The 84,052-nt window shown below is 66.9% G+C and carries 77 protein-coding genes, 1 pseudogene and 1 riboswitch; of the genes and pseudogenes, 31 read left to right on the top strand and 47 right to left on the bottom strand.

The genetic code is table 11. The features are described 5' to 3' along the window. Positions 1 to 240: 240 nt before the first annotated feature. The 12 genes from AAFP30_RS27495 to hpt all read right to left on the bottom strand — a co-directional run bounded on the left by AAFP30_RS27495 (position 241) and on the right by hpt (position 11,022). Positions 241 to 1,047: a type III pantothenate kinase gene (locus tag AAFP30_RS27495; RefSeq protein ID WP_419233237.1), complete on the bottom strand. Its 807-nt coding sequence runs from the start codon at positions 1,045 to 1,047 to the stop codon at positions 241 to 243. A 1-nt stretch (position 1,048) separates the two neighbouring features. Next, a complete protein-coding gene (gene panD, locus AAFP30_RS27490; RefSeq protein ID WP_419233236.1) occupies positions 1,049 to 1,474 on the bottom strand; it encodes an aspartate 1-decarboxylase in 426 nt (141 codons plus the stop codon). Positions 1,475 to 1,532: 58 nt separating this feature from the next. Beyond that, positions 1,533 to 2,450, bottom strand: a complete 918-nt coding sequence (panC, locus tag AAFP30_RS27485; RefSeq protein ID WP_419233235.1) for a pantoate--beta-alanine ligase — start codon at positions 2,448 to 2,450, stop codon at positions 1,533 to 1,535. After that, the gene (locus tag AAFP30_RS27480) at positions 2,447 to 3,460 is read right to left on the bottom strand and encodes a Rossmann-like and DUF2520 domain-containing protein (RefSeq protein WP_419233234.1); all 1,014 of its coding nucleotides are present in this window, start codon (positions 3,458 to 3,460) and stop codon (positions 2,447 to 2,449) included. Before AAFP30_RS27480 ends, panC begins: the two co-directional genes overlap by 4 nt. Positions 3,461 to 3,619: 159 nt before the next feature. After that, a complete protein-coding gene (locus AAFP30_RS27475; RefSeq protein WP_419233233.1) occupies positions 3,620 to 4,747 on the bottom strand; it encodes a DUF6779 domain-containing protein in 1,128 nt (375 codons plus the stop codon). An 83-nt stretch (positions 4,748 to 4,830) separates the two neighbouring features. Next, positions 4,831 to 5,370, bottom strand: coding sequence for a DUF3180 domain-containing protein (locus tag AAFP30_RS27470; protein WP_419233232.1), 540 nt, complete (start codon positions 5,368 to 5,370; stop codon positions 4,831 to 4,833). Further along, entirely contained in the window at positions 5,367 to 5,900 is a 534-nt protein-coding gene (gene folK / locus AAFP30_RS27465; protein ID WP_419233231.1) for a 2-amino-4-hydroxy-6-hydroxymethyldihydropteridine diphosphokinase, read from the bottom strand. The genes AAFP30_RS27470 and folK overlap by 4 nt, the downstream gene beginning before the upstream one ends. Further along, entirely contained in the window at positions 5,897 to 6,274 is a 378-nt protein-coding gene (gene folB, locus AAFP30_RS27460) for a dihydroneopterin aldolase (RefSeq protein ID WP_419233230.1), read from the bottom strand. Before folB ends, folK begins: the two co-directional genes overlap by 4 nt. After that, the gene (gene folP, locus AAFP30_RS27455; protein WP_419233229.1) at positions 6,274 to 7,170 is read right to left on the bottom strand and encodes a dihydropteroate synthase; all 897 of its coding nucleotides are present in this window, start codon (positions 7,168 to 7,170) and stop codon (positions 6,274 to 6,276) included. Before folP ends, folB begins: the two co-directional genes overlap by 1 nt. A gap of 46 nt (positions 7,171 to 7,216) precedes the next feature. Next, positions 7,217 to 7,861 carry a GTP cyclohydrolase I FolE gene (folE, locus tag AAFP30_RS27450; RefSeq protein ID WP_419233228.1) on the bottom strand — a complete coding sequence of 215 codons (645 nt, stop codon included), beginning with the start codon at positions 7,859 to 7,861 and terminating at the stop codon, positions 7,217 to 7,219. A gap of 33 nt (positions 7,862 to 7,894) precedes the next feature. After that, the gene (gene ftsH / locus AAFP30_RS27445; RefSeq protein ID WP_419233227.1) at positions 7,895 to 10,255 is read right to left on the bottom strand and encodes an ATP-dependent zinc metalloprotease FtsH; all 2,361 of its coding nucleotides are present in this window, start codon (positions 10,253 to 10,255) and stop codon (positions 7,895 to 7,897) included. Between the two features lie 203 nt (positions 10,256 to 10,458). Next, complete coding sequence (gene hpt, locus AAFP30_RS27440; protein ID WP_419233226.1) at positions 10,459 to 11,022, bottom strand: hypoxanthine phosphoribosyltransferase; 564 nt, start codon at positions 11,020 to 11,022, stop codon at positions 10,459 to 10,461. Positions 11,023 to 11,340: 318 nt separating this feature from the next. Here hpt and AAFP30_RS27435 point away from each other — a divergent pair, with 318 nt between their 5' ends. Beyond that, positions 11,341 to 12,048 (top strand): glycine zipper family protein, encoded by a 708-nt coding sequence (locus AAFP30_RS27435; protein WP_419233225.1) that lies wholly within the window; start codon positions 11,341 to 11,343, stop codon positions 12,046 to 12,048. A 25-nt stretch (positions 12,049 to 12,073) separates the two neighbouring features. Here AAFP30_RS27435 and tilS read toward each other — a convergent pair whose 3' ends face one another. From tilS to dacB, 3 genes are read right to left on the bottom strand one after another with little or no spacing between them, the layout of a single operon-like run. Beyond that, complete coding sequence (gene tilS / locus AAFP30_RS27430; protein ID WP_419233224.1) at positions 12,074 to 13,024, bottom strand: tRNA lysidine(34) synthetase TilS; 951 nt, start codon at positions 13,022 to 13,024, stop codon at positions 12,074 to 12,076. After that, positions 13,003 to 14,073: a zinc-dependent metalloprotease gene (locus tag AAFP30_RS27425; RefSeq protein ID WP_419233223.1), complete on the bottom strand. Its 1,071-nt coding sequence runs from the start codon at positions 14,071 to 14,073 to the stop codon at positions 13,003 to 13,005. Before AAFP30_RS27425 ends, tilS begins: the two co-directional genes overlap by 22 nt. Then, the gene (dacB, locus tag AAFP30_RS27420; RefSeq protein ID WP_419233222.1) at positions 14,070 to 15,413 is read right to left on the bottom strand and encodes a D-alanyl-D-alanine carboxypeptidase/D-alanyl-D-alanine-endopeptidase; all 1,344 of its coding nucleotides are present in this window, start codon (positions 15,411 to 15,413) and stop codon (positions 14,070 to 14,072) included. Before dacB ends, AAFP30_RS27425 begins: the two co-directional genes overlap by 4 nt. 200 nt (positions 15,414 to 15,613) lie before the next feature. Here dacB and AAFP30_RS27415 point away from each other — a divergent pair, with 200 nt between their 5' ends. Then, on the top strand, positions 15,614 to 16,126 hold the full coding sequence (locus AAFP30_RS27415) for an inorganic diphosphatase (RefSeq protein WP_419233221.1): 513 nt from the start codon (positions 15,614 to 15,616) through the stop codon (positions 16,124 to 16,126). Between the two features lie 115 nt (positions 16,127 to 16,241). On the opposite strand, the gene AAFP30_RS27410 is transcribed toward AAFP30_RS27415, so the two are convergent. The 11 genes from AAFP30_RS27410 to AAFP30_RS27360 form a co-directional block, all read right to left on the bottom strand. Then, the gene (locus AAFP30_RS27410) at positions 16,242 to 17,762 is read right to left on the bottom strand and encodes an aldehyde dehydrogenase family protein (RefSeq protein WP_419233220.1); all 1,521 of its coding nucleotides are present in this window, start codon (positions 17,760 to 17,762) and stop codon (positions 16,242 to 16,244) included. Positions 17,763 to 17,803: 41 nt separating this feature from the next. Beyond that, positions 17,804 to 18,922 (bottom strand): NDMA-dependent alcohol dehydrogenase, encoded by a 1,119-nt coding sequence (locus AAFP30_RS27405; protein WP_419233219.1) that lies wholly within the window; start codon positions 18,920 to 18,922, stop codon positions 17,804 to 17,806. A gap of 21 nt (positions 18,923 to 18,943) precedes the next feature. Continuing rightward, entirely contained in the window at positions 18,944 to 19,948 is a 1,005-nt protein-coding gene (locus tag AAFP30_RS27400; protein ID WP_419233218.1) for an ABC transporter permease, read from the bottom strand. A 2-nt stretch (positions 19,949 to 19,950) separates the two neighbouring features. Continuing rightward, entirely contained in the window at positions 19,951 to 21,456 is a 1,506-nt protein-coding gene (locus tag AAFP30_RS27395; protein ID WP_419233217.1) for a sugar ABC transporter ATP-binding protein, read from the bottom strand. Continuing rightward, positions 21,453 to 22,487, bottom strand: a complete 1,035-nt coding sequence (locus tag AAFP30_RS27390; RefSeq protein WP_419233216.1) for an ABC transporter permease — start codon at positions 22,485 to 22,487, stop codon at positions 21,453 to 21,455. Before AAFP30_RS27390 ends, AAFP30_RS27395 begins: the two co-directional genes overlap by 4 nt. Positions 22,488 to 22,500: 13 nt before the next feature. Then, complete coding sequence (locus AAFP30_RS27385; protein WP_419233215.1) at positions 22,501 to 23,586, bottom strand: sugar ABC transporter substrate-binding protein; 1,086 nt, start codon at positions 23,584 to 23,586, stop codon at positions 22,501 to 22,503. A gap of 230 nt (positions 23,587 to 23,816) precedes the next feature. Next, entirely contained in the window at positions 23,817 to 24,995 is a 1,179-nt protein-coding gene (locus AAFP30_RS27380) for an acyl-CoA dehydrogenase family protein (RefSeq protein ID WP_419233214.1), read from the bottom strand. 53 nt (positions 24,996 to 25,048) lie between these two features. Next, a complete protein-coding gene (locus AAFP30_RS27375; RefSeq protein WP_419233213.1) occupies positions 25,049 to 26,605 on the bottom strand; it encodes an acyl CoA:acetate/3-ketoacid CoA transferase in 1,557 nt (518 codons plus the stop codon). A 138-nt stretch (positions 26,606 to 26,743) separates the two neighbouring features. Next, positions 26,744 to 27,763, bottom strand: coding sequence for a LacI family DNA-binding transcriptional regulator (locus AAFP30_RS27370; protein ID WP_419233212.1), 1,020 nt, complete (start codon positions 27,761 to 27,763; stop codon positions 26,744 to 26,746). A 99-nt stretch (positions 27,764 to 27,862) separates the two neighbouring features. Further along, complete coding sequence (locus AAFP30_RS27365; protein ID WP_419233211.1) at positions 27,863 to 28,753, bottom strand: sugar phosphate isomerase/epimerase family protein; 891 nt, start codon at positions 28,751 to 28,753, stop codon at positions 27,863 to 27,865. A gap of 3 nt (positions 28,754 to 28,756) precedes the next feature. Then, complete coding sequence (locus AAFP30_RS27360; RefSeq protein WP_419233210.1) at positions 28,757 to 29,914, bottom strand: dihydrodipicolinate synthase family protein; 1,158 nt, start codon at positions 29,912 to 29,914, stop codon at positions 28,757 to 28,759. Between the two features lie 155 nt (positions 29,915 to 30,069). Between AAFP30_RS27360 and AAFP30_RS27355 the strand changes: the two genes are divergently transcribed. The 4 genes from AAFP30_RS27355 (at position 30,070) to AAFP30_RS27340 (ending at position 34,140) form a co-directional block, all read left to right on the top strand. Beyond that, on the top strand, positions 30,070 to 30,813 hold the full coding sequence (locus tag AAFP30_RS27355) for an SDR family NAD(P)-dependent oxidoreductase (RefSeq protein WP_419233209.1): 744 nt from the start codon (positions 30,070 to 30,072) through the stop codon (positions 30,811 to 30,813). After that, positions 30,810 to 31,973, top strand: a complete 1,164-nt coding sequence (locus AAFP30_RS27350) for a glycerate kinase (protein ID WP_419233208.1) — start codon at positions 30,810 to 30,812, stop codon at positions 31,971 to 31,973. The genes AAFP30_RS27355 and AAFP30_RS27350 overlap by 4 nt, the downstream gene beginning before the upstream one ends. A 41-nt stretch (positions 31,974 to 32,014) precedes the next feature. Beyond that, on the top strand, positions 32,015 to 32,461 hold the full coding sequence (locus AAFP30_RS27345; protein ID WP_419233207.1) for a MaoC family dehydratase: 447 nt from the start codon (positions 32,015 to 32,017) through the stop codon (positions 32,459 to 32,461). 65 nt (positions 32,462 to 32,526) lie between these two features. Next, the gene (locus AAFP30_RS27340; RefSeq protein ID WP_419233206.1) at positions 32,527 to 34,140 is read left to right on the top strand and encodes an acyl CoA:acetate/3-ketoacid CoA transferase; all 1,614 of its coding nucleotides are present in this window, start codon (positions 32,527 to 32,529) and stop codon (positions 34,138 to 34,140) included. A gap of 83 nt (positions 34,141 to 34,223) precedes the next feature. On the opposite strand, the gene AAFP30_RS27335 is transcribed toward AAFP30_RS27340, so the two are convergent. Together AAFP30_RS27335 and AAFP30_RS27330 are read right to left on the bottom strand one after the other, a co-directional pair. Next, a complete protein-coding gene (locus tag AAFP30_RS27335) occupies positions 34,224 to 35,924 on the bottom strand; it encodes an MDR family MFS transporter (RefSeq protein ID WP_419233205.1) in 1,701 nt (566 codons plus the stop codon). Continuing rightward, the gene (locus AAFP30_RS27330) at positions 35,921 to 36,367 is read right to left on the bottom strand and encodes a MarR family winged helix-turn-helix transcriptional regulator (RefSeq protein ID WP_419233242.1); all 447 of its coding nucleotides are present in this window, start codon (positions 36,365 to 36,367) and stop codon (positions 35,921 to 35,923) included. Before AAFP30_RS27330 ends, AAFP30_RS27335 begins: the two co-directional genes overlap by 4 nt. Before the next feature lie 234 nt (positions 36,368 to 36,601). Between AAFP30_RS27330 and alc the strand changes: the two genes are divergently transcribed. After that, positions 36,602 to 37,585, top strand: a complete 984-nt coding sequence (gene alc / locus AAFP30_RS27325) for an allantoicase (RefSeq protein ID WP_419233241.1) — start codon at positions 36,602 to 36,604, stop codon at positions 37,583 to 37,585. A gap of 10 nt (positions 37,586 to 37,595) precedes the next feature. Here the strand turns inward: alc and AAFP30_RS27320 are convergent, their stop codons facing one another. Both AAFP30_RS27320 and AAFP30_RS27315 read right to left on the bottom strand, forming a co-directional pair. After that, entirely contained in the window at positions 37,596 to 38,042 is a 447-nt protein-coding gene (locus AAFP30_RS27320) for a hypothetical protein (RefSeq protein ID WP_419233204.1), read from the bottom strand. Continuing rightward, positions 38,039 to 39,349, bottom strand: coding sequence for an aminotransferase class V-fold PLP-dependent enzyme (locus AAFP30_RS27315; RefSeq protein ID WP_419233203.1), 1,311 nt, complete (start codon positions 39,347 to 39,349; stop codon positions 38,039 to 38,041). The genes AAFP30_RS27320 and AAFP30_RS27315 overlap by 4 nt, the downstream gene beginning before the upstream one ends. 16 nt (positions 39,350 to 39,365) lie before the next feature. Then, positions 39,366 to 39,479: riboswitch (SAM riboswitch) on the bottom strand. Between the two features lie 103 nt (positions 39,480 to 39,582). Between AAFP30_RS27315 and AAFP30_RS27310 the strand changes: the two genes are divergently transcribed. Both AAFP30_RS27310 and AAFP30_RS27305 read left to right on the top strand, forming a co-directional pair. Beyond that, positions 39,583 to 40,695 (top strand): isochorismate synthase, encoded by a 1,113-nt coding sequence (locus AAFP30_RS27310; RefSeq protein WP_419233202.1) that lies wholly within the window; start codon positions 39,583 to 39,585, stop codon positions 40,693 to 40,695. An 8-nt stretch (positions 40,696 to 40,703) separates the two neighbouring features. Continuing rightward, on the top strand, positions 40,704 to 41,648 hold the full coding sequence (locus tag AAFP30_RS27305) for an ERCC4 domain-containing protein (RefSeq protein ID WP_419233201.1): 945 nt from the start codon (positions 40,704 to 40,706) through the stop codon (positions 41,646 to 41,648). A gap of 7 nt (positions 41,649 to 41,655) precedes the next feature. Here the strand turns inward: AAFP30_RS27305 and AAFP30_RS27300 are convergent, their stop codons facing one another. The 3 genes from AAFP30_RS27300 to AAFP30_RS27290 are packed head-to-tail and all read right to left on the bottom strand — an operon-like array spanning position 41,656 to position 43,756. After that, complete coding sequence (locus AAFP30_RS27300; RefSeq protein ID WP_419233200.1) at positions 41,656 to 42,855, bottom strand: O-succinylhomoserine sulfhydrylase; 1,200 nt, start codon at positions 42,853 to 42,855, stop codon at positions 41,656 to 41,658. Then, positions 42,852 to 43,265, bottom strand: a complete 414-nt coding sequence (locus tag AAFP30_RS27295; protein WP_419233199.1) for a rhodanese-like domain-containing protein — start codon at positions 43,263 to 43,265, stop codon at positions 42,852 to 42,854. Before AAFP30_RS27295 ends, AAFP30_RS27300 begins: the two co-directional genes overlap by 4 nt. Beyond that, positions 43,262 to 43,756, bottom strand: coding sequence for a hypothetical protein (locus tag AAFP30_RS27290; RefSeq protein WP_419233198.1), 495 nt, complete (start codon positions 43,754 to 43,756; stop codon positions 43,262 to 43,264). Before AAFP30_RS27290 ends, AAFP30_RS27295 begins: the two co-directional genes overlap by 4 nt. Before the next feature lie 211 nt (positions 43,757 to 43,967). On the opposite strand from AAFP30_RS27290, the gene AAFP30_RS27285 reads away from it, so the two are divergent. Then, positions 43,968 to 45,359 (top strand): FAD-dependent oxidoreductase, encoded by a 1,392-nt coding sequence (locus AAFP30_RS27285; RefSeq protein ID WP_419233197.1) that lies wholly within the window; start codon positions 43,968 to 43,970, stop codon positions 45,357 to 45,359. 231 nt (positions 45,360 to 45,590) lie between these two features. On the opposite strand, the gene AAFP30_RS27280 is transcribed toward AAFP30_RS27285, so the two are convergent. After that, on the bottom strand, positions 45,591 to 46,166 hold the full coding sequence (locus AAFP30_RS27280) for a hypothetical protein (RefSeq protein ID WP_419233196.1): 576 nt from the start codon (positions 46,164 to 46,166) through the stop codon (positions 45,591 to 45,593). A 194-nt stretch (positions 46,167 to 46,360) separates the two neighbouring features. On the opposite strand from AAFP30_RS27280, the gene AAFP30_RS27275 reads away from it, so the two are divergent. Genes AAFP30_RS27275 through AAFP30_RS27265 form a run of 3 tightly spaced genes read left to right on the top strand, consistent with a single transcriptional unit; the run spans position 46,361 to position 49,286 of the window. Continuing rightward, positions 46,361 to 47,368, top strand: a complete 1,008-nt coding sequence (locus tag AAFP30_RS27275) for a FecCD family ABC transporter permease (RefSeq protein ID WP_419233195.1) — start codon at positions 46,361 to 46,363, stop codon at positions 47,366 to 47,368. Then, the gene (locus AAFP30_RS27270) at positions 47,365 to 48,444 is read left to right on the top strand and encodes a FecCD family ABC transporter permease (protein WP_419233194.1); all 1,080 of its coding nucleotides are present in this window, start codon (positions 47,365 to 47,367) and stop codon (positions 48,442 to 48,444) included. Before AAFP30_RS27275 ends, AAFP30_RS27270 begins: the two co-directional genes overlap by 4 nt. Then, on the top strand, positions 48,441 to 49,286 hold the full coding sequence (locus AAFP30_RS27265; protein WP_419233193.1) for an ABC transporter ATP-binding protein: 846 nt from the start codon (positions 48,441 to 48,443) through the stop codon (positions 49,284 to 49,286). The genes AAFP30_RS27270 and AAFP30_RS27265 overlap by 4 nt, the downstream gene beginning before the upstream one ends. A gap of 5 nt (positions 49,287 to 49,291) precedes the next feature. Here AAFP30_RS27265 and AAFP30_RS27260 read toward each other — a convergent pair whose 3' ends face one another. Genes AAFP30_RS27260 through AAFP30_RS27250 form a run of 3 tightly spaced genes read right to left on the bottom strand, consistent with a single transcriptional unit; the run spans position 49,292 to position 51,728 of the window. Beyond that, the gene (locus AAFP30_RS27260) at positions 49,292 to 49,771 is read right to left on the bottom strand and encodes a DUF456 domain-containing protein (RefSeq protein ID WP_419233192.1); all 480 of its coding nucleotides are present in this window, start codon (positions 49,769 to 49,771) and stop codon (positions 49,292 to 49,294) included. Positions 49,772 to 49,786: 15 nt separating this feature from the next. Then, a complete protein-coding gene (gene purT, locus AAFP30_RS27255; RefSeq protein WP_419233191.1) occupies positions 49,787 to 51,367 on the bottom strand; it encodes a formate-dependent phosphoribosylglycinamide formyltransferase in 1,581 nt (526 codons plus the stop codon). Positions 51,368 to 51,386: 19 nt separating this feature from the next. After that, a complete protein-coding gene (locus AAFP30_RS27250) occupies positions 51,387 to 51,728 on the bottom strand; it encodes a UBP-type zinc finger domain-containing protein (RefSeq protein ID WP_419233190.1) in 342 nt (113 codons plus the stop codon). A 43-nt stretch (positions 51,729 to 51,771) separates the two neighbouring features. Here AAFP30_RS27250 and AAFP30_RS27245 point away from each other — a divergent pair, with 43 nt between their 5' ends. Then, positions 51,772 to 53,367 carry a Na+/H+ antiporter gene (locus AAFP30_RS27245; RefSeq protein ID WP_419233189.1) on the top strand — a complete coding sequence of 532 codons (1,596 nt, stop codon included), beginning with the start codon at positions 51,772 to 51,774 and terminating at the stop codon, positions 53,365 to 53,367. Here the strand turns inward: AAFP30_RS27245 and AAFP30_RS27240 are convergent. After that, entirely contained in the window at positions 53,343 to 54,905 is a 1,563-nt protein-coding gene (locus AAFP30_RS27240) for an adenylate/guanylate cyclase domain-containing protein (protein ID WP_419233188.1), read from the bottom strand. The two genes, AAFP30_RS27245 and AAFP30_RS27240, sit on opposite strands and share 25 nt — an antisense overlap. 50 nt (positions 54,906 to 54,955) lie before the next feature. Between AAFP30_RS27240 and AAFP30_RS27235 the strand changes: the two genes are divergently transcribed. The 3 genes from AAFP30_RS27235 to AAFP30_RS27225 all read left to right on the top strand — a co-directional run bounded on the left by AAFP30_RS27235 (position 54,956) and on the right by AAFP30_RS27225 (position 59,863). Next, complete coding sequence (locus tag AAFP30_RS27235) at positions 54,956 to 57,697, top strand: LuxR C-terminal-related transcriptional regulator (protein WP_419233187.1); 2,742 nt, start codon at positions 54,956 to 54,958, stop codon at positions 57,695 to 57,697. A gap of 100 nt (positions 57,698 to 57,797) precedes the next feature. Beyond that, positions 57,798 to 58,412, top strand: coding sequence for a hypothetical protein (locus AAFP30_RS27230; protein ID WP_419233186.1), 615 nt, complete (start codon positions 57,798 to 57,800; stop codon positions 58,410 to 58,412). Positions 58,413 to 58,456: 44 nt separating this feature from the next. Further along, positions 58,457 to 59,863: a carotenoid oxygenase family protein gene (locus AAFP30_RS27225; RefSeq protein WP_419233185.1), complete on the top strand. Its 1,407-nt coding sequence runs from the start codon at positions 58,457 to 58,459 to the stop codon at positions 59,861 to 59,863. Positions 59,864 to 59,924: 61 nt separating this feature from the next. On the opposite strand, the gene AAFP30_RS27220 is transcribed toward AAFP30_RS27225, so the two are convergent. Both AAFP30_RS27220 and AAFP30_RS27215 read right to left on the bottom strand, forming a co-directional pair. Then, positions 59,925 to 61,268, bottom strand: coding sequence for an NAD-dependent succinate-semialdehyde dehydrogenase (locus tag AAFP30_RS27220; RefSeq protein ID WP_419233184.1), 1,344 nt, complete (start codon positions 61,266 to 61,268; stop codon positions 59,925 to 59,927). 286 nt (positions 61,269 to 61,554) lie between these two features. Beyond that, positions 61,555 to 62,841, bottom strand: a complete 1,287-nt coding sequence (locus AAFP30_RS27215; protein ID WP_419233183.1) for an adenylosuccinate synthase — start codon at positions 62,839 to 62,841, stop codon at positions 61,555 to 61,557. A gap of 122 nt (positions 62,842 to 62,963) precedes the next feature. Between AAFP30_RS27215 and AAFP30_RS27210 the strand changes: the two genes are divergently transcribed. The 6 genes and pseudogenes from AAFP30_RS27210 to AAFP30_RS27185 all read left to right on the top strand — a co-directional run bounded on the left by AAFP30_RS27210 (position 62,964) and on the right by AAFP30_RS27185 (position 68,889). Next, positions 62,964 to 63,590, top strand: a complete 627-nt coding sequence (locus tag AAFP30_RS27210) for a hypothetical protein (protein ID WP_419233182.1) — start codon at positions 62,964 to 62,966, stop codon at positions 63,588 to 63,590. After that, the gene (locus tag AAFP30_RS27205; RefSeq protein ID WP_419233181.1) at positions 63,581 to 64,399 is read left to right on the top strand and encodes a site-2 protease family protein; all 819 of its coding nucleotides are present in this window, start codon (positions 63,581 to 63,583) and stop codon (positions 64,397 to 64,399) included. Before AAFP30_RS27210 ends, AAFP30_RS27205 begins: the two co-directional genes overlap by 10 nt. Positions 64,400 to 64,439: 40 nt before the next feature. After that, positions 64,440 to 65,057 (top strand): annotated as a pseudogene (gene deoC / locus AAFP30_RS27200) (deoxyribose-phosphate aldolase); the annotation flags it as partial. 105 nt (positions 65,058 to 65,162) lie between these two features. Next, positions 65,163 to 66,779 carry a phospho-sugar mutase gene (locus AAFP30_RS27195; RefSeq protein WP_419233240.1) on the top strand — a complete coding sequence of 539 codons (1,617 nt, stop codon included), beginning with the start codon at positions 65,163 to 65,165 and terminating at the stop codon, positions 66,777 to 66,779. Next, positions 66,776 to 67,483 carry a purine-nucleoside phosphorylase gene (gene deoD / locus AAFP30_RS27190; protein ID WP_419233180.1) on the top strand — a complete coding sequence of 236 codons (708 nt, stop codon included), beginning with the start codon at positions 66,776 to 66,778 and terminating at the stop codon, positions 67,481 to 67,483. The genes AAFP30_RS27195 and deoD overlap by 4 nt, the downstream gene beginning before the upstream one ends. 35 nt (positions 67,484 to 67,518) lie before the next feature. After that, a complete protein-coding gene (locus tag AAFP30_RS27185; protein WP_419233239.1) occupies positions 67,519 to 68,889 on the top strand; it encodes an MFS transporter in 1,371 nt (456 codons plus the stop codon). Here the strand turns inward: AAFP30_RS27185 and AAFP30_RS27180 are convergent. The 4 genes from AAFP30_RS27180 to AAFP30_RS27165 form a co-directional block, all read right to left on the bottom strand. Further along, the gene (locus AAFP30_RS27180) at positions 68,779 to 69,510 is read right to left on the bottom strand and encodes a pyridoxamine 5'-phosphate oxidase family protein (protein ID WP_419233179.1); all 732 of its coding nucleotides are present in this window, start codon (positions 69,508 to 69,510) and stop codon (positions 68,779 to 68,781) included. The genes AAFP30_RS27185 and AAFP30_RS27180 overlap by 111 nt on opposite strands. Before the next feature lie 62 nt (positions 69,511 to 69,572). Beyond that, positions 69,573 to 70,493, bottom strand: a complete 921-nt coding sequence (locus AAFP30_RS27175) for a cation diffusion facilitator family transporter (protein WP_419233178.1) — start codon at positions 70,491 to 70,493, stop codon at positions 69,573 to 69,575. 61 nt (positions 70,494 to 70,554) lie between these two features. Continuing rightward, on the bottom strand, positions 70,555 to 71,655 hold the full coding sequence (locus AAFP30_RS27170) for an FUSC family protein (protein WP_419233177.1): 1,101 nt from the start codon (positions 71,653 to 71,655) through the stop codon (positions 70,555 to 70,557). 10 nt (positions 71,656 to 71,665) lie between these two features. Next, a complete protein-coding gene (locus tag AAFP30_RS27165) occupies positions 71,666 to 72,103 on the bottom strand; it encodes a DUF3151 domain-containing protein (protein WP_419233176.1) in 438 nt (145 codons plus the stop codon). A 201-nt stretch (positions 72,104 to 72,304) separates the two neighbouring features. Between AAFP30_RS27165 and AAFP30_RS27160 the strand changes: the two genes are divergently transcribed. Then, positions 72,305 to 74,467 (top strand): hypothetical protein, encoded by a 2,163-nt coding sequence (locus tag AAFP30_RS27160; RefSeq protein WP_419233175.1) that lies wholly within the window; start codon positions 72,305 to 72,307, stop codon positions 74,465 to 74,467. Further along, positions 74,464 to 74,703, top strand: coding sequence for a hypothetical protein (locus tag AAFP30_RS27155; protein WP_419233174.1), 240 nt, complete (start codon positions 74,464 to 74,466; stop codon positions 74,701 to 74,703). Before AAFP30_RS27160 ends, AAFP30_RS27155 begins: the two co-directional genes overlap by 4 nt. A 78-nt stretch (positions 74,704 to 74,781) precedes the next feature. Here AAFP30_RS27155 and fbaA read toward each other — a convergent pair whose 3' ends face one another. Beyond that, entirely contained in the window at positions 74,782 to 75,816 is a 1,035-nt protein-coding gene (gene fbaA / locus AAFP30_RS27150) for a class II fructose-bisphosphate aldolase (RefSeq protein ID WP_419233173.1), read from the bottom strand. 154 nt (positions 75,817 to 75,970) lie between these two features. On the opposite strand from fbaA, the gene AAFP30_RS27145 reads away from it, so the two are divergent. Next, a complete protein-coding gene (locus AAFP30_RS27145; RefSeq protein WP_419233172.1) occupies positions 75,971 to 76,699 on the top strand; it encodes a VTT domain-containing protein in 729 nt (242 codons plus the stop codon). A 70-nt stretch (positions 76,700 to 76,769) separates the two neighbouring features. After that, positions 76,770 to 77,483 (top strand): DedA family protein, encoded by a 714-nt coding sequence (locus AAFP30_RS27140; RefSeq protein WP_419233171.1) that lies wholly within the window; start codon positions 76,770 to 76,772, stop codon positions 77,481 to 77,483. A gap of 132 nt (positions 77,484 to 77,615) precedes the next feature. Here the strand turns inward: AAFP30_RS27140 and AAFP30_RS27135 are convergent, their stop codons facing one another. Both AAFP30_RS27135 and AAFP30_RS27130 read right to left on the bottom strand, forming a co-directional pair. Continuing rightward, complete coding sequence (locus AAFP30_RS27135) at positions 77,616 to 78,833, bottom strand: FAD-dependent monooxygenase (protein ID WP_419233170.1); 1,218 nt, start codon at positions 78,831 to 78,833, stop codon at positions 77,616 to 77,618. 96 nt (positions 78,834 to 78,929) lie between these two features. After that, complete coding sequence (locus AAFP30_RS27130; RefSeq protein ID WP_419233169.1) at positions 78,930 to 80,213, bottom strand: MFS transporter; 1,284 nt, start codon at positions 80,211 to 80,213, stop codon at positions 78,930 to 78,932. A 49-nt stretch (positions 80,214 to 80,262) separates the two neighbouring features. Between AAFP30_RS27130 and AAFP30_RS27125 the strand changes: the two genes are divergently transcribed. The 4 genes from AAFP30_RS27125 to AAFP30_RS27110 all read left to right on the top strand — a co-directional run bounded on the left by AAFP30_RS27125 (position 80,263) and on the right by AAFP30_RS27110 (position 83,901). Next, entirely contained in the window at positions 80,263 to 81,078 is an 816-nt protein-coding gene (locus tag AAFP30_RS27125; protein WP_419233168.1) for an IclR family transcriptional regulator, read from the top strand. Between the two features lie 154 nt (positions 81,079 to 81,232). After that, a complete protein-coding gene (locus AAFP30_RS27120; protein ID WP_419233238.1) occupies positions 81,233 to 82,258 on the top strand; it encodes a cupin domain-containing protein in 1,026 nt (341 codons plus the stop codon). An 87-nt stretch (positions 82,259 to 82,345) separates the two neighbouring features. Then, complete coding sequence (locus AAFP30_RS27115; protein ID WP_419233167.1) at positions 82,346 to 83,170, top strand: fumarylacetoacetate hydrolase family protein; 825 nt, start codon at positions 82,346 to 82,348, stop codon at positions 83,168 to 83,170. A 17-nt stretch (positions 83,171 to 83,187) separates the two neighbouring features. After that, on the top strand, positions 83,188 to 83,901 hold the full coding sequence (locus AAFP30_RS27110; protein WP_419233166.1) for a maleylpyruvate isomerase family mycothiol-dependent enzyme: 714 nt from the start codon (positions 83,188 to 83,190) through the stop codon (positions 83,899 to 83,901). Positions 83,902 to 84,052 lie beyond the last annotated feature (151 nt).

Raw genomic sequence — 84,052 nt, 5'->3', positions numbered from 1 at the left:
CGCCCTGAATTGCATTGACGGCGCTCATGGTCGAGGGGTCGACGTGAATATTCTGAGGTGAGATGGGCGCCGTCAATGGAATTCAGGGCGCCGTCAACGCTCTTGAGCCCCACGATCCGACCCACGCGACTCACCCCACGCTCCGGCCCCACGCGACCGGGCGCCGTCAATGGAATTCAGGGCGCTGTCAACGCCGAGGCGGGCGCCGTGGACGGGATCCGGGGCGCTGTCGACGGGGGGTCAGTGTCTGTTGCGCTGCTGCTTGGACCGCTCGTAGACGAGACGCAGCCCCTCGAGGGTGAGGTGACTGTGGTGCACGGTCAGGGTCTCGCATTCGTCGAACATCAGCGGCGCGAGGTAGCCGGTGGCGACGACGGTGACGTCGTCGGAGTCGAAGCCGTTGACGGTGTCACGGACGCGGTCGACGAGGCCGTCGACCTGCCCGGCGAAGCCGTACAGGATGCCCGACTGCAGCGCCTCGACGGTGTTCTTGCCGAGCACACTGCGGGGCGGCATGAGTTCGACGCGCCGCACCGTGACGGTGTGCTCGGAGAGCGCCTGCACGGCCAGGTTCACACCGGGCGCGATTGCGCCGCCGAGGAATTCACCCTTTGCGGAGATCGCATCGACGACGGTGGCGGTACCGAAGGCCACCACGATGCACGGACCCTCTGGGTAGGTGTGGTGCGCGGCAACGCAATTGGCGACGCGGTCGGTGCCCACTTCCTTGGGGTTGTCGACGAGCAACGGAACCCCGGTCCGCACACCGGGTTCGAGCAGCACGTGGTGCTGCCCCGCACCGAAGTACTGCGGCACCATCACCCGCAACTCACGCAGCAGCGACGGCACAGTGGACAGCGCGGCGACGCCGGTGACCTGCTCGATGTCGTCACCGAGCAGGCCGCGGATCATCAACGCCAACTCGTCGGAGGTGAGGTTGGGGTCGGTGTGGATTCGCCAGTCCCGCACCAGCGTGGCGTGGCCGCCGCTGCCGGCGAACACGCCGAAGTGGATGTTGGTGTTCCCCGCTTCGACGGCCAGGAGCATGTCAGACTGCGGCTTCGGCGGGGACGCGCGGATCGAGCAGGCCCGAACCGGACGGCACATCGGCCGGATCGTCGCCGGTGGTCAGGACGCGGTTGTGGTCGTCGACGAAGACCACCGACGGCGAGTACTCGGCTACTTCGGCCTCGTTGAGGATGCCGTAGGCGATGATGATCACCAGATCGCCCGGGTGGACCAGATGCGCTGCCGCACCGTTGATCCCGAGCACTCCGGTCCCGCGTTCACCGGCGATGACGTAGGTCTCGAGTCGCGCTCCGTTGTCGATGTCGACGATGGTGACCTGCTCGCCCTCGAGCAGATCGGCGGCGTCGAGCAGATCTTGGTCAACGGTGACCGAACCGACGTAGTGCAGGTCGGCCTGGGTGACCCGGGCGCGGTGGATCTTTGATGTCATCATGGTGCGAAACATGCGGTGCTCCTGTGTTTTCAGGGTTGGGGTGACGGGCGGGCTGCAGAGTCTTGGGCCGTTACGGGGCCTCGGATAAAGCATTGCGTTCTTCGAGGCTCAGACCGATCGCGACACCGACGTTGTCGATCAGGCGGGCACTGCCGAGTCGGGCGGCGACGAGCAGTCGTCCGCTCCCCTTCTCCGGAGCCTCGTCCAGCGAACGGCCGCACAGAGCCAAGTAATCGAGGGTGATCTCCGGCACAGTGGCCAGAACCTCATGTGCCGCAGCGAGAATGGCATCGCCACCGCTCGGCGCCGCATGCGAACCGGCGGTCAGCGCGGCCGAGAGCGTGGTCGCCAGCGCACGTTGTTCGGGCGTCAGGTAGCGATTGCGCGACGACATCGCGAGCCCGTCCGCCTCTCGCACCGTGGGGACACCGACGATGTCGACGTCGAGATCGAGATCCTCGGCCATCTGGGTGATCAGGACGAGTTGTTGGTAGTCCTTCTCGCCGAAGAACGCGGCGTGCGGGGCAGCGATGTTCAGGAGTTTGGCGACGACGGTGAGCATCCCGGCGAAATGTCCTGGGCGGGCGGCCCCGTCGAGAATGTCGCCGACCGGTCCGGGGGTGATCGTGGTGCGTGGTCCGTGCGGATACATGGCCGTCACGGTCGGGGCGAAGACCAACTCCACGCCCAGCGGCCGCAACAGTTCGAGGTCCGCGTCGAAGGTACGCGGGTAGGCATCGAGGTCCTCGTTGGCACCGAACTGCAAGGGGTTCACGAAGATCGAGACGATGACCACGGTGTTGCCGCGCGCCTTGGCGGCGCGGACCAACTCGAGATGCCCGGCGTGCAGTGCGCCCATGGTCGGCACCAACGCCACCCGCTTACCCGCGCGGCGCAGTGCCGCGCTCACCCGATGCAGCGTCGCCGGATCCCGGTGAACGGTCAGCTCACCTGGTACGTAGGACTTTTCGGACAGTTCTGTGGTCACGACCCCTCCAGGACGTCGAGCAGGTCAGCGGGCGCGTCAGTGCGGGCCGCGGTCCGCGCGGCCAGGACTCGGTAGGCGTCGACGATCGCCACGTCGGGTCGGCCGGACCGTCGGGGCAGGGCGCCGAGCGCGGTGAGATGGTCGGCGACCGCGGTGGCGTCGCCGCGCGCGACCGGCCCGGTCAGGGCAGTCGAGCCCATCTCGAGCACGTTCTGCAGCGATGCGGTGACCAGCGGCCCGAGGATGCGTTCAGCGAGCATGGTGGCGCTGCCGTCGACGGTGGCGGCGTCCCGTCCGGCCGGACCCGCCGATCCCTCGATCGCCGCGTTGAGGGCGGTCACCGCATCGCAGATCAGGGTGATGAGGTGGTTCGCGCCGTGCGCCAGTGCCGCGTGGTAGAGCACCCGGTCGGATTCGGCGATCCGTACCGGCTCGCCGCCCATCTCGAGGACCAGGGACGCCGCGATCGCGAAGCCGACCTCGTCGGCGGCGGTGATCCCGAAGCAGGCGTGCCGCAATCGCGCGGTGTCGTCGTCGGTGCCGACGAAGGTCATCGCCGGATGGATGGCCAACGGCAGCGCCCCCATCGCGGCGAGCGGCGCGAGGACTGCGACGCCTTTCGCGCCGGCGGTGTGCGCGACCAGGGTCTTGAGTCGTAGTGCCCCCGAGGCGGCGATCTCGTCGACGACGCCCGGTAGTTGCGCGTCGGGCACCGCGAGCAGCAACAGTTCGGATCGCGCGACGACCGCAGCGATTCCGAGGATCTCCGAATCGGGCAGGCGTTGTGCGGCGCGACGGCGGGATGCTTCAGATCGTGCGACGACCGCTCCGACGACGTGGCCCGCGCGCTCCAGGGCGGCGCCAAGTGCGGTGCCGACCCGACCGGCGGAGATGACGCCGACCGTCAATCGCGCCGGGGTGGGGAGATTGGAGACACCCGCGAGATACGGGTCCCGGGCAGGACCCGACGAGCCCACGACGGGGCCGAGATCATCGCTCGGTGAGGTCACCGCTGTCCTCCGGGTTGTCCGTTCCAGTCCCGACGAGGTGCGGGTACCAGACGTTGCAGTGCAAGAGTAGGCGCTGCACCCGCGCCGAGGCCATCGGCTGTGACGTTGTTCACCCGGACCAGGAAATCACCCCGACCGGGACATCAGTCCGGCAGGCGCTCAGTCCTCTCGGCGACGACGACCGCTCGAGGCGCCCGCGTCACGCAGCTGACTGAGCAGCTCGGACACCGGCAGGCCCGCCGAGTGTGCGCTCTCGCCGTCGTCGGCCGCACGCCGACGTCGACGACCCGGGATCGACGGCGACTCGTCGCCGGCCGATTCGTGGCGACCCATCGAGCCGTCCGCGTCCTCGACGAGCTCCGAATCCTCCGCATCCTCGTCGGTTCCCCCTTGCGGTTCGTCCGGCGTCGTGGCGGTGGGTTCGACGGCCGCCGATGCCCATTCGTCGGTCGGTGTCTCATCGGTGTGCGGGGCGACGGCGGGGGTGCTGTCGGCCGGGCTGTACTCGACCTCTTCGGCGAACTCCGCGTCCTCGACCTGGTCGGCGACATCGTGGTCGGCGACATCGGAGTCGGGGACATCGTGATCGGGCACATCATGATCGGGGACCGACTCGGTCGCGATCCGGCCGGAGATCGGCACGTCGTCGGTGATCACCGGGATCACCTCGGTCAGTTCGTTGGGGTCCACGTCGGTCGGCAGGTGCCGTCCGGCGTCGGTGGCCGGTGCGGTGGCGGCGAAGTCGCGCGCGGCGAGCATGCTGTCGTCCGGCGTGGTGTAGTGCCCGTAATCGTCGGTGCCACCGATCCCGGAGGCCAACTCCCGTAGCTTTTCGCTGGGCAGCGCGACCCGCGGATCGGGCAGCGACTCGCCCAGCAGCATCTCCAGGCTCGCGCGCAGCGCCATGACCTGGGCCTTCAGCTCGGAGATCTCTTCCCCGGTCTCCGCGCTGACCTCTTTGCGAATGGTCGTCTCGACATCGAGTTCGTACTGCCGGCGCGCGGCGATCTCCCGCTCGAGCTGCAGTTCGTAGACCAGACGCAGATCACGGCTCTTGGACTCGGCGCTCTCGGCCTGGCGACGGAACTTGGTGACGAGGATCGCGCCGATCACGGCGGCCCACAGCGCTGCGATGACCGCAAGCGACCCGGTCACGGACAGCTGGTCGGAGAACACCATGAGGATGCTGGCCACGATCGCCAGCACGATGAGCAGCCCCAGCAGCCACTGTCCCGCCGATCTGCCGGAGCGTCGGGGTTCCTCCGAACGGGCATTTGGGGTCGACATGCCCGTGAAGATACCGGTTCACCGGTCCCAGATCGTCGACCTCAACCGGAGAGTCACGATTTCGCCCGACGACATGAGCTTTCTCACGCGGGCCCGGGATGCCCGTCGCGGCCACCGAGCGCATCATCGGTCGGATCGTCGGGTGCTCGGCAACAGTATTCGAGCCACAGCGCGGCGCCGACGAGCAACACGCCGCCGACCAGTCCGAGTATCGCGCCCGGCCGATCGTGATCGGCTGCGGCGAGGTCGTGTTGGGTCCACAAGAACACCAGGACACCCGCCCACACACCGGTCGCGATGGCACCGAGGATCGCCGACGCCTTGGCCAGCGCCAGCACCCGCGCAGCGGTCAGCGGATGCAGCTGTCCGCGGGCGCGGCCGACGTCCCGGGAGGCGACGCGGGATCGCACGATGAAGGCGATCAGTACCTCGAGCCCGGCGAGAATGTAGAGCACGATCCCCGCGAGCACCGGAACCGCGGGCAGGCTGCCGTAGTTGTAGCGGACCAGAACCCACGCGACGACGCCCACGCCGACGGCGATCAGCGCCAGGTCACGCAGTCGGGTGGGTCCTAGCCCGGGATGTTCGTCGGGCGAGTTCGGCGGGAGTTTCGGTGCGGTCATCGGGACTCCCCGAGGTGCGCGACCGGCCTTACGGCGGCGCGTTCGGCCGGATCGACGCGGTCGAGTGCATCGGCGACGGCGACGGTTCCGTCGGGCGTCCACAGGGTGGCGTCGGGATCGATCTCCAGCCACGGCACCAGAACGAATGCGCGCTCACGTGCCCGGGGATGCGGCAGCAGCAGGTGCGGATCATCGCTGCGCACCGGCTCGCCGTCGATAGTCACGGTGATCACGTCGACGTCGAGAGTTCTTGGTCCCCAACGTAATTCGCGCGTCCGATCGGCGGCCTGCTCCAACTCGGCGCCGATCGAGAGCCACTCGTCGGGACTGTGCCCGCCGTCGACGATCAGGGTGATGTTGTAGAAGTCGTCTTGCTCGACCCCACCCCACGGCGGGGTGGCATACACCGACGACACGGCGACGAGCTCGGCGGCGAACCGGTCGACGACGGTCTGCAGGTGCGCGGTCTTCTCGCCGATGTTGGAGCCGGCCGAAAGCACCGCGCGGCTGACCGCAGAGGTCCGGGTCATCGGGCCCCCATCGACTTCCGCGAGCGGCGGGTCACCACAGCGACGTCCCCGAACTGCAGCGGGATCGGTGCCGACGGTTTGTGTACCGTCACCTCGCAGGCCGCGATCCGCTCGTCGTCCATGATCGCCTCGGCGACTTCCGCCCCCACCGTCTCGATCAGGTTCCGCGGTTCGCCGGCGACGATGTCGTGGGCCTGCTGGGCGAGCTCCCCGTAGTGCACGGTGTCGGCGAGGTCGTCGGTGCTCGCGGCGATCGACAGATCGAGCCACAGGGTGATGTCGATGATGAAGTCCTGGCCGTCGCGTCGCTCGTGCTCGAACACCCCGTGATGTCCGCGCACGACGAGTCCGCGCAGTTCGATCCGATCCGCCATCAGTCCGCCACCACCGGCTGGTCGGAGGCGTCGACCGAACCGCGACGTCCCCCCGTATGCCACGCGGCGGCGACCGCAACCGCGTCCCGGCTGCCCGCCACGTCGTGCACGCGCACCGCCCACGCGCCGTTGGCCGCGGCGAGCGCCGAGATCGCGGCGGTGGCGACCTCGCGGCCGGCGGGCGGACGAAGTTGGTCGCCCTCGTCGGCGAGCAGGGTGCCGAGGAAACGCTTACGGGAGGCCCCGACCAGTACCGGGAAGCCCAATCCGACGATGGTCGGCAAGGCGTGGAGCAACGCCCAGTTGTGTTCGCCGGACTTCGCGAAACCCAGCCCCGGATCGAGGATGATCCGATCGGGATCGACACCGGCGGTCACCGCCGCGTCCACCTGCGCCAACAATTCGCCACTGACCTCGGCCACCACGTCACGGTAACCGCCGACGTCGTCGACGCCGTGGGTGAACCCGTCACCGGCTGGTCGGTCGACTGCGCGCCAGTGCATCAGAATCCAGGGCAGACCGGATTCGGCGACGACGCGCGCCATGTCGGGGTCGGCGCGGCCGCCGGAGACGTCGTTGATGATCGCGGCACCGGCCTCGATGGCTCGGGCGGCGACCGAGGCGCGCATCGTGTCGACCGAGATCGGTACGCCGGTACCGGCCAGACTGCGGATGACCGGCACGACCCGATCGGCCTCCTCGGCGGGATCCACGCGGATCGCACCCGGTCGGGTGGACTCGCCGCCGACGTCGATCAGGTCGGCACCGGCCGCGATGAGCTCGAGCCCGTGGTCGGTCGCGGCGTCGTGGTCGAGATACCGGCCGCCGTCGGAGAACGAGTCGGCGGTGACGTTGATGATGCCCATGACGAGGGTCCGGTCGGCGGGCTCCGTCATCGGAGCGTGCGGGCCGAGGGCCGATGCTCGACGCATAGGGCCGAGGTCAGGTCCGCGAGATCAGGTCGAGGGCTTCGCCGCGCGAGACCGCACTGGTCTTGAACAGGCCGCGGACCGCCGACGTGGTCGTGCGGGCGCCCGGCTTGCGGATGCCGCGCATGGCCATGCACAGGTGTTCGGCCTCGATCACCACGATCACGCCGCGTGGCTGCAACCGCTCGACCATCGCGTCGGCGATCTGGCTGGTCAGCCGCTCCTGCACCTGCGGCCGCTTGGCGTAGAGGTCGACGAGCCGCGCCAGCTTCGACAGGCCGGTGACCTGGCCGGACTCGCCGGGGATGTAGCCGACGTGCGCCACCCCGTGGAAGGACACCAGATGGTGCTCGCAGGTGGAGTACATCGGGATGTCCTTGACCAGTACGAGTTCGTCGTGGTTCTCGTCGAACGTGGTGGCCAGCACCTCGCTCGGATCGACGTAGAGTCCGGCGAACACCTCGCGGTAGGCGTTGGCGACGCGGGAGGGGGTGCGCTGCAACCCTTCCCGATCGGGATCCTCGCCTACCGCGATCAGCAGTTCGCGAACCGCTGCCTCCGCGCGAGCCTGATCGAACTGCCGTCCCGCCATGCTGGTGGCTTGGTCGTCGTCGGCCAGGTCACCCAGCGTCGACTCGCGGTGTTCACTGATGGTCATCGTCGTCTGATCCGTTCTCGTGGCCTGCGGCGGTCAGGACCCGTAACCGTTGCCCGGACCGCCGTTGCGGTGGTCACCGCCGTTGGGGCCGGTGCCGTAATGGCCGTTGCCGTACTCACCGTCGGCCCCATTCGTACCATCCGCCCGGTGGGCGCCATTCCCGTTGGTCCCGTTGGGCGCCTGCGGGTTCTCCCCCTGCGGCGGCCAGCCCGGTGCCGACCAACCGCGTGGTGCGCCGTAATCGGGGCGGGTGCCGCCGGGTGTCGGCTGCCCGGTCGGGCCGCCGTAGGGCTGGTTGCCAGGCGCCGACTGCGGCGGGTAGGCGGGCGGATAGTTCTGTCCGGGAGCCGGATTGGGGTATCCGCCGGGCTGCTGGTGCCCGCCGCCGGGCTGCGGTGCCGGCACGATGGCCGGGCCACCGACGCCGACTGGTTCGGGTGCGGCCGGCTTCGGCGGCGGCCACGGCTCGCCGCGTTCCATGGCGAGTTCACCCGGTGTCTTGACCGGCGGCTTGTCGCTCGGGGTGCGGTCGCCGAACTCGTTGAAGGCGGTGATCCGCGGACGCTTGTTCACCTGCGAGAAGATCTTCTCCAGGTCCTTGCGGGTCAGCGTCTCCTTGTCGAGGAGTTCACTCGCCAGCACGTCGAGGGTGTCACGGTACTCCGACAGGATCGACCACGCCTCGGTGTGCGCGGCCTCGATGAGTCGGCGCACCTCCTCGTCGATCTCGGTGGCCACACCCACCGAATAGTCGGTCTGCGCGCCCATCGACCGGCCCAGGAACGGGTCGCCCTGCTCCTGGCCGTAGCGGACGGCACCCAGCTTGCTGCTCATGCCGTATTCGGTGACCATCGCGCGCGCGATTTTGGTGGCCTGGTCGATGTCCGACGACGCACCGGTCGTCGGCTCGTGGAACACGAGTTCCTCGGCGGCGCGCCCACCCATCGCCATGACCAGCCGCGCGATCATCTCCGACCGGGTCATGAGTTCCTTGTCCTGCTCCGGCACGGCCAGGGCGTGACCGCCGGTGCGCCCGCGCGCCAGGATGGTGACCTTGTAGATCGGATCGAGGTCGGGCATCGCCCACGCCGCGAGGGTGTGGCCACCCTCGTGGTAGGCGACGACCTTCTTCTCGTGCTCACTGATGATGCGGCTCTTGCGCCGCGGACCGCCGATGACCCGGTCGACAGCCTCTTCGAGCATCTCGGCGGTGATCGTCTGCTTGTTCTCGCGGGCGGCCAGCAGAGCACCCTCGTTGACGACGTTGGCCAGGTCGGCGCCACTCATGCCGGGGGTGCGCTTGGCCAGACCGTCGAGGTCGGCGTCGGCGTCGATCGGCTTGCCCTGGGCGTGCACCTTGAGGATGGCGCGACGACCCGCGATGTCGGGGTTGCCGACGGGGATCTGGCGGTCGAAGCGGCCGGGGCGCAGCAACGCCGGGTCGAGGATGTCGGGACGGTTGGTCGCCGCGATCAGGATGACACCCGAGCGGTCGCCGAAGCCGTCCATCTCGACGAGCAGCTGGTTGAGCGTCTGTTCCCGCTCGTCGTGACCGCCGCCGAGGCCGGCGCCACGCTGGCGTCCCACGGCGTCGATCTCGTCGACGAAGATGATGCACGGGCTGTTGTTCTTGGCCTGCTCGAACAGGTCGCGGACGCGCGAGGCACCGACACCGACGAACATCTCGACGAAGTCCGAACCGGAGATGGTGAAGAACGGCACACCGGCCTCACCGGCGACAGCCCGCGCGAGCAGCGTCTTACCGGTACCGGGAGGACCGTAGAGCAGCACACCCTTGGGGATCTTGGCGCCGACGGCCTGGTAGCGGGCCGGGTTCTGCAGAAAGTCCTTGATCTCATACAGCTCTTCGACGGCCTCGTCGGCACCGGCGACGTCGGCGAAGGTGGTCTTGGGCATGTCCTTGGTCAGCTGCTTGGCCTTCGACTTGCCGAAGCCCATGACGCCGCCGCGGCCGCCGCCCTGCATGCGGTTCATCACGAAGAAGAACAGCCCGAACAGCAGCAGCATCGGCAGGATGAAGATCAGGATCTGCAGGAAAGCCGACTGCTCGTTGACGTTGGTCTGGTACGGCGCACCGGTGGTGGTGACCGAGTCGAAGACCTGCTCGCCGGCCGACGCGGGGTACTTGGCGGTGATCTTCGTGACGTCGTCGCCGTCGACCTTGATCGGCTCCTTGAGCTCGATCCGCAGCGTCTGTTCCCGGTCGTCGATGTCGATCCGGCTCGTGTTCTTGACGTTGAGCTGCGTCAACGCGACCGAGGTATCCACGCTCTTGTACTCGCGGCCGCTGTCGCGCATCGCCGTCCAGCCCCAGATGGCGATCACGACCAGCGCCAGGATGGCGAGGTTTCGGAAGAATGACTTACGGTTCATGCCTGTTGGTGGAGGCCGCGGTCGACGTCGTCGACATCACCCACGCCCGAATCCACTGTCCTTCCCGGTTGACGTACTGCTGGCAGTGCCCTGGCGCGCGTGGTTTTCCACGATGCACGCAGGGTTGACTGTGCCGCTCACATGTAGAGGCTACCGGTCAACGAACAGGCAGGGAAAACCGTTCCACCCGACTGCTGCGCTGCTCAGCTCTGGTAGACCGACGGGCGCAGCTTGCCGATGTAGGGCAGATCCCGGTACCGCTCGGCATAGTCGAGGCCGTAGCCGACGACGAACTCGTTGGGGATGTCGAATCCGATGTCGGCGACATCCACCGGCGAGCGCACGGCCTCGGGCTTACGCAGCAGTGTGCACACCTGCAGGCTGCGCGGATTGCGGGTGGCGAGGTTCTTCATCAACCAGGACAGGGTGAGGCCGGAGTCGATGATGTCCTCGACGATGAGGACGTCGCGGCCTTCGATGTCGCGGTCGAGGTCCTTGAGGATGCGGACCACGCCCGAGGACGACGTCGAGGATCCGTAGCTCGAGACCGCCATGAACTCCAGCTGCGACGGGATCGGCAGCGCCCGCGCGAAGTCGGTCATGAACATGACCGCACCCTTGAGGACGCCGATCAGGACGAGGTCCTCCTCGATGTCGGTGTACCGGGCGGCCACCGAATCGGCCAGTTCCCGGGTGCGCTGTCTGATCTGCTCTTCGGTGATCAGGATGGATTCGATGTCGTCGCCGTACGGGTCTGCGGGCTGCACGGGGTCTAGCTTGTCACGGCGGACCCCCGGACATACATCGGCACTCGTCGAATCACCCTTAGGGCTTGTCCCCCGTACGGACTACGACGGGCGATCTCGCAGGGACAAAGAGGTCACACTATGATCACGAATAACAACACGCGTGAACACCTGGCACATTTGTTGCCTCTAAAAAACGAGACTTTGTGAAGGTGAACTTGGCAATGTCGAATCAATTTCGCCGGTGCAAATTTTCGCCCAGCGAAAGAGAATGCAGTTCCCGCGTATTCATCCCCGACTCCCCATAACGGAGCCGACTACCGGAAAAGAAGATGCCCTATGCCCACCGATCGGCGCCACATCTCCCCCCAATGGCAGCTACGCATCCTGGCCGTCATTTCCTTTGTCACCGTGGCCATTACCACGCTCGGAGGGGTCGCGCACGCCGCGCCGACACCGACGAGCCCCGTGCAATTCCGGGTGTCGACCACCGCAAACACTTTGGTTGTCACCGTTGACCACGGAAGTGTAAGCACCGCAGGAGGGAAATTTGCGATCCGTAATCTTGCTGGAGAAACAGTTTTCAGCATGCCGCTGGCCTATAGAAAGGAATACCGTCAGTTCCCGATAGACGCGCACACGTCCGGGAGATCCGCAACATTGATTCCATCGCGCGACGTGTCGCGTTCGGTAGCGGTCGATCCAGCCGGGGTCGACGCCCTGAGAGTCAAGGCCGCGCAGATCGTCGGACCGCAAACCCGACAGCAGCGAGACGACGAGGCGTTGGCTAGATTCAGTGGCGTTCTGGGAGCCGGTTTGACGATTTCGTCCATTGTCGGTACTGCTCTCGGCGCGATCGTCGGCGGTGTCATCGGGTGCATCCCGGGTCTGGTGGCCGCTCTCGCCGGGTGCATACCGGGATTCCTGACCGGCGCGTCGATTGGCTCTGTGGTGGGCTTGATCCTCGGGGGCGGCGGATCACTGGTCGGTGCGGCGATCCAGTACTTCATGACGATCACCTCACCGTTTGTTCCGCAGAAGCGCTGATCTCACACCTTCCCGACGGTCCGCCTCAACGCTCGACGAGGCGGACCGTCAGTCGTGTGTCGACCCGCTGTACGACGCGGCGCACGGTCGGGTCGCCGCCGATCGCCACCTCCGCGCGGGATCGGGCGTCGGTGACGAGCCCATCGACCGCGGAGATGACCCGGTGCGTCGGTTCGGTGGCCCCCGCCTCGAGCAGCCAGCGCCGCAGCACGCGGGTGCGGATCGCGGTCGGCGTTTTCGCAAGTTCCGCGACGTCGAGATCGTCGCCGTGGGCCGCCCGGGCCCGGAGGTCGTCGGCGAGCGCGTCGAGCGCGTCGTTGTCGGCCTGTAGTGCCGCGGCCGTGCGCCCGAGTGCCTCGACCGTGCCGCCGTGCAGCACGTCGTCGAGCAACGGCAGCACCTCGCCCCGCAGTCGGACACGGGTGAACCGTGGGTCACGGTTGTGCGGGTCGTGGTGGGGACGCAACCCGAGTTCGGTGCAAACCTGCAGTGTCCGAGCCCGCCGAACACCGAGAAATGGCCTGCCCCACGGCGCATTCCAGGCACGCATGCCGGCGATCGACCGTGCTCCCGATCCCCGGGCCAAGCCCAGCAGCACCGTCTCGGCCTGATCGTCGACGGTGTGCCCGAGGAGCACCGGCGCCCCGTCGCGGGCGGTGTCGAGCGCGGCGTACCGGGCGGCACGTGCGGCGGCCTCGAGTCCACCGACGGTGCCGACGTCGACGCCGAGCACCTGCGCCCGCGCACCCAACACACGGGCCGCGTCAGCCGCGCCTTCGGCAATGTCGCGCGATCCATCTTGGAGCCGGTGGTCGACGACCAGCGCATGCACCCGCAATCCGGCGCGGACCGCACAGGCGGTGAGCGCCAACGAATCCGGGCCACCCGACAGGGCCACACAGACCTCGTCGCCGACCGCGGGATGCGCGGCGGCGAAGTCCGCGACCGCCCGGGTCAGAGCACTCGTTGCATCCATTTCCGCGGCTCGTCGATTTCGTCCGGCCGCGGCATCGTCTCCGGCGAGGTCCAGATGGTGTTGAACGCCGGCATACCGGCCGCTCCGACCACCTCATCGACGAAGGCCTTACCCCGAATATATTGCGCGAGTTTGGCATCCATTCCGATGAGCGCGCGGATGATGCGCTGCACCGGATTCCGCGGCGCGGTACGTCGCTTGTCAAAGGCCTGGCGAATGGACGCCACCGTCGGAACCTGCTGCGGCCCAACCGCATCCATCACGTGATCGGCGTGTCCCTCGAGGAGGGTGCCGAGCATCATCATGCGGTTGAACGCCTCGTACTGCTCGGGGGTCTGCACCAGTTGCATCGCGCCGACGATCCCCTTCTCGCGCGGTTGGTCGTTGTCGCGCAACGCCGAACTGATGCGACTGACCACCTCGCCGGCGCTTTCGCCGGTGTCGGAGGTGAGCACCTCGAGATTGTCGACCATGTATTGCCGCAACCACGGATTCGCTGAGAACTGCACCCGGTGAGTGACCTCGTGCAGGCAGACCCAGAGCCGAAAGTCGCTGGGCACCACGTGAAGTGCGCGCTCCACTGCGATGATGTTCGGGGTTACCACCATCAGCACACCCGGCTCGCCGGTGTCCGGGTCGGGGGTGAAGGGATCGTACTGCCCGAGAATCGCGCCGGAGAGGAACGCGAGCAGCGCCCCGGCCTGCAGGCCGCCCGCCTTGGCGGCGAGACCGTCGAATCCACCGGGCAGCGGTGCGTCGTCGGCGCCCAGCATCGAGCGCATCGACTGTGCCGCGGCGTCGATCCACTGTTTGCGGTCGAGGATGCGGGTGGTGGGGACGCGCAATCCGTCGGCCAGGCCGGTCACCTCACGCACCGGTGCCTCGGCCCGCGTGGCGGCGTCGGCGAGTTCGGCGCGCGCGAGGTCGAGGGTGTAGTCGGTGGCCTTCGGGCCGGGACGCGCCAGGCGCTTCCCGGTGGCCGAGGCGAGTCCCCAGTCGATGCGGGCACCGATGGATTCGGTTTCGTCGTGCTTGACCTCATTGCTCATCGACAGCCACACTCCCTCAGATCTCCGGCCACGTCGTCGAGGGCGGGCCGGGCGTCCGCCGGCGATGTGCCACCGGACATCAAGGCGAACGACAGGACCCGCCCGTCGACGGTCTGCACTATGCCGGTCAACGAACTCACGCCCGTCAGCGTTCCCGTCTTGGCGCGAACCCACCCGGCACCGGGATTAGTGGTCGGGTCGAAGCGGTCCGCGAGCGTGCCGGTACCGCCGGCGACGGGCAATCCGTCGAGCATGGGGCGCATCAGCGGCTGCGCCGGACCGCTCGCGGCGGCCATCAGCTTGTCCAGCAGCGCCGCAGGCACCTTGTTGGCGTAGGACAGCCCGGACGCGTCACGCAGGGTGACGCCGGTGAGATCGAAACCCTTTTCCCGCAGGACCGATTCGACGGCGTCGACGCCGCCGGCAATGGTCGCCGGGCCGCCGCGCGCCACCGACAACTCCAGGGAGAGCGTTTCGGCAAGCACGTTGTCGCTGTAGCGCATCATGTCGTTGACCCGGGTGACCAGCGGCGCCGACTTCACCGACGCGATCACCTGGCCGGTCGACGGGGCGGTGGTCGTGGTGACGACGGTTGTGACGCCGAGCGCCGTGGCCAGCGCGGCGCCGGCCGCCTCGGCGGGTTGTGCCGAGCGCGGCGAGTACTCGTTGAGGCGGTCCGTGCGGGCGCCGTCGACCATCAGCGACTCGATGGGCGCGATGTCGCCGCCGGCGATGTCCTGACGATCCCAGGTCTGTTCCATCGTCGGCCCGCTGAACGCGCTGGTGTCCACGGCCACCGAGGTGACCGTGGTCCCGGACTTACGGATCTGGGCGGCGAGGTCGGCGATCCGCGGAGCATCGGTGTAGAAGGTGTCGGTCCCGGTCGGCTGCGCCGACAAGGTCGGATCACCGGCACCCTTGAGGATCACCTGGCCGTTGGGTCCGGCCACCACCGTGGTGTCGAGACGTTTGTCGTGCGGCAACGCCAATAGCGCGGCGGCCGCGGTGAGGATCTTGGTGTTCGATGCCGGCGTGCGCGGGGTGGCGGGATCGTCCGACCAGAGGATTGCCCCGGTCAGCGAATCGCTGATCTGGCCGGTGAACTCGCCGAGTTCCGGCGCACGGACGTCACGGGCGATCGCCCGTCGCACGCCCTCCGGCGTGGGTTCGGGTGCAGTCGCGACGACCGGCTGGATCTGCGGGTTCACCGTGATCGCCGCCGGTTGCGGCGGTATGCCGCGCGGTAGGTCGTCGGAGTTGTCGAGTCGCATCGCGATGACCACCGAGCCGGCTGCGATCAGGGCGAGGATGGCGACCGAGATGATCGTCCACACGAGCATGCGGCGAGTCGATCTGCGCCGTGCGCCCACGGATACCTCCGAACGATGTTGGAACTGTGGTGGCGAGGACCACCCGGGGCAACTCCCCCGCACTTGGGTTCCCACAGTATCGTTGAGGCGATCTGCGCAGGCGGCCAGCGGTATTTCCCCAGGTCGACTGCCATCACCACCCGCGATGACAACGACGCCAGGAGGAAGCCGTGGAATTCGATGTGACCATCGAGATCCCGAAGGGTAGCCGCAACAAGTACGAGGTCGACCACGAGACCGGAAAGATCTACCTCGACCGCTACCTGTACACATCGTTCGGCTACCCGGCCGACTACGGCTACATCGACGGCACCCTCGGCGAGGACGGCGACCCGTTGGATGCGCTGGTCCTGCTGCCCGAGTCGGTGTACCCGGGTGTCATCGTCAAGGCCCGCATCGTCGGCATGTACACCATGACCGACGAGGCCGGCGGCGACGACAAGCTGCTCTGCGTCCCCGCAGGCGACGTCCGCTGGGATCACATCCAGGACATCGGTGACGTCTCCGAGTTCGAACTCGGCCCGATCTCCCACTTCTTCGAGCACTACAAGGATCTCGAGCCGGGCAAGGAAGTTCAGCCCGGAGGCTGGGTCGGGCGGGCCGAGGCCGAAAAGGTCGCACAAGAGTCCGTCGAGCGGCTCGAAAAGCACCCGCACGAGGCCAACGAGCCGTCGCGAGGCTGACGCGCGACGCGTGGTCAAGCCTCGCAATTCCTCTACCCAACGTGCCCTGCACGACGGTCGAGTGGGCGTTGAGTTTCATCGACGCCCACTCGACCCGACAGGTCGAGCGCATACCTCAAGAAATATCGCTGATATGCGGGAAAGCCTTCTGCCGCCTACCTTCTCGTATCTGGATTGTCTTTATCTCGGTGAACTCCTCGAATCCGGCGTTACCCATCTCACGACCGTAGCCGGACTGCTTCATGCCGCCGGCCGGGAGTTGGGGGCCGCCGTCGATGGTCGTGTTCACCCAGACCCGTCCGCTGCGAAGTCCTTTGGCCACCGACAGCGCGCGGTCGATGTTTTTGGTCCACAAAGAACCCGACAACCCATACTGGGTTGCATTCGCGAGCCGGACGGCTTCGGCCGCGTCCGAGAACCGCGTCACGGTCAGGACCGGACCGAAGATCTCTTCGACGAACTCCGGCGACTCTTCGGCGACGTCGACGATGATGGTCGGATCCACGAAATGCCCGGACGCGCCCGTGTCGTCCTCCCGGCGGTCACCGCCGAGCGCTATGCGCCCACCGTGCGATTCGGCGGAGACGATGTGGCCACGAACCTTACGTGCATGATCGGCGTGGATCATCGGCCCAACATCCACCGACTCATCGAGGGGATCGCCTAATCTCAGCTGCCTGGCTGAGGCAATCAGTCGCTCCACGAACTCGTCGGCGATGGTGTCCTGGACGAGTAGGCGTGCCCCGGCGACACAGCATTCTCCGTTATTGAAGAACGCGCCGAACAAGACACCGTCGAGGGCGTCATCGAGGTCCGCATCGTCGAAAACGATATTCGCGGCCTTCCCGCCGAGTTCCATCGATAGGCGCTTGGCCGTGTCCGCCGACGCAGCGGTGATCGCGCGACCGGTCGCGGTGCTGCCGGTGAACGACAGCAGGTCGACATCGGGGCTCTCGGCCAGCACCGCGCCCACCTCGGCTCCGAATCCGGTGACAACGTTCACCACTCCAGCCGGGATGCCGGCCTCGGCCAGGATGCTGGTGAGTTCGAGTGTGGTTCCAGACGTGAACTCGGACGGTTTCACGACAGCGGTGCACCCCGCCGCGAGTGCGAACGGCAGCTTCTGCGCCAGCAACAGCAGCGGGAAGTTCCACGGCATGATCATCGCCGCCACTCCCGCCGGTTCCCGGACGACCAAGGCGGTGCAGTCCTCGCCGAGTCCGGTGTGGGCCTCGCCGTGGGCCGACATGGCCAGTCCCGCCGCATACTCGAAGAGTTCGGCGCTGCCGGCGATATCGCTCTCCGCGTACCGCAACGGCTTTCCAGTCTCCTCGGCCTCGATGCGCGCCAGTCGCGCGGCATCCGACCGGATCAATGCGGCGATGCGCAGCAGGGTCCGCGCCCGGTCCATCGCCGGGATCCGCGACCATGAACCCGCGTCGAATGCTCGACGCGCCGCCGCGATCGCGCGAACGGTGTCGTCGCGGGTGCCGGCCGGGATCTCCGCGAGTTCCCGACCGTCGACCGGACTATGCCGGGTGATCGTCGGCCGATCGTCGGCCGACTCCACGCGGCCATCGATGAACTGCCCGTACCGACGGATCGCCGTGGCGGTGTCGGTCATGCTGGACGACATGTAGAACTCCTCGTGAATCGAAAGGATGCCGGTGCTCGTGCTCAGTGCTCGTGAATCAGCACGCCGCGCAGATTTTTCCCTGCGTGCATGTCGACGTAAGCGTCGTTGACCTGGTCGATCGTGTACCGCGTGGTGATCAGTTCGTCGAGCTTCAGATTGCCTGCCTTGTAATAGTCGAGCAGTGCCGGGATGTCAGTCGTCGGGTTGCAGTTGCCGAAGAGCACACCGCGAAGTGTCTTCGCGTAGACCACGAGCTCCAACGGGCTGATCGGGATTCCCGGCTCGTTCTGACCGATCGAGACGACCGCCACTCGGCCTTCCTTGCGAACCGCCGAGAAGGCTTCGGCGATCAGTGCACCTTCGACTACACCGACGGTGACGACCGCCGAGTCCGCTCCCTGTCCGTTGGTCACCGAACCCACGAACGGGATCGCGTCGGCGATGGATGCGAATGCGTGGGTCGCACCCAACTCCAGGGCTCGCTCGCGTTTGAACTCGACGGGGTCGACGGCGACGACATGCGCGGCACCCGCGTTGTGCGCACCCTGGACCGCGTTGATCCCGACGCCGCCGACGCCGACGATCATCGCGGTGTCCCGCGGCCGCACGTGGGCTGCGTTGACCGCGGCTCCCCAACCTGTTGCGACACCGCAGGACACCAGGCAGGCAACGTCGAACGGCAGATCATCGTCGATCTTCACCGCCTGCGACTCGTCGGTCACGAGGTAGTTGGCGAAGGTACCGAGTCGCTGCATCGCACCGATCGGCTGGCCGGTGGCACGGGTAAACCGGGCGTTGCCATCGATGCCGAAGCCGTTCTCCATCCCGGCGCCCGAGTCGCAGATGTACTGCATACCCTGCGAACACCACCGGCACCGGCCGCACGCCGGCAGGTAGGCGGTGGCGACATGGTCGCCCACGGCCAGGCGGCGCACGCCCGGTCCGACGGCGTCGATGATGCCCGCGCCTTCGTGTCCTCCGACCATCGGGAGAGCGTTGGGGATGTCGCCGGTCACGAGGTGGTCGTCGGAATGGCACAGGCCCGAGGCCATGACCTTGATGCGGACCTCGCCGGGTCCGGGTTCGGCGAGCTCGAGGGTTTCGACCTCCCACTTTCCGCCGATGGCGTCGATGACTGCTCCGCGCACTGTTTGAGACATGATGATTCCTCCTGAGGTGGACTATTTGATGATGGAGAGTTTGCTGCGGTCGAGGGTGAGAACGACGATCGCGATGACGACGCCGCCGTAGACGATCTGCTGGTAATTGGGGTCGACGCCGGCCACCGAGCCACCGACGCGCAACACTGTGACGATGAGCGCGCCGACGATGACCTTCCAGGCGCCGCCGATACCGCCGGTGATCGCGCACCCTCCGACGAGGACCGCGGCGATCGCGGGGAGCAGCAGCGCGTCAGCCAATTGTGGTGCTGCACTTTGCTGTTGGGACGATAGCACCACCGCGGCCAGACCGGCGAACAGCCCGGAGAGCGCGAATGCGGTGATGCGTACCGCCTTAGTCCGGATGCCGGCCATCAGCGCCGAGCGCTCGCCGAGTCCAACGATGTGGAAGATGTTGCCGCGCGGGTGATAGTGCATGAAGGCCCAGATCCCGGCGGCGATCACGATACCGATCCACACTGCGAGCGGCATGGACAGGAAACTCTTCGAGCTGAGCCAGAAGATCGCGCCGTAGTGATTGTCGATGTAGATGGTCGTCGATCCCGACAGCGCGAGCGCGATTGCACCCCAGAATCCCAGGGCCCCAAGCGATACCACGAAGGAGGGAACCTGCCCGAGCGTGATCAGGAAGCCGGTCAGCGCACCGATGGCCGCGGTCGCCACCACTGTGATGAGAATGGCTAATGGCCCTGTGGCGCCGATGGTTTGGGCGAGGATCACCGTTCCGAGTGAGCACACGGCCGCGATGGAGAGGTCGATGCCGCCGGTCAGGATGACGAACATCTGCCCGAGTCCGAGCAGCAGGATCGGCAGCGCCTGTGCGGTGACCACCGCGAGTGCCGTGGTCGAGAAGAAGTTCGGTTCGGCGATGGTGACCAGCCCGAGCAGCACGATCAACAGGACCGGTGGACCTGCCGTCCGCAGCATCGCCGCCGAGGGCAGGGTGGAGCGGGTCGGCGCGGTCCCGGTGCGGCGCAAGGTCGAGGTGATTGCGGTGTCAGCCATGGTCACATCATCATTTCGAGTAGTTCAAGTTTGGTGGGGGGTTCTGTTGCGACAGAGTCATATTCGGCGGTCAGGTGCCCGTCTCGAAGCACCACGATGCGGTGACCGAGACCGATCGCCTCGTCGAGGGTGTCGGCGAGGACGAGCACACCGACGCCGCGGTCGGAGAGGTCACGGATGAGGCCGTAGACGTCTTCTTTGGCACCAATGTCCAGTCCGCGAGTCGGGTGATCGAGGATTAGCACCGACAGATCGTCGTCGCACAGCCATTTGGCGAGCACGGCCTTCTGCTGGTTGCCGCCGGAGAGCCGGGCGATGTCGGTGTCGGGATCGTCGGGACGTACATGCAAATCTCGGATCCACTGCTCGGCGATCTGCCGGGCGGCCGCGGCGCGACCTCGGCGACCGGAGACCGGATGGGTGAGGCAGATGTTGTCGGCCACCGTGGCGCCCGACACCATGCCCTCAGTGCGTCGCTCGGCAGGCAGGTAGGCGACGCCGGCACCGACTGCCTGTTTCGGTGACCGCGGTGAGAGCGGCGATCCGTTGACGGCAACGGTCCCGCCGCGCAGCGGTTCGGCCCCGAAGATGGCCCGCGCGAACTCTTCCCGGCCGGACGCGGCGACGCCGACCATACAGACGACCTCACCGGGTTTGACGGACAGCGAGACGTTCTTGACGCTGTGGCCGACCGACACGTCGCGGGCGTCGAGGACCGGGGCGACGTCTTCGACCAAGGTCCGCCGCTCGGTGCAGTAGATTTCGTCTGCGGCCTCTTTGCCGATCATCATCGAGTAAAGCTCTTTCTCGTTCACGTCTTCGGTACGGCGTTCTCCCACGAGGTGGCCGTCGCGCAACACGTAGACGCGGTCGGAGAACTGCAGAACTTCGTCGAGCCGGTGCGAGACGAAGATGACCGACCCGATCTCACGCAGCGCCATGACCCGGTCGTGCAGGATTTCGATGTCGGCGGGCTGCAGCACCGATGTCGGTTCGTCGAGGACCAGCAGCGGGGCGTGATCGGACTGCCGGTCACTGATCGCCCGGGCGACTTCGACCATCTGACGTTCGGCGAAGCCGAGATCCTCGGTCGGAGAATCGGGATCGACGCCGGAATCGACACGGTCGAGCATCTCCTGGGCGGCGCGTCGTCGAGCACCTCGTCGGGTGACACCGAGTCGGACGTAGTCAGTCTCAGATCCCAGCGTGAGGTTCTCTGCGACAGTCAGATTGGGCAGCAGCGACTGCTCCTGGTGGACGACACCGACGCCGTGGCGGGTGGCATCGGCCGGGTCGGCGAACACGGTGTCGACGCCGGCGATCCGCATCACGCCACCGTCGGGCTTGTGCACGCCGGCCAGGATCTTGAGCAGTGTCGACTTGCCTGCCCCGTTCTCGCCGATGAGTCCGATCACTTCGTTCTTGTTGACGGTGATGGACACGTCGTCGAGGACCACGTTAGGGCCGTAGCGCTTGGTGATTCCGTCGAGTTCGAGTAGCGGTGTCATTTCACGACCCTCAATCGGTTGCGGGCAGGCCAGCCGGTCGCGATCACCGCGGCAACGATGATCACGCCCTGCGCGCCTTGCTGGACATAGGGACTCGCGCCGGAGAGCAACAGACCGTTGCCGAGGACGACGAGCAGGAGGATGCCGACCAGTGAGTGCAGTGGTCCGCCGCGGCCGCCGGACAGCAGCGTTCCGCCGACCACCACCGCCGACAGGGTGAGGAAGAGGTTGCCGGAGCCAACCCCGACGTCTCCGACACCGAGCCGGATAGTCGCGAGGACTCCGCCGAGCCCGGACATGATGCCGGCGATGGTGAACAGGATGACCTTCGTGCGGGAGACGTTGATACCGGTCACCTTGCTGATCGCCTCGTCACCGCCAATCGCGTAGGTGTGGGTGCCCAACGGGGTGAACTTGCAGATGAACAAGGTGATGAACAGTGCCACGACGGCGAACACGACAATGATCGGGATACCGAGCCACGCCCCCTGTGCCCACTCTGTGAGCCCCGCGTCGGCGAGTTGCGGTGTCGTGGTGCCGAACAGGACCGTCGCCACGCCCAGGCCGATGAACCAAGTGCCCAGTGTCACGAGGAACGACGGGACCCGCGCGATCGCGTGGAGTACGCCGTTGACCAGTCCGAACAGTGCGCCGACACCGATCGCGAGCAGCACCGCCCATAGTCCGAGGTTGTTCCCGTTGACGCTGTTCGCCGCGAGCAGTACGAAGGTGAGTCCGCTCGCGGCCATCACGCCCTCGATGGAAAGGTCGACGCTGCCGATCAGGACGACGAGCGTCGCGCCCATCGCGAGGATCAGCGGGATGGCAGCCTGCTGGACGATCGCATTGAAGTTGCCGACCGTGAAGAACGAGTCGGCGGTGAACGAGAAGATCACGCAGAGAGCGACGAGCGCCACGAGTGGTCCGAGCGATCGTCCCCATCGGGACAGCAGAACCGATCTGCCGCTACTGCCGGTGATGTCGCCGGCCGCCGCGATCTCTTCCGGCTGTGCCGGAGCTGAAGTGGTCATGATCGGGAGTTCCTCACTGATCGATCGGGCCGACGATGCGCGAGAACGGATCCTGGACCGAGTCCACGATCTGCTGATCGGTCGGGCGCTGTGTGTACTGGCCGGCGTTGTCCTTGGTGATCAAGGTCTGATCGACGTAGAACTCGCGCTCGAGTTTCGGCATCTGCGACACGTCGAGCTGTCCTGTCGCGGCCTGATGGCAGATTGCCAGGCCCATGGCGCCGTTGAAGTAAGGGTCGGTGGTGTAGGTGGAGACCATCCCACCCTTCTGGATGGCCTCGAGACCCTCGGGCGTCGCGTCGGCGGCGCTGGCGACCTTGATCTGGCCGACCTTGCCCTTCTCGCGCACCGCCTGCAGCGCGCCGAGCGCCATCGAGTCGGTGGCCGCCCAGATGCCGTTCACCTTGTCGCCGTACTTGTTCAGCAATGTCTGCGTCGTCGCGTAGGCCTTGTTGCGATCGAAGTCCGCCGGCTGGCTGTCGAGGACCGTCACCCCCGGATGCTTGGCGATGCCCTCGGTGAAGCCCTGGTACCGGGTCTTGGAGACCTCATTGGCGAGCAGGCCTTGGATGGCGATGACGCCCCCCTTGCCGCCAATGCTCTTACCGAGGACGTCACCGGTGTCCGAACCCTCCTTGATGCCGTCGTAGCTGACGTACGACGCCCACCCGTCACCGACATCCCAGGGGTGCAGGTCGGCCGGCTTGCTCCATTGGGTGACCGCGCAGCCGCCACTGTTCCGTACGGCCCGAACGATGGCCGGGGTGTCGGCACTGGTGTTGGGGTTAATGTTGAGCAGGACCTTTTTGCCCGTCGCCAGCACCGACTGCAGCTGCGAAAGCGCATTCTGCGAGTCGCCGCCGTAGACGATGACCTTGAGGTCGACGCCGACCGACTTGGCGTAGGCCTGGCTGCCCTCCACCCATGCGGCCTCATACGGGTTCGTCAACGACCGGACCTCGGAGAGCATCAGCAAGTTGCTCGCGTTCGATGTCGCAGAACCCGATCCGCACCCGGCGAGTGCCGCGGACCCGAGAGCCGTGGCGACGGCCAGAGCCGCGAGCCTACGCGCCGCAGATCGGGAAAATGACTCTGTCATGAAGATGAAACCTCCTGTAAGCGTTTTCTACAGTGATCGAGACCACATGTCAAGGGCGGTGCGACACCGCTGCCGGTTTGCCGAAGCCGCTGGCATCGATGCAGATCAGCAAGACTATGTAGCGGCCTGCCAAGCGTCTGCGACCGTCCACCCGGATGCCGCCTCCGACCATCGCAACGAGTGTCGGGTGATAGCGCTTTCTCGTGGGGCGCGCGGCGGCGCCGCGACACTCAGCCGGCGGACCGCAACAGCGACCTGCTGATGATCAGCCGTTGCATCTCGCTGGTACCTTCGTAGATCTTGGTGATGCGGGCATCGCGATACAGCCGTTCGACCTCGTACCCGCGGATGAAACCGTTTCCGCCGAACACTTGCAACGCGGCATCGGTGTGCCGAACGCAGGCCTCCGAAGCGTTGAGCTTGGCCATCGAACACAAGACCTCGGCATCGGCGTCGCCGGCGTCCAGCGCCCGGGCAGCGCTCACCGACAGTGACGTCGCCGCCTGCAGCTCGGTGGCGACCGACGCCAACGAAAACGAGATTGCCTGGTTCTCGGCGATGGCGTGGCCGAACTGGTGGCGATCGAGCGATTGCCGCACCGCGGCATCCAGTGCCGCACGGCTGATCCCCAGGGCGAGCCCGGAAATGCCCAGCCGCCCCTTGGCCAGCACCTTCATCATGTAGCCGAACGCCTGTCCCTCGTCACCCAGGAGCGCAGACTCGTCGAGCTCGACGTCGTCGAATACCAGTCCGCCGACCTGGGAAGCCCGCTGACCCATCTTGTGTTCGTGGTAAGCCCGACTCACGCCGGGCGCATCGATGTCCACAACAAACACCGAGATGCCACCTCGCTTACCGCGTTCCGGATCGGTGACGGCCAGCACGACGGCGAAGTCCGCGACCGGTGCGTTGTGGATGTAGATCTTCTCTCCGCGCAACCGCCAGCCCGACGCCGTCCGCTGCGCCCGGGTGGTGATCGAGCCCAGATCCGATCCGGACCCCGGCTCGGTCAATGCGTAGGCGCACCGCTTCTCGGCCGCGAGCATGGGACGCAGATACCGCTCTTTCTGTTCGTCGCTCCCGTACCGACCGAGCAGGCTGCCCAAGATCTCGACCAGACCGCATTGGTCGGCGATGGAGGCGTAGCCGTACGACAGCGACTCCATCACGAACAGGTAGTCGAGTGCGGTGCCGCCCGCTCCGCCGAGTTCTTCCGGCACGGTGATACCGAACAGGCCGATCTTGCCCATCTCGGCATAGATCTCTTCGGGAAACCGCTCGGTCTCGTCGAGTTCGGCTGCGATCGGCCGGATACGTTCGTCGACGAACTCGGCGACGAGGGTACGTTCCTCGGATCCGAACAGCGCGGTGGGGATGCGACTGTTAGCGGTACCAGGTGCGAAGGACATTGATCACTCCTCGGGTGATTGCGGGTGTTTCGGATGTTTCGGTGGTCGGTGATTCAGCGGGGTGCGAGCGCGACCGCGGCCCCGAACAGCATGGGATCCATCTGCCTGGGCCCGTCGACGATTGGCTGGAAGCCCATGTGCGCGAAGATGTCTCGTTCAATATCGATGCCCGGAGCGACCTCGGTCAGCTCGAGTCCGGAGGCACCGAGGACGAAGACCGCCCGCTCGGTGACGTAAATGACGCGCTGCCCGGTCGCCAGCGCGCGGGAGCCGGAAAAGGTCACTTGCTCGCGCGACCGGACGAACTTCGGTACTCGTCCCTCTCGCCGAATGCGCAGACGCCCGTCGTCGAGGGCGAGTTCGAGTCCACCGGCGGTGAAGGTCCCGCAGAACACCACCGTCCGTGCGCTCTGAGAGATCTCGACGAAGCCGCCGGGACCGTTGACCGCACCGGCGATGCAGCTGACATTGACCGATCCGTGTGCGTCGACCTGGGCCATACCCAGACACGTGAGGTCGAGCAGGCCGCCGTTGATGAGGTCGAACTGAGTGGTGGATGAGTGCACGACCTCCGGATGCACCGCTGCGCCGAACAGGTCTCCGGTCAGCGGGCGGCCACCGATGATGCCTTGTTCGATCACTATCGTGTTGTCGCGCAGGCGACCGTCGGCGGCCAAGATGTCGACCACGTGGGTGGGGATGCCGAATCCGACGTTGATGATCGAGCCCCTGCCTATCAACGCTGCGGCGCGTCGGGCGATGACCTCGCGCACCGTAGCCACCGGACAGGCTGTGTCATTGTCGAGATCTCCTGGGCTGCAGAGCCTTTCGTCGAACTCCGACTCATGCGTCTGCCACTGTGTCGGGACCTCGACGACTGCGTCGACGAGCACCGCCGGCAGATGAACGATGTGCGGGTCGAGCGTGTCGTCGGTAACCGTCTTGACCTGTGCGATCACGATCCCACCCGAGGCGCGAGCAGCCTGAGCGATCGAGAGTGCGTCGAGTTGGGCGGCCTCTCCGGCCCACCCGATGTTGCCGTTGCGATCCATCACGTCGCCGCGAACTAGCGCCACGTCAACCCCGAACGGCTTGTAGCGCAGATACTCCCGGCTGTCGAGTTCGACCAGTTCCACGATGTCGTCGGTGGCCGCGACATTGAACTTGCCGCCACCGTGCCGGGGGTCGGCGAAAGTGCCGAGACCGACTTCGGTGATCAGACCCGGCCGCCGAGCGCCGATCTCCCGGAAGAGTTGACTGATCACTCCACCCGGGAGTGCGTAGGCCTCGATGTCCTCATCCCTGGCCATCTGGCGCAGTTCGGGCGACCACGTCCACAACCCGCCGATCACGCGTCGCACCAGCCCACGATGCGCGAATCGACCGGCACCATCGCCCCGTCGATTTCCCATGCCGAGTGCGTAGACGACCGTCAGGTCACGCGGTTGTGCAGTATCGACGAAACGCGTCTCGAGCGCGGCGAGCAGCGCCTCGGGTTCCAGGACACCGCCACCGGCTCCGGTCACCGCAACAGTCGCCCGGGTGGGGATGAGATCAATCGCCTCGGCGGCCGTCATCTGCCTGGGACGCAGTCCACGAGTGAGGATCATGAGGAACGCTTTCTTTGCTATCACAGCGGATACATAGAGCTTGTGTGTGTGAACTGTATCGCAAAGAAAGCGCTTTCTCAATAGCTTGCGGGAAACTTCCTCGGTCCCCTCGACGGCCCGCTCGCCGCAGATCGGTGCTCAGGCGTCCGGTGCCGGACCGGTTGAATCGCGCACGACCATCTCCGCGTGGAGTGGTTCCGGGGAATCGGGTTGCTCTCCGGAGTCGAGCATCGCCTGCATGAGTTCCCACCCCAGACGGCCCAGTTCGGCCTTGGGACTCTTCACGGTGGTCAGCTTGGGCGCGATGTGCCGTGCGAGCACCACATCGTCGAAGCCGGTCACCGAGATGTCCTCGGGTACCCGCAGTCCCCTGTCCCGTAATGCCGAGACCGCGCCGATCGCGCTCAGGTCGTTGAAGCAGATCAGCGCCGTGGGGTCATGCTTCAGCGCCTCGGCAACCGCCTCGTAGGCACCCTCGACCGTGCCGTCGGCGGCGACGCTTGTCGTCTGCAGACCGAAGGCCGATGAGCTCTGCACCGCCCGCCACCGTTCGCGGTTCTGCCAGGCCAACTCCGAGCCGCCGATATAGACCGCGCGGGTGTGCCCGAGGCGCGCGAGGTGGCTGCACATCTGCATCATCGGCGTGAAGTTGTCCGCCGCGATCATCGGTAGGTCCACGCCGAGTTCGATCCGGTTGATCAGGACCGTCGGCGCCTGGCGGCGGGCGAGTTGTTTCAATCCCGCGGTCGGTATGCGACTGGACAACAGCACCAGGCCGTCGACCTGACCGAGCAGATCGAGAGCGGTGTTCAGCTCCTCGCCGGGGTCGCCGTTGGAATCGGCGACGAGCATCCGATAGCCCTGCTCCGCGGCGCCGCGGTGCATCTCGTTGACGACGTCGAAGAAGTAGGCGTTCGTGAGGTCGGGCAGGATGACCCCGACGTTGCGCAAGCTACCGAGCGCGAGACCTCGGGCTGCACGGCTCGGGCGGTACGCGAGCCGGTCGGCCGCTTCGTGCACCCGGTCGGCCAGTTCCTGGTTGACCTTGGACGAACCGCTCATCACCCGCGAGACCGTCGCGATGGATACCCCTGCGGCTTCGGCGACCGTCGCGATCGTCGGCCGTGATCGGGCAGCGGTGGGGCGTTGTGTCGGCATGACCTCATCCTCGGTGTGACTGTGAAAACCACGGCACCCCGGGTTGGGCGACGTTACATCTGACGATGTGGCCAACCACATCGCACCTGGTCACCGACCCTACTGCCCGGAGTCCGCGTTGTCCGCCATCTTGAGAAAGCGATTGCTCGGAGTGTCGTTGTCAGTAGGCAAGGCGTACGGGTCGACGAGATCGGTGAGCGCTCGCGCTGCCGCCGCGACGGCCTCGGCCGGCGCAACCGACCACCAACGCCTGCTCAGCACCTCCACTTCGACCAGGCCGCGATAGCCCGCGCCGCGGCAGTCCGCGAGGAACCGCCCCATGTCGATTACCCCCTCCCCCGGCATCCCGCGACTCTCGAGTTCGTCGTGGATGGGCATCATCCAGTCAGCCAGTTGGACCGAGCGGATCAGGTCGCCGGCGTCGGCGATGCGTTCGCCGAGTTCGTCTTCCCACCAGAGGTGGTAAGAGTCGACGGCCAACCCGAGACGCGGACTCCCGATTGACCGAACCAGCGCCAGCGCCTCACGCAACGAGGTGATCACGGATCGGCTGGCGGCCATCATCGGATGAAACGGCTCCACCGCGAGGTCCACGCCCGCTGCGGTCGCGTGGGGCGCCAACGCCTCGATCCCGTCGCGGATCTCGGCGCGCGCCGAGGCAGTATTGCCGTCGTAGGGTGGACCACACACCAGGACCAGGCACTCCGCCCGCAGGGCGTGTGCCTGGTCGATGGCACGCAGGTTGTCTTCGAAGCGTGCTTGCCGGAGTTGACGCGTCGGCTGTGGGAACATGCCGCCCCGGCAGACGCTGCTCACCCGGAGTCCCGACGACGCGACACGTCGCGCGTTCAACGGCAGGTCGGCATCGTCGAGAACGTCGCGCCACAGACCCACGCCGCCGAAGCCGTGGTCGACCGCGAGGTCGAGCACAGAGGTCAGTGAGGCGCCGCGGATGGTCGCGGAGTTCAGGCTGCACTCGGACAGGCGCATCGGTCAGCCGATCCCGTGTACTGCGAAGTACGCGCGCGCACGCCGCGCGGTGAGTTCCGGATCGGCGAACAGGCCGATCCGGTCGGCCTCGCGCACCAGGTCGGCAAGGTGGACGAGGGATCGTCCCGTCTCGAAGCCACCGATCATCCGGAAGTGGTCCTGCTGACCATTCAGGTATGCCAGCCACGCCACACCGACCTTGTAGAACTGGGTCGGCGAGGTGAAGATCAATCGCGACAAGGCTTCTGTCGGACCCAGGACGTCACGGAAGCCGTCCACGTCCTCTCTGTCGAGGCGCGCGAACGCCGCAGAGGCGAAGGGGCCGAGCGCGGCGAACGCACCGAGCAGAGCATCGCTATTCCCCTCGTCGTCGCCGACGATCATGTCGACGTAGTTGTAGTCGTCGCCGGTGAACACCCGCACCCCGTCCGGAATACGATTGCGCAGACGGATCTCCTGGACCGGATCGAGCAGCGAGACCTTGATGCCCCGGACCCGGACGGCGTGGTCAGCAATGATCGCCACCACCGTGTCCATCGCCGCCGCCGGATCGCCGTGTCCCCAGTAGCCTGCCAGCGCGGGGTCGAAAACCTCACCGAGCCAATGCAGTACGACCGGACGCGAGGCCTGGGACAACACCGCGTCGTACACAGTCACATAGTCGTCGGGGGTTGTCGCGACGGCGGCGAGATGGCGACTGGCCATCATCACGCACGACCCGCCCAGTGACTCGATAGCGGCCATCTGATCGAGGTAGGCAGCGGTGATGTCCGTCAAGGTCGGGGTGTCGATCTTGAGGTGATCGGTCCCAATACCCACGACGACCCGGCCGCCGACCTCATTCGCCGCACGTAACGTGCGCGTGGCAAGTTCACGCGCGCCGGGCCAGTCGAGTCCCATGCCTCGCTGCGAGGTGTCCATGGCCTCGGCGACTCCCAGACCCAAGGACCACAGATCCTGCCGAAGTCGAAGTGTCGCATCCCAGTCGATCTGGTCCGCGCCACCCTCTGCGGAGGCGCGATAGGGATTCGCGACCACATGGGCGGCCGCGAAGACATCGCGTGACGTCGGTGGTGTTGTCGCAGTACTCAGTGCAGCAGGCGCGCCAAGGGTATGCGTGGCGGTGCCACCACCGGCAAGCGGCAGGTCGAGAGTGAACATCAAAACTCCTGTAATCGCTTTCTTGCGGATTGTGAAGGCGAGCCTATACCCTGAGAACATCGAGGTAAAGGCTCTGCACTAGAGCGCCCGACTTCTGAAAGCAGTTTCTCCAGGGCGGCCCAACTGCTCCGCCGACTATTTGGAAAGAGGACTCCATGGCCGACTCACACAGCCAACTGGCGGGCAAGACCGCGATCGTCACCGGCGCCGCCGGTGGCATCGGATCCGCGATCGCCGCCGCATTCGCCCGCGACAGGATGTTCGTGATCGGTCTCGACGCCGATCCCCGGGTGCACTCCGTGTTGCAGCCGATGAAGGGGGTTGGAGTGTGCGGCGACCTCACCGATGCGTCGGTGAGTCAATCGGCGATCGACGAGGCGATCGGCCGCACGGGTCGACTCGACGTCGTCGTCAACGCCGCCGGCATCCAGAAGAGGACTGACGCGATCGACATCTCCGACGACGACTTCGACCAGCTGGTGGCAGTGAATGTGTCTGCCGCATTCCGGCTGGTCCGGCAGGCGACCAAGGCGCTGTCCGAATCGAAGGGCAGTGTGGTGAACATCGCGTCGTTGTCAGCCGATCGCGCCGTTCCCGGCATCGTGCCGTATGGCGCAACGAAGGCCGCACTGACTCAGCTGAGCAAGGGCCTTGCCGTCGAGCTCGGGCAATACGGTGTCCGCGTCAATGCAGTCGCCCCTGGCTACATCGAGACGCCGATGACTGCGGACGTGCTCGGCCAAGCCGAGTTCCGCGCGGCGAAGCTGGCCCGAATTCCCCTGCAGCGCTTCGCTGATGGCGACGATGTCGCCGATGTGGTGACCTTTTTGGTCTCCGACGCCGCGCGGTATGTCACCGGCGTTGTCCTGCCGGTCGACGGTGGGTACTCGATCACATGACACTCTTGAGCGGACCAGGGGCGGCCATCATCGGTCATCGCCGCCTGAATATCGTCATCGCTCCCGACTCGTTCAAGGGCAGCGCCCGAGCCGACGAGATCGCCCACGCGATCGCCGACGGCTGGCGTGAGGCGCGGCCGGCGGATCACCTCACCGTCCTCGCTCAAGCAGACGGAGGCGAAGGCACTCTCGACGCGATCGCCGCGGCCGCCCCCCGGGCGCGCAAGCACGTCATCAGCCGGCCAGTGTGCGGTCCCGATCGACAACCCGTTGCGGCTCGATGGATCGAACTTCCGGGCGCCGTGGGTGTCGTCGAACTCGCCGAATCGAGCGGCCTGCCGCTGATGGCCGAGCTAGCACCGACGCGTGCAACGTCACGGGGCCTCGGGCAGGTCATCCGGTCGGCCATCGATCATGGCTGTCAGCGCCTGGTCGTGGGTCTCGGCGGATCGGCGTCGACTGACGCCGGGATCGGCGTACTCCTCGAACTCGGGCTGTGTGTCTACGACAAGTACGGACATCGACTCGACATCGCCGACTCCCTCGATCTCACGCGAATCGCCGCAATCGACGCCTCCGGACTGATGTCGCCACCCGACGGCGGTGTTGAGGTACTGACAGACACGTCGGCACCACTGTGCGGTCGTACCGGTGCCGCACACATGTTCGGAGCACAAAAAGGTGCCGGCGCCGAGGTGCGGCGCGATCTCGACAGCGCGCTCGCACACTTCGCCGATCTGGCCGAACCGGTCTTCGACATCGACCGCTCCGAGCCCGGCACCGGTGCCGCGGGCGGCGTCGGTTTCGGTCTTCGCGCGTGGGGCGCGACGCTGCACTCCGGCGCTGAGCGGATCGCCGAACTGACTGAACTGAGCGACGCAATAGACACATCCGACCTGGTCATTACCGGTGAGGGCCGATTCGACTCGACGTCGCTGACGGGCAAGCTGGTCGGCACCGTGCTCGACAGATGCCGATCCGCAGGAGTCCGCAACCTGGTGATCGCGGGCGATATCGCGGCTCCTGCGCCGGATTTGGCGGTTTCACTGTCGGAGGTCGCCGGATCGGCCGAGCGGGCCATCGCTGCCCCGCAGCAGTTCGCGCACATCGCCGCGCGGGAGGCGGCGGTGTGGGTATCGTCGGAGAAAGCGCTTTCCTAAATGGATCCCGAGCAACCGACGCCCCAAGATAAGGAGTGACCATGACCGAATCGCCACAACGAACCCACGCCGGCGGTCTGTGCGCGGGCGACACCGCGACGTTCACCAAGACCGTCGGGGAGTACGACGTCTACGGGTTCGCCGGCATCACCGGCGACTTCGCACCCAATCACATCGACCGGTCGTATATGGAGGCCGGCTCCTACGGGGAGCGCATCGCCCACGGCGTGCTGATCCTCGGGCTGTCGTCGACCGCCTCTACCGAGATCGCCGCCCGGGCGGGTCGGCGCGCGGTGTCTTACGGGTATGACCGCGTGCGCTTCGTGGCACCGGTCTTCATCGGTGACACCGTCACCATCACGTACACGGTCGACACCATCGACGAGAACGCCGAGAAGTCGTACTCGTCCGTCGTCGCCACCAATCAGCGCGGCGAAACCTGCATGGTCGCCACCCATGTCATGAAGTTCCTACCCGACACTGCGTGATCCGTCGGCCGCATCACCCCATCCATCCAGTCACGATCACCACGCGCTGCTCAGGAGTCCCAGCAATGCACAATCCCCGAATCCTCACCGCCCGCCAGGCCGCAGACCTCATCCACGACGGCGACACCGTCACGGTCAGTTCGTCGTCCGGCCTCGGCTGCCCGGACGCGGTGCTCGCCGGCATCGGTGAGCGCTACCGGGAGACTCGTTCACCGCAAGATCTGACCAGCATCCACTCCATCGCCTCGGGCGACATGTGGGGGATCAAGGGCGTCGATCACCTCGCCCAGCCCGGACTGCTGTCCCGGGTGGTCGCCGGGTCGTATCCGTCGGGGCCGTCGTCGGCGGAGCCCCCGGCCATATGGAAGATGATCGAGAACAACGAGGTCGAGGCGTACAACTTCCCCGCTGGGGTCATGTTTCAGATACATCGGGCGGCCGGCGCGAAACAGCCCGGCGTGCTGTCGAAAGTCGGTTTGGAGACGTTCGTCGACCCACGGGTCGGCGCCGGGCGGATGAACACCGTGACCCCCGACGCCTTCGTCCGCGTTCAGGAGATCGACGACGAGGAGTGGCTCTTCTATGAGGCCATCGTGCCCGATGTGGCGATCATCCGTGCGACGACCGCCGACACCAACGGCAACCTGACGTTCGAAGAGGAAGCCTCACCGTTGGGGGCGCTGGATCTGGCGTACGCAGCGCACAACAACGGCGGGATCGTCATCGCGCAGGTCAAGTATCTGGCCGAGGGCGGCAGCCTCAGTCCCCAAATGGTCCGCGTGCCAGGCATTCTCGTCGATGCGATCGTTCGCGCGCCCGACCAGCTGCAGACCACCCAGACCGAATATGATCCGGCAATCTCCGGCGAACTCCGCCGCCCGTTGAGCACGCTGGAGCCGATCGCATTCTCATTGGAGAAGATCATGGCCCGCCGCGCCGCTCGTGAACTCCGATTCGGCGAGACGGCGAACATCGGGTTCGGCGTTTCGGCGCTCGTGCCACATGTGCTCGTTGAGGAAGGCATGCCCAAGGCCGTCTCGTGGGTGATCGAGCAAGGTGCGGTCGGCGGTGTTCCGTTGCTGGACTTCGTGTTCGGCGTATCGCAGAACCCCGATGCCATCATGCAGAGCGCCGACCAGTTCACCCTGCTGCAAGGCGGCGGATTTCAACACTCATTGCTGTCGTTCCTCGAGATCGACCAGCACGGCAACGTCAACGTGCACAGCCTGCCCAAACGGCGGCATGTAACCGCAGGACTCGGCGGGTTCGTCGATATCACGTCGGGCGCGCCAGCGATCGTGTTCGTCGGTTCGTTCACGGCCGGGCGGCGCGACATCCTCGTCGACGACGGTGCGTTGCAGATCCGCTCCGACGGCGCCCACACAAAACTCGTGGCCGAGGTCGACTCGCCCACCTTCTCGGGCAAGCGCGCACTGGAAACCGGTCAGCGAGTCATCTACGTGACGGAACGGTGCGTCCTCGAACTGCGGCCCGAAGGACTCACCGTCGTCGAGATCGCTCCGGGGGTCGACCTACAGCGCGACATCCTCGACCGATCCGAGTTCCCCTTGCACGTGGCCCCAGACCTGCCGACCATGGACGTGGCGCTATTCTCACCGGGACCGATCGGGCTATCCCTCGATCCGATGCCCGAGCACCCGCGCATCGCGGCTCTCTAACCAGCACAAATGTAAGGCACGCATTGGGCCCAGCGGCCCTTTGGGTCGAGTGGGAGTAGTTCTGTCCCGTTGGGTACGCAGCGTTACGTCAGTTGACTTTCTGCCGCCGCTCCAATTGGCTTTCCCTTCCTCAAGGGCAGCTCCTTCCAAGTCAGTGTGCCGATGATCGCGAGCAGCGACATGATCGACACCGCCAGGAAGACGCGGTCCATGGAGTCGGCGAAGCCTTCCTTGATAGGCGAGGACAGCTCGGGCGGCAGTTTCTCGATGATCGACGTATCGCTCATCACGCTGTCCGACGACCCGGCCGCCGCACCCGGATTCTGTGACGCAGCCATCAATGACTTGGCGAAGCCGCTGACCTGTGCATCGTCGCTCTGGGCGGCTTGCACCACGGCAGTGCGGTATTCGGGCTGCGAGGCGGCCGTCGTCATCTCGGTCTTGATGTTGGGGCCCATGAGCGAGAACAGCATGGAGAAGAACACCGCCACGCCCAGGGTGCCGCCGATCTGTCGGAAGAAGGTCGCGGTACCCGTGGACAGACCCATGTCCTTGGGCGGCAGGATGTTCTGCATCGCCAGCATCATCGGCTGCATCATGTTGCCCAGACCGAAGCCGAGCAGCAGGGCGAAGGCCATAACCAGCCACACCGGAGTGGAGGTGCCGACGGTGTGCAGCAGGAACGTGCCGAGCGTGATGAGCACCGAGCCGATGATCGTGAAGATCTTGTAGCGCCCGGTCTTCGAGATCAACTGGCCGGACATGATCGAGCCGGTCATCAGGCCGACCACCATCGGGAGCATCTGCAGGCCTGCGACCATCGGGCTCGACCCGCGCAGCACCTGGAAGTACTGCGGCAGCATCGAGATGCCGCCGAACATCACCGCGCCGACAATGACCGAGATCAGGATGCCTTGAGCGAAGACCAAATTCTTGAACAGTCGCAACGGGATCAGCGCGTCGTCGCCCATCTTGTGCTCGATCCAGATGAACGCGGCGATCCCCACCACACCGATCGCGTAGCAGAGCATCGACAGTCCGGACGTCCAGCCCCACACGCGGCCCTGTTCGGCGACGATGAGCAGCGGTGCGACGGCGACCGCGAGCGCGGTGGCGCCCCAATAGTCGGTGCGCCCGCCGGTGCCCTTCTGCTGGTCATAGTTGAGCACCCGGTAGACGACGGCGAGGGCGATGATGCCGATCGGCACGTTGACCAGGAAGACCCAGCGCCAGCCGGCGATCCACAGGATGGTCTCTTGACCGGCGAACAGGCCGCCGAGGACCGGGCCGAGCACGCTCGAGGTGCCGAAGACCGCGAGGAAGTAGCCCTGATACTTGGCGCGTTCGCGCGGCGGCACGATGTCGCCGATCGTGGTGAGCGCCAGGGTGAACAGACCACCGGCACCGAGTCCCTGGAAGGCGCGGAACGCCGCCAGCTCGTACATCGACGTCGCGATGCTGCACAACAGCGAGCCGACGATGAAGATCGAGATGGCCAGCAGGAAGAAGGGTTTACGGCCATACAGGTCGGACAGCTTGCCGTACAGCGGCGTGACGATGGTCGACGTGACCAGGTATGCGGTGGTGACCCACGCCTGCAACGAGTAGCCCTGCAGGTCGTCGGCGATGGTGCGGATCGCTGTCGACACGATGGTCTGGTCGAGGGCAGCGAGGAACATGCCCATCATGAGGCCGCCGAGGATCGTCAGGATCTGACGATGCGTCAGCCCGGCCCCCGCGACCTCCTCGTGCGCCGCGTGTGCGGCCGCGGATGACTCGGTCATTGCTGTCCTTTCACAAAATCTGTGGGAGAAGAGGTCGGCTTGGCGCACTGGGGTGCCATCACGATTTCCGCGGCGTCGACGAACCGGCCGAGCAGCCGCACCAGCGTGTGCAACTCGTCGTCGGTCCAGTCCGACATGGCCTGGTCCATGGCGGTCCGACGCATCGCTCGCATCGACTCGACCCGCGCCCGACCTGCGTCGGTCACCACCAGCAGGGTGGCGCGCCCGTCGTCGGGGTCGGCCTCGCGTCGTACCAGTCCGAGGTCGACGAGCTGCGACACGTGCCGACTCACCGTGGACGGATCGGCATTGAGGCTTTCGGCGAGTTCGCGGGATCGCATCGGCTGCCGGTCGAGATGGAACAGGCCTTTGAATGCCGCGGTTTCGAAGTCGCCGTCGGCGGTCCGCAACGTGGTGTGCACCGCCCGGTCCCGGACGCGCATGTACCGCGAAAGCACATCGAACAAATCGTCGACCGCCGACTGATCGAGCACCGTGGCGCCTCCCTTTCTCCCCGCATCTCTTTACGTTCTCTTTGCAATTAGTTTCATGATGCAACTAATTGCGCGGTGCAAGTATGCGCTTGGATTCGAATTGAGGCAAACCCTTACCTACGATCAAAAACCGTGACTCCCCAACCACCCGCCCCCGCCGGCAGCCGCCCCCATTTCACGTCCATGCCCGACCTCGCCCTGCGAGATCTGGGTGGCGCGGTGGTCTGGACCAACGACGATCTCTTCGCCGAGGCCCAGAACCTCATCAAGACGCCGCCGGCGCAGTATCAGCCGGCCACCTTCGGTCACAAGGGACAGATCTACGACGGTTGGGAAACCCGTCGACGCCGCGCCACCGGTGTCGATCAGGCGATCGTCCGACTGGGCGCACCGGGCGTCGTCTACGGCGTGGTGGTCGACACCTCGTGGTTCAAGGGCAACTATCCGCCGTTCATCTCGGTGGAGGCCGCCGCGGTGGAGGGCGTGGCGTCGGTGGAACAGCTTGTCCACCACACGGAATGGGTCACCATCGTGGACCGGGTAGCGGTCGACGGCGACACCCGCAACCCGTTCAAGGTGGACGCCAAGAATCGCTTCACCCACGTCCGGCTGACCATGCATCCGGACGGGGGCGTGGCGCGGTTCCGCGTCCATGGTCGCGGCGTGCCGGACCCACATTTCTTCCGCTACGGCCACTTCGACCTGGCCGCGCTGGAGAACGGCGGGCTGATCACCGCCTGCTCCAACATGTTCTACAGCTCGCCCAACAATCTGCTGATGCCCGGCCGAGCACGCAACATGGGCGAGGGATGGGAGACCTCCCGCCGCCGCGACGACGGCAACGACTGGGTCCAGGTACGTCTCGCGGGTCGCGGCCGGGTGAGCCTCGTCGAACTCGACACCAGCTGGTTCCTCGGCAACTCCCCCGGTTCGGCGACCGTCCGCGGTCGCGACGGCGAGGACGGCGACTGGTTCGACGTGTTGCCGCGCACCGACTTACAGCCCGACACCCGGCATCGGTTCGTCCTCGATCCGGACCGCCCGATGACCGAGGCGCGCATGGACATCTATCCCGACGGCGGCATGGCGCGCTTCAAGCTCTACGGCACCCTCACCGACGACGCCGAGGCCGCACTCCTCGAACAGTGGGAGCGCGGCGAGGCCTGAGGGACGAGCGTCACGCCACCCGACGCCGCACCCCAACCACTTCCGGCATCACCAGCTCGCGCACTCGCGCGGCGGTCGCCGAACCGTCGATCGGCACGACGATCACCGCGTCGGCGACCTCGGCGGCGTAGATGTCGCGGATCAGCGAGACCAGTCCGCGCGCGGTGCCGACGTAGCGGATGGTGTCCGAGTCGTCGTCGACGACGTGGGCCGCAGCGGCCCGCGCGGACGCCGGATGTGGCGCGATGGCCGCTTCGATCTCCAGCGCCACAACAAAATTCACCGGATCGTGGGTGCCGGCGCGCAGTAGCGACCGGGCGCGTTGGGCCTCGCGCAGCGTCGAGCGCCGCACGACGATCGGAAAGGATTGCGCCGCTGGATCACCCGCGATCGCCACCTGCAGCGCCGGACGGCCGATGCTGATGGTGGCGGTGGGTGCCAGGTACTCGACGGTCATTCGATCCTCGCTTTCGTGGTCAAGTGAGTCAGTGCGCCGACGAGCCGATCGATGTCCTCCGAACCGGTCCCGACACCAAAGCTGGCCCGCACGGCACCGTCGCGGTACCCGAGGCGGTTCAGCAGTGGATGCGCGCAGAACTTGCCGTCCCGGACCCCGATTCCCGCGCTGTCACTGAGGAATTCGGCCACTGCACGGGGCTGATGGCCGGCGACGGCGAATCCGGCGATCCCGACCCGATCGGTGGAGTCGGTGAAGATGCGCAATGCGGTGACGGCGTCGACTCCCGACAGCCCGTCGTCGAGGCAGGCCCGCAGGATCTCCTCGTGCGCACCGATCGATTCGAATCCGACGCGCGTGAGCTCGTCGCAAGCCGCGGCGATCGCGATGGCACCCAACACATTCGGTGAACCCGCCTCGTGCCGCGCAGCCCCGGTGTGCCAGCGCACGTCGGTGCAGCCATCGGATTCGACGCCCACCTCGGCGGTGGCGCCGCCACCGGCGAGATACGGTGCGGCCGCGTCGAGCCAGTCGGCACGGCCGATGAGCACGCCGGCACCGAACGGCGCGTAGACCTTGTGGCCGGAGAACACCAGGTAGTCGATGCCGTGACTGACCACTGAGATCGGCCGATGCGCGACGAGCTGCGCGGCGTCGACGAGGATGCGGGCGCCGTGCCGATGCGCGATCGAGGCGAGCCGGCTGATCGGCAACACCTCGCCGGTGACGTTGGAGGCCGCGGTCACCGCGAGCAGCGCGGCGGGCGCGGACGCGAGTTCGGCCTCCAGCGCGACAAGGGTGTCCTCGATGGTGTCGGCGGCGCGCACGATCCGTGCCCGACTGGAGCCATCGGGCCGCGGCGCGCACCACGGCAGCAGGTTGGCGTGGTGTTCGATATCGAGGACCACGACGTCACCGTCGGTGATGTGGGCGGCGAGGTTGATCGAGTCGGTGGTGCCGCGGGTGAAGACCACCGCGTCATCGGTGCGGGCGCGGACGAAGGCCCGCACCGTCTCGCGGGCCTGCTCGTAGCGTCGCGTGGTGACCTGCGAGAGGTGGCCGGCGCCGCGATGCACGCTGGCGTAACCGGTCAGCGCGTCGGTCACCGCTGCCGCGACCGCGGTCAGGGCGGGTGCGCTCGCCGCGTAGTCGAGGTTCGCGTACCGCACCGTGTCGCCGGTGCACAGCGGCACCTGTGCGGTCGCACCGGCCACGTCGGCGAGGGGCGCGATGGCCGGGGCGGCCGGACGTACAACGGCGACATCGTCGCAGGTGACGGCGCTGGGCGCCGAGAGGACAGCAGTCATGGCAATACTCCTGAGGAATCCGCACTTGCCGTGGTCGGTCGACCGACGGCCAGGTCGTCACCCGGAGCACCCCACCACGGAGGAGGGTTGCCGACCAGCGAGCCGGGGCTTGTCACTGGCACTCATGACCTGCACCAAGATTGGCCCATCGAGCCGAGGAGTGTCAATTTTCACTCACCGTGCGCGAAAGTCCGGTGAGGGTACCCTCACTTGCTCCCGGTACGGTAGGAGCCATGACCGTGACTGCTGCCGACCACACCGCCGGGGAGGCGAACGTCTTCATCCTGTCCCGCCCGCACGGCACTGTGCGTGCGACCGGAGCCGGCACGACATTCACCGACGCCTACGCCGCCGCCGACGCCCTGCGCTCACACTCCGTGGACGCCATCACCGGTGCCATCGGCTTCGACCGCGCCGGCCGCAGCGCCCTGGTCGCGCCGGCCTCGCTGGTGCGATCGTCGGCCCCGGTGCCGGGATCGTCGGCGCGTCCGCACACCGTGACGTCGCGATCGTTCTCACCGGAGCGGACCGAGCATCGCGATCGCGTCGGCCGCGCCATCAAGGCGATCGCCGACGGCGGCCTGGACAAGGTCGTGCTGGCGCGTGCGGTCGATCTGACCGTCGAGCCCGATGTAGAGGTCGACTCTCTCGTCGACGCCTTGGCGCACGGCAACGCCGAGCACAACGCTTTCGCCGTTGATGTCGGCGCAGTGTGGGGTGACGCCTCGTGGTTGCTGGGATCGAGCCCAGAGGTGTTGTTGCGCAAGGAAGGTCGCGTCGTGACCTGCCAGCCGTATGCGGGTTCGCTGCCGCGGGCCGCCGATCCGGCGGCCGATCAGGCAGCGGCGGAGACGTTACGCACCTCGACGAAGGATCTTGCCGAGCACGCCTTTGTGGTGGATTATCTGCGCGACCGACTGATTCCGCTGTGCCGCGAGCTGGATGCCCCGGCGACACCGGAGGTCCGTGCCACCGGCGAGATCTGGCATCTGGCCACACCGATCCGCGGTGTGCTGCAAGACGACTCCGTCACCGCACTGGATCTCGCGCTGTTGCTGTCGCCCACCCCCGCCGTCTGCGGCACACCGAGTGATGCTGCGGCACAGTTCATCACCGATATCGAGGGGGACCGTGGCCTCTATGCGGGTACAGTCGGCTGGTGCGATCAGGCGGGCGACGGTGAGTGGATGGTGACCATCCGCTGCCTCCAGCTCGGCGCCGATCGGCGGTCGCTGCGCACCTGGGCGGGCGGAGGGATTGTCGCGCAATCGGATCCGCAGGCCGAGCTCGACGAGACCACCGCCAAACTCCGCACCGTGCTCAACGCGCTCGGTATCGCCGACTGACGTCGACCATGCCCGACGACTTCCTGATCGCACACAATCCGGAGGAGGGGTCTACGCTCCCGTATCTGGTTCGGATCCCGTTGGGTCCCAATGGGATCATCCTGAAAGTCCGGGACACGTGGCCACGAACCAGCAAGGTCTACTGCCACCGGGCGACCGAGTGGCCACGCGATGCCGAGATCGTCGAACAACTCCCGGTGCGGTCGGTGTCGCGGCGTGGCGCAGCCATCGACCTGGTCATCGACAGGGCCCGGGAGAACCGGTCACAGTTCGTGCTCACACGTGCCCGCGGCCGGGAGATGATCTTCTGGCAGTCCCGCCGAACCACCAAGCAGGCCCGGCCGAATGTGGCGTTGCCGACGGCGCGGGCACATGGGCAGTCCATCGAGATCGTCGTCGACTCGGGCGAGAAATACGCGTACACCTTTGGCCACCAGCAGGCCACCACGGTGCGACGCCGCCTTGCCGCAGGCGACTACGCGATCGTCGACGACGACACCGTGATCGCGACGGTCGAACGTAAGTCCATCGACGATCTCTCAGGTGGTTTGCTGTCCGGAAAACTGACCTATCAACTCGCGGATCTCGCCGCCTGCAATCGCGCGGCGGTCGTCGTCGAATCCGCGTACAGCGCCGTCTTCAAACGCGAATACGTCGCCGGGGCGTCGCTCGCCGAGGCCCTGGCCGAGGCGCAGGTGCGATTCCCGATGGTCCCGATCGTGTTCTGCGACAACCGGAAACTGGCCGAGGAGTGGACCTACCGGTGGCTCGGCGCTGCACGTCACGAGTGGCAGCTCAACCAACGCACCGATGTCGTCGTGGCCGATCTCGCGGGCCCGGCCGCGACGGCCGCCGAGATCCGGGAGTGGGCGCGCGCCGCAGGCCTCGAGGTTCCCACAAAGGGACGCATCCCGGCCGCGATCCGCCGAGCCTACGAGGATCGCAACGGCTAGCCGGGTATCAGCCCAGCGCCCGATCCAGGTCGGTGAGCAGATCGTCGATGCCCTCGAGGCCCACCGACAGCCGAACCACGGAGTCGCCCAAACCGATTGCCGCACGACCCTCGGGACCCATCGCGCGGTGCGTCGTGGTCGCCGGGTGCGTGATCAGCGACTTGGAGTCACCGAGGTTGTTGCTGATGTCGATGACCTGCAGACCGTTGAGCACCTCGAAGGCACGCTTCTTGCCGTCGACACCGCCGCGGTCGGCGAGCTCGAAGGTGACGACCGTGCCACCACCCGACATCTGCGACCTGGCCAGCTCGTACTGCGGATGTGATTGCAGGAACGGATATTTCACCCAGCCGGTACGGGAATCCTGCTCCAGGAACTCGGCGATCCGCTGCGCAGAGGCCACCGACGCGTCGACGCGCAGCCGCATGGTCTCAAGTCCTTTGAGCATCGTCCATGCGTTGAACGGACTCAACGCCGGTCCGGTGTGACGCATCAGGGTCTGCACCGGGCCGTCGATGTAATCCTTGGTACCCAGGACGGCGCCGCCCATGACGCGCCCCTGCCCGTCGATGTGTTTGGTGCCCGAGTAGACGATCACGTCGGCGCCCATATCGAGGCCCTGCTGCAGCAGCGGCGTGGCAAAGACGTTGTCCAGCACCACCTGAGCGCCTGCTGCATGCGCCATCTCGGAGACCTTGACGACGTCGACGAGACTCTGCATCGGGTTCGACGGCGTCTCGAAGAACACGGCGGTCGTCGGCACCGAGAGCGCCTGCTCCCACTGGTCGAGATCCTCGCCGTCGACAAACACGGTCTCCACACCCCAGCGAGGCAGGATCTCGTTGCAGACGACGAAGCACGAGCCGAACAGGCTGCGGGCCGCGACCAGCCGGTCACCGGTCTTGAGCAGCGCACCGAGCGCAACGAAGACCGCGGCCATGCCGCTGGCGGTGGCAAAACAGGCTTCGGCACCCTCGAGTTGACGCAGCCGCTCCTCGAACATCCGCACGGTCGGATTTCCGTAGCGCGAGTAGACGAATCGCTGGTCCTCACCGGTGAAGGCCCGCTCGGCGGCCTCGGCCGAGTCGTACACGTACCCACTGGTCAGGTACATCGCCTCGGACGTCTCGAAGAACCCGGACCGATCCAGTCCGGCGCGCACGGCGAGGGTGTCGGCCGAAAGGCCTTCGGGCAGTTGCTTGCTCATGACTGTCTCCAAGGCAGGTTCGTGGCGCGCCAGCCGGCACCGCCACGATGGTCATTCTCGTCGAGGGCACCCTCGAATCCGTCGAGAACGTTGTAGGACTTGCGGATTCCGTCGGCGGTGGCGGCCTCGGCGGCTCCGATGGAGCGGTGACCGGACCGACAGATGAAGATCACCTCGTTGTCGTCGGTGATGCCCGATTCGCGGAGTTGTTCGACGAATGCCTCGTTCGGCATACCCTCGGGGAAGGTCGTCCACTCGACGAAAACGGTTCTCTTGCCCAGTATTTCGAGGTCAGGAATACCCACGAACGACCATTCGGCACGCGTCCGGCAGTCCACCAGGACCGTCTTGGGCTCGTTCTCCAGCTTCTGCCACGCCTGCTGCGGCGTCAGATCTCCGGCATAGCTCACGACGTACACACCTTCCAATTCCCGTCCTCGCGCACCACGACCGCGCCGGTCACCTGCGTCTCGTCGGGCTTGTCGTCGAAATGCCAATGTACCTGCGCGGTCGCCCGCTCCCCGGTCACGGTGAGGTCAGTGATCTCCGGGATCACGATGTGTCCGTTTTCCTCGGTGGAGCTGCGGTTCTGCTCGACGAACTCCTGCTCGGACGGAAAGGTGTCCGACGAGAGCTCCGCGGCGCAGGTCACCGACCGATACTTCGCATAGTCGGCGGTGTTGCGCGCGGTGTAGGCGTCGTTGATGGCGTGCTGCACTCGCGCGGTCTCGCTCATGCGGTCATCGGCCGGCCGGATCAGATGTGAGATCCCGATGCCGGCCACGGCGACGACGACCACCGCGGCGGCGACGAAGAACGGCCACGCATCCTTCCACGACCGTTCCACGTCGGCCGGTTCTTGTGGCTGCGCCTCCGCGCGCCCCTTCTGGCCTCGTGACATGCCGCGCAGTCTATCGGCCGCCGACCGCGGCCCCGATCGAGCGTCCGGACAAACCCGCTGGACCGGCCGCGAAGTGAGGTAAGCCTCACACGTATATTTTCTTCAGGCGCGTCGAGCGCCTACCGTAGAAGGGATAGGGCTGCGTAGGCGGCCTTCACCAGCGACTCTCCTGCGAGGGTCACCACGAGAGCCACGGAAAGCATCTACTGGAATGAGTGACACCAGCCGCCCGTTGCGGGTTGCCATCATCGGTGCCGGCCCCGCCGGGATCTACGCCGCCGACGCCTTGATGAAGTCGGACACGGTCAAAGACCGTGGCGTCAGCATCGACCTGTATGAGCGCATGCCGGCCCCGTTCGGCCTGATCCGCTACGGCGTCGCGCCGGATCATCCGCGCATCAAAGGCATCATCACCGCACTGCACAAGGTGCTCGACAAGCCCCAGGTGCGGTTGCTGGGCAACGTCGACTACGGCACCGATATCACGCTGGAAGAGCTCCAGGACCTCTACGACGCGGTGATCTTCTCCACCGGCGCCACCGACGACCGGGTCCTCGACATCCCCGGCATCGACCTCGACGGCAGCTACGGCGCCGCACAGTTCGTCGCCTGGTACGACGGACACCCCGATTTCCCGCGCACCTGGCCGCTCGAGCAGGAGAAGGTCGCGGTCATCGGCGTCGGCAACGTCGCCCTGGACGTGGCGCGTGTGCTCGCCAAGACCGGCGACGAGCTGCTGCCCACCGAGATCCCGGCCAACGTCTACGAGGGACTCAAGGCCAACAAGGCCATCGAGGTGCACGTGTTCGGCCGCCGCGGACCCGCCCAGGCCAAGTTCACCCCGCTCGAACTCAAGGAACTCGATCACTCGCCGAACATCGAGGTGATCGTCAACCCCGAGGACATCGAGTACGACGAGGGCTCGACCGTCGCGCGTCGCAGCTCGAAGATCACCGACCAGGTCGCCACGATCATCGAGAACTACGCGATCCGCGAACCCAAGCAGGGCGCGATCCACAAGCTGTTCCTGCACTTCTTCGAGAACCCCACCGAAATCCTCGGCGAGAACGGCAAGGTTGTCGGACTGCGCACCGAGCGCACCGAACTCGACGGCACCGGCAACGTCAAGGCCACCGGCAAGACCACCGACTGGGAGATCGGCGCCGTCTACCGCGCCGTCGGCTACCTGTCGGACAACCTGCCGAAGATCCCGTTCGACCAGCAGGCCGGCGTGATCCCGAACGAGGCCGGACGCGTCTTCGACGAGGGCCAACACCTCACCGGCATGTACACCACCGGCTGGGTCAAGCGTGGACCGGTCGGCCTGATCGGCCACACCAAGGGCGACGCCAACGAGACCGTCGACTGCATCCTCGAGGACATGACCAACGACGCGCTGCTCAACCCGGCCAAGCCCGGCGAGGACGCCGTCATCGAACTCCTCGAAGGCAAGAGCATCCCCTTCACCACCTGGGACGGCTGGTACCGCCTCGACGAGCACGAGCGTCAGCTCGGTGCCGCTGAAGGACGTGAGCGGATCAAGGTCGTCGAGCGTGACGACATGCTCGCGGCCTCCGAGCCCAGCAAGGTCAACCCAACGTAACGCTCGAGCTTCACCCGCCAGCCACTACATGTGGCGGATAGCGAACCGAAGAGCGTTGACAGCGCCCCGAATTTCATTGACCGCGCCCATCCCGCCTCGAAAAGGCGGGTCGACCCGAGGGTCATGGGCGCGGTCAATGAAATTCGGGGCGCTGTCAACGCAACTCCCGGCGTCAGCCGGGAAGACGCAACCACCGCCAGAGGCTGACGTCACCGCCAGAGGCGGACGCTACTACCTCGGCTGAGGGGCGCGCGGGACCGGGAGACGGTTACCGTCACGCTGATCCACGTTCGCCCAGAACCCGAAGTTGTTCGCGAGGTTCTCGGTCTGCGAGCCGATCGTGTAGCCGCTCACCGACGACGGCCAGCAGCCGCGCCAGGTGGTGTCGATCGCCCGGAAGCTCTGTCCGGCACGCAGCACGCCACGCGGCTGACGCGGGATCGAGACCCAGGTCTCCGCTCCGCCGAGTTCGAAGACGCGGACGTTGGTCATCGTCGACCCGCCGATGTTCTTGACCTGCATCCAGCGGTGCATACGCCAGCCGGGCAGGTTGTCCCAGGTGGGGCCCCAGCCCTTCCAGTAGCAATTGATGCCGCCGGTCAGCTGCAGATCACCCGGGCCGGCCGGCGGGCGCGGCGGCTGCTGCGGTCCACCCGGTCCACCCGGTCCCGGCTGCTGCGGTCCTCCCTGTCCCGGCGGCTGGTTCGGCGGGGCGGCCGATGCCGGAGCGGTGGCCGCCAGTCCGCCGGCTGCGATGCCGACGGCAGCCAAGAGGGCTGCCCCGGTGCGCTTGAGCGAGGTGTTCATGGAACTCTCCTTCGTTCTCGGCTTGTGCGTGCTGGATGGACCCACAACACATCTGGACTATCGACCCACCCCAAGCGCATCGTTACGTACAGCACAGCGGATTCACAGGATCCCCAGGTTTTTCGTTATGCAAACTTTATGCCGTCGTGCCCGCAGCAAGGAACCGTAATTCGAGGTTGGTAAGGTTTACCTTCGTGCGTCGATTGGCCGGGATTGTGCTGCTCACGGCCGTATTGGCGGTCGCGGTGGCGGCGTCGATCGCCATCGGCACCCGGTCGATCGCCCTTGGCGACGTCTGGCACGCGCTCTGGCTCAACCGCGCGGCCGTTCCCGTCGCACAGAGTTCCACCGACACCGTCGGCATCGTCCGAGAACTCCGGGTGCCGCGCACCGTGCTGGGCCTCGTCGTCGGTCTGGCCATCGGTGCCGCGGGCGCGGTCACCCAGGGTCACACCCGCAACCCGCTCGCCGACCCCGGCATGCTCGGTGTCAACGCCGGCGCGGCGTGCGCCGTGGTCATCGGCGTCTACGTCCTCGGTGTCCAGAGTCCCCTCGGGTTCATGTTCTACGGGATGGTCGGGGCGTTCCTCGCGGCGACGGCGGTCTTCGGACTGTCCGCCCTGTCGGGCTCGAGCCCCCTGACCCTGATCCTCGCCGGCACCGGTCTGTCCGCGCTGCTCCTGGCGGTGACGTCGGGCATCGTGCTGTCCGACAGCGTCACCCTCGACACCTGGCGATTCTGGAATGTCGGCGCCACGTCCGGCCGTGGCATGGATGTGTTCTGGGCGTCGCTCCCCTTCATCGTGATGGGCCTGGTCCTGGCCCTGGCCAGCGGGCTCTTCCTCAACGTCCTCAGCCTCGGCGACGACATGACCAAGGCGCTCGGGTCCCGGGTGATGGTGATCCGGATCATCGGCATCATCGCCATCACGCTGCTGGTCGGTGCGGCCACCGCCGCCTGTGGTCCGATCGTCTTCCTCGGCCTCGTCGTGCCGCACATCGCGCGGGCGTTCACCGGCCCCGACTACCGCTGGATCATCCCGTATTCGGCGCTCCTCGGCGCGATCCTGATCCTGGTGTGCGACATCCTCGGACGGGTGATCGCCCGGCCGGGTGAGGTGCAGGTCGGCGTGATGCTCGCGCTGGTGGGTGCGCCGTTCCTGATCGTGCTCGTCCGTCGACGGAAGCTGGCCACCGTATGACCCTCGAGAAGGTGCGCTCCGCCCCGGATCCGGTGACCGCCGGTACCACGCCGTGGAGCCTGCGCCCGCGCATGCTGATCACGGTCGCCGTCGCCGCGCTCGTCACCCTGCTGTTCTTCCTGATGAGTGTCGCGATCAGCGACTACCCGATGACCGCCATCGACGTCGCCCGCATCCTGCTCGGCGGCGGACGTCGCATCGAGAACGTGATCGTGTTCGAGGTGACGCTGCCGCGCGCCTTGGTGGCGCTCCTGGTCGGATTCGGCTTCGGCATGGCCGGCGCGCTCACCCAGACGATCGCGCGCAACCCGCTGGCCACGCCCGACATCCTCGGCATCACCGCCGGAGCGAGTGCCGCGGCCGTCGCCGCCATCGCGTTCTCCACCACATGGGGCGCCTGGTTCGCCGGCATCGGCGTGCCGATGGCCGCGCTGATCGGCGGTTTCGCCACCGCCGCGGCCATGTACCTGCTGGCCTGGCCGGGTCGTCGGGCCAACGCGGGCATCGACCCGTTCCGGCTCGTCATCATCGGCGTCGGCGTCACCTGGATGCTGCAGGCGCTGACCAGCTACCTGTTGACCCGCGCCGACATCCAGGAAGCCGGCCGCGCGCAGACGTGGTTGGTGGGCTCGGTCGATCAGTCCACCTGGTCCGATGTGTGGCCGGCGGTGCTGGCGGTGGTGATCGGTGTGGTGATGGTCGTCGCGCTGGCGAAACCCATCGGCGTGCTGTTCCTCGGTCCTGACATCGCCCGCGGACTCGGGGTGAACGCCGGACGGATCACCACCATGGTGTTGCTTGCTGCGGTCGCGGTCACCGCGCTGTGTGTGGCCGCCGCCGGACCGATCTCGTTCGTCGCGCTGCTCGCCCCGCAGATCACCATGCGCCTGACCCGCACCCCGGTGCCCACACCGCTCGCCTCGGGACTGCTCGGCGCGGTCCTGGTCCTCGGCGGCGATCTGCTGTGTCGGACCCTGCTGCCCGCAGGTCTGCCCGTCGGGGTCGTCACCGCCGCGCTGGGCGGCCCGTTCCTCATCTACCTCATGATCACGATGTCCCGGAAGGCGAGCGCATGACCACCGGAACCGGAGAGCGACCGAACCGGAAGTTCCTCAGAGCACACAGCAGGTTACGCGCCGAGGGATTGAGCGTCGGCTACGACGACCGGCTCATCATCGAGAACCTCGACATCGCCATCCCCGACAGTTCGGTCACCACGATCATCGGCCCCAACGGGTGCGGTAAGTCGACGTTGCTGCGCGCGCTGGCCCGCCTGTTGCCGCCGCGCTCGGGCACCGTCTATCTCGACGACGCCGACATCACCACCATCCGCCCCAAGGCCGTCGCCCGGACGCTCGGCCTGCTGCCGCAGAATCCGGTTGCGCCCGAGGGACTCACCGTCGTCGACCTGGTCAGCCGTGGACGCCATCCGCATCAGCACTGGTATTCGCAGACGTCCGACGCCGATCGCGCCGCCGTCGCGCGGGCACTCGAGCAGACCAACACCGCCCATCTCGCCGACCGGCCACTGGACTCGCTGTCCGGCGGGCAGCGTCAGCGGGTGTGGATCGCGCTGACGCTGGCGCAGGAAACCGATCTGCTGCTGCTCGACGAACCCACCACCTACCTCGATCTCGCGCACTCGGTGGAGGTCCTCGATCTCGTCGCGACGTTGCGCGCCGAGCACGGCAAGACCGTGGTGATGGTGCTGCATGATCTCAATCTTGCCGCGCGCTACAGCGATTCGCTGTTCGTGATGGCCGACGGCGCAATGGTCGCGTCGGGCACACCAAGCGAGGTCATCACCACCGAACTCCTCGACCAGGCTTTCGGCCTACGGTCGACGATCATCGCGGACCCGGTGTTCGGCGCCCCGATCATCATCCCGCTCGGCTCACATGTCGCCGAACGAACCTGACCCGATCACCACACGAAGGCGCTGCCCAGCCAGATCCCGCTCGCGATCAGCGCGGCGAACAGTTCGATCCCCATCGTGATCAACGCCGCCTTGGCGGCGGATATCGCTCCGCGCCAAGCAGATCCGCCGCTGCGGGTGCGGACGAGTTCGGCGCCGTAGGCGCCGACGATGAAGCCGATGAACAGTCCGATCACCGGGATCACGAAGAACCCGATGATGCCCAGCACACCGCCGACGGCGATGGTGACGTTCGGGATGCCCGCCGATTTCAGCGATCGGCCGGCGAGGAAGTACTTGATCACCTCACCGAGGACGATCACCAGTGTCGCGGCGGCGAACACACCCCACGCGCCGCCGCCGACCACGAACGCCCACACCCCGATCGCCGCGACGATCAGCAGGGTGCCCGGCAGGATCGGGAACACGATGCCGAGCAGACCGAGGAGGATGACCACCCCGACGATCACCTCGCCGACGAAAGACATTGCCGTCCAGCCGAATCAGTCGACGGGAGCGGGATCGGCGCCGTCGGTGGGACGGACCGGTGGCGGCCCCGGGGGGCGAGTGCCCGGCGGGATCGGACCCGGCCGTCCGGCCGGCGGCCCCGGCGGCCGTCCGTTGCCCCGCGGCGGCATCGGACCCCGTGGCGGGAGCGGCCCGCGCGGCGGTGGACCCGAAGGGGTGCGACCCGGCATCGGGCCGCGCGGCGCACCGGGATTCGGCGCCACTGCCGGTCCCCCGCGCGACGGCGCCGGCGCTTCGCGGCGGACCGCGGGTTGCGCCGCCGGCGGCGGCGGGACGGCCACCTCGAACGGCCGTCCGGGTACCGGATTCACCAGGGACGCAGCATGTACCGCACGCTTGCGGGCGGTGGCGACGTCGTCGGCGGTCGCGGTGACCACACCCATCCGACGCCGATGGAAGCTCTCCGGCTTACCGAAGAGCCGGATGTCGGTCTCGGGTACCGCGAGTGCGCGCGCGACGTTCTCGAATCCGATTGCGGGCTCATCGAGTTGGCCGTAGATGACGGCGGAGGCACCGGGTGAGGCGAGTGTGACGTCGACGGGCAGACCGAGGATCGCGCGGGCGTGCATCTCGAACTCGGAGAGCCGCTGGGTGGCCATGGTGACCAGACCGGTGTCGTGCGGCCGCGGACTGACCTCGGAGAAGTAGACGTCGTCGCCCTTGACAAACAGCTCGACACCGAAAATTCCTCGGCCACCGAGCTTTCCGTCACCCAATGCGGTGGCGATGCGGGCCGCGATCGACGTCGCGGAGCCGAGGGCGTCGGTGCTCATCTGGTGCGGCTGCCAACTCTCCACGTAGTCACCGCCAACCTGCTGGTGACCGATGGGCGCACAGAAGTAGGTGGCCAGGCGTCCGGTGACCGGGTCCACCGCACGGACGGTGAGCAACGTGATCTCGTAGTCGAAGTCGATGAAGCCCTCGACGATGACCCGATCGCCGGCCACTCGCGCCCCGGAACCGGCTTTCTCCCAAGCGGTTCCGATGTCGGCGGGGGCCCGCAGCACCGACTGCCCCTTGCCCGACGACGACATGACCGGCTTAACCACGCACGGGAACCCGATCTGCTGTGCGGCGACCTCGAGTTCTTCGAGCGACGACGCGAACAGGTAGGGGGAGGTCGGGAGTCCGAGCTCTTCGTCGGCGAGACGTCGGATGCCCTCACGGTTCATCGTGGCGACCACCGCGTGCGCGGTCGGGATCACCTCGGCGAGACCGCGTCGCTCCACCTCCACGAGCGCATCGGTGGCGATGGCCTCGATCTCCGGCACGATGAAGTGCGGTTGGTATCGCTCGACGAGGGCGGTCACCGCGGCGGCCTCGGTCATGTCGATGACCTCCGCGTGGTGGGCGACCTGCTGGCCGGGCGCATGCTCGTACCGATCGACGGCGATCACCTCGACGCCGAGGCGCGCAAACGCGATGATCACCTCCTTGCCGAGTTCACCGGCACCGAGCACCATCACCTTGGTCGCGGTCGGACTCAGCGGCGTTCCGAGGAGCGCGGGCGGGCCCACCAGACGCGTGGGCGCGGCGTTACGGGGCTCTGCTGTCATGCGGCGAATTCTACGTGGCTCACCCCATGAACTCGTGGACGTAGCACCACCGCCAGACCTCGCCGGGCTCGGCCGAACGCATCACCGGATGCCCGGTCTCCTCGAAGTGCTCAGTCGCGTGCCGTCGTGGACTGGAATCGCAGCATCCGATATGTCCGCAGGTCAGGCACATCCGCAGGTGCGACCAGTGGTGCTCCCCCAGCTGGGTGCATTCCTCGCAGACGTCCGGGCGGTCACGGGGCGCCGGGTCGTCGTTCGCGTCGACGCCGATGGTGCCGAGTTCGTCACATCGCGCGCCGGCCGAGGAACTCTGGGTGGACTCGCCACCGGAGGGATCAGCGGAACGTCGGAAGAGTCGCATGTTCACCATTATCCCGGTCCGTGCGACGTATTAGGTTCTTCGAGTGAGCGCTTCTCTGTTGCTGGTCGCGGTGGTCGCGGTGCTGATCGCCGCGCTCTGCCGCCGGTACGGCCTGTCGGCACCCTTGATCCTCGTCGTCGTCGGACTCGGTCTCGCCTGGATTCCCGGCACCCCCGAGGTCATGCTGGAGCCCGATCTGGTGCTGTTCCTGATCCTGCCGCCGCTGCTCTACTCGGCGGCCCAGGACAGTTCGTACCAGGCGATCCGCGCGAACCGGCGGGCGATCGGCCTGCTCGCCATCGGGTTGCCCCTGTTCTCCACGGTGCTGGTGGGTCTGGTCGCCTACTGGACGATCCCGCACATGCCGCTGGCCGCGGCGCTGGTCCTCGGTGCCGTCGTCGCACCCCCGGACGCGGTCGCCGCACAGGCCATCGGCCGGCGAGTCGGGCTGCCGCGCCGGATCATGACCCTGCTCGGCGGCGAGAGTCTGCTCAACGACGCGACGGCGCTGACGGCCTTCCGGATCGCGCTGGCCGCCGCAGTCGGCGCGACCGCGACCCTGTGGGAGGGCTTGTCGACGTTCGCCATCGCCGCAGTCGGTGGCGTCGCGCTCGGCCTGGTGATCGGCTATGCGGTGTCGTGGCTGCGGGTGTGGCTGACCGATCCGCCGATGGAGACGGCCATCGGGCTGCTGGTGTCCTTCGGCACCTACTACGTCGCCGAGGAGGTGCATGCCTCCGGGGTGATCGCGGTGGTCGTCGCCGGTCTGTTCCTGGGCCAGCGGTCGGTGCGGCTCGGCTACGCCACCCGGTTGCAGGACGAGGCGGTCCGCAAGTCCATCGACGCGATCCTGGAGTCGTTCGTCTTTCTGCTCATCGGTCTGCAGCTGCCGTTCCTGATCCGTGGGCTGGCCGGCGAGTCCTGGCAGCAGGTGGCCATCGACGCGACCGCGGTGCTCGTCGCGACCATCGTGGTCCGGTTCCTCTGGGTCTACCCGGCAACCTACATTCCGCGCCTGCTACTCCCGAAAGTCCGCGCGCGCGAACCATTTCCCGAACCGCGACTGGTATTCATCGTCGGCTGGGCCGGGATGCGCGGGGTGGTGTCGCTGGCCGCGGCCTTTGCCATCCCACTGGCCACCGATTCCGGCGATCCGTTCCCGGCGCGCGCGGAGATCCTGTTCCTGACCTTCGTGGTGGTCGTCGGCACGCTGCTGATCCAGGGCACCACTTTGCCGTGGATGATCCGGCGGCTCTGTGTTTCCGGCGACGACGCCGCTCAGGATCGTCTCGCGTTCGCGGGCGCGCAGGACCGTGCGTCGCGGGAATCCGAACGCCACCTCGACGAGATCTCCGAAGGCCTCGCGCCCGACGATCCGCGCCGCCACCAGATCATGATGCTGCGCAAGTGGGTGAACACCCAACGCAACGTGGCGTGGGAGGAGCTCGGACGTGGACCGGAGGACATCGGCGAGAGCCCGACCGCGGCCGCCGACCGGATTCGCATGGAGCTCTTGCAGATTCAGCGGTCCGTGTTCATCGCCGAACGCGACGAGGGCCACATCGGCGACGAGGTGCTGCGGATGGCGTTGCGGCGCCTGGATTTTGCGGAGGGTCAGATGGATCGTGTGGAGGAGTGAGTGAGGTCGGCGGCATAGACCGTCGTCTCGACGGTGCGACCGCGCAGCGTCGTCGTCTCCTGCCGTTCCCACTGCGCCGCTTCGTCTCCGGCCGCGTCGATCGCGCGACCGGACGCCAGCGGACGGCTCGGATCCCGCTTGGCCAACTCCGAGAGCCGTGCGCTCTCGTTGACCGGATCGCCGATCACGGTGTACTCGAATCGTTCGATGGCGCCGACGTTTCCGGCGACGACCGGGCCGTACCCGACGCCGATTCCGGCTCTGAGGTCGGGTACATCGGCGGCCAGTCCGGTGGCAACCTCCCGGGCCGCGGACAACGCGGCACCCGCCGGGTCGTCGAGATCGATGGGTGCGCCGAAGATCGCGAGTACCGCGTCGCCCTCGAACTTGTTGACCAGCCCCCGATGTCGTTCCACCGCGTCGACGATGACCGCGAAGAAGCGGTTGAGAATGTCCACCACCTCCACCGGTGACCGATCCGCGGCCAAGGTGGTGGAGCCGATCACGTCCACGAACACCACCGCCACCGTGCGTTCGGTGCCGCCGAGTTCCGGATCCCGTTGCATCGCAGCATCGGCGACATCGCGCCCGACGTGTCGGCCGAACAGATCGTGGAGGTGCTCGCGCTCGCGCAGCCCGGCGACCATGCTGTTGAACCCGACCTGCAGGTCACCGACCTCGGTGCCGTCGTAGACAACCAGGTCGACGTCGGTGTCACCACTCTGCACACTGCGCATCCCGCCGCGGACGCTGCGGATGGCCGCGTTGACACTGGTCGTCGACAGTACGCACAGGATCAATCCGGTGCTGATCGCGATCACCGCGAGCACCGTCACCCCGATGAACAGATCCAGCTTGGTGGTGTCGTCGCGCAGGACGCCGAAGAAGACCACCAGGATGATGCCGATGATGGGGACGGCCGATCCGGCAATCCACGAGACGACCGCGCGCGACAGGATGCCGGTGCGCTGCCTGCGCCGATATCCCGCACTGATGACCTCCGCCTGCACCGGCCGCATGGCGAACTCGATCAACAGATCCGACGCGGTCACCACCACCACACCGCTGAGCCCCACGACAAACAACACCTTGGGGATGAGGTTCGGGTCCATGACGCCGTACATGATCGTGAACATCACGGTCGCGATCGCCCACAGCACACCCTGGATGGCGACGAGCCGGCGCGGCGCGCGTTGGGCGCGCCTTGCGTCGTCGCGGGTCGGGATCCGCTGCTGGATCGACCACCGCAGATCCCGCAACGCCACCACGGTGCCCAGTGCGATGCCGAGCGCGAACGCCGCGACGACGTAGACCGGCACCGCGATGTAGTTGATCCACCAGAGTTCGGGCTGCAGCACCGAGGGTTCCGGGATACCTACGGTCGCAAGCAGGATCGCGATAGCAACGCCGAACAGGTTCGCCACCACGATGCACACCGTGAGCAACGTCTGAATCCGCACACGCCGCCGACGCGGACTCTCGTCGGCGCGCCCCAACAGGATCGAGCCATAGTCGCGGCCGGTCCTCGTCGTACTCATGCCGCTCAGCTTCTCATGGCCAGCGCCCGATTCGGCACTACGCTTGGGTGGTGTTCGCGTCCCACCACGCCAATCGCCGGTCGACTGTGGAGCAGATCCGCCGTGCGGTGGCGGCGGCGCTCGACGACGAACGTGGCGCGCCACGGACATTCGTCGTCACCGCGGGCCCGGGAACCGGAAAGACCCATACGCTGCAGGCGCTCGCATCGGAGCTGCCGGTCCGCACGCGCTACGCCCGCGCCGATGACATGTCCTGGCGGCAGCCGTTTGTCGCGGCGTCGCGTCTCGTCGGGGTCGAGCTCGCGATCCCGGTACCCGATACCTTCGAGGATCAGCTCTACAGCGCCGTCGACGACCTCTGTGCCGACGGTCCGCTGGTGCTGATCCTGGACGATGCCCACCATGCCGACGCCGCGTCGCTGGACCTGGCGACCCGACTGTCCGGAGCCACTCGCGCCCTGCCGCTGGTCCTGCTCGTCGGTCGCCGGCCGTTGCCCGAGCGAGATGTGCTGAACCGCTTGGTCGCCCGGGGCGAGGTCCGGGAATGGACGCTGCCACCGATGGCCGATACCGACATCGCCGATCTGGCCGCCGAGTTCCTCGGCGCGACCCCCGACCGCGAACTCGCCACCGCACTGTCGGCCACGGGCGGCAATCCGATGCAGGCGATCTCGCTCCTCCGTTCGCTGCAGCTGTCCGGTGGCCTGCAGATCTCTGGCGGGCGCGCATCGATGGCGCCCGACGCCGCCGCCGACGTCGCCTCCGGCACCCGCGACGCCATCGCCGAGCATCTGGCACTGCTGGACTCCCGGGCCCGCGAGCTGACCCAGAAACTCGCCGTCTGGGGCGGTCCCGCGACGATGACCGATCTCGCGATCCTTGACGGGACGACCGCGGCGTCGTTGGTCGGGGCGGCACAGACGGCGATCGACGCCGGCATCATCGCCGCTCAGGACGACGGCACCTTGGCGTTCACCCATGATCTCTACGCCGACGTCACCTACGCCGGACTCGCCCCGATGCTGCGGTCGGTGCTGCACGACGCCGTCGCCAACCACCCGGCCAACACCCACGACACCCAGGCGGTGGCGCATCATCGACTCGCGGCGGGGACCGACACCGACGCGATGCTCGACGCGGTCCGCCGCGCCGAGGACGATCTCGCCAACACTCCCTCGGTGGCGGTCGATCTCCTCGACAACCTGGCCCGCACCACGGCCACCGCCCCCACCGCGACGCCCGGGGTGAACGTCGCACTCGCCGTGGCACTCGCCCGCACCGGGCAGCTCACCCGCGCGAACCAGGTCGCCGAGGAGGGACTCGCCACCGCAACCGAGATCACTGAAATCGCCGACCTGCTCCGAATCCAGCTCTTCGCGCTGATCGCCAAGGGCGACACCGATCGGGCCCGGGCACTGATCGACGACACGCTCCAGCTTCCGGTCGGCGACGACGTCGCGCAGGGCCTGATCGACCTACGCCGATATGTCAGCCTCCTCGACGCCTCGACCCCGGTGCCCGTTGAGCCCTTCTTCGACGTGGAAAGCGAGAGTCCCACCAGGTCGGTTCAGGGACTGGTCGGAGAAGCCCTTCGACTGTTCCTGATCGGTCAGGTCGACGACGGACTGCGGTTGGCGTTGACTGCCTCCCGACGCCACGGCGAAGATCTCGGCTCCGGCCGACTGGCGACATCGTCGGCCGACGTCTGGCCACCGCTCCTCGGCCTCTACTCACGCGGGCCGGCGGCTGCGGCAGACCTCCTCGAGAGCGCGGTGAAGCTGCGCAGCAACCGCGGCACCGACTGGATGACCGCGTTTCACGAGTTCACCCAGGGCGGCATCGACTTCGGACGAGGCAACCTCGACGACTCGGCCGCAGCGTGGGATGCCGGGCTCGAGCGCGCGTCCGCCGCCGATATGGGGTGGACCTCGCAGGCGGTCGCCGGTCGGTCGATCATCGACGTCTACCGCGGCGAACTTGCTTCGGCGACAACACGTCTTGATGCCTGGGACGCGGCCGGACTACCCGACCAGTTCGGATTTCCGTTGTCGGGTCGTGCCTGGTCGCTGCTGCACGAGGCCCGCCGCAAACTCAAACCGGCCGCAACGAACGCAGCAGCGACGTGGGAGCGCGCGCTGACCTGCCGCCTGTACGGGTGGCTACCCTGGTTCGCGATCGACTGTGCCCGCATCGGCACGCGCGCACAGGACACCGCACTCCTGGAGGCCGTCGTCGAAGGCCTCGACTCCATGCCTTACCCGCCCACCACGAGCGCCGCCGGACCGGTCGCGATCGCTCGGGCGCGGTGCCTGGCATCCCTCGGCCGGATTGATCTCGCCGAGTTCCTCGACATCGCCGAGCGGGCAGCCGCCGAGCTGGCGGCCCTGGGGGACGGCCTCGACGAGGCGTATGCCTGGGAGGAGGCCGCGTGTGCCGCCGCGGCGCTGGCCGAGCGGACCCGGGCGCGGGAGCTCGCGAACCGGGCCTTCGTCGTCATGCAGACGATGGGCGCGGTGACCATGTCGGCCCGCCTGGCATCGCGGATGCGGCCGCACGGCATACGCATGGATCCGAACGCGGTCCGCGACCGCCCGACACACGGGTGGGGCAGCCTCACGAAAACGGAGGTCACCGTGGCGGAGCTGGTCGCGACCGGATTGTCGGGCGGCGAGATCGCCGAGCAGATGTTCATCTCGACGCGGACGGTGCAGACCCACGTGTCGCACGCCCTGGCGAAGCTCGGCCTGCGCACCCGCGTCGAACTCGCCGCGTTCGTCGCGGCCCAGCGGTGACGGTTGGCAGCAGAATCTCCGTCATGACGCAGATGTTTGCGTCATCGGCACAGACGAGAGTGGAGACATCACCACAAACCACCTCGTAAGGAGAACCACCATGAACGCCAAATCGATGATCCTGGGCCTCGCCCCCTGGTTCGTATTCAGCTTCGCCGCCGAGCGCCTGGGCGCCGATCACGTCACCATCGCCGCACTCGCCGCCTGCGCCATCGCGTTCGGCATGACCGCCTACTCGGCGCTGCAGGGACGCGGATGGAAGATCCTCGATGTCTCCGGCGTGATCCTGTTCGGACTGATCGCAGTGATCGGGATCGTCGGCAACCCGCAGATCGACGAGGCGCTGGTCTTCTTCGGCCGCGGCGGTTCCGCGTTCATTCTGGCCGCGATCATGGCGGTCTCCGCGTTCACCATTCCCTTCACCGAGCAGTACGCCCGCGAAAGCGTCGATCCGGCGCTCTGGCACTCACCGATCTTCCGCGCCAAGAACAAGCAGATCAGCCTGATCTGGGCCGGTGCGGTCGCGGCGATGGGCTGCTGCCACGTCATCGCAGGTGTGCTGGCCGACGCGGCCGCCGTATCCGGCGCGCACCCGGGCAACATCCTGCTGAACTGGGTCATCCCGGTGGCACTCATCGTCTTCGCGGTCAAGCGCACCCAAGCCATCGCACAGTCCCCGGCCCGTCCGTCCGCAACCGCCGCCACCACCCGCTGATCACCAGACCCACCGACCATCTCGACACCGACCGGAGAACCACCATGACCGTCCCCACCCGGCCCGCCCCCGTCCAACTCACCCACCACTCGCACCTGACCGGCGTGTTCGCACCGCAGCGCGACGAAGTCGACGTCCATGACCTCCCGGTCACCGGCGAACTACCCGCCGACCTTTCCGGCAGCTACCTGCGCAACGGCCCCAATCCACGCTTCGATCCGATCGGCTCGTATGTCTACCCGCTCGACGGCGACGCCATGGTGCACCGGATCAGCGTGGACGGTGGCACCGCCGCATACCGCAATCGCTTCGTCCGCACCCCCATGGTGCTTGCGGAAGAGGCTGCCGGACATGCCATCTGGTCGGGAATCATGGATGGCTACACCCCCGATGCAGCCGAGGTCGGCGAGCAGCTCGCCGGGACCGTCCGCGAGTTGCCGGATATCAACATCGTGCGGCACGGCGGCCGGCTGATGGCCATGGCCGAGGCCGATCAGCCTTACGTTCTCGACCCGAAAGACCTTGCCACCCTGGCGAAAACGGACTGCGACGGCGCCATGCGCGTCGGTAGCACCGCGCATCCCAAACTCGATCCCGAGACCGGTGAGCTGGTGCTGTTCAACTACGCGCTGGAGGCCCCGTACCTGACGTGGGCGGTGATCGGCGCCGACGGACAGCCCGTGCGCACCCCCACGCCCGTCGACGGACTCGACGCGCCGGTCATGATCCACGACATGGCCCTGACCTCGCGCTACATCGTTCTGTTCGTGTGCCCGTTGATCTTTGACCTGGAGGCCGCGTTCACCGGCGGCTCGTTACTGTCGTGGCGACCCGACGACGGCACCCGCATCGCGCTCATCCCCCGCGACGGCGGCGCCGTCCGCTGGGTGCAGGCCGAGCCGTTCTGGGTGTGGCATTTCGCCAACGCCTTCGACAACCCCGACGGCACGGTGACCGTCGACTACGTCGAGTGGACCTATCCGGGTGGCTTCACCGACCAGCCCGCACCGGCGTCGTCGACGCTCACCCGCGCGGTCATCGACCCGGCCGGCCCGATGACGCGAACCGTACTGAGCGACAAGGCAATCGACATGGAGTTTCCGCGCGTCGACGACCGCACCCTGACGCGCGATCACCGCCGCGTCGCCACCGTCGCCAAGAGCCCCGGCGACAGCGGCGATCTGGACAGCCTGTGGTTCTACGACCTCCACCGCGGCACCGAAAGTGTGTGGCGCCCAGGCGTGGCCATCGGCGAGCCGATCTACCTGCCCGGGAACGAGCGCGACTACTGGGGCGCGATCGGCACCGACCCGGCCGACCTGCGATCCCGGTTCTACGTGCTCACCGCCGAGGACCCATCCGCCGGCCCGGTTGCCACCGTCGACCTGCCGATCCGGGTGCCCGCGGGCCTCCACGGAACCTGGCTCCCCGATTCCCCGTCCGCTGGTTGAGCAGCGACGAGCGCGCGAAGCGCGCCCGACGCGTGTCGAAACCGACGCGAACCGAAACCCGTCAGCTCACCCGAATCATCTTCTTGTTCACGAACTCATCGATGCCGAAACGCCCGAGTTCCCGCCCGAATCCGGACCGCTTGACACCACCGAACGGCAGCTCGGCGCCCTCGGCACCGACGGCATTGATGAACACCATGCCGGCGTCGATCTTGTCAGCGACCCGCAACGCCTGCTCACGGTCGGTGGTGAACACGTAGGAGCCGAGTCCGAAGGGGGTGTCGTTGGCCAGCTCGACCGCCGCGTCCTCACCGGACACCTTGTACACCGTCGCGACCGGACCGAACAGCTCCTGCTTGGCGCTCGCGAGATCCGGGTTCACGCCGGTCAGGACGCCGGGCGGGAAGTAGGCACCCTTGCGTTCACCGGCGGACTCCAGGGTGGCGCCGTCCTTCACGACACCGGCGATCTGCTCCTCGAGCCGGTCGGCGGCGGCCACCGACGACAGCGGCGCCAGTCCATCGGCGTTTGACTTCACCTTCGCGGTGAACTTCTCGACGAACTCGTCGTAGACGCTCTCGTCCACGATGAACCGCTTGGCCGCATTGCACGCCTGCCCGGTGTTCTCGAAGCGGCCGTCGACGGCCGCAGAGACGGTGGCGTCGATGTCGTCGGACGACAGCAGGATGAACGGGTCGGAGCCACCGAGTTCGAGGACGACCTTCTTCAGATTGCGACCGGCGACCTCGGCGACAGCGGCACCGGCGCGCTCGGAGCCGGTGAGCGAAACCCCTTGCACCCGAGGATCTCCGATCGCATCGGCGATCTGCTCGTTGGTGGCGTAGACGTTGACGTAGGCACCCTCGGGGTAGCCGGCGTCGGCGAAGATCTGCTGCAGCGCGGCCGCTGACTCGGGGCACTGCGGAGCGTGCTTGAGGACGATGGTGTTGCCCAGGGTGAGGTTCGGGCCGGCGAAGCGGGCCACCTGGTAGTACGGGTAGTTCCAGGGCATGATGCCCAACAGCACACCGACCGGGCTGCGGCGAATGAAGGCGCTGCCCTCGCCCTCGAGCAGGTCGATCGGCTCGTCGGCCAGGAACTTCTCGGCGTGGTCGGCGTAGTACTCGTAGATGGCGGCGGAGAAGTCCACCTCGCCCAGCGACTGATCGAGTGGCTTACCCATCTCGCGCTGGATGATCTTGGCCAGTTCGTCACGACGCTCGGTGTGGAGTTTGCCGACCTTGCGGATCAGGTCGGCGCGCTGCGCCACCGTGGAGGTCTTCGACCAGGTCGTATACGCGTTCTGCGCCGCGGCGACGGCGGCATCGACCTGCGCGTCGGTAGCAGTCGGGTAATCCTGGACAACCTCGCCGGTGGCGGGATCGACCACTGCGTACAAGCTCATCGTCGTCCTTCTCTCGGGTGCTCACGGCCGGATGGCCGCATCTACTCCGACAGTAGTCACTCCGCGATGGGGCTCACCATAGGATTGCGCAGGACAAAACGATGGATCGCGACCGAATCGGTGTCCATTCTGTACATGGACGACGTATTCGGTCGGGTTCCTCAACTGGTTTCGACGGACGTCACCTCGGCTGGCGCCTCGGCGACTGCTCAACCAGCGGGTGGGGTGCCCCTAGACGATCTCCCTGCGCACAATCGCGAACCGCCGGCCGCCGACGCGGCGTGCCTCAGACGATCTCCCGGCGCACAATCGTCTGATCCCGCCCCGGTCCGACACCGATGCAGGAAATGTGCGCACCCGAGAGCTCCTCGAGTCGCAGCACATAGTCCTGCGCCGTCTTCGGCAGGTCCTCGAACCGCTTGCACTCGGAGATGTCTTCCCACCAGCCGGGCATCGTCTCGTAGATCGGCTTGGCGTGGTGGAACCCGGTCTGGGTCATCGGCATGTCCTCGACGCGTTCGCCGTCGACCTCGTAGGCGACGCAGATCGGCACGCGCTCCAGGCTGGAGAGCACGTCGAGTTTGGTGAGGAAGTAGTCGGTGATGCCGTTGACGCGGGTGGCGTAGCGGGCGATGACCGCGTCGAACCAGCCGCAGCGACGGGCACGGCCGGTCGTCACCCCGACCTCGCCGCCGGTCTTCGCCAGGTACTCGCCCCACTCGTCGAACAGCTCCGTCGGGAACGGACCCGAGCCGACGCGCGTGGTGTAGGCCTTGAGGATGCCGAGCACGGTGGTGATCTTGTTCGGGCCGATGCCCGATCCCACCGCGGCGCCACCGGAGGTGGGGTTCGACGACGTCACGTACGGGTAGGTGCCGTGGTCGACGTCGAGCAGGGTGCCCTGCGATCCTTCGAGCAGGATCGTCTCGTTGCGTTCGAGGGCCTGGTTGAGCAGCAGTCGGGTGTCGGCGATGCGGTGTTTGAACCCTTCGGCCTGCCCGAGGACCTCGTCGACGACCTGCGCCGGCTCGAGGGCACGGCGGTTGTAGATCTTGACCAGGATCTGGTTCTTGAGTTCGAGTGCGGCCTCGACCTTCTGCGCGAAGATCTTCTCGTCGAGGACGTCGGCGACGCGGACGCCGACGCGGGCGATCTTGTCCTGATAGCAGGGTCCGATGCCGCGGCCGGTGGTGCCGATCTTCTTGTTCCCGAGGAAGCGCTCGGTGACCTTGTCGATGGCCACGTGGTACGGCATGAGCAGGTGCGCGTCGGCCGAGAGCAGCAGGCCGGTGGTGTCGACGTCCCGATCCTCGAGCCCGCCGAGCTCGGTGAGCAGCACCCCCGGATCGACGACGACGCCGTTGCCGATGACGTTCTTGACGCCCGGGGTGAGGATGCCCGACGGGATCAGGTGCAGGGCGAACTTGTCGCCGTTGGGCAGGACGACGGTGTGACCGGCGTTGTTTCCGCCTTGGTACCGCACCACCCACTGCAGTTTCCCGCCGAGTAGATCGGTTGCCTTACCTTTGCCCTCGTCGCCCCATTGGGCGCCGATAAGCACGATCGCGGCCATGGTCGGATACTCCTTGTTCCCGGTGTCACGTGTTCTGGGCTGCACGCAGCCATGTAGGACTCGACCGCACGCTGAACAACAGGCCAACCCTACTTGTTCGGCGCCCTCGATACGCTATCCGCGTGCCTTTTGCGATGCTCATCGAATCGGATCTCGCCGACGACAAGCGGGCCATCCGGACCGCGGTGACCGAATTGGTGGCCGATTCCGCGGTGACCCGGATCGGTGTCGTCGGGTCGTCGGCGGGTTGCGATGCGTTCTTCGCGCAGGTCCTGGCCGCGTTGATGCTGCTCGAACGGCTCGACGTCGAGGTCGCGCTCGTCGCGCCCGCCGCCACCCAGGCCACCCGGATTTACGGGCTCCCCCACGGCCCGAAGGCCCGCGAGCTCGCCGAGTCCGGCACCGCCCGCGAACTCCCGCTGATCCGCGACGACGCCGCGACCGTCCTGGTGGGACGCGCCCGCCATCTCGGCGACGACGGCGCAAAACTGCACGGCGAAACCTATGTGGACAGCGAACGCCTGTTCACCGGTGAGGTCCGCGGCGTGGAGATCGAGCCGCTGCGCGACGCGCCCGGCGTCCGTGGGCGACTGATCCGCCGCATGCCGGGCGGCTGGTTGACCGGGCGGGCGGTACAGACCGGCGGCACCAACATCGTCGTCGAGCGCGAGGGCAGCATCACCCCGCGCGTGGTGAAGCGGTCCACGTTTTACCGGCATCATGTGGACATGAAACTGGTATGCCCATGACCGCCGCGTGGGGCGCGCCGCAACGCCGCGTGACACCGCCCCGTGAGATCCTCCGCGCGATCCGCCCGGGTCCGATCTTCTTCGGGCTGATCGTCGCGGCCGGGATCGGCGTCTGGCTGGTCGCGTCATCGGAGACCGGACGCAACGCGGAGTCGATCGGCGGCACCCTGCTCCTCGTGCTGGCCGGGTGGGTGATCTCGCTGTGCCTGCACGAGTTCGCGCACGCCGTCATGGCGTTCCGATTCGGCGATCACAACGCCGAATTGCGCGGCTACCTGACGCTGAATCCGTTGCGTTATACCCATCCCGGCCTGTCGCTCCTGTTGCCGCTGCTCATCATCCTGATGGGCGGCATCGGCTTTCCGGGTGGCGCGGTCTATGTCAATCAGGCGGGTTTCACCCGCGTGCAGCGGACCGTCGTGTCGTTGGCCGGGCCGCTCACCAACGCCGTCCTCGGCGCGCTCCTGCTGGCAGTGATCCGGGTCGTCGGGCCGTCGAGCAACGCGAGTTTCAACCTGTGGGCCGCACTCGCGATGCTCGCGTTCCTGCAGATCACCGCGGCCGTGCTGAACATCCTGCCGGTTCCGGGGTTCGACGGCTACGGCGCGATCGAACCGTATCTGTCGGATCAGACGCGCGCCTCGATGGCCAAGATCGCGCCCTACGGCTTCCTCATTGTGTTCGCCTTGCTGTTCATTCCCGCGCTCAACCGGGCGTTCTTCGATCTGATTTACCGGCTTTTCGAGCTCTCCGGCGTGCCGGCCGCGCTGTCGAGTTACGGGTGGCAACTCTTCGCGTTCTGGACCTGATCGGCCGCGCATCACGCCACTGACCACATAGTGTGGGCTCATGCATCGCGCCGAGGTCGCCGCATACATCGATCACACGCTGCTCAAGCCCGAGGCCACCGACGCGCAGGTGTCGGCGCTGCTCGCCGAGGCCGCCGAATTGGGCACCTACTCGGTGTGCGTTTCCCCCAACAAGCTGCCGCTCGGCGCCCCGCCCGGGGTGAAGGTGACCACGGTGTGCGGGTTTCCTTCCGGCGCACACCAATCGTCGGTGAAGGCCGCCGAAGCCGCGGATTCGGTGGCTCGCGGCGCCGACGAGGTCGACATGGTGATCGACGTGTCGACGGCGGTCGACGGCGACTTCGCGGCGGTCGAGGCCGACATTCGCGCGGTACGCGCGGCCTGTCCCGCACCCGTGATCCTCAAGGTGATCATCGAGTCCGCCGCGCTGTCCGACGAGCAGATCGTCGGGTGTTGCCGCGCAGCCGAATCCGCGGGAGCCGACAACGTCGCGACCTCCACCGGATTCCACCCGGCCGGCGGCGCGACGGTGCATGCCGTCGAACTGATGCGCCAGACCGTCGGAAACCGGTTGGGCGTCAAGGCGTCCGGCGGCATCCGCAGCGCCGACGATGCGATCGCGATGATCGCCGCGGGAGCTTCGCGGCTCGGCTTGTCGGCGTCGGCCGCAGTGCTGGAGCACATTCCGGCGAGCGACTCCGACGAGACCGCGCTCTCCGCGGCCGAGCAGTGGCTCATCGGCGACCCTGACGTCCGCACTCAGATGGAGTTGCGCGAGGTCATCACCGCCGCCTCCGCCGGACATCCCGACGCACTGGCCGATCTGCGTTCCCGATTCGCGGGGCCGTTGACGTTCGGTACCGCCGGCCTGCGCGGTGCGGTCGGCGCCGGCGAATCCCGGATGAATGTCGCGGTGGTCATCCGCGCGACCGTCGGACTCGCCCGATACCTCATCGACACCGTCGGCATCGACGCCTCGGTCGTCGTGGGATGCGATGCGCGCCATGGGTCGTCGGACTTCGCCGAGGCTGCGCTCGCGGTGCTCTCCGGCGCCGGTCTGCGAGCGATGGCGCTACCCCAACAGCTCCCGACGCCGGTCACTGCATTCGCGGTGCGGGCGCTCGGTGTCGACGCCGGGATCATGGTGACCGCGTCGCACAATCCGCCCGCCGACAACGGATACAAGGTCTATCTCGGGGGCCGGGCCGCCGACCCGCACGGGCAGGGCGTGCAGATCGTGCCGCCCGCCGACGCCGAGATCGCCGCCCGCATTGCTGCCGCCCCGCCTGCCGATCAGGTGCCACGCAACACCGAGAACATCACGCGGGTCGATCCGCAGGTCGTCGTCGACTACGTCCGACGCATGGCGTCGCACCGCACCACTTCGGAACCGTCGACGGTGCGTGTCGTGCTCACCGCGATGCACGGCGTGGGCGGTGCCACCATGCTGCAGGTCTTCGACGAGGCCGGGGTGTCCGACGTGCACACCGTCGCCGAACAATTCGCTCCGGACCCCGACTTTCCGACGGTTTCCTTCCCCAACCCGGAAGAGCCTGGCGCCCTGGATCTCTCGCTGGCACTGGCGGAGAAGGAGTCGGCGGATGTGGTGATCGCCCTCGACCCGGATGCCGACCGGTGCTCGGTGGCGATCGGGCAGCGCGACGGAACGTGGCGGCAGCTCACCGGCGATGAAATCGGTTCGCTGCTGGGCGAACAGGCGGCAGCCGACCCGAGTCGGGACGGCGATGTCCTCGCGTGTTCGATCGTGTCCAGCAGGCAACTGGCCCGGATCGCGCAGGCACACGGATTGCGCAGCGCCGCCACACTGACCGGGTTCAAGTGGATCGCCCGGACGCCGGACATCCGCTACGGATACGAGGAGGCGATCGGCTATTGCACCGATCCGCCCGCGGTCCACGACAAGGACGGTATCGGTGCCGCGGTCCGAGTGGTGAGCCTCATCGAAGAGCTTGCGGCACAGGGCAGGACGATCGAGGATCAGCTCGACCACCTGGCCCGCACCTACGGCCTGCACACCACGTCGCAGTTGAGTTTCCGGGTCGCCGACGTCGCCCTGATCGCCGACGCCATGGCCCGACTACGGGCATCCGGGCCGACGTCACTGGCGGGGTCACCGGTTGTCGAGTTCCTCGATCTCGAGGAAGGCAGCGACGATCTGCCACCCACCGACGGACTGCTCTACCGCACCGCGGCCGACGACCGGGTGATCATCCGGCCGTCGGGCACCGAACCGAAACTCAAGTGCTATCTCGAGGTCATCTCCCCCTGCCCCGAGGGCGAAATCCCCAGGGCCGCTGCAACCGACCGCATCACCACGATCAAAGCCGAGCTCACCGCAACCCTGGGACTGGACAGATGACGACCTCCACTCCGCACATCGACCCCAAGGGTGTCGACATCGCCGAGACCATCCTGCTGCCCGGTGACCCGTTGCGCGCCAGATTCATTGCCGACACCTACCTCGACGACCCGACGTGCTTCAACGAGGTGCGCGGCATGCTCGGCTTCACCGGTACCTACCACGGGCGGCCGGTCTCGGTGATGGGCACCGGCATGGGCATTCCGTCCATCTCCATCTACAGCTATGAACTCATCCACTTCTTCGGCGTCAAAAACCTGATCCGCGTGGGCAGTTGCGGTGCCATGCAACCCGGCGTCGACCTCTACGACGTCATCCTCGCGCAGGGCGCGTCGACCGACTCCAATTACCTCGAGCAGTTCGGTATGCCCGGCACCTACGCGGCACTGTCGTCGTTCCGATTGCTGGAGAAGGCCAAATGCGCCGCCGACAGCCGCGATCAACGTGTTCATGTGGGAAATGTGTTGTCGTCGGACATCTTCTACAACGCCGACGCCGACGCGCTGAGCACCTGGGCCACCATGGGCATCCTCGCCGTCGAGATGGAATCGGCCGGACTGTTCGCGAACGCCGCGGCCGCCGGCGTCGACGCGCTGGGCATCTTCACCGTCAGCGACAATGTCCTGACCGACGCCCACACCACGCCCGAGGAACGGCAGACGGCGTTCACCACCATGATCGAGATCGCCTTGGACTTGGCATGAGTGGAGACTCGACGGCAGTCGACCCGACGACCGGGATGGCCCGCAACCCCAAGGCCGCGGTTCCGGTGCTGCTGTTCCTGTTCGTGTTCTCCCTGGTGATGGACAACGGCTTCAAGCTGATGTCGCAGCCGATGGCAGAGTCGCTCGACCTGTCCGAGAACACCGTCAGCCTGCAGGCGACCATCCCGGGCATCCTGATCGGTGTCGGCGCCGTCGTGTACGCGGCGTTGTCGGACGCCATCAGCATCCGACGCCTGATGGTCTTCGCCGTGATCCTGATGTCCATCGGCTCGATCATCGGGTTCGCCCTGCAGCACAGCTTCGCGGGCGTACTCACCGGCCGCATCATCCAGACCGCCGGTCTCGCCGCCGCGGAGACGCTGTATGTCATCTGGGCAACAAAGCATTTCACCGGTGACGAACAAAAACGTTATCTCGGTTATTCGACCGCCTGCTTCCAGCTGTCGCTGCTGATCGGCGCGGTCGGCGGCGGCTTCATCTCCACCTACATCGGCTGGACCGCCTTCTTCCTGGTCAATCTGATTGCGCTGCTGACCATTCCGATCATCCTCAAGACGGTGCCCGCCGAGGAGACCGGCCACACCCACCTCGACGTCTTCGGGCTGTTCCTGGTAGCGGTGTTCGCGTCCAGCCTGGTGATGTTCATGCAGCACTTCAACTGGTGGTTCATGATTCCCGCCGTCGCAGGCATCGTAACCTTCGTGTGGCACGTCTGGACCCACGACGACGCACTGATCACCAAGGCGTTCTTCGCCGACAACCGCTACACGCTGATGCTGGTGGTGGTGTTCGTGACCTATTCGGTCCAGCTCGGCTACCAGTTCATCTTCCCGTTCCTGGTGCATGACACCTACGGCTGGAACCTGTCCACCGTCTCCCTGCTACTCGTACCCGGTTACAGCGCAGCCGTTCTCGTCGGTGTGTTCACCGGCAAGATCGCGGAGTTCCTGAGCTCCAAGCAGGCCACCATCATCGCCATCCTGATGGTCGCCGCCGCCCTGTTCCTCGCCGCATTCCTGGTCGGATCGTGGGTCGGAGTCTTCGCGATCTCGATGATGCTCTTCGGATCCGGTTTCGCCCTGATGTACGCGCCGCTGCTGTCCACCGCGATCCGCGACGTTCCTGCGGAGAAATCCGGTGTGGCCATCGGCTTCTACAACCTGGTGATCAACATGGCGATCCCCATCGGCATCGCCTACACCGCGAAACTCCGCGATCTGCATCTGCCGTTCACCGAGTTCGCCGGGCAGAGCGCCGACGAGTCGTCCTACGGCTCAACCCTGTTGGTCCTCGCGGTGATCGCCGTCCTCGGCCTGCTGGTCTACCTCGTCTCCATCCGGGTCCTGGAGCGCGCCGACGCCGCCCATCCCCCGCTCGCCAAGTAAGCCCTTCCCCAACCCCGCCACCGACCCCGGCAGCTCGCCGTCATGCTCGACGACGGGCTCGTCGTACACCACCCGCATCGGCACGTGCCCGGTCCAGCCCTGTGCGGTGTCGTCACCCGGCCCACCGGCCCGCGCCTTGCACAGCCACTGTCCGTCGACGATCGGCAGCTGCAGAATCGCGGTCGCCGACAATTCCTTTCGCGTGTGATCGCGGACCTCTGCGCTGCGCCCGGGCAGGACCGCGTCGGAGAACGCGTCGAGCGCACGGGCCGCGTCGTCGTCGGCGACCGGCGACAGCGTCCCCCGCACCACCACCGATCGGTAGTTGACGGAGTGGTCGAAGAGTGTGTCGGCGACGACCAGTCCGTCGACGATGAATGCGGTGAACGTCGCGGGCCGACCCGCCGCGACGTGGCGCAACGCGCCTGCGCCGGTCGACCCGTGGATGAGGAGCCGGTCGCCGTCACGGGCGGCGAGCATGGGCACCGACCACGGCTGGCCGTCGTCGGTCACCGTGGACAGCACCCCCACCAACGCCTCGTCGAGGACCTCGTCGAGCAACGCGCGGTCGCCGCCACGATCGGGTTTACGGGTGAGGGAGGTGAGCTGCTCGTCGGTCATGGCGCCAGCATGGCAGGTTCGCGACCGCCGGAGCCACCACATTTCGTCGACTCACCGGTTGTTCACCACTGCATTTCGTCGCGGCAGCGGTCCTTCACGTCGTGGGGTTCCACCTGAATGGTCGCGTGGTCGAGTCCGTAGCGCGACAACACGGCCTGCGCCGCAGCCAGCACCTCCCGGTTGGGCGCGTGGCTACCCAGGTGCACGGTGGCCACGTCCATTCCGGTGGTCAGCGACCAGACGTGCAGGTCGTGTACGTCGTCGACTTCGGGGATCGCAGCGAGTTCATCCCTCAGCGTCTCGACATCGACATGCGACGGCGCCTGCTGGTTGAGGATGCGCAGCGCGTCGAGCGCCAGACGCACCGCCCGCGGCACCACCCACAGGGCGATCAGGACGGCGACGACGATGTCGGCGTAGCCCCAACCGGTGGTCAGGGCGACGACACCGGCGATGAGCACTCCGACACTGCCGAGCGCGTCGGCGAGCACCTCCATGTAGGCGCCGCGCACCGCGATGGACTCCTGCGAATCGGCGCGCAGCAGCAGCATCATCGCCACGTTCACCGCAAGACCGATGAGGGCCACGACGATGAGTGTCATGCCCGGCACCTCGGGATCGGTGCCGATCCGGCGGATCGCCTCGTACAGCACGAAGGCCGCGACGCCGATCAGCAGCACCGCGTTCGCGACGGCGGTGAACACCTCCGCGCGATGCCATCCGAAGCTGCGGTCGTCGGTGGTGCGACCGTGCCGTGCCAGCAGCAACGCGACCAATCCCATTCCGAGCGCGACCACGTCGGTCAACATGTGGCCGGCGTCGGCGATCAACGCCAGCGAGTTCACCACCAGACCGGTGACGAGTTCGATGACGAAGTAGGCGCCGATGATGATCATCGCGACGGCCATCGGCCAGATACGCCGAGTCGACGCGGAACCGGCAGTGGTCCCGTGTGAGTGGGTGTGCGTGTGCGAGTGGCCCATGGCCCCGTCAATATATGCGTGACTTCGCATATATGGCAAGGGACCTTCGGCCCAGCACCACTCAGCGCAGGGTGGCCACCGCGGAGGACCGTCGCAGGCCGGTGATCATCAGCATGTCGATCAGCAGGGAGCGCAGTTCGGCCATCACCGCGGTCTCCGACAGCGAACTGTTGAGTACGAGTTCGGCGCGCGCCTTGCGGGTGATGGTGCGCAGCACTCGGGCCGCCTCGGCCTCGTCGGGTTCCTCACCCGGGTTGGCGATCATCATCGCCCGCAGCACCTCGAACGCCTCGCCGACGTCGCCGAGGACGTCGATGATCTCCGGGCGCAGCGGTTCACCGCGTTGGATCATGCCCAGCGCGCGACGGGCGATGACCCGGAAGTTGCGGACCGCGTTGTCGATCGGATCCGCGGTCGCGGAGATCTTCTGCAATCGGTCCCGCGACGACCAGTACAGCGGCGAAAGCGCACTCACCTCACGTCCGCCACTCATGTCGGAGCGCATGGTGTTGATGGCATCCTGGGTTCCGCGTGCGGTCTCCAGTGCCGCATACACCTGCTTCTCGTCGGCCGCCCGCAATCCCTCGACCAGGGTGCGCGCGGAGTCACGCATCGTCGCGAGCACCCCGGCAGCGTCCCGGCGGGCCCGATGGGCCGGATTGACCGGGATCAGCGCCACGACGATCATGCCGACCACGCCGCCGATGAGGGCATCGATGGCGCGATGAAAGCCGCCGATACCGCCCGGCGGCAGCAGGGTCGCCACCAGAACGCCCGACGACGCAGCCTGCATGGGGATCAGCGGGCCGTTGTCGAGGAACACCGCGACGCTCATGGCGAGCGCGACCACGACGATGATCTGCCACGTCCCTGAGCCGATCCAGGAGACCAGCAGGTCGCCGATGAGGATGCCGATCGTGACACCGGCCACGAGTTCCACCGACCGTCGCCAGCGTTTGCTCAGCGACAGGCCGAGTGACACCACGGCGGCGATCGGCGCAAAGAACGGCTGCGGGTGTCCGAATACGTTCACCGCGATCCACCAGGCGATGCCGGCGGCCAGCGAGCACTGGATGATCGGCACCAGGGACAGCCACAGACGCCGCACCCGACGCCTGATCGAGGGCGGCAGCGCATGGAAGCGTTGACGCAGCCAGTTCAAGGCGCTGGGGTCAGGCGAGGCCGAGGTGTCCGGCCGCGGCCGGATCGCTGTCGTTGAGCAGATCGAGGCAGCGAAGGTATTCGTCTTCCTCCCCGATCCACTTCGCCGCACGGGCCAGCGCGCCCACGCATCGCAGGAAGCCCTGGTTGGGTTCGTGGCTCCACGGCACGGGGCCGAAGCCCTTCCACCCGTGGCGCCGCAGCTGGTCGAGACCGCGGTGATAGCCGGTGCGGGCGTAGGCGTAGGCCTCGATCACCTTGGCGACGGTGGCGCCGCCGTCGGAATCGTCGAGCGCAGCCTCGGCCAGGTGCGCCCAGGCGATCGACGCGGTCGGGTGCGCAGCCGCGGTTGCCGCCGCATCCGCACCATTGAGCAGGTCAGATTCGGCCTCGTCGTCGCCGGTGAGCAGAACCGGCTGCGGGCCGAGCAGATCTCCGAAAGAAGTCACCCGTTCATTCAAGCACCTCTCGTAACGCACTTCACCGGACCTCCGGCGACATCACAGCCCGTCGAATCCGTCATTGTCCGAGTGATTCGCTAGGGTGAATGGCGCGATCGGCAGCGAGACGGATGCCGAACTCGGGCGCAGTTCCTTTGGTGAGGGAACGCCGACCATCGTCGACTTCGGATTAGCGGGGTGTAACACCACATGCCTGGATCGCAGGATGACAAGGGTTTGCTGCGCCGTGCGGTCTCCGCATGGCGCAGCCGGAACGACCGCACGGCCGGGGTTCGTCGCGGACCGGACGACTCGGTCATCGAGATCCCGAAGTCGACCGGCCCGGCAGTGACCGCGGAGACGACGACCGAACCCGAGACGACGGAAGCGGAGACGACAGACACGGTGACTACCGACACCGACGAAACCTCCGCCTCGGCAGCGACCCCGGGCGACACCCCCGCCGCCGAGACCGAGACCATCGAGAGCACCGACGCGGCGCCTCAGGTGGACGACACACCGGAAAGCGAAGCAGCCGAAGCGGATTCCGCGTCGGACAAGGCGGACGAAACGGACACCGATGACGTCGTCGACATCACCGACGAGTCCGAGGCCGACGAATCCGAGGTCGACGAGTCCGGCGACGAGTCCGAGCCCTCCGCGGAAGCCACCGCGGCGGCCGATGCGGACGAGCCGGAGTCCGAGGCCGAAGAACACGCCATCACGCCCCATGACGCGGGCACCGACGACACCATCGCAGAGTCGTCGGACAACGCCCCGGCAGGCACCGAGACCGAAGCCGAACCCCAGGACGCCGCCGACGCCAACCAGGGCGAGCCTCCCGAAGCCGAGGCCACGGCGTGGGAGGCGGAGTCGGCGTCGAAAGCCGACGACACCGAGCACGCGATCACCCCACACCACGAGGACGCAACCGACGGCGAGTCTGTCGACGATGAACCCGTCGACGAGGCCCCAACCGAAACCGCTGCCGAAGCTCAGGCCGAACCTGAAGCTGAGGCCGAGGCTCAGGCCGAACCCGAACCTGAAGCTGAAGCTGAGGCCGAATCGGGGGACGCCGACACGGATGAGGCCGCAGACGAATCCGACACGACTGAGTCCGACACCGCAGAGGCCGACAACGCTGACGCCGACTCGCCAGAGGCCGACAACGCTGAAGCCGACGAGACGCCGACCAACGACACACCGGCCACCACCGCCGACGACACCCCGGTCACGCGGCCCACTCCCAAGGGTGGCCGCGGCATCGACTCGGCCACCAAGGTCATCCGCCGCGAGGATCTCCCCGACACCAGCGAGCTCGACGACCTCGAGCACATCGACGCCCTGAGCGACAGCACCGACAGCGATCCGACCGACAAGGACACCACCGACACCGACTCGGCCGAGAAGGACGACGCCTCGCCCCACATCACGCCCACCGGCGGCACCGAAGCCCCCGGTGACAGCGAGACCAAGGTGATGAAGGTCGTCGCGCCGGTCACCGACGACGTCGAGGCCGTCGAAGACACCGAAGACACCGAAGCCATAGCAACCCAGGCCGAGGATCCCGAGACCGAGGCCATCCCAGCGATCACCAAGTCGCTGAAGCAGACGCCCGACGAGGACGATTGGGTCGACGCGGACACCGGCGAACCGACCGCAACCACTCCGCTCCCCGAGTCGACGTCCGACGACTCCGGCTCCACCGTCAAGACTGCGGCGGTGGCCGCCGCGGCCGGCGCGGGGGCCGCTGTCGCAGCCGGCGCCGCCGCGAAGATCGCGACCGACAAGACACCAACCGACAAGCCGTCGAAGTCTGCGGCCGACGGCTGGTCCACAACGGCCCACAAGCCCGAACGCATCCCTGCCAAGGCGGACACCAAGTCGGGCGGCACCAGCGCAACCACGACGAAGGCCACGCCGGCACCGGCGACCGCCGGCCGCAAACGCCACACCGGACTGTGGATCGCCGCAGCCATCGTCGTGATCGCAGCGATCGCAGCCGGCGTCTTCGCCTTCATGAACATGCGCACCCCGGCCCCCGCCGACGAGGCCGCCGACGTCGCGAAGTCCTTCTCGACGGCCCTCTACGACGGCGACCTCACCACCCTGCGTTCGGTGACCTGCGGAGACCGGCACGAGTTCTACGCGTCCATCAGCGACGCGGACTTCGCGAATGTCTACAACGGCCAGAAGACCCGCAACGAGTTGATCCAGGTCGGCGACGTGAAGGCGGTGAAGATCACCAACGACGGCAACCAGGCCGTGGTGGAGGTCGAGGCGACCCACACCGCGAAGCCGCAGACCCCGCAAACCGTGACGATCAATCTGCAGAAGTCCGGTGACGACTGGAAGGTCTGCACGCCACAGTGACCGACGGGCCCGCCTACCGCCGACCGATCCCACCGCGTGAACCGCAGCCGCCGGTCTGGTTCGAACCACCGACCCGGCCGTTGCCGATCGCGCAACCGATTGACCTGTACCAGACCCACTACGCCGCGGCGGCCGTACCGCGCGCCCGGCGTCGGGTGGATCTCTCGGTCATCCTCGCCGGGATCGTGATGCTGTTGCTCGCGGTCGGGGTCGTCGTCGGTCTCGCCACCATGTGACACCTGCCACGCCGAATCCCGCCACGCACCAACAAAAAGGCGCCCGGTTCGCACCGGGCGCTTTTCGTTGGGCAGTGATCAGGCGCTGATCGACTTGCCGACCGACTTCAGGTCGGTGCAGGCCTCGACCACGCGCTCCGACATCGACGCCTCGGCCTTCTTCGACCACACGCGGGGGTCGTAGGTCTTCTTGTTGCCGACCTCGCCGTCGACCTTGAGCACACCGTCGTAGTTCTCGAACATGTGACCGGCGATCGGCCGGGTGTAGGAGTACTGGGTGTCGGTGTCGACGTTCATCTTGACCACGCCGTAGCTCAGCGCCTCTTCGATCTCGCTCTTGAGCGAGCCGGAGCCGCCGTGGAAGACGAAGTCGAACGGCTTGGAGCCCTCGGCCAGACCCAGCTTCTTGACGACGACGTCCTGGCCGGTCTTGAGCACATCGGGGCGCAGCTTCACGTTGCCGGGCTTGTACACACCGTGCACGTTGCCGAACGTGGCGGCGAGCAGGTAGTGACCCTTCTCACCGGTGCCGAGCGCATCGACGGTCTTCTCGAAGTCTTCGGGGGTGGTGAACAACTTGTCGTTGATCTCCGCCTCGACACCGTCCTCTTCGCCGCCGACGACGCCGATCTCGCATTCGAGGATGATCTTCGCCGCTGCCGCCTTGGCCAGCAGTTCCTGCGCGATCTGGAGGTTCTCGTCGATCGGCACCGCACTGCCGTCCCACATGTGCGACTGGAACAGCGGATCCTTGCCTGCATCGACGCGCTCCTGGGAGATTGCCAGCAGCGGACGGACGTAGGTGTCCAGCTTGTCCTTGGGACAGTGATCGGTGTGCAGGGCGATGGTGATGTCGTACTTGGCGGCGATCACGTGCGCGAACTCGGCAAGCGCGACCGCGCCGGTCACCATCTCCTTGATACCCAGGCCGGAACCGAACTCGGCGCCGCCGGTGGAGAACTGGATGATGCCGTCACTGCCGGCATCGGCAAAGCCCTTGATCGCGGCATTGATGGTGGAAGACGAGGTGCAGTTGATCGCAGGAAACGCGTACCCCCCGTCCTTGGCCTTCTTGAACATCTCGGCGTACTGATCGGGGGTGGCAATCGGCATTTCACGTCCTCCAACCGGATAGGTTTCTCGCGCTGGCGAGTCGGTCACTCCCGTTCAGTATGGCAAGGTCACTCTCGCTGCGTGCACCAGACCACAACCCGCGATGGCCCTTGTCCGAGGAAATCCTCAGAATCACCCGGTACCCTCGGCTATCGTGACTACCTTCGCAATAGCCACAAATACGACAAACCTGGCACTGCTCCCGGGTTTCCTCGATCCGGTGAACCTGCTCAACTCGTTCGGCACCTGGATTCTGGCCGGCCTCCTGCTGGTCGTGTTCATCGAGTCGGGACTACTGTTTCCGCTGCTCCCGGGCGATTCGCTACTGTTCACCGCGGGTCTGATCGTGGCCGCGAAGTCCACCGACATCGAGCCCTTCGCCCCGCTGTGGGTGCTGTTGCTGACCATCCCGATCGCGGCGTTCCTCGGCGACCAAGTGGGGTATCTGATCGGCAACCGGGCCGGCTACTCACTGTTCAAGCCCGACGCCAAGGTGCTCAAGGAGCGCTACATCGTCGAGGCGCACGAGTTCTTCGAGAAGCACGGGCCGGTGACCATCGTGCTCGCCCGATTCGTGCCGATCGTGCGAACCTACGCGCCGCTCGTCGCCGGTGCGGCCAAGATGCGCTACCCGATCTTCCTCACCTACAACATCGTCGGCGCCATCGCCTGGGGTGCCGGGGTGACGCTGCTCGGCTACTTCCTCGGGCAGATCACCTTCATCCGCGACAACGTCGACTATATCTTCCTGCTGATCGTGTTCGTGTCGGTGCTGCCGATCATCACCGAGATCGGCAAGCGGATGCTGCGGTCGCGGCGGACTGCCGCCGAAGAACCGGTCCACACCGTCGACGACCCGGCGCCCACCGCCCCGCGTCCGTAGGGTCCGACGCCAGGCTTCACCCCGCTTGCTTTTGGCAACCCCACAGGGTGACCGCGTAGCCTGATGTGCCGTGACCTCAGCACTACTCGCCCAGACCACGACGACCGTCGTGGCCCTCCCCGGCATCCTCGACCCGATCAACGTCCTCTCCTGGTTCGGAGCCTGGGCGTTCTGGGGTCTGCTGCTGGTCATCCTGATCGAATCGGGCGTGCTGTTTCCGGTGCTGCCGGGCGATTCGCTGCTGTTCGTCGCGGGCATGGTCGTGGCCGCCGGCGGTAAGGAAGGCATCGACAAGTTCGCGTCCCTGTGGCAACTGCTGATCTTCGTGCCGATCGCCGCGATCATCGGTGGTCAGATCGGGTATTGGATCGGTCGCTTCGTCGGCACCGAGATGTTCAAACCCGACGCCCGTTTCCTCAAGGAGCGCTATCTGACCGAAGCGCACGAGTTCTTCGAGAAACGCGGCCCGATCACCATCTTCCTGGCCCGCTTCGTCCCGATCGTCCGCACGATCGCCCCGATCGTCGCCGGTGCCGCCCGCATGAAGTTCTCGGTGTTCTTCATCTACAACGTGGCCGGCGCCATCGTCTGGGGTGCGGGCATCGTCCTGCTCGGCTACTGGCTCGGGCGATTCGAGTTCGTGCAGAACCTCATCGAACCGATCTTCATCCTGATCGTCATCCTGTCGGTCCTGCCGATGGCCATCGAGTGGTACCGGCGACGCCGGTCGGCGAAAAACCTCGACGACGCAACACCGGAGACCCCTTCCACCGACACCGTCTGACCTGCCACTACATCGCCAGCCCGCCCGTTGAGCCCGACGCAGATCAAAACGCACCCCCGCTCGTTGAGCCCGAAGCTGGTCGAAACGCCGCACCCGACGTCGCATGCGACCTCATTTCCGTAAGTCGACGGATCAGCGGGCGGCGGCGAGGGCTCCCGCGCGATCGCTCGAGTACGCCCACAGCCAGTCGGTGTACTTGTAGCTCGAGGTGTCGCGGGTCTGGAACAGTTCGTTGCGCGCGACACGGGCAGTGCCGTCGAGGTGCCACAGCTCACCCCACATCCGGCCGGTGGTGAGGATGCGGTTGCAGCGCGGGGCGCGTTCGGCGTTGACCGCGGCCAGCGTCCGATCCCAGGCGTCGGCGCCGCCGATGGCCAGTTCTTCGTCGGCGTAGTCGGCGATGCACTTGGCGTCCTCGATCGCCATCACCGCACCGGAGGCCAGGTACTGCAGCGGCGGGTGCGCGGCGTCGCCGAGCAGGATCATCCGACCGTCAACCCAGTTTTCGATCGGCTCACGGTCGAACATAGGCCACCAGCGGTCCTTCCACAGGTGATCGGTGGCCGACTGGACCGTCGGGTGGCAGTGGTCGTAGGCGACGGCCAACTCGTCGGGGCCGCCCCACTCTTCCTTGCCGTCGGCGAACCCCGTTGACTCGAACACCGCAACCTGATTCAGCATCGATCCGCCACGCAGCGGGTACTGGATGAAGTGACAGCGCGGACCGATGTAGCCGACGACGTCGGTGATGCCCTGTCCGTCCGGCACATCCTCGATCGGGAAGGTGCCGCGGTAGGCGACATACCCCGATGACACCGGCTGGTCGTCGGACAGCTTGGTGCGCAGTCGTGACTTGAGGCCGTCCATCGCCAGTACGACGTCGGCCTCGTGGGCCTTGCCGTCGGCGGTGGTCAGCACCGCACGGTTGCCCTCGGTGATGACGTCGTCGACGGTCTGCGAGGTCAGCAGTTCGGCGCCCGCGTCGCGGGCCGCCTCGATCAGCAGTGCGTGGAGGTCACTGCGGTGGATGACGAAGTACGGGCCACCGTAGCGGGCTTGGAAGTCGCGCCCCAGGTCGAGGCGGGTGAGTTCCTCGGAGGTGACCGCGTCCCGGAACACGAGGTTGCCGGGCAGCACACCACGCTCGAGGGCGGGGTCGAGAAGTCCCCACGAGTCGAGCATGCGCGAGCCGTGCGGCCCGATCTGCAGGCCGGCACCGACCTCACCGAACTCGGGTGCACGCTCGAAGAGGGTGACCGAGGCACCCTTGCGGGCCATGGCGAGGGCGGCTGCCGCGCCGCCGATACCGCCACCGGCGATCAGGACTCGTGAATCATGAAGTGCGGACATGGTTTTCTCCTTTGAGCTGGGCGCGACCCCCGCTCCCTGAGGTGCGAGGAGCGCTAGCGACGAGCCACGAAGGGCGGGTGAGTGACTGAGTACGGCTCAGACGGCCGGAAGTGCGGTGGTGGACGTAGTATTGGTGTTGTCGTTGTCAGACTTCGGGTTTCGCAGGCCGAACCCGATCACTGCGAGAAGCGCCGAGGCGATCAGCGCGCTGACACCGAAGAGGACGAAGTTGGAGTTGGCGCCGAGGCCTGCGGCGATGAGCCAGCCACCGATCTGCGGGGCGGCGACCGCACCGATGCGACCGACGCCGAGTGCCCAGCCAAGTGCGGTGCCGCGCAGTCGATCCGGATAGAACGTGGCGACCGCGGCGATGATCAGGCACTGCGTTCCGTGGGTGCCGACGCCGGCGAGGACGAAGATGGCGTAGACCACGCCGACGGCGGGTCCGGTCAGCAACAGCAGCAGCGCCGCGCCGGCGATGAACGCGGCGATGATGCCGGTGCGGATCGGTCCGATCCGGGTGGCCGCCCATGCGGTGATGAACGATCCGGCGACCGCACCGAGATTGAGGGCGAGCGCGAAGGTCAGCGCACTACCGAGGTCGGTGCCGCTCTTCTGCATCAGCTTCGGCAACCAGGTGCCCAGCCCGTACCAGGCGAGCAGGGTCACCATGGTGGTCAGCGCGAATAGGATGGTCGCGGCGCGGAAGTTCGGGGTGAACAGCGCCCCGAAGCCCACCCGATGAGTCGACGACGTGTCGCGGCGCACCGTATCGGGAAAGAACTTGAGCGCCAACGGAACCAGCAACACCAGCGGGATCAGGGCGAACAAGAACATCGGGCGCCAGCCCCAGGCGGGAATCACCGGGATGCCCACCAGCGCCGCGATCGAGCCACCGATCGGCACGCCGGACATCATGATCGTCGCGATCACGGCGCGTCGACGTTCCGGAACCAGTTCGGCGGCAAGCGCATTCACGGTCGGCACCAGACCACCGAGGCCGAGGCCGGCGATGAAGCGGAAGACGCCGAACATCTCGGGCCCGGTCGCGAAGGCACAGGCGACGGTGAACACCGACAGGACGATGGCGCACCCGAGGATCGCGTGGCGGCGGCCGACATGGTCGGAGATCCGGCCGGCAACCACCGCGCCCACCATCATGCCGAGGAAGGCGAGGCTGCCGAGCGTGCCGGCGGTCGAGGCGCTGATTCCCCAGTCGTCTTGCAAGTGCGAGATCACGTTGCCGTAGACGATGAGGTCGTATCCGTCGAAGATGACGAAGGCCCAGCAGACGAGCAACGCGATGGTCGCCCGCCGATTCGTGGTGCCGAGGAGGCGGGTCAGGGCCCCCGTCGGTGCGGTGTGTGGTGCTGCGGTCATGTCAACCACAGTGATGGCGCGCACAAGTACCGAACCATATAATTCTGCTATGCAGAAATCATCGTCGGCCCGACGCAAGATCGAACGGCCCGCGTATGTCATCGAGTCGGTCGACAACGCGCTACGCCTCCTGGAGGTCCTGCGCGACGTCGGCGAGATCCGCCTCTCCGACGCCGCCGTCGAACTCGGGGTCGCCAACTCCACGGCACATCGACTGCTGGCGATGCTGACCTACCGCGGTTTCGCGGTGCAGGACGAACGCCGGCTCTACCACCCCGGTCCCGCGCTCGGCGCCGGCCCGGCCCGGCAGGGCTGGACCCGTGATTTCACCGACCGGTCCCGCCCGCATCTCGAGGCGCTGACCGACCTGACCGGGGAGACCAGCAACCTGGTGATCCGGGTCGGTACGCAGGCACGATTTCTCGACTCGGTCGAGTCGGCGGGCATGCTGCGGGTCGGTGACCGGCGCGGACAGGTGCTCGACGCCCACCGCACCGCAGGCGGTCGTGCACTGCTCGCCGAGCTCTCCGAGACCACTCTGGAACAGCTCTACCTGCTGCCCGACGGCGAGGAACCCGCCAGCGATTCCCCCGACCCCCGACTACCTCGCGCCGAGTTCAACAGGTTCCACGCCGAGATCCGCCGCGTGCGCAACTCCGGCGTCGGCATCAACCTGCAGCAAACCGAGGACGGGGTGGCCGCCTTCGGGATGGTCGTACACAACCAGAATGGGCTCGCTCTCGGCGCGATCACCGTCGCGGTTCCGGCCACCCGCTACGAAGCGCACGCCCGAGGCCCACTCATCGGGCAACTGCGTCGCGCAGTCCGCGAGACCGAACTCGACGTCGCCGACATCAATCCCTGATTTCTGCACAACAGAAATACGTGCCGTGGGTTGTTCGACGGCTCGTAGCGTGTCTCTCAGTGATCCACCACATACCCGATGGAGAGACGCGATGACCACCACGATCAAGCCCGGAGCGGAGCCCACGGCGCAGGAACAGGCTGAGCTCGACGCGATGTACGCGAAGTTCGAGTCGGCTCACCTCAACCCGCTGTGGACCCAGATCGGCGACCTGATGCCGATGAGCCCGTCGCCGCAGGCCATCCCCTACGTGTGGCGCTGGGCCGATCTGCTGCCGCTCGCCGAGGAGGCCGGCCGTCTGGTGCCGGTCGGTCGTGGCGGTGAGCGTCGCGCCATCGCACTGGCCAATCCGGGCCTCGGCGGACGCCCCTACGTCAGCCCCACCCTGTGGGCGGCGATCCAGTACCTCGGGCCGCGGGAGACCGCACCCGAGCACCGGCACAGCCAGAACGCCTTCCGCTTCGTCGTCGAGGGCGAGGGCGTGTGGACCGTCGTCAACGGCGATCCGGTCGCCATGCGCCGCGGCGATTTCCTACTCACCCCGGGCTGGAACTTCCACGGCCACCACAACGAGACCGACAACCCGATGGCCTGGATCGACGGCCTGGACATCCCGTTCAGCTACTACGCCGACACCGGCTTCTTCGAGTTCGGCTGCGAGGGCGTCAGCGACGAGTCGATGCCGAACATCTCTCGCGCCGAACGCCTCTGGTCGCATCCCGGGCTGCGTCCGCTCGTCGGCCTCGACGCCAAGACCAGCTCACCGATCGCCGCTTACCGCTGGGAGCACACCGATGCGGCGCTCACCGAGCAGTTGACGCTGGAATTGGAGGGCTACCCGTCGACCACCGAGCCCGGTCACGCCGCTGTGCGGTACACCAACCCGACCACCGGTGGCGACGTGATGCCGACCATCCGCGCCGAGTTCCACCGCCTGCGTTCGGGGACCACCACCCGTACCCGCCAGGACGTCGGCACCACCGTCTTCCAGGTCTTCGACGGCACCGGCTCGATCACCCTGGGCGGCGAGACCCAGCAACTCGCCAAGGGCGACCTCGCCGTCGTCCCCTCGTGGGTGCCGTGGACCGCCACCGCCGACAACGACCTCGACCTGTTCGCCTTTTCCGACGCCCCGATCATCGAGCGTCTGCACTTCAACCGCACCCACATCCACTCCTGACCATCCCCGCTGGTCGAGTAGCCACGAGCGGGCGCAGCGAGCCCGCGGCGTATCGAGACCATCCACACCCAACAACAAAGGAACCCAATGAAACTCGCCACCCTCCGCCTCAACGGAACCACCTCCGCCGCCGTCGTCGACACCGACGCCAAGACCGCAACCGTCATCGACGGCCAGCCCGACGTGGGTTCGCTGCTCGCCCAGTCCGATTGGCGCGCAATCGCTGAATCTGCCGCCGGACAGACCGTTTCACTCGACGACGCCGACTTCGCACCGGTCGTCCCCCGCCCCGGCAAGATCTTCTGCGTCGGCCTGAACTACGCCACCCACATCACCGAGATGGGCCGCGACCTGCCGGAGCACCCGACCCTGTTCCTCAAGGTCGCCGAGGCGCTCACGGGTCCCTACGACGACGTCGTCGTCCCGCAATACGCAGCCGCCGAACTCGACTGGGAGGCCGAACTCGCCGTCATCATCGGCGCCACCGCCTACCAGGTGTCCGAGGCACAGGCCGCCGACCACATCGCCGGTTACTCGGTCATCAACGACTACACGATGCGCGACTACCAGTACCGCAGCCTGCAGTGGGACCAGGGCAAGAACTTCGAGAAGACCAGTGGTTTCGGCCCGTGGCTCGACACCAACTACGAACTAGGCAGCGTCATCGAGACCCGCCTCGACGGCGAGGTCATGCAGCACGCCACCACCGACGACCTGGTGTTCAAGCCGGCCGCGCTCGTCGACTACATCTCGCACATCGTCACCCTCAACCCGGGCGACGTCATCATCACCGGCACAACCGGTGGTGTCGGCCACGCCCGCAAGCCCGCCCGCTACATCGGCGACGGCCAGACCGTCGAGGTCACCATCGAGGGCCTGGGCGCGGTGCGCAACCGCACCATCGTGAAGTGACGAGTACGCTCACCACCATGTCGCAGAACAGTTTTCCTGATCTGGAACTGACCGACCGGCTCGCCATCGCGCGGGCCGGTACGGCTCATTTCGGCCGACTTCTCGCCTCCCTCACCGATGCCCAACTCGACGAGCCGTCACTACTGGAGGGCTGGACGCGCAAGCACCTCGTTGCCCACGTCGGCTACAACGCAGCCGCGATCAGTCGCCTCGTCGAGTGGGCCGCCACCGGCGACGAGGTGCCCATGTACCCGTCACTGGAGACACGCAACGAGGAGATCACCAGCGGCGCAACCCTTCCCGCGCACGCGCTGCGAAACCTCTTCGATCACACCGCAGCCCGGCTCGACGAGAAGTGGCGCAACCTGCCAGCCGATCGGTGGGACTTCCCGGTCAAGACCATTCAGGGACGCACCGTCCCGGTTGCCGAGACCGCCTGGATGCGTACCCGCGAGGTCTGGATTCACGCCGTCGACCTCGCCTCGGGCGCAACCTTCGCCGAGTTCCCCGATCCGGTGGTCACCAGCCTGATCGACGACATCACCAATGCGTGGCGTCGCAACGGAACCGGCTCGGATCTGCGATTGAACCCACCCACCGGCACCATCGACGTCGACCCCGATTTCACCGGCACCCGCGTCGAAATATCCGGCCCCGCCCCCGCCGTCCTGCGCTGGATGGCCGGGCGAGCCCAGTCGGATAGCGCGGCCGTCCCACCCCGCTGGCTGTAAAGCGCCGCCCCGCGCCTAGCCGCAGGCCGACATCCCCCACGCGCCCAGCACGAACGTTGACAGCGCCCTGAATTTCGTTGACAGCGCCCAGGATAACGACGTCACAGGCGCCGTCGATGAAAATCTGGGCGCTGTCAAGGAAATTCAGGGC

Source organism: Gordonia sp. CPCC 205515 (genome assembly GCF_048537925.1).
GTDB lineage: Bacteria > Actinomycetota > Actinomycetes > Mycobacteriales > Mycobacteriaceae > Gordonia.
The sequence above is the reverse complement of the archived record's forward strand: the minus strand, read 5'-3'. Positions and strand labels throughout refer to the sequence as shown.

What these genes read in the sequence shown, in the direction of transcription:
- AAFP30_RS27495 (WP_419233237.1), bottom strand. Translation starts at nt 1,047, where the DNA reads ATGCTCCTGGCCGTCGAAGCGGGGAACACCAACATCCACTTCGGCGTG.
- panD (WP_419233236.1), bottom strand. Translation starts at nt 1,474, where the DNA reads ATGTTTCGCACCATGATGACATCAAAGATCCACCGCGCCCGGGTCACC.
- AAFP30_RS27475 (WP_419233233.1), bottom strand. Translation starts at nt 4,747, where the DNA reads ATGTCGACCCCAAATGCCCGTTCGGAGGAACCCCGACGCTCCGGCAGA.
- AAFP30_RS27470 (WP_419233232.1), bottom strand. Translation starts at nt 5,370, where the DNA reads ATGACCGCACCGAAACTCCCGCCGAACTCGCCCGACGAACATCCCGGG.
- folK (WP_419233231.1), bottom strand. Translation starts at nt 5,900, where the DNA reads ATGACCCGGACCTCTGCGGTCAGCCGCGCGGTGCTTTCGGCCGGCTCC.
- folB (WP_419233230.1), bottom strand. Translation starts at nt 6,274, where the DNA reads ATGGCGGATCGGATCGAACTGCGCGGACTCGTCGTGCGCGGACATCAC.
- folP (WP_419233229.1), bottom strand. Translation starts at nt 7,170, where the DNA reads ATGACGGAGCCCGCCGACCGGACCCTCGTCATGGGCATCATCAACGTC.
- folE (WP_419233228.1), bottom strand. Translation starts at nt 7,861, where the DNA reads ATGACCATCAGTGAACACCGCGAGTCGACGCTGGGTGACCTGGCCGAC.
- ftsH (WP_419233227.1), bottom strand. Translation starts at nt 10,255, where the DNA reads ATGAACCGTAAGTCATTCTTCCGAAACCTCGCCATCCTGGCGCTGGTC.
- AAFP30_RS27435 (WP_419233225.1), top strand. Translation starts at nt 11,341, where the DNA reads ATGCCCACCGATCGGCGCCACATCTCCCCCCAATGGCAGCTACGCATC.
- tilS (WP_419233224.1), bottom strand. Translation starts at nt 13,024, where the DNA reads ATGGATGCAACGAGTGCTCTGACCCGGGCGGTCGCGGACTTCGCCGCC.
- AAFP30_RS27425 (WP_419233223.1), bottom strand. Translation starts at nt 14,073, where the DNA reads ATGAGCAATGAGGTCAAGCACGACGAAACCGAATCCATCGGTGCCCGC.
- dacB (WP_419233222.1), bottom strand. Translation starts at nt 15,413, where the DNA reads ATGCTCGTGTGGACGATCATCTCGGTCGCCATCCTCGCCCTGATCGCA.
- AAFP30_RS27410 (WP_419233220.1), bottom strand. Translation starts at nt 17,762, where the DNA reads ATGTCGTCCAGCATGACCGACACCGCCACGGCGATCCGTCGGTACGGG.
- AAFP30_RS27405 (WP_419233219.1), bottom strand. Translation starts at nt 18,922, where the DNA reads ATGTCTCAAACAGTGCGCGGAGCAGTCATCGACGCCATCGGCGGAAAG.
- AAFP30_RS27400 (WP_419233218.1), bottom strand. Translation starts at nt 19,948, where the DNA reads ATGGCTGACACCGCAATCACCTCGACCTTGCGCCGCACCGGGACCGCG.
- AAFP30_RS27395 (WP_419233217.1), bottom strand. Translation starts at nt 21,456, where the DNA reads ATGACACCGCTACTCGAACTCGACGGAATCACCAAGCGCTACGGCCCT.
- AAFP30_RS27390 (WP_419233216.1), bottom strand. Translation starts at nt 22,487, where the DNA reads ATGACCACTTCAGCTCCGGCACAGCCGGAAGAGATCGCGGCGGCCGGC.
- AAFP30_RS27385 (WP_419233215.1), bottom strand. Translation starts at nt 23,586, where the DNA reads ATGACAGAGTCATTTTCCCGATCTGCGGCGCGTAGGCTCGCGGCTCTG.
- AAFP30_RS27380 (WP_419233214.1), bottom strand. Translation starts at nt 24,995, where the DNA reads ATGTCCTTCGCACCTGGTACCGCTAACAGTCGCATCCCCACCGCGCTG.
- AAFP30_RS27375 (WP_419233213.1), bottom strand. Translation starts at nt 26,605, where the DNA reads ATGATCCTCACTCGTGGACTGCGTCCCAGGCAGATGACGGCCGCCGAG.
- AAFP30_RS27370 (WP_419233212.1), bottom strand. Translation starts at nt 27,763, where the DNA reads ATGCCGACACAACGCCCCACCGCTGCCCGATCACGGCCGACGATCGCG.
- AAFP30_RS27365 (WP_419233211.1), bottom strand. Translation starts at nt 28,753, where the DNA reads ATGCGCCTGTCCGAGTGCAGCCTGAACTCCGCGACCATCCGCGGCGCC.
- AAFP30_RS27360 (WP_419233210.1), bottom strand. Translation starts at nt 29,914, where the DNA reads ATGTTCACTCTCGACCTGCCGCTTGCCGGTGGTGGCACCGCCACGCAT.
- AAFP30_RS27355 (WP_419233209.1), top strand. Translation starts at nt 30,070, where the DNA reads ATGGCCGACTCACACAGCCAACTGGCGGGCAAGACCGCGATCGTCACC.
- AAFP30_RS27350 (WP_419233208.1), top strand. Translation starts at nt 30,810, where the DNA reads ATGACACTCTTGAGCGGACCAGGGGCGGCCATCATCGGTCATCGCCGC.
- AAFP30_RS27345 (WP_419233207.1), top strand. Translation starts at nt 32,015, where the DNA reads ATGACCGAATCGCCACAACGAACCCACGCCGGCGGTCTGTGCGCGGGC.
- AAFP30_RS27340 (WP_419233206.1), top strand. Translation starts at nt 32,527, where the DNA reads ATGCACAATCCCCGAATCCTCACCGCCCGCCAGGCCGCAGACCTCATC.
- AAFP30_RS27335 (WP_419233205.1), bottom strand. Translation starts at nt 35,924, where the DNA reads ATGACCGAGTCATCCGCGGCCGCACACGCGGCGCACGAGGAGGTCGCG.
- AAFP30_RS27330 (WP_419233242.1), bottom strand. Translation starts at nt 36,367, where the DNA reads ATGCGCGTCCGGGACCGGGCGGTGCACACCACGTTGCGGACCGCCGAC.
- alc (WP_419233241.1), top strand. Translation starts at nt 36,602, where the DNA reads ATGCCCGACCTCGCCCTGCGAGATCTGGGTGGCGCGGTGGTCTGGACC.
- AAFP30_RS27320 (WP_419233204.1), bottom strand. Translation starts at nt 38,042, where the DNA reads ATGACCGTCGAGTACCTGGCACCCACCGCCACCATCAGCATCGGCCGT.
- AAFP30_RS27315 (WP_419233203.1), bottom strand. Translation starts at nt 39,349, where the DNA reads ATGACTGCTGTCCTCTCGGCGCCCAGCGCCGTCACCTGCGACGATGTC.
- AAFP30_RS27310 (WP_419233202.1), top strand. Translation starts at nt 39,583, where the DNA reads ATGACCGTGACTGCTGCCGACCACACCGCCGGGGAGGCGAACGTCTTC.
- AAFP30_RS27305 (WP_419233201.1), top strand. Translation starts at nt 40,704, where the DNA reads ATGCCCGACGACTTCCTGATCGCACACAATCCGGAGGAGGGGTCTACG.
- AAFP30_RS27300 (WP_419233200.1), bottom strand. Translation starts at nt 42,855, where the DNA reads ATGAGCAAGCAACTGCCCGAAGGCCTTTCGGCCGACACCCTCGCCGTG.
- AAFP30_RS27290 (WP_419233198.1), bottom strand. Translation starts at nt 43,756, where the DNA reads ATGTCACGAGGCCAGAAGGGGCGCGCGGAGGCGCAGCCACAAGAACCG.
- AAFP30_RS27285 (WP_419233197.1), top strand. Translation starts at nt 43,968, where the DNA reads ATGAGTGACACCAGCCGCCCGTTGCGGGTTGCCATCATCGGTGCCGGC.
- AAFP30_RS27280 (WP_419233196.1), bottom strand. Translation starts at nt 46,166, where the DNA reads ATGAACACCTCGCTCAAGCGCACCGGGGCAGCCCTCTTGGCTGCCGTC.
- AAFP30_RS27270 (WP_419233194.1), top strand. Translation starts at nt 47,365, where the DNA reads ATGACCCTCGAGAAGGTGCGCTCCGCCCCGGATCCGGTGACCGCCGGT.
- AAFP30_RS27265 (WP_419233193.1), top strand. Translation starts at nt 48,441, where the DNA reads ATGACCACCGGAACCGGAGAGCGACCGAACCGGAAGTTCCTCAGAGCA.
- AAFP30_RS27260 (WP_419233192.1), bottom strand. Translation starts at nt 49,771, where the DNA reads ATGTCTTTCGTCGGCGAGGTGATCGTCGGGGTGGTCATCCTCCTCGGT.
- purT (WP_419233191.1), bottom strand. Translation starts at nt 51,367, where the DNA reads ATGACAGCAGAGCCCCGTAACGCCGCGCCCACGCGTCTGGTGGGCCCG.
- AAFP30_RS27250 (WP_419233190.1), bottom strand. Translation starts at nt 51,728, where the DNA reads ATGCGACTCTTCCGACGTTCCGCTGATCCCTCCGGTGGCGAGTCCACC.
- AAFP30_RS27240 (WP_419233188.1), bottom strand. Translation starts at nt 54,905, where the DNA reads ATGAGTACGACGAGGACCGGCCGCGACTATGGCTCGATCCTGTTGGGG.
- AAFP30_RS27230 (WP_419233186.1), top strand. Translation starts at nt 57,798, where the DNA reads ATGAACGCCAAATCGATGATCCTGGGCCTCGCCCCCTGGTTCGTATTC.
- AAFP30_RS27225 (WP_419233185.1), top strand. Translation starts at nt 58,457, where the DNA reads ATGACCGTCCCCACCCGGCCCGCCCCCGTCCAACTCACCCACCACTCG.
- AAFP30_RS27220 (WP_419233184.1), bottom strand. Translation starts at nt 61,268, where the DNA reads ATGAGCTTGTACGCAGTGGTCGATCCCGCCACCGGCGAGGTTGTCCAG.
- AAFP30_RS27215 (WP_419233183.1), bottom strand. Translation starts at nt 62,841, where the DNA reads ATGGCCGCGATCGTGCTTATCGGCGCCCAATGGGGCGACGAGGGCAAA.
- AAFP30_RS27205 (WP_419233181.1), top strand. Translation starts at nt 63,581, where the DNA reads ATGCCCATGACCGCCGCGTGGGGCGCGCCGCAACGCCGCGTGACACCG.
- AAFP30_RS27195 (WP_419233240.1), top strand. Translation starts at nt 65,163, where the DNA reads ATGGAGTTGCGCGAGGTCATCACCGCCGCCTCCGCCGGACATCCCGAC.
- deoD (WP_419233180.1), top strand. Translation starts at nt 66,776, where the DNA reads ATGACGACCTCCACTCCGCACATCGACCCCAAGGGTGTCGACATCGCC.
- AAFP30_RS27185 (WP_419233239.1), top strand. Translation starts at nt 67,519, where the DNA reads ATGGCCCGCAACCCCAAGGCCGCGGTTCCGGTGCTGCTGTTCCTGTTC.
- AAFP30_RS27180 (WP_419233179.1), bottom strand. Translation starts at nt 69,510, where the DNA reads ATGACCGACGAGCAGCTCACCTCCCTCACCCGTAAACCCGATCGTGGC.
- AAFP30_RS27175 (WP_419233178.1), bottom strand. Translation starts at nt 70,493, where the DNA reads ATGGGCCACTCGCACACGCACACCCACTCACACGGGACCACTGCCGGT.
- AAFP30_RS27160 (WP_419233175.1), top strand. Translation starts at nt 72,305, where the DNA reads ATGCCTGGATCGCAGGATGACAAGGGTTTGCTGCGCCGTGCGGTCTCC.
- fbaA (WP_419233173.1), bottom strand. Translation starts at nt 75,816, where the DNA reads ATGCCGATTGCCACCCCCGATCAGTACGCCGAGATGTTCAAGAAGGCC.
- AAFP30_RS27135 (WP_419233170.1), bottom strand. Translation starts at nt 78,833, where the DNA reads ATGTCCGCACTTCATGATTCACGAGTCCTGATCGCCGGTGGCGGTATC.
- AAFP30_RS27130 (WP_419233169.1), bottom strand. Translation starts at nt 80,213, where the DNA reads ATGACCGCAGCACCACACACCGCACCGACGGGGGCCCTGACCCGCCTC.
- AAFP30_RS27125 (WP_419233168.1), top strand. Translation starts at nt 80,263, where the DNA reads ATGCAGAAATCATCGTCGGCCCGACGCAAGATCGAACGGCCCGCGTAT.
- AAFP30_RS27120 (WP_419233238.1), top strand. Translation starts at nt 81,233, where the DNA reads ATGTACGCGAAGTTCGAGTCGGCTCACCTCAACCCGCTGTGGACCCAG.
- AAFP30_RS27115 (WP_419233167.1), top strand. Translation starts at nt 82,346, where the DNA reads ATGAAACTCGCCACCCTCCGCCTCAACGGAACCACCTCCGCCGCCGTC.
- AAFP30_RS27110 (WP_419233166.1), top strand. Translation starts at nt 83,188, where the DNA reads ATGTCGCAGAACAGTTTTCCTGATCTGGAACTGACCGACCGGCTCGCC.